General features: G+C 68.8%; 93 protein-coding genes and 3 pseudogenes (2 of these 96 cut by a window edge). 51 read left to right on the top strand and 45 right to left on the bottom strand.

The features are described 5' to 3' along the window. Nucleotides 1-1,365: the 3' portion of a molecular chaperone HtpG gene (gene htpG, locus FOH10_RS31105; RefSeq protein ID WP_143983338.1), read on the top strand. Its footprint begins 600 nt before the window's first position; only the last 1,365 of its 1,965 coding nucleotides appear in the window; the start codon falls outside the window, past its left edge; the stop codon is at nt 1,363-1,365. Between the two features lie 305 nt (nt 1,366-1,670). Further along, nucleotides 1,671-1,871: a cold-shock protein gene (locus tag FOH10_RS31100; protein ID WP_029930487.1), complete on the top strand. Its 201-nt coding sequence runs from the start codon at nt 1,671-1,673 to the stop codon at nt 1,869-1,871. A gap of 97 nt (nt 1,872-1,968) precedes the next feature. Here FOH10_RS31100 and FOH10_RS31095 read toward each other — a convergent pair whose 3' ends face one another. Next, nucleotides 1,969-2,736 carry an SDR family NAD(P)-dependent oxidoreductase gene (locus FOH10_RS31095; protein ID WP_029930486.1) on the bottom strand — a complete coding sequence of 256 codons (768 nt, stop codon included), beginning with the start codon at nt 2,734-2,736 and terminating at the stop codon, nt 1,969-1,971. Nucleotides 2,737-2,890: 154 nt separating this feature from the next. Between FOH10_RS31095 and FOH10_RS31090 the strand changes: the two genes are divergently transcribed. Together FOH10_RS31090 and FOH10_RS36170 are read left to right on the top strand one after the other, a co-directional pair. Then, on the top strand, nt 2,891-3,796 hold the full coding sequence (locus tag FOH10_RS31090) for an SDR family NAD(P)-dependent oxidoreductase (protein WP_143983337.1): 906 nt from the start codon (nt 2,891-2,893) through the stop codon (nt 3,794-3,796). Nucleotides 3,797-3,816: 20 nt separating this feature from the next. Further along, nucleotides 3,817-3,984 (top strand): annotated as a pseudogene (locus tag FOH10_RS36170) (TetR/AcrR family transcriptional regulator); the annotation flags it as partial. Between the two features lie 321 nt (nt 3,985-4,305). On the opposite strand, the gene FOH10_RS31080 reads toward FOH10_RS36170, so the two are convergent. From FOH10_RS31080 to FOH10_RS31060, 5 genes are all read right to left on the bottom strand, one after another. Further along, nucleotides 4,306-5,109, bottom strand: a complete 804-nt coding sequence (locus FOH10_RS31080) for a TMEM165/GDT1 family protein (protein WP_143983336.1) — start codon at nt 5,107-5,109, stop codon at nt 4,306-4,308. Between the two features lie 293 nt (nt 5,110-5,402). Then, nucleotides 5,403-5,930 carry a hypothetical protein gene (locus FOH10_RS31075; protein ID WP_029930482.1) on the bottom strand — a complete coding sequence of 176 codons (528 nt, stop codon included), beginning with the start codon at nt 5,928-5,930 and terminating at the stop codon, nt 5,403-5,405. A gap of 162 nt (nt 5,931-6,092) precedes the next feature. Beyond that, complete coding sequence (locus FOH10_RS31070) at nt 6,093-6,857, bottom strand: glycerophosphodiester phosphodiesterase (protein ID WP_143983335.1); 765 nt, start codon at nt 6,855-6,857, stop codon at nt 6,093-6,095. Next, the gene (locus FOH10_RS31065) at nt 6,854-7,924 is read right to left on the bottom strand and encodes a DUF4328 domain-containing protein (RefSeq protein WP_244961450.1); all 1,071 of its coding nucleotides are present in this window, start codon (nt 7,922-7,924) and stop codon (nt 6,854-6,856) included. Before FOH10_RS31065 ends, FOH10_RS31070 begins: the two co-directional genes overlap by 4 nt. A gap of 56 nt (nt 7,925-7,980) precedes the next feature. Next, on the bottom strand, nt 7,981-8,355 hold the full coding sequence (locus FOH10_RS31060; protein ID WP_143983334.1) for a rhodanese-like domain-containing protein: 375 nt from the start codon (nt 8,353-8,355) through the stop codon (nt 7,981-7,983). A 282-nt stretch (nt 8,356-8,637) separates the two neighbouring features. Between FOH10_RS31060 and FOH10_RS31055 the strand changes: the two genes are divergently transcribed. Next, entirely contained in the window at nt 8,638-9,249 is a 612-nt protein-coding gene (locus tag FOH10_RS31055) for a hypothetical protein (protein ID WP_143983333.1), read from the top strand. A gap of 24 nt (nt 9,250-9,273) precedes the next feature. Here the strand turns inward: FOH10_RS31055 and msrA are convergent, their stop codons facing one another. Continuing rightward, complete coding sequence (gene msrA, locus FOH10_RS31050; protein ID WP_143983332.1) at nt 9,274-9,954, bottom strand: peptide-methionine (S)-S-oxide reductase MsrA; 681 nt, start codon at nt 9,952-9,954, stop codon at nt 9,274-9,276. A 208-nt stretch (nt 9,955-10,162) separates the two neighbouring features. On the opposite strand from msrA, the gene FOH10_RS31045 reads away from it, so the two are divergent. Then, nucleotides 10,163-10,786, top strand: a complete 624-nt coding sequence (locus tag FOH10_RS31045; RefSeq protein WP_029930476.1) for a superoxide dismutase — start codon at nt 10,163-10,165, stop codon at nt 10,784-10,786. 182 nt (nt 10,787-10,968) lie between these two features. Next, the gene (locus FOH10_RS31040) at nt 10,969-11,886 is read left to right on the top strand and encodes a DUF5926 family protein (RefSeq protein ID WP_039808254.1); all 918 of its coding nucleotides are present in this window, start codon (nt 10,969-10,971) and stop codon (nt 11,884-11,886) included. A gap of 263 nt (nt 11,887-12,149) precedes the next feature. Here the strand turns inward: FOH10_RS31040 and FOH10_RS31035 are convergent, their stop codons facing one another. The 4 genes from FOH10_RS31035 to FOH10_RS31020 form a co-directional block, all read right to left on the bottom strand. Then, nucleotides 12,150-12,698 (bottom strand): ferritin, encoded by a 549-nt coding sequence (locus FOH10_RS31035; RefSeq protein WP_029930474.1) that lies wholly within the window; start codon nt 12,696-12,698, stop codon nt 12,150-12,152. Between the two features lie 97 nt (nt 12,699-12,795). After that, entirely contained in the window at nt 12,796-14,007 is a 1,212-nt protein-coding gene (locus FOH10_RS31030; protein ID WP_244961449.1) for an LCP family protein, read from the bottom strand. 331 nt (nt 14,008-14,338) lie between these two features. After that, entirely contained in the window at nt 14,339-15,127 is a 789-nt protein-coding gene (locus tag FOH10_RS31025) for a CPBP family intramembrane glutamic endopeptidase (protein WP_143983330.1), read from the bottom strand. A gap of 76 nt (nt 15,128-15,203) precedes the next feature. Beyond that, nucleotides 15,204-15,989, bottom strand: coding sequence for a DUF2470 domain-containing protein (locus FOH10_RS31020; protein WP_029930471.1), 786 nt, complete (start codon nt 15,987-15,989; stop codon nt 15,204-15,206). A gap of 105 nt (nt 15,990-16,094) precedes the next feature. Between FOH10_RS31020 and FOH10_RS31015 the strand changes: the two genes are divergently transcribed. From FOH10_RS31015 to FOH10_RS31005, 3 genes are all read left to right on the top strand, one after another. Next, complete coding sequence (locus FOH10_RS31015) at nt 16,095-16,529, top strand: hypothetical protein (protein WP_143983329.1); 435 nt, start codon at nt 16,095-16,097, stop codon at nt 16,527-16,529. Between the two features lie 187 nt (nt 16,530-16,716). After that, entirely contained in the window at nt 16,717-17,634 is a 918-nt protein-coding gene (pheA, locus tag FOH10_RS31010) for a prephenate dehydratase (RefSeq protein WP_143983328.1), read from the top strand. After that, complete coding sequence (locus FOH10_RS31005; RefSeq protein WP_143983327.1) at nt 17,631-18,293, top strand: histidine phosphatase family protein; 663 nt, start codon at nt 17,631-17,633, stop codon at nt 18,291-18,293. Before pheA ends, FOH10_RS31005 begins: the two co-directional genes overlap by 4 nt. 319 nt (nt 18,294-18,612) lie before the next feature. Here FOH10_RS31005 and FOH10_RS31000 read toward each other — a convergent pair whose 3' ends face one another. The 6 genes from FOH10_RS31000 to FOH10_RS30975 form a co-directional block, all read right to left on the bottom strand. Then, a complete protein-coding gene (locus FOH10_RS31000; RefSeq protein WP_186000635.1) occupies nt 18,613-19,440 on the bottom strand; it encodes an ESX secretion-associated protein EspG in 828 nt (275 codons plus the stop codon). Continuing rightward, entirely contained in the window at nt 19,437-20,624 is a 1,188-nt protein-coding gene (locus FOH10_RS30995; RefSeq protein ID WP_143983326.1) for a PPE domain-containing protein, read from the bottom strand. Before FOH10_RS30995 ends, FOH10_RS31000 begins: the two co-directional genes overlap by 4 nt. 8 nt (nt 20,625-20,632) lie before the next feature. Further along, nucleotides 20,633-20,944, bottom strand: coding sequence for a PE family protein (locus tag FOH10_RS30990; protein WP_029930465.1), 312 nt, complete (start codon nt 20,942-20,944; stop codon nt 20,633-20,635). A 112-nt stretch (nt 20,945-21,056) separates the two neighbouring features. Next, nucleotides 21,057-21,410 carry a metallopeptidase family protein gene (locus tag FOH10_RS30985; protein WP_029930464.1) on the bottom strand — a complete coding sequence of 118 codons (354 nt, stop codon included), beginning with the start codon at nt 21,408-21,410 and terminating at the stop codon, nt 21,057-21,059. A gap of 11 nt (nt 21,411-21,421) precedes the next feature. Continuing rightward, a complete protein-coding gene (locus tag FOH10_RS30980; RefSeq protein WP_143984423.1) occupies nt 21,422-22,459 on the bottom strand; it encodes a septum formation family protein in 1,038 nt (345 codons plus the stop codon). A gap of 467 nt (nt 22,460-22,926) precedes the next feature. Then, nucleotides 22,927-24,519, bottom strand: coding sequence for a GMC family oxidoreductase (locus FOH10_RS30975; protein ID WP_143983325.1), 1,593 nt, complete (start codon nt 24,517-24,519; stop codon nt 22,927-22,929). A 315-nt stretch (nt 24,520-24,834) separates the two neighbouring features. Between FOH10_RS30975 and serS the strand changes: the two genes are divergently transcribed. From serS to FOH10_RS30955, 4 genes are all read left to right on the top strand, one after another. Beyond that, nucleotides 24,835-26,097, top strand: a complete 1,263-nt coding sequence (serS, locus tag FOH10_RS30970; protein WP_143983324.1) for a serine--tRNA ligase — start codon at nt 24,835-24,837, stop codon at nt 26,095-26,097. Between the two features lie 174 nt (nt 26,098-26,271). Further along, on the top strand, nt 26,272-28,053 hold the full coding sequence (locus FOH10_RS30965) for a putative bifunctional diguanylate cyclase/phosphodiesterase (RefSeq protein WP_228807443.1): 1,782 nt from the start codon (nt 26,272-26,274) through the stop codon (nt 28,051-28,053). 76 nt (nt 28,054-28,129) lie between these two features. Continuing rightward, nucleotides 28,130-29,803 (top strand): MFS transporter, encoded by a 1,674-nt coding sequence (locus FOH10_RS30960; RefSeq protein WP_244961448.1) that lies wholly within the window; start codon nt 28,130-28,132, stop codon nt 29,801-29,803. 204 nt (nt 29,804-30,007) lie between these two features. Further along, nucleotides 30,008-30,964, top strand: a complete 957-nt coding sequence (locus tag FOH10_RS30955; protein ID WP_143983323.1) for a DMT family transporter — start codon at nt 30,008-30,010, stop codon at nt 30,962-30,964. A gap of 74 nt (nt 30,965-31,038) precedes the next feature. Here FOH10_RS30955 and FOH10_RS30950 read toward each other — a convergent pair whose 3' ends face one another. Beyond that, nucleotides 31,039-32,580, bottom strand: coding sequence for a Rieske 2Fe-2S domain-containing protein (locus tag FOH10_RS30950; protein WP_143983322.1), 1,542 nt, complete (start codon nt 32,578-32,580; stop codon nt 31,039-31,041). Between the two features lie 44 nt (nt 32,581-32,624). Further along, entirely contained in the window at nt 32,625-33,521 is an 897-nt protein-coding gene (locus tag FOH10_RS30945) for a hypothetical protein (RefSeq protein WP_143983321.1), read from the bottom strand. 109 nt (nt 33,522-33,630) lie between these two features. Here FOH10_RS30945 and FOH10_RS30940 point away from each other — a divergent pair, with 109 nt between their 5' ends. Next, nucleotides 33,631-34,374: a lysophospholipid acyltransferase family protein gene (locus FOH10_RS30940; protein WP_029930455.1), complete on the top strand. Its 744-nt coding sequence runs from the start codon at nt 33,631-33,633 to the stop codon at nt 34,372-34,374. A 97-nt stretch (nt 34,375-34,471) separates the two neighbouring features. After that, a complete protein-coding gene (locus tag FOH10_RS30935; RefSeq protein ID WP_051036597.1) occupies nt 34,472-35,158 on the top strand; it encodes a GltB/FmdC/FwdC-like GXGXG domain-containing protein in 687 nt (228 codons plus the stop codon). A 4-nt stretch (nt 35,159-35,162) separates the two neighbouring features. Here FOH10_RS30935 and FOH10_RS30930 read toward each other — a convergent pair whose 3' ends face one another. From FOH10_RS30930 to FOH10_RS30905, 6 genes are read right to left on the bottom strand one after another with little or no spacing between them, the layout of a single operon-like run. After that, entirely contained in the window at nt 35,163-35,810 is a 648-nt protein-coding gene (locus FOH10_RS30930) for a hypothetical protein (RefSeq protein ID WP_244961447.1), read from the bottom strand. After that, a complete protein-coding gene (locus FOH10_RS30925) occupies nt 35,807-37,486 on the bottom strand; it encodes an ABC transporter family substrate-binding protein (RefSeq protein WP_143983320.1) in 1,680 nt (559 codons plus the stop codon). Before FOH10_RS30925 ends, FOH10_RS30930 begins: the two co-directional genes overlap by 4 nt. Before the next feature lie 32 nt (nt 37,487-37,518). After that, a complete protein-coding gene (locus FOH10_RS30920) occupies nt 37,519-39,195 on the bottom strand; it encodes an ABC transporter family substrate-binding protein (protein ID WP_143983319.1) in 1,677 nt (558 codons plus the stop codon). A gap of 9 nt (nt 39,196-39,204) precedes the next feature. After that, nucleotides 39,205-41,067: an ABC transporter ATP-binding protein gene (locus FOH10_RS30915; RefSeq protein WP_143983318.1), complete on the bottom strand. Its 1,863-nt coding sequence runs from the start codon at nt 41,065-41,067 to the stop codon at nt 39,205-39,207. Further along, nucleotides 41,064-41,993 carry an ABC transporter permease gene (locus FOH10_RS30910; RefSeq protein ID WP_029930449.1) on the bottom strand — a complete coding sequence of 310 codons (930 nt, stop codon included), beginning with the start codon at nt 41,991-41,993 and terminating at the stop codon, nt 41,064-41,066. The genes FOH10_RS30915 and FOH10_RS30910 overlap by 4 nt, the downstream gene beginning before the upstream one ends. Continuing rightward, nucleotides 41,990-42,967: an ABC transporter permease gene (locus FOH10_RS30905; RefSeq protein ID WP_143983317.1), complete on the bottom strand. Its 978-nt coding sequence runs from the start codon at nt 42,965-42,967 to the stop codon at nt 41,990-41,992. The genes FOH10_RS30910 and FOH10_RS30905 overlap by 4 nt, the downstream gene beginning before the upstream one ends. 221 nt (nt 42,968-43,188) lie before the next feature. Here FOH10_RS30905 and FOH10_RS30900 point away from each other — a divergent pair, with 221 nt between their 5' ends. Beyond that, on the top strand, nt 43,189-44,028 hold the full coding sequence (locus FOH10_RS30900) for a Cof-type HAD-IIB family hydrolase (protein WP_039808295.1): 840 nt from the start codon (nt 43,189-43,191) through the stop codon (nt 44,026-44,028). Between the two features lie 26 nt (nt 44,029-44,054). On the opposite strand, the gene FOH10_RS30895 is transcribed toward FOH10_RS30900, so the two are convergent. Continuing rightward, a complete protein-coding gene (locus FOH10_RS30895; RefSeq protein ID WP_143983316.1) occupies nt 44,055-46,436 on the bottom strand; it encodes an N-acetylmuramoyl-L-alanine amidase in 2,382 nt (793 codons plus the stop codon). A 227-nt stretch (nt 46,437-46,663) separates the two neighbouring features. On the opposite strand from FOH10_RS30895, the gene FOH10_RS30890 reads away from it, so the two are divergent. After that, a complete protein-coding gene (locus FOH10_RS30890; protein ID WP_425326113.1) occupies nt 46,664-47,986 on the top strand; it encodes a SpoIID/LytB domain-containing protein in 1,323 nt (440 codons plus the stop codon). Here FOH10_RS30890 and FOH10_RS30885 read toward each other — a convergent pair. Next, nucleotides 47,975-48,475, bottom strand: coding sequence for a MarR family winged helix-turn-helix transcriptional regulator (locus FOH10_RS30885; RefSeq protein ID WP_143983314.1), 501 nt, complete (start codon nt 48,473-48,475; stop codon nt 47,975-47,977). The two genes, FOH10_RS30890 and FOH10_RS30885, sit on opposite strands and share 12 nt — an antisense overlap. Nucleotides 48,476-48,579: 104 nt before the next feature. Here FOH10_RS30885 and FOH10_RS30880 point away from each other — a divergent pair, with 104 nt between their 5' ends. Next, on the top strand, nt 48,580-49,518 hold the full coding sequence (locus tag FOH10_RS30880) for an EamA family transporter (RefSeq protein ID WP_143983313.1): 939 nt from the start codon (nt 48,580-48,582) through the stop codon (nt 49,516-49,518). 252 nt (nt 49,519-49,770) lie between these two features. Then, nucleotides 49,771-50,409 (top strand): NAD(P)-dependent oxidoreductase, encoded by a 639-nt coding sequence (locus tag FOH10_RS30875; RefSeq protein ID WP_143983312.1) that lies wholly within the window; start codon nt 49,771-49,773, stop codon nt 50,407-50,409. Nucleotides 50,410-50,536: 127 nt separating this feature from the next. Here FOH10_RS30875 and FOH10_RS30870 read toward each other — a convergent pair whose 3' ends face one another. Continuing rightward, nucleotides 50,537-51,271, bottom strand: a complete 735-nt coding sequence (locus FOH10_RS30870) for a S1 family peptidase (protein ID WP_039808308.1) — start codon at nt 51,269-51,271, stop codon at nt 50,537-50,539. 144 nt (nt 51,272-51,415) lie between these two features. On the opposite strand from FOH10_RS30870, the gene FOH10_RS30865 reads away from it, so the two are divergent. The 21 genes and pseudogenes from FOH10_RS30865 (at nt 51,416) to FOH10_RS30765 (ending at nt 81,374) form a co-directional block, all read left to right on the top strand. Further along, nucleotides 51,416-52,177 (top strand): MerR family transcriptional regulator, encoded by a 762-nt coding sequence (locus FOH10_RS30865; protein WP_143983311.1) that lies wholly within the window; start codon nt 51,416-51,418, stop codon nt 52,175-52,177. A gap of 78 nt (nt 52,178-52,255) precedes the next feature. Beyond that, nucleotides 52,256-52,726: a hypothetical protein gene (locus FOH10_RS30860; RefSeq protein WP_143983310.1), complete on the top strand. Its 471-nt coding sequence runs from the start codon at nt 52,256-52,258 to the stop codon at nt 52,724-52,726. Nucleotides 52,727-53,012: 286 nt separating this feature from the next. After that, nucleotides 53,013-53,219 carry a hypothetical protein gene (locus FOH10_RS30855; RefSeq protein WP_143983309.1) on the top strand — a complete coding sequence of 69 codons (207 nt, stop codon included), beginning with the start codon at nt 53,013-53,015 and terminating at the stop codon, nt 53,217-53,219. A 162-nt stretch (nt 53,220-53,381) separates the two neighbouring features. Further along, a complete protein-coding gene (gene glf, locus FOH10_RS30850; RefSeq protein WP_143983308.1) occupies nt 53,382-54,578 on the top strand; it encodes a UDP-galactopyranose mutase in 1,197 nt (398 codons plus the stop codon). After that, nucleotides 54,575-56,482: pseudogene (locus FOH10_RS30845) on the top strand (glycosyltransferase); the annotation flags it as partial. The gene glf and the pseudogene FOH10_RS30845, both read left to right, overlap by 4 nt. Nucleotides 56,483-56,664: 182 nt before the next feature. Beyond that, nucleotides 56,665-57,219, top strand: a complete 555-nt coding sequence (locus FOH10_RS30840; RefSeq protein ID WP_063821421.1) for a phosphatase PAP2 family protein — start codon at nt 56,665-56,667, stop codon at nt 57,217-57,219. A 26-nt stretch (nt 57,220-57,245) separates the two neighbouring features. Beyond that, on the top strand, nt 57,246-58,193 hold the full coding sequence (locus FOH10_RS30835; RefSeq protein ID WP_143983306.1) for a decaprenyl-phosphate phosphoribosyltransferase: 948 nt from the start codon (nt 57,246-57,248) through the stop codon (nt 58,191-58,193). A 1-nt stretch (nt 58,194) separates the two neighbouring features. After that, nucleotides 58,195-60,177, top strand: a complete 1,983-nt coding sequence (locus FOH10_RS30830) for an arabinofuranosyltransferase AftB family protein (protein WP_425326112.1) — start codon at nt 58,195-58,197, stop codon at nt 60,175-60,177. Between the two features lie 444 nt (nt 60,178-60,621). Then, nucleotides 60,622-61,686 (top strand): alpha/beta hydrolase, encoded by a 1,065-nt coding sequence (locus tag FOH10_RS30825; protein ID WP_143983305.1) that lies wholly within the window; start codon nt 60,622-60,624, stop codon nt 61,684-61,686. 256 nt (nt 61,687-61,942) lie between these two features. Next, the gene (locus tag FOH10_RS30820; protein WP_143983304.1) at nt 61,943-62,983 is read left to right on the top strand and encodes an alpha/beta hydrolase; all 1,041 of its coding nucleotides are present in this window, start codon (nt 61,943-61,945) and stop codon (nt 62,981-62,983) included. A 153-nt stretch (nt 62,984-63,136) separates the two neighbouring features. Next, a complete protein-coding gene (locus FOH10_RS30815) occupies nt 63,137-64,114 on the top strand; it encodes an alpha/beta hydrolase (RefSeq protein WP_143983303.1) in 978 nt (325 codons plus the stop codon). A 252-nt stretch (nt 64,115-64,366) separates the two neighbouring features. Further along, entirely contained in the window at nt 64,367-65,401 is a 1,035-nt protein-coding gene (locus FOH10_RS30810; protein WP_172544785.1) for an alpha/beta hydrolase, read from the top strand. A 221-nt stretch (nt 65,402-65,622) separates the two neighbouring features. Further along, nucleotides 65,623-67,425 (top strand): annotated as a pseudogene (locus FOH10_RS30805) (alpha/beta hydrolase-fold protein); the annotation flags it as partial. Nucleotides 67,426-68,249: 824 nt separating this feature from the next. Continuing rightward, the gene (locus FOH10_RS30800) at nt 68,250-68,774 is read left to right on the top strand and encodes a DUF732 domain-containing protein (protein WP_143983302.1); all 525 of its coding nucleotides are present in this window, start codon (nt 68,250-68,252) and stop codon (nt 68,772-68,774) included. Continuing rightward, a complete protein-coding gene (locus FOH10_RS30795; RefSeq protein WP_039808477.1) occupies nt 68,765-69,745 on the top strand; it encodes a cutinase family protein in 981 nt (326 codons plus the stop codon). The genes FOH10_RS30800 and FOH10_RS30795 overlap by 10 nt, the downstream gene beginning before the upstream one ends. Nucleotides 69,746-69,919: 174 nt before the next feature. Next, complete coding sequence (locus tag FOH10_RS30790) at nt 69,920-70,939, top strand: LLM class F420-dependent oxidoreductase (RefSeq protein WP_143983301.1); 1,020 nt, start codon at nt 69,920-69,922, stop codon at nt 70,937-70,939. Between the two features lie 224 nt (nt 70,940-71,163). Next, on the top strand, nt 71,164-73,086 hold the full coding sequence (fadD32, locus tag FOH10_RS30785; protein WP_143983300.1) for a long-chain-fatty-acid--AMP ligase FadD32: 1,923 nt from the start codon (nt 71,164-71,166) through the stop codon (nt 73,084-73,086). 103 nt (nt 73,087-73,189) lie between these two features. Then, nucleotides 73,190-78,427 (top strand): polyketide synthase Pks13, encoded by a 5,238-nt coding sequence (gene pks13, locus FOH10_RS30780; protein WP_143983299.1) that lies wholly within the window; start codon nt 73,190-73,192, stop codon nt 78,425-78,427. Between the two features lie 19 nt (nt 78,428-78,446). Then, nucleotides 78,447-79,991, top strand: a complete 1,545-nt coding sequence (locus tag FOH10_RS30775; RefSeq protein ID WP_029930422.1) for an acyl-CoA carboxylase subunit beta — start codon at nt 78,447-78,449, stop codon at nt 79,989-79,991. Between the two features lie 238 nt (nt 79,992-80,229). Beyond that, nucleotides 80,230-80,430, top strand: a complete 201-nt coding sequence (locus FOH10_RS30770) for a DUF5988 family protein (RefSeq protein ID WP_029930421.1) — start codon at nt 80,230-80,232, stop codon at nt 80,428-80,430. Between the two features lie 125 nt (nt 80,431-80,555). Beyond that, nucleotides 80,556-81,374, top strand: a complete 819-nt coding sequence (locus FOH10_RS30765) for an alpha/beta fold hydrolase (RefSeq protein WP_143983298.1) — start codon at nt 80,556-80,558, stop codon at nt 81,372-81,374. Nucleotides 81,375-81,533: 159 nt separating this feature from the next. Here FOH10_RS30765 and FOH10_RS30760 read toward each other — a convergent pair whose 3' ends face one another. From FOH10_RS30760 to FOH10_RS30745, 4 genes are all read right to left on the bottom strand, one after another. After that, the gene (locus FOH10_RS30760; RefSeq protein ID WP_143983297.1) at nt 81,534-84,863 is read right to left on the bottom strand and encodes an arabinosyltransferase domain-containing protein; all 3,330 of its coding nucleotides are present in this window, start codon (nt 84,861-84,863) and stop codon (nt 81,534-81,536) included. Between the two features lie 78 nt (nt 84,864-84,941). After that, nucleotides 84,942-88,220, bottom strand: a complete 3,279-nt coding sequence (locus FOH10_RS30755) for an arabinosyltransferase domain-containing protein (protein WP_143983296.1) — start codon at nt 88,218-88,220, stop codon at nt 84,942-84,944. An 11-nt stretch (nt 88,221-88,231) separates the two neighbouring features. Continuing rightward, on the bottom strand, nt 88,232-88,798 hold the full coding sequence (locus tag FOH10_RS30750; RefSeq protein ID WP_143983295.1) for a dihydrofolate reductase family protein: 567 nt from the start codon (nt 88,796-88,798) through the stop codon (nt 88,232-88,234). Between the two features lie 157 nt (nt 88,799-88,955). Further along, nucleotides 88,956-90,773 (bottom strand): glycosyltransferase family protein, encoded by a 1,818-nt coding sequence (locus FOH10_RS30745; RefSeq protein WP_143984419.1) that lies wholly within the window; start codon nt 90,771-90,773, stop codon nt 88,956-88,958. Between the two features lie 226 nt (nt 90,774-90,999). Between FOH10_RS30745 and FOH10_RS30740 the strand changes: the two genes are divergently transcribed. Next, nucleotides 91,000-93,333 (top strand): hypothetical protein, encoded by a 2,334-nt coding sequence (locus FOH10_RS30740; RefSeq protein WP_143983294.1) that lies wholly within the window; start codon nt 91,000-91,002, stop codon nt 93,331-93,333. An 83-nt stretch (nt 93,334-93,416) separates the two neighbouring features. Then, nucleotides 93,417-95,045: an HNH endonuclease signature motif containing protein gene (locus FOH10_RS30735; protein ID WP_143983293.1), complete on the top strand. Its 1,629-nt coding sequence runs from the start codon at nt 93,417-93,419 to the stop codon at nt 95,043-95,045. Between the two features lie 49 nt (nt 95,046-95,094). On the opposite strand, the gene FOH10_RS30730 is transcribed toward FOH10_RS30735, so the two are convergent. The 3 genes from FOH10_RS30730 to FOH10_RS35090 are packed head-to-tail and all read right to left on the bottom strand — an operon-like array spanning nt 95,095 to nt 96,387. Next, the gene (locus FOH10_RS30730; RefSeq protein ID WP_143983292.1) at nt 95,095-95,283 is read right to left on the bottom strand and encodes a DUF397 domain-containing protein; all 189 of its coding nucleotides are present in this window, start codon (nt 95,281-95,283) and stop codon (nt 95,095-95,097) included. A 25-nt stretch (nt 95,284-95,308) separates the two neighbouring features. Then, nucleotides 95,309-95,428 (bottom strand): DUF397 domain-containing protein, encoded by a 120-nt coding sequence (locus FOH10_RS30725; protein ID WP_342355935.1) that lies wholly within the window; start codon nt 95,426-95,428, stop codon nt 95,309-95,311. A gap of 59 nt (nt 95,429-95,487) precedes the next feature. Beyond that, the gene (locus FOH10_RS35090; protein ID WP_186000634.1) at nt 95,488-96,387 is read right to left on the bottom strand and encodes a helix-turn-helix domain-containing protein; all 900 of its coding nucleotides are present in this window, start codon (nt 96,385-96,387) and stop codon (nt 95,488-95,490) included. Nucleotides 96,388-96,577: 190 nt separating this feature from the next. On the opposite strand from FOH10_RS35090, the gene FOH10_RS35085 reads away from it, so the two are divergent. Together FOH10_RS35085 and FOH10_RS35080 are read left to right on the top strand one after the other, a co-directional pair. Continuing rightward, nucleotides 96,578-96,844 (top strand): hypothetical protein, encoded by a 267-nt coding sequence (locus FOH10_RS35085; RefSeq protein ID WP_186000633.1) that lies wholly within the window; start codon nt 96,578-96,580, stop codon nt 96,842-96,844. Continuing rightward, nucleotides 96,844-97,164, top strand: coding sequence for a hypothetical protein (locus FOH10_RS35080; protein WP_157533565.1), 321 nt, complete (start codon nt 96,844-96,846; stop codon nt 97,162-97,164). Before FOH10_RS35085 ends, FOH10_RS35080 begins: the two co-directional genes overlap by 1 nt. Nucleotides 97,165-97,275: 111 nt before the next feature. Here FOH10_RS35080 and FOH10_RS30715 read toward each other — a convergent pair whose 3' ends face one another. The 3 genes from FOH10_RS30715 to dprE1 all read right to left on the bottom strand — a co-directional run bounded on the left by FOH10_RS30715 (nt 97,276) and on the right by dprE1 (nt 102,073). Continuing rightward, a complete protein-coding gene (locus FOH10_RS30715; RefSeq protein WP_186000632.1) occupies nt 97,276-99,483 on the bottom strand; it encodes an arabinofuranosyltransferase in 2,208 nt (735 codons plus the stop codon). A gap of 374 nt (nt 99,484-99,857) precedes the next feature. Further along, the gene (gene dprE2 / locus FOH10_RS30710; protein ID WP_143983289.1) at nt 99,858-100,619 is read right to left on the bottom strand and encodes a decaprenylphospho-beta-D-erythro-pentofuranosid-2-ulose 2-reductase; all 762 of its coding nucleotides are present in this window, start codon (nt 100,617-100,619) and stop codon (nt 99,858-99,860) included. Continuing rightward, the gene (gene dprE1, locus FOH10_RS30705; protein ID WP_143983288.1) at nt 100,616-102,073 is read right to left on the bottom strand and encodes a decaprenylphosphoryl-beta-D-ribose oxidase; all 1,458 of its coding nucleotides are present in this window, start codon (nt 102,071-102,073) and stop codon (nt 100,616-100,618) included. The genes dprE2 and dprE1 overlap by 4 nt, the downstream gene beginning before the upstream one ends. 74 nt (nt 102,074-102,147) lie before the next feature. On the opposite strand from dprE1, the gene FOH10_RS30700 reads away from it, so the two are divergent. Further along, nucleotides 102,148-102,630: a GtrA family protein gene (locus FOH10_RS30700; RefSeq protein ID WP_143983287.1), complete on the top strand. Its 483-nt coding sequence runs from the start codon at nt 102,148-102,150 to the stop codon at nt 102,628-102,630. Between the two features lie 54 nt (nt 102,631-102,684). Here the strand turns inward: FOH10_RS30700 and FOH10_RS30695 are convergent, their stop codons facing one another. The 4 genes from FOH10_RS30695 to FOH10_RS30680 form a co-directional block, all read right to left on the bottom strand. Continuing rightward, on the bottom strand, nt 102,685-103,302 hold the full coding sequence (locus FOH10_RS30695) for a pyridoxamine 5'-phosphate oxidase family protein (protein WP_143983286.1): 618 nt from the start codon (nt 103,300-103,302) through the stop codon (nt 102,685-102,687). Between the two features lie 358 nt (nt 103,303-103,660). After that, nucleotides 103,661-104,314 carry a Crp/Fnr family transcriptional regulator gene (locus FOH10_RS30690; RefSeq protein ID WP_039808503.1) on the bottom strand — a complete coding sequence of 218 codons (654 nt, stop codon included), beginning with the start codon at nt 104,312-104,314 and terminating at the stop codon, nt 103,661-103,663. Between the two features lie 7 nt (nt 104,315-104,321). After that, on the bottom strand, nt 104,322-106,607 hold the full coding sequence (locus FOH10_RS30685) for an adenylate/guanylate cyclase domain-containing protein (RefSeq protein WP_143983285.1): 2,286 nt from the start codon (nt 106,605-106,607) through the stop codon (nt 104,322-104,324). A 13-nt stretch (nt 106,608-106,620) separates the two neighbouring features. Then, a complete protein-coding gene (locus FOH10_RS30680) occupies nt 106,621-109,056 on the bottom strand; it encodes a molybdopterin-dependent oxidoreductase (protein WP_244961444.1) in 2,436 nt (811 codons plus the stop codon). 124 nt (nt 109,057-109,180) lie between these two features. Here FOH10_RS30680 and FOH10_RS30675 point away from each other — a divergent pair, with 124 nt between their 5' ends. Beyond that, nucleotides 109,181-109,630, top strand: coding sequence for a helix-turn-helix domain-containing protein (locus FOH10_RS30675; RefSeq protein ID WP_143983284.1), 450 nt, complete (start codon nt 109,181-109,183; stop codon nt 109,628-109,630). 322 nt (nt 109,631-109,952) lie between these two features. Here the strand turns inward: FOH10_RS30675 and FOH10_RS30670 are convergent, their stop codons facing one another. Beyond that, complete coding sequence (locus tag FOH10_RS30670) at nt 109,953-110,438, bottom strand: hypothetical protein (RefSeq protein WP_143983283.1); 486 nt, start codon at nt 110,436-110,438, stop codon at nt 109,953-109,955. 349 nt (nt 110,439-110,787) lie between these two features. Here FOH10_RS30670 and FOH10_RS30665 point away from each other — a divergent pair, with 349 nt between their 5' ends. From FOH10_RS30665 to FOH10_RS30655, 3 genes are all read left to right on the top strand, one after another. Then, nucleotides 110,788-111,360: a DUF4282 domain-containing protein gene (locus FOH10_RS30665; RefSeq protein ID WP_143983282.1), complete on the top strand. Its 573-nt coding sequence runs from the start codon at nt 110,788-110,790 to the stop codon at nt 111,358-111,360. A 105-nt stretch (nt 111,361-111,465) separates the two neighbouring features. After that, nucleotides 111,466-112,338 (top strand): helix-turn-helix domain-containing protein, encoded by an 873-nt coding sequence (locus FOH10_RS30660; protein WP_143983281.1) that lies wholly within the window; start codon nt 111,466-111,468, stop codon nt 112,336-112,338. 143 nt (nt 112,339-112,481) lie between these two features. Further along, nucleotides 112,482-113,726: a serine hydrolase domain-containing protein gene (locus FOH10_RS30655; RefSeq protein ID WP_228813186.1), complete on the top strand. Its 1,245-nt coding sequence runs from the start codon at nt 112,482-112,484 to the stop codon at nt 113,724-113,726. Between the two features lie 37 nt (nt 113,727-113,763). Here the strand turns inward: FOH10_RS30655 and FOH10_RS30650 are convergent, their stop codons facing one another. Both FOH10_RS30650 and FOH10_RS30645 read right to left on the bottom strand, forming a co-directional pair. Next, nucleotides 113,764-114,162 carry a DUF1801 domain-containing protein gene (locus FOH10_RS30650; protein ID WP_143983280.1) on the bottom strand — a complete coding sequence of 133 codons (399 nt, stop codon included), beginning with the start codon at nt 114,160-114,162 and terminating at the stop codon, nt 113,764-113,766. 16 nt (nt 114,163-114,178) lie between these two features. After that, nucleotides 114,179-114,577 carry a MarR family transcriptional regulator gene (locus FOH10_RS30645; RefSeq protein WP_039808513.1) on the bottom strand — a complete coding sequence of 133 codons (399 nt, stop codon included), beginning with the start codon at nt 114,575-114,577 and terminating at the stop codon, nt 114,179-114,181. An 86-nt stretch (nt 114,578-114,663) separates the two neighbouring features. Between FOH10_RS30645 and FOH10_RS30640 the strand changes: the two genes are divergently transcribed. After that, a protein-coding gene (locus tag FOH10_RS30640; RefSeq protein ID WP_143983279.1) for an MFS transporter crosses the window boundary here: on the top strand, nt 114,664-115,343 show its 5' portion. It continues 787 nt past the right edge of the window; only the first 680 of its 1,467 coding nucleotides appear in the window; it begins with the start codon at nt 114,664-114,666; its stop codon lies beyond the right edge, outside the window.

Genomic DNA, 115,343 nt, shown 5'->3' with positions numbered 1-115,343 from the left:
CTCCGCGAGATCGTCCGCAAGTACTCGGACTTCATCGCCTGGCCCATCCGGATGGATGTGAAGCGCACCGTCACCGAGGGTGAGGGCGAGGAGAAGACCGAGAAGGAGATCACCGAAACCCAGACGCTGAACTCCCAGAAGGCCCTGTGGACCCGCCCGAAGAGCGAGGTGTCCGAGGAGGAGTACAAGGAGTTCTACAAGCACGTCTCGCACGCCTGGGACGATCCGCTCGAGATCATCCCGATGAAGGCCGAGGGCACCTTCGAATACCAGGCGCTGCTGTTCATTCCGTCGCACGCGCCGTTCGACCTGTTCGCGCGGGAGCACAAGCGCGGTGTGCAGCTGTACGTGCGCCGGGTGTTCATCATGGACAACTGCGAAGAGCTGATGCCGGAGTATCTGCGCTTCGTCAAGGGCGTGGTGGACGCGCAGGATCTGTCGCTGAACGTCTCGCGCGAGATCCTGCAGCAGGACCGGCAGATCCGGGCCATCCGCAAGCGGCTGGTCAAGAAGGTGCTGTCCACGGTCAAGGATATGAAGGCCGCCGGGCAGGCCGAGGACGGGGACACCTCGAAGTACGAGACCTTCTGGAAGGAATTCGGCCGGGTCGTCAAGGAGGGTCTGCTCTCCGACACCGACAACCGCGAGACCATCCTGAGCATCGCCTCGTTCGCCTCCACCCACTCCGAGACCGAGCCCACCTCGCTCGCGGAGTACGTGGAGCGCATGAAGGAGGGCCAGTCCGCGATCTACTACCTGACCGGCGAGTCCCGCCAGCAGATCGAGAACTCCCCGCATATGGAGGCGTTCCGGGCCAAGGGCATCGAGGTGCTGGTGCTCACCGATCCGGTGGACGAGATGTGGGTCGGCGCGGTGCCGGAGTTCGACGGCAAGCCGTTCCAGTCCATCGCCAAGGGTGAGGTGGATCTGGAGACCGAGGAGGAGAAGAAGGAATCCGAGGCCCTGCGCGAACAGCAGGAGAAGGATTTCGCCGATGTGCTGAAGTGGTTGGGGGAGACCCTGGCGGAGGAGGTCAAGGAGGTGCGCCTGACCAACCGGCTCACCACCTCGCCCGCCTGCGTCGTGGGTGATGTGTTCGACTTCACCCCGATGCTGGAGCGCATGTACCGCGCCTCCGGGCAGGACCTGCCGCACACCAAGCGCATTCTGGAGCTGAACCCGACGCATCCGTTGGTGACCGGTCTGCGCGATGCCTTCGCGCAGCGTTCGGCGGAGGAGAGTTCGGATCTGGCCGAGACCGCCGAACTGCTGTACGGCACCGCGGTGCTCGCCGAGGGCGGCGAGTTGAAGGATCCGGCGCAGTTCGCCCGCATCCTGGCCGAACGGCTCACCCGCACCGTCTGACCTGGCGGGGAGTGCTCGCTCCGGCGGGCACTCCCACCAGAAACAAGATCAGTGGTCGGTTATGCGTGCGGGGCCACTTTTGTGACCATCGACATGTTTAGACGATTTCGGGAACTCGCCTTCGTAGCGTACGTTGTACTTCTTGGTCGTTGGTTTTTCGTGTTCATGCTTGACACATGCTCGCGCGGAACATTGTGCGGGCGTCGCTTCTCTTGGCATCCAAGTAGCAAGTCGCCGTCTGGATCGACCCGGTCGCCGTGACCGCGGCGACCGTTATATAAGAAACACCCTGTCAGGAGAAGGTAATGGTTCAGGGCACCGTCAAGTGGTTCAACGCGGAGAAGGGCTACGGCTTCATCTCGCGCGAGGGTGGCCCCGACGTTTTCGTCCACTACTCGGAGATCGAAGGCACCGGCTACCGCGGCCTCGAAGAGGGCGAGCAGGTCTCGTTCGAGATCACCGAGGGCAAGAAGGGCCCGCAGGCCTCCGCTGTGCGCAAGCACTGAGACATATAGCGCTTAGATAGGCTTAGAATATTCGAGCTCAGCTCTCGAAGACCAAGGCCCGCACCGAATCTCGGTGCGGGCCTTGTGGTTTCCAGCGTCAGCGCGGCGCCATGCGCAGCGCGCCGTCCATGCGGAAGGTCTCGCCGTTCAGGTAGTCGTGCTCGGCGATGTACTGCGCCAGCTGCGCGTACTCGTCGGGACGGCCCAGCCGCGACGGGAAGGGGACGCCCGCCTCCAGACCCTTGCGGTACTCCTCGGTGACACCGGCGAGCATCGGGGTGTCGATGATGCCGGGCGCGATGGTGTTGACGCGAATGCCGAACTGCGCCAGGTCGCGGGCGGCCGGAATGGTCATACCGGCCACGCCGCCCTTGGAGGCGGAGTAGGCGATCTGCCCGATCTGGCCCTCGAACGCCGCCACCGAGGCGGTGTTGATGACGACGCCGCGCTGGCCGTACTCGTCGACCGGCTCGGTCTTGGCCATGGCCTCGGCGGCCAGGCGCATGACATTGAAGGAGCCGAGCAGGTTCACGGTGATGACGGTGCGGAACAGCTCCAGATCGTGCGGTCCGTTCTTGGACAGGATGCGGCCCGCCCAGCCCACACCGGCGCAGTTGACGACGATGCGCAGCGGCACACCGGACTCGACGACCTTGGCGACCGCGGCGGCCACCTCGTCACCGCTGGTGACGTCGGTCGGGATCAGGGTGACACCGGCGGGCACGCTGTCCCCGGCGCGCTCGATCGACTGCGGCAGGTCGAGCCCGAAAACGGTGGCGCCCAGGTCGGCGAAGCGCTTGGCGGTCGCGGCGCCCAGACCGGACGCGCCTCCGGTGACAATTGCGGCGGAGCCCGAAATCTCCACGGTGATTGGTCCTCTCCAACGGTGGACGGCCTCTCGCTGGCCTTCCGTCAATAGCACGATAACGGTGGGCCGCAGCGCCGCTGCGACGGGTCCGGAAGTGGACCGGACGTCTAGTTTGCGAACACTGCTGTTCGTTGAGTGCTACCGTCATCCCATGAAAGCCCGCTCGGCCCATTGGCTACGCCGCTTCGGTTCGCCTCCTGATATCGAAGGACGACGGATTCTGGTTACCGGCGCGGCGCGTGGGATCGGAGCCGCCCTCGCCCGGCAGCTGCACGCGCACGGCGCCCGGGTGGCCCTGCTCGGCATCGAGCAGGATCTGCTGGCGCAGGTGGCCGCCGACTGCGGCGACGCGCCGTGGCGCTACTGCGATGTCGGCGATCCGAGCCAGGTCGATCGGGTGATCACCGCACTGGTGAGCGAACTCGGTGGACTGGACGCCGTGGTCGCCAATGCCGGTATCGCCCGGCAGCTGCCGCTCATCGGCGGCGATCCGGCGGTATTGGAGGAGACGCTCACCGTCAATGTGCTCGGCGTCTACTACACGCTGCGCGCGGCCGGACCGCATATCGCCCACGCGGGCGGCTACGCGCTGCTGGTGTCCTCGCTGGCGGCGGCCATCCACCTACCCCTGGCGGGGGCGTACAGCGCCTCCAAGGCCGCCGTGGACGCGCTCGGCAACACGCTGCGAATCGAATTGCGGCACACCGGAGCTCGGGTCGGCATCGCCTACTTCGCCGAACTCGACACCGAGATGACCGGGCGCGGCTTCGGCACCGAGGCCGCACACGCCATCCTGGGCCGCGACACCGTCTCGAACGTGGCCCCGCTCGGCCCGGCCATCGACGGTCTGGAACGCGCGCTGGCACGCCGATCGCGGCGGGTCGTGTCACCCTATTGGGTGGGCCCGCTGCTGTGGTTCCGCGGCATCGGGCAGTGGGCCGTGGATACGACGCTGCGGTCGGGTGTCGCCTCCGGCGTGGAGATCGCCCGCACCGAGGTGGCGCCCTACACGACCGACCAGCCCGCCCGCCCGCGCCGACTGCGGCGGCCCGCCTGAACACGCACGACGGAGAGCGTATGACCGACTCGGCAGTCACCGCCCGCCTGCCCCGCGGCCGCCACGGCCTGCCCCGGGAGACCGTGGTGCGCGCCCAGCGCGACCGCATCCTGCTCGCCATGGCCGAGGCGATGGCCGAGAACGGCTATGTCGGCACACCGGTCGCGGCCATCATCAAACGCGCCGGGGTCTCCCGGGAAACCTTCTACGAGCAGTTCCGCTCCAAGGAGGACTGCTTCGAGGCCGCCTTCGAACGCGCGGTGGAACTGCTGCTCGCCGGCATCCTCGACGCCACCGGCCGCAGCCCCGAGGGGGAGACCCAGCGGCAGCGGCTGGAGCGGCTGCTCACCTCCTACCTGGACGGACTGTCCGCGCACCCCGCCTACGCCCGGCTGTTCCTGGTCGAGGTCTACGCGGTCGGCAGCGAGGCCATCCACCGCCGCACCAGCCTGCAGGAGACCTTCGTCGCCATCGTCGGCGACGTGCTGGGCGCGGAAACCGAACAGCAGCTATTCGCCTGCCAGACCCTGGTGGCGGCCCTGAGCTCCATGGTCACCGCGTGTATCGCCACCGACGACATCGAGGGACTGCACGACCTGCGGGAGCCCATGCTCGACCTGGTCGCCCGCAGCGGGGACTTGTTCGGCACGCCGCTGGCGCAGGATCAGCAGCACGAGCCCGGCCAGGGCGGGTAGTACGGCGGCGGCGAGCGCGGTGGCCGCGGGACCCAGCCGCGTCACGGTGCCCAGTAGCGTCAGCCCGCCGAAGTAGAGGAACAGCAGGCCGGAGCAGGTGGCGATGGCACGTTCGGGAATATGCCTGCCCACGGTGACGCCGATGGCGATGGCCAGCGCGCCCGCCGCCACCATGCCGACCACCGAGCCGATCCACACCGCCAGCCAGCCCCGGTCGGTGGCCAGCGCCATGGTCGCGAACATGGTGCGGTCGCCGAGTTCGGCCAACATGAACGCGGACAGCACCACGAAGAACGCCGAGCGCGAGGTGGGCCGGGTGGTCGCCGTGCCGGGGTCGTCGGCGGCCGGTGCGGGCAGCACGTCGCGCAGCGTCCACAGGCCCACGGCCAGGAAGATGACGGCGGCGAGCAGCGAGATCAGCTCGGTCGGCAGCGCCGTGCCGAGGAAGTGGCCCACCCCGACGGCCATGAGATTCACGGCCACGCTCGCGGTGGCGATCGCGCTCAGCACCACCCACCAGCGGTAGCGCAGCGCGAAGGTCAGCGCCATGAGTTGCGATTTGTCGCCCAGTTCGGCGAGGAACAGTGCGCCGAAACTCAGCAACACGGTGGTGATCATCGTTCAGGCTCCCAGGGCTCCGGCCTGTCGGCTGAACGACACAGAGCTCTTCAGCCGACACCGCACCGGTAATTCGGATCGGTTGTCATCGGCCGAAGGTCTCGCCCACCGGAATTCCGGTTCCCGCAGCCGGATCCGCGACGGGACCAGTATGTCGACTGCGCGATTGGGGGCTACTCCCCTTCGCTGTCGGCCACTCTACCCCGGCAAACCGCCCGCCGCCAACCCGACGTAATCGAAATCGCAATGCGCGCAATAAGTTTGGGAGTCCTGCCCGGTGGTTTCGGGAACCCTCACGCGGCCAGCAGCATGGCCAGAACCGCGGTGTCGGGGTCGCTGATCGGATCGACGCCCACCCGCGAAACCATGGAGGTCACCACGCCGTCGCAATCGGTCTCCACCCAGGCCGCGCGATGTTCCAGCCCCAGATGCGGCACCCCCGGCAGCAGCACGCAGCCCGAAGCCGCGCCCGCCAGTTCGGGCAGCGACGGCCGCGTCTCGCGCGGCGGATGCAGCATGAGCAAGGCCGATGGCACATGCTCGGCAAACCGTCCCGGCTGCAATGCCTCGTCGCCGAGCACCGGCCCCTCGGCCAGCACCAGCCCCACCGTGCCGGGTTCCGGATCGTCGGGCAGGTCGTCCCGGGTCCCGAACACCGTCGTGGTCGGCAGTAGCCCCGGCAGGCTGGCCACCCGCACGGCCAACACCAGCAGTTGCGCCCACTCCTTGGTGGAATCCGGCCACCGCCCGGAAATCAGGAAACCCCGCAGCGCTCCGCGCGCCTGGAACGGCGTCACGCCGATGTGGTCGTTCGTATTCATCTCTGCCTCCCGAGACCCGAAATCGGGGCGGCCCTGCCCGTCCTACCTGTAGGGATACCCAGGTTGCCCGGGAACTCAACTGGCACACAAGTACCAGAGATTGCTAGCAGACGGGCACGCCGGCGGGTAACCGGCGGCACGGACCGTCGCGGGGCGGCCGAGCTAGACCGTCAGCAGGCCCTTGGTGCGGCCCGGATGGTTGGTCGCGACCCAGCTGACGCCCAGGTCGGCGCAGAGCTGGACGTCGTCGGCGTCGTCGACGGTCCAGCAGTAGGTGGCGCGGCCCGCCGCGGCGGCCTTGTCCACCAGGTCGGGGTGTTCGCGCAGGGTGCGCACCGAGGGTCCGACGGCCGTCGCGCCCACCGTGGTGGCCGCACCGCCGGAGAGATAGAGCGACGACTCACCGAGAAGCACCGTCGGGAGCAGCGGCGCGGCGCGGCGGATGCGCCAGACGGCGGTCGCGGCGAAGGACATGACCACAGCGCGGGAATGGTCGGCGGAGGCGGGGGTGGCGATGCCGTAGCGCTGCAATTCGTTCAACAGCGTGGTCTCCACCAGCGCGCCGTACCGGACCGGATGCTTGGTCTCGATGAAGAGTTTGGTGGGGCGGCTCTTCCAGTCCAGCACCAGCTCGATGAGCTGGGCGAGGGTGAGCACGGCGGCGGGCTCGCCGTCCGCCCCGAAGTCGAGGGCCTCGAGTTCGGCGAGGGTCATCTCGCTGACCGCGCCGGTGCCGGAGGAGGTGCGGTCGACGGTGCGGTCGTGCACGCACACCAGCTGGCCGTCCTTGGTCAGTCGCACATCGCATTCGACGCCGTCGGCGCCCTCCTGGAGTGCGAGTTCGTATGCGGCGAGGGTGTGTTCGGGTTTCGCCGCCGATGCGCCCCGATGCGCGACCACGAACGGCGCACGACTGTCCCGGCTCACTTCGCCAATACCTCCTCATGCTCGAATTCCGGCGAACCGTCCGGGTTTTGGGGCTCACCGGCCGGTGCACTCACGGTGGCCTCATCATTCCCGACGGCGGCGTGCGGCGCGCGTTCGGCGGAACCGCCCGGCCGCACCGGCTCGATGACGGGTTCGGCCGGGGCCGTCGCCACGGTCCAGCGGTGCCCGGCGCGCGGGCGTCCGAGCACATCCAGCCCCTCGCAGCCGCGCAACACCCAGAGCGTCAGCACGGCCACGCCCGCGGCGACCAGGTCGGTGACGGCGGTCCACAGCACGCCGTCGGCCTCGGCCTGCAGCGAATCCGGCAGCCGCCACAGCAGCGCGCCGAACACCATGACGGCGTTGCCGATCCAGACACCCCACCAGATCCGGACGGCCCGCAGCAGCCGCGGATCCGCGCGCCGCCGCGCCACCTCGGTGAGGAAGACGCCGGGCCACAGCAGATTCGCGACCGGGACCAGACAGCCCAGGGCCAGCATGAGCGACGACCGCGGATCCCGTTGCCCGGCCTCGGCGTACGCGGCGCGCCGGAGATCGGCGAGCCGTCCGACCACCGCGACCGCGCTCACCAGCGCCAGCAGCAGGGCGGCCAGGGCGGTGGTGTAGACGAGCGCGTCGGAGAGCGCCAGCAGCCACGGTTCGATGAGTCGGGTGCGATTGCGCAGCAGGATGCCGTAGCGGCCCAGTTCGGCGAGTCCGGCGGCGAGGAACACACCGGCGGTCACGGTCAACAGCAGCGGCACCCGGGCGGCGAGCCGGTCCCAGCGCCCGGCCGGGGCGACGGCGGGCTGCGGCGGCACGTCGCGCAGCCCCCAGCGCGGGATCCGGGTGTAGTGCGGGGTCTCCCACGAGCCGGAGCGGCGCGGGCCGGGCGCGGGGGACTTGCGGCGGCCGGGCGGCCGGGCCACCCACCGGTAGTTGCGGCGGGCGGGCGGGGCGTCGACGGGCGCGGGCGAGAGCAACACGCCGTGACAGCGCGGACACCAGTGCAGCGGCGTGCCCTGCACGGCCCAGCGCGCGCCGCAGCGGGCGCAGGGTTGCACCACCGGCGATCGCGCCGGCGATCGCGGAACGGAACTCACCGGACGTGTCCCCCCTTCATCTAGTAGATCTTCGCCTGTTGCTCGTCGTCGCCGGTGAGCGGACGGCCCGCCTGCTGCCAGGCGACCATGCCGCCGGAGACGTGCAGGACCTCGTAGCCGATGTGCTCGAGGTACTGGGCCACCTGGATCGAGCGACCGCCCTGGCGGCAGATCACGTACACCTGGGCGTCGATATCGATGTCGTCGGTGCGCGCCGGGACGTCGACCATGGGGATGTGGATGGCGCCCGGCGCGTGGCCGAGCCGCCACTCGTCGGGCTCACGGACGTCGAGCAGGACGGCGGGCACGCTGTCGGTCGTGCCCCACGGCTCGGCGGCGTCGAACTCCGCGGGCACGGCGTCGATCGGTACCGAGGGGATGTCGGGGCTCGTCACCCTGTCGATCCTGCCACGGGGGCGCGGCGGCGGGGGAGTTCCATTCCGGTCGAGCGGCAGGTTATCCACATAATCCACAACCTGATCCACAGGTCGAGACCTGTCCGGAATGTCCGGCCGAGCGCCCCGGTAGGTCCCCTCCACGTGCCGGAGCGTTCGGCCGGATATCTCTTTCGACGCAGCACCGGAACGATCGGTTCCCGGTGGAACCGTAAAAAACGACAACACCGCACAAAAACGAAAATCCCCGGTTCACGCAGGCACTTTCGGTAGCCTCGGACCATGGATACGAGCAGGGGGCTACTCGACACTCTGGACACCAACGGACTCAACACCGCCCTGTCCGAGGCGACCTGCCTCGGTATACAGGTCGAACCGGCAAATGCTCGGCTACGGCTCGAACTCGATGTGCTGACCTTGCCGCTGGACGGGCCACCGCCCGCCGACTGCGCGGTTTTCCTCACCCTCTCCGGCGTCAGCCGGGTCGCCGCCTCCTTCCGCCGCCAGCAGTGGGACGACCTGGAGCCGGAAATCCTGCCCGCCACCCTCGAGACGCTCGGTGACGCGGTGCGCAGCTTCGGCGGCGGCGCACTGCACGGCTGGGAGTTCTTCGACCTCGACGACAGCAGCTGGGCGCTGTGGCGGGAACTGCTCAGCTTCGACACCGTGCTCGGTGCGGGCGAGGGCGCGCACATCCTCGAGTTCTCCCAGGAGGAGGGCATCGACCCGCGCGAACTCGATATCCGCGTGTGGTTCGACCGGGTGAGCATCCAGGACTGCCACGGCCACGAGATCCCGGTCGCGGATTTCATCGCGGGCGGCATGCGGTGGTGGGAAGCGCACGACAGGTGCGATCCCCGCACCATGCGGCCGGATATCGTGCCGGCGCTGTAGCCGGGCGCAGTTCCGCGCGACGACCTATGTGCCCGGGCCGATCGGGCACCGCACGCCGGTGCCGTGGTCGGGGCAGTAGCCGCCGGGGTTCTTCGCCAGATACTGCTGGTGATAGCCCTCGGCGTAGTAGAACGCGGACAGATCCGGTAGCGCGGCGATCTCGGTGGTGATGCTGCCGTACCCGGCCGCGGTCAGACATTCCTGATACGCCGCCGCGGTCTCGTGCGCGATGTCGGCCTGCCGGTCGTCCAGAGTCAGGACGGCCGAGCGGTACTGCGTGCCGCGGTCGTTGCCCTGCCGCATGCCCTGGGTCGGATCGTGGTTCTCCCAGAACCACCGCAGAATTCCCGTGTAGTCGACGACCTCGGGGTCGAACGCGACCAACACCGCCTCGGTATGCCCCGTGCGCCCCGAACACACCTCCTCGTAGGTGGCGTTGGGCGTATAGCCCCCGGCGTATCCGACGGCGGTGCTGTGCACGCCGTCGTGCAGCCAGTAGCCCTGCTCCGCACCCCAGAAACAGCCCATGGCGACCACCGCGACCTCCGTACCCGCGGGGAAGGGTGGTTTCAGCGGATGTCCGTTGACGAAATGTCGCTCCGGGACGACCAGCGGTTCGGCACGGCCGGGCAACGCCTGCTCCGGCGTCACCGGCACGGCCTGCGGCAGTCGTATGCGGGCTACGAGTTCGTCGTACCACGACATGGGTTCGATGCTACGGCAGCAGTCTCGGCCCGAAGCGGGGCCTGTTTGCGCCGGTGCTGCGCGGGCACCGTCCACTTGCTGGGATTATCGACCGGCGCCGGAATCAGGGGGGAGCGCCCCCGGTTGCAACCGAGCGGGTGTACGAATGATGGTTGGGTGCGCTCTACACACCGAGGGCACACGGCCCCGACACTGAGGAAGGGACATCGTGGCTGAGTACACGCTGCCAGATCTGGATTACGACTACAGCGCCCTGGAGCCCCACATCTCCGGGCAGATCAACGAACTGCATCACTCGAAGCACCACGCCGCCTACGTCGCGGGCGCGAACACCGCGCTCGAGAAGTTGGAGGAGGCCCGCGAGAAGGGCGACCACGGCGCGATCTTCCTGTACGAGAAGAACCTGGCCTTCCACCTGGGTGGCCACGTGAACCACTCCATCTGGTGGAAGAACCTCTCCCCCAACGGTGGCGACAAGCCGGTCGGCGAGCTGGCCGCCGCCATTGACGACCAGTTCGGTTCGTTCGACAAGTTCCGCGCGCAGTTCACCGCCGCGGCCAACGGTCTGCAGGGCTCCGGCTGGGCCGTCCTGGGTTACGACACCCTGGGCCAGAAGCTGCTGACCTTCCAGCTGTACGACCAGCAGGCCAACGTCCCGCTGGGCATCATCCCGCTGCTGCAGGTCGACATGTGGGAGCACGCCTTCTACCTGCAGTACAAGAACGTCAAGGCCGATTACGTGACCGCGTTCTGGAACGTCGTCAACTGGGAGGACGTGCAGGAGCGCTTCGCTCGCGCCGTCTCCCAGGGCAAGGGCCTCATCTTCGGCTGAGCCGACTCGCTGTGACCTGCGAGGGCCCGCGAACCGCCGAGGTTCGCGGGCCCTCGTCGTCCCCGCACCACCACGATCCCGGCGGCCGCGGTCTCGCGGCCGTATCGACGCCGCCCTCGATTTCAGGCATCTACGCAGGTCAAAACGGGGAAACCCGCCCCTTCCTGCTACGCTGCCGCCTCATGGGTAAGAGCAAGCGCAACAGTCCCAAGCCGGGGAGCAATCGGCAGGCGAAGCTGGCCGAGCGCCGGGCGGCGCAGGAGCGGGCGGCGTCGGTGGTGACGCGGCCGTTCGAAGGCTTGGCCGCGGAATGCGATCTGGTGGCGCTACGGGAGTTCGTGCCGTCGGCGACCGCCACGCTGAAGCTGTCGGCGAATGTCGCCGCCGAACGCCCCGTCACCCTCGCGACCGTACTGCCGGGCGCGGTGTCGGCGCTGGTGCGCGCCGGGGACGAGCCGACCGGGTTCGTGGGTGTGCAGGTGCAGTTCCAGTCCGGTGATCCGGCCGCGGATCTGGCCGCCGCGATTCTGTGGACCCAGTCGGCGGAGCCGGGGGAGTCGTTGGCCGCCACCAGTGCCGAGGGCGCGCCGAGCCTGGCCGAGGTGCTGGATCCGGGTGCGGCGCTGGATCTGACGGTGCATCAGGACTTCAACTGGTGGGTGCCGGCGGGCGTCACCCCGGACCCGCAGGTGGCCGCCACCATCGAGCAGGCGAATCAGGCCATCATGCCGTCGGCGCGGCTGGAGTTGGGCGGGGACGCCATCGGCGCGGCCTGGTGGGTGGACGCCGGTGAGAAGGCGCATCTGCGCTGGGTGCGTCCGGAGGACGAGGACGCCCTGATGCTGGCCCTGGCCCGGCTGCACGCGGCCGGGAACCTGCACCTGGGTGAGGGGTCGCGGTTCGCGGGGTCGTTCCGGACCCACGGCCTGCTGGTGCCGGTCTTCGATCTGGACCGCGAGCGGCACGCCAGCGAATGGGTGCCGGGGGCAACGGAATTCGGTGCGCGACTGGTCGAGGCGCTGGCGGTGGACGAACCGCTGACGAGTGCGGAACGCCGCTCGCGCGATGGTCTGCGTTCGCGTCAGGTCACCTTGCGCTGACGCGCGAAATTTCCTGGGGAATTTTTTGAAAAACCCTCATTTCTAACCTGGCTCTCGGTTAGGTTCTCATCACCCCGGAAGGTCGGGGGAGGTGAGGATCTTCTCGCCGAAGCAAGAGATGAGGAAAACCATGGACGCGATTCTCGAAATCATCACCGGTCTGCTCGGCTCCCTGAGCGCCGAGTGACCGATCTCCCTCGGGAGACGAACGGCAGGCCCGGTCCAGCGCAAGGGACCGGGCCTGCCGTACTCGGGGCACCGCTTTACAGATGACCGCCCGCGGTGGACGGGGCGCCGGAGGCATCCGACGGCGAACTCATCTCGCGTGCGACGAAATTCTCCAGATCGAACAGATTCGCGGCCGCCCGCTCGGCGACATTGACGAGGGTCTTCATATGGGCGACCTCCTCGACCTGCTCCTTCAGGAACCACTGCATGAACTGTTCGCCCAGGTAGTCGCCCTCTTCCCGGGCGGTGCTGGCGAGCTGGACGATCTGCTCGGTCACCGCCTGCTCCTGGGAGAGCGCGAGCTGCAACGCTTCCTTCGCATTGGCGAACTGCGCCTTCGGGGCGTCGACGTCGGACAATTCGACGTTGATATCCCGATCGAGGAAGTACTGCACGATCATCATCGCGTGATTGCGCTCTTCGACGGCCTGCTTGTAGAAATGCTTGGCCAGCACGGGCAGATCGGCATTGTCGAACCACACCGCCATTGCGATGTACTGGTGTTCGGCGTTGAATTCATTCCGGATCTGATCGTGCAGCAGGGCGTGGAACTTGCTGCGCTGGGACTTGGCGTGGCTGGACATAGACATGACATTAACCCTGGTCACAGCGCGTGTCATCCAAGTGCAGCCTTATTGAGGACGGCCTTATTGAGGCAAGTATTGCCTCACCAAGGATGCCCTAAATGCCCGGTGTCAGCAGCTCGTCGGGAATCGGCTCGTCGGCCGCCAAAGCCTCGAAGAACTGCGACGCTTTCGTTTTGTCCCAGAGCAGCACGTTGCCGCTCGCGGTATCGGTGAAGCCGCCGATCGGCACCGTGGTGGCTACCGGATCGTCGCGCAGCGCCCAGCCCAGACGTGCTACATCCCACACATGCGCACCCTGATCGACCCGCAGGGACTTCGTCGTATCCCGCAGTAGCGGCCACGCTCGGAACGGATTGACGAGAGTGCTTGTCGCGGTGGCCTTCTTCAGCAGTGCCGCCATGAACATCCGCTGATTGTTCATGCGGTCGAGATCGGCCAGCGCGGTGGCGCGGCTGCGCACGAAACCCAGTGCCTGCGCACCGTTCAGCCGCTGGCATCCGGCGGGCAGGTCGATTCCGGCCAGCGGATCGTCGATGGGATTCGGCAGGCACATGTCGATACCGCCGACCGCGTCTACCACGTCGGCGAAGCCGCCGAATCCGATCTGCGCGTAATGGTCGATGTGCAGGCCGGTCGCGATTTCCACGGTCTGCGTGAGCAATTGCGCGCCGCCGAAGGAGAACGCGGCATTGAGCTTGTCCCGGCCGTAGCCCGGAATGCTCACGTACGAATCGCGCGGCAGGCTCACCAGGGTCGGCCGACCGGACCGTGGCATGTGCACCAGGATGATGGTGTCGGTGCGCTCCGAACCGACCTCGCCGCCGGTCGCCAACTCCTGTTCGCGCTCGGGGGTCAGCCCGGCGCGGCTGTCGGAACCGACCAGCAGCCAATTCGTCCCGGGCGTGTCGCCCACCCGATCGTCGTAATCGGTGATGGCGTCGATGCGGACCAGATTGTTCTCCACATAGAACGCCGCCGCGATGGGGAGGCTCACCAGGAGCACGAGCAGCGCCAGCAGCCAGCGACCCCAATGCCGCTTGCGTTTCGGCCGCGGCCCGCGCGGTGGTCGGGCACCGCGACCGCGGGTGGCGCGCGGTGGCGACGCGGGCGGTGGCGGGGACGCCGCACGATGGGGGACCGGGCGCTGGGTCGGCGCATGGGTGGGCGCACCCGCGTCGGGGGCGCGCCGCGACTGCCGCGGCGGGGGCTGTTTCGGCGGCGGTACCTCGGACTTCGGCGGCGGTACCTGGGACCACGCCAGCGCGGGTTCGGGCTCGTTGCGCGGCATGCGGCGGGTGCGGTTCACGGCGGGGCCGCCGGGTGGTTCGCGCCGGTCCTCAGGCCGCGGTCCACGCGGTGCCTGCCGTCGTGCCGGTTGTTGCGGCGGTGGCTGTTGCCGTGCCGGTTGTTGTCGCGCCGGCTGTTGCCGTGGCGGTTGTCGCCGCGGTGCCGGACTGCCCCAGCGGGCCTCGCCGGGGTGGGGTTGCCGCGGATATGCCGGAGATTCGCCTGCCCTGCGCGGCGGCGACTCGCGGCGCATCCGTGCATCGTGCCGAGGGTCGTCGCCGTTCATCACTTGAGACTGTACTTATTCACGCTCGAAAGCGGTTCATCTCGATGTGGTCACGTCGATGTGGTCACGGCAGCCAGGAGACGTGTCCGCGCAGGAAGGTGTAGCCGATGTAGGCCACCGTGTCGATCAGCGCGTGCGCCAGCAGCAGCGGCCACAGCCGTCCGGTCCGCTGCCAGTAGCGGCCGAAGATCACACCCATCACCAGATTCCCGACGCCGCCGCCCAGACCCTGATACAGGTGATAGCTGCCCCGAAGCAGCGCCGAGGCCAGCAGCGACCGGTTCTCCGACCAGCCCAGCGCACGCAATCGCGTGATCAGATAGGCGACCACGAGAATCTCCTCGGCCGCCGAATTCGCCCACGCCGACAGCACCAGCACCGGCAGCCGCCACCAATGCTCCAGCGAACTCGGCACGATGGTCACGCTCACCCCGAGCGCGTGCGCCACCAGATACAGCGCCAGCCCGGGGATTCCGATCACCGCCGCCAGTACCAGTCCCGGCACGATGTCGGCGCGCCAGCGCACGCGCAGCAGGCCGAGGGCGCGCGGCCCGATTCCGCTGCGCCACAGCAGATACAGGCCCAGTGCCGCCCAGCCCAGCAGCCGTGCCACGCTCAACAGCTGGAACAGCAGGTCGATCAGCGACTGCGCGGCGCGCGGCGCGTTCAAGGCCACCGTCTGGCCCCCGACCCCACCCGGGGACAGCGCGCTCTCCAGCAGTGACAGCGCCGCGCTCGCTCCGCTCAGCCCGAAGGTGATGACCAGGACGACGGCGATCTCGAGCCGTATCGCCCGCTGCTCCCGATCGGAGGCGGGCGCCGGCCACAGGGGTGCGGATGCGGCGGGAACCATGGGGCAAATCTATGCGCGCGACGGCGCGCGGCGTCGGCCGACAGCCGCCGCGTATGCGGTGACCAGGTGCGGAGCGCTAGTCGATGGTCCGCCGCAGCCGTGCGGCCGAGGAGCGCATGGCGCAGCCCGCGAGCGCGCGCACGGCTCGGCTGAGCGCGTCGACGTCGTCGGCGGGATGGTCGAAGGGCAGGCGGACATCGTGGTCGCGGTCGACGGCCTCGATGCGCAGCGTGATGCCGTAGCGGTCGATGGCGAGCGGGTGGATGTGCCCGCGGCGCAGGTGGGCGGGGATGCGGCGGGCCAGCTGCGCGATGACGTCGGCGTGGTCGGCCTGCATGTGCTGCAGCCAGGCCGCCTCCATACCGCAGAAGGGATCGGGCCGGGCGGCGCGCAGTCCGTCGCGGCACACCGATTCGGCCCCGGTGGTGTCGGCGACCACGGCGGAGTCGACCACCAGGCGCAGCAGGGTGGTGGTGTGGCCGACGTCGAGCAGGTTGGGGTGCGGATGGTCCTCGGCGACATGGGTGGCCAGGGCGCGCTGGGCGTGGGCGGGCACGGCGCGCACCCAGCCGCGCAGCCAGACCAGTGCGCGCACCGGTTCGCGCAGCACCAGGGGTGCGTGGTCGGTGAGTTCGAGGACGGCGGGGGAGCCGGTGGTCCCGGAGTTGGCGGTGAGCATGGCGGCCGTGGAGGTCATGGGTACGGCGATGACGGCATCCCCGCACTGCCGGAGCAGATGCACCGCGGTGGGGATGGGGTCCAGGCCGGGCAGGGCCAGCATGGCCTGTTCGGCATGGGCGCAGGCGCTGTGCACACGTTCGGCGGTATTGGGGGCGACAGCGGCCGGTGCCGGGTGGGGCATACACACCTCCAGGATGAATTAGGTAAACCTAAGCTAAGTGACGTAGGTCGCCAACGCAAGCGGGAACGTGCTTCCGACGGCGTGGCGGCCGCTACCGTGAGTCGGGTGTCGCACGATTCGCCCGCACCCGAGCCGATCCCGCTCACCCTGTCGGTGCCACCCCGCCCCGAACGCGGTCTGACCGACGATCTGGTGCGGCCTGTCGGCCCCGTGCATCCCGAGATCGAGGTGGTGGATCTGACGGCCTCCGATGCGGCCGTCGCCGAATTCCTGGTGCGCGTCGCCCACTCCGACTCCGGATTCGTGGCCCGCACCGACTCCGGCGAGCGCGCGGTCGGCATCATCGCGGCAACCGTCGCCGCGCTCATGGGCGAGGACATCCACAGCGCGCTGGCGAACCCCGACATCGACTTCCTGACCGGCCTGAAACCGCCCGCCGTGGCGGCGCTGCGCGAGGTGCTGCTCGCCATCGAAACCGGAAACCAGGACGCCGTGACCGCGGCGCTCACCGTACTGACCGGCGACGCTCCGACCGCTTGACCACGGACGGCCGCCGCCGGTGCCGCGAATCCAGTCCGCAGTACCCGCGCGGAACGGCCGCGCCGGGACGCCGCCTTCCCATTCCCGGGGACGGTGGCCCGCCGGTCCGCTGATGCGGGCGGGTGATCCGTCGGCCTCGACCGGCAATCGGTGAAGTGCGGACGCGCACGCAAGTAATCTCGTTATCGTGCCGCGTATCGCCTACTTCGGGCCGTCGGGAACCTTCACCGAGATGGCCCTCGCGAAACTCGAGTCCGCCGGAGCCTTCGACGGACCGGTCGAGCGTGTCGCCGCGTCCAGTCAGGGGGCGGCCATCGAACTCGTCCGGGCCGGGGACGTGGTGGCCGCGGTGGTGCCCATCGAGAGTTCCGTGGAGGGTTCGATCGCGCCCACGCTGGACGCCCTCGCGGTCGGACCGCGCCTGCAGATCATCGCCGAGACCGAACTCGACGTGGCCTTCACCATTCTGGGCCGCCCGGGCATCGAGTTGGCGCAGGTGCGCACCGTCGCGGCCTATCCGGTGGCGGCGGCACAGGTGCGGATGTGGCTGGCGCACCGGATGCCGGACGCACGGCCCTACACCTCCGCCTCCAATGCGGCGGCCGCCGAGGATGTGGCGAACGGGCACGCCGACGCGGCCGTGTCCACCGCCTTGGCGGGGGAGCGGCTCGGCCTGGCGGTGCTCGCCGACGGCGTGGCCGACCACGATCAGGCCGTCACCCGCTTCGTGCTGGTGAGCCGCCCACAGGCCGCGCCGCGCCGGACCGGCGCGGACCGCACCTCCATCGTGCTGGAACTGGCCAACAAGCCGGGTTCGCTCATGCGCGCGTTCGCCGAATTCGCCACGCGGGGCATCGACCTCACGCGCATCGAATCCCGGCCCACCCGTACCGGTATGGGCACCTACCGTTTCTACCTGGACTGCGTCGGACATATCGACGACACCGCGGTCGCCGAGGCGCTCAAGGCGCTGCACCGTACCGCCGCTCGGATCCGCTACCTCGGTTCCTGGCCCGCGACCTCGGCGACCGGCGCACCGCCGCCGCCGGACGAACCCGCGGCGGCCTGGCTTGCCGATCTGAAGAAGGGGGTGGCGGACCTGTGACGGGCAAACTCATCCTGGTGCGGCACGGGGAGACCGAGGGCAATGTCGCCAAGATCCTCGACACCAAGGTGCCGGGCCTACCGCTCACCGAACGCGGTGTGGCGCAGGCGAAAACATTCGGTTCCACACTGACGGTGCCGCCGCGGCGGCTGTTCTCCTCGGAAGCGTTGCGCGCCCGCCAGACCGGCGGCTACATCGAGGAGGCGACCGGCGTCGGCCTCGAGGTGCTGGCCGATCTGCAGGAGGTGCAGCTCGGTGAGCTGGAGGGCTCGAATTCGACTGCCGCGCACCTGATCTTCCAGGGCATCTACCACAAATGGCATGCCGGGGACCTGTCCGCCCGCGTCCCCGGCGGCGAATCCGGCCACGACGTGCTCTCCCGCTACGTCCCCACCCTGGAACAGCTGCGCGCGGAATACCTCACGAGTGCCGATTCCACCGATATCGTGGTGGTCAGCCACGGCGCCGCCATGCGCCTGGTCTCCCGCGAACTCACGGGAATCCCAAGGCTTTTCGCGGCCAACAATCACCTCGACAACACCGAGACCATCGAACTGCTGCCCACCCCCGACGGCGGCTGGACCTGCACCCGCTGGGGCCGCTACACCCCGCCCTTCGGCGAGAATACTTCCCCGACCGGCGACGACCCGATGGGCTGACCGGCGCACCGAATCGGAGTATTAGCCGCGCCGATCGACGCACCGACCTCCAGACGGCCCGGGGCACCGCCCCATGCCCAACCGGCGGTCGGCTGCGGCGTCGCAACGGCGCGGAACACGATCGCGGGCACGCGACACGCCAGGATCTGGAAAGCGTGGCAGCTCGTCCACGATCCATCCACTGCGGTGCCGACGGCGGGAGTGGTATGTCGTGTTCTCGGCACGGCCTCCGGCGCGGATGCGGGTCGGTACCGTCGCACCACGCCGGTCCCGTTGACTGCTGCGCGGGTGTACTTCGGCAGGGTCGTCGCCCTGCCGTTCACGGGGCAGCGGTGGGCCGGAACTCCTGGCGCAGTGGCAGATCCGCCATGAGGTGCTGTAGCGCGGCGCGGAAGCGGGCCGGGGTGCCGGTGCTGAGGGCGGTCCACCGGACGCCGTCGTCGGCCGGGCTGGTGGTGGCGAGGAAGCGGCCGTGCCGGGTGTTGAAGACGGCCATGTGGTCGGGGGCGATATCGCGGGTGCCGTCGCCGTGGACGACCGCGACGATCTCGGCGTACGAGTGCACCTGCACCAGCGCCGCGGCCAGGGTGGCGGCGTCGCGAGGTGGATCACCCACGCGGGCAAGGCGTTCGGCCGTGGCGGCGGCGTCGCCGGTGTCGTCGAAGATGGGGACCAGATCCGCGGTGGGCGCGTTCATCCCCGCCAGTTCCAGCGGCTCGGCGGGGCCGAGGGCGACCATGACGGTGCCGGGCAGATCGTGTCCCGCCTGGTCGAGGACGTAGGAGTCGGGGCCGCGCAGGGCGATCACCTCGATATCGTCGCCCTTGGCGAGGCACAGACGATGGATCGACGCACCCACGTACCAGCGGGCCGCCACCTCCCAGTGCGGCCGGTTCAGCACTCGAAGCCGTTCGGCCAGTTCGGGATGCACCTCGTCATCGACGAGCAGGTCGCGGTCGGCCAGACCGGCGGCGGCCGCCGCCATGGCGCGGTCGTGCGCGGCGGCGGTGTCGTAGCGGCCCACGGCGTCCAGCACCACCGGCATGTCGTCGAGCGCCAAGGTCTCCAGCAGGCACTGCATCTCGTCCAGCGACAGGGTGACCGCCCCCAGCAGGGACGGTCCGCGGCCCGCGCCGAGCACGGTCACTCGGCGGGCTCCGGCGTGGCTCCGATAACGGCGGGCGCGATGACCCGGCCGTCGGCGAAGTGGTCGGCCGAGCGGCCGTAACCGCTGCCCTCCCGGGCCTGCTCCTCGTCGTCGCGGGCCTGACCGCCCAGCAGCGGACTGCCGGCGGTATTCGAACGCACCGGCGCGGCGGCCTCCGCGCGGGCGGCGGCCGTCTCGCCGCCGGGCGCGGCAGCCGTCGGCGCGCCCGCGCCGAATCCGCCGCTCGCGCCCCAGCCCTCCGGTACGCGCAGGCTGCCCGCGCCATTGCCGATGCTCACGGTGCCGCCGCCCCCGCCGAAGGACACCGCGTGCGTCGCCGCGGCCATACCGCCGATGCCGACCGCCGCGGCGGCGCCGCCCCCGGCCGTCACCGGCATCGAACTCACACCGTTCCCGGACTGCAGCGCGGTGCCCACGGCGGACATCGCCGTGCCCGCCACATTGCCCGCCGTGCTCACGCCGGTGGTCGCCACACTTCCGGCGAACTGCGCGGCCTGCGAGACCGCGCTCATCACCCCGGGATTGTTGGCGAGCGCGGCCGCCGCGGCCAGCGCCGTCTGCACCGGATTGCCGCTGTCGCCGAACGACTGCGCGGCGGCGGCCGGATCGGCCGACCCCGCGCCCATGGCGATGGGCGGCGGCATCAGGAATTCACCGGGCGTGGTGACGATGGCGGTGGTGGCGGCCTCGTAGGTCTCCATGACCAGCGCGGCCCGGATGTCCAGGGCCAGTTTGGCGGCCTCGGCGGCCTGCGCGCTGCCGTTGAGCGCACCGCCGGTGGAGTGGGCGGCGATCCGCGCGGCCTCCACGGCCGCGATCTCCGGCAGGCTCGGCATGGCGATGGACGCCACGGTGTACGCGGTGGCGTTGGCGGCGGTCTTGGCGGCAAGGGTCGCGGCCATCACGCCCTGCTGTTCGGCCCACACCGTGAATCCGCCCAGCCGTCCCAGCACATTGAGTCCGTTGATGCCCTGCAATCCGACGCCGATCTCGGCCATCACGCGGGCCACGGTGGTGGTGGCGTCCACCCAGGCGGCGGTGATGGCGCTCCACGAGGTGGAGGCGGCGGCGATCGGAATGGCGTGCGCGCCCGCGTTGAGCGTGACCGAGTTGACCTCGGCCATGCGCGGCAGCCAGAACACTCCGGTGATACCCAGCGTCATCGGTCCCCCTACACCGGTATCGAGGCTATGCCGACCGCGCGGATGGCGTCCTGCGCGAGGTACTGGGCCAGTTGCGCGCGTAGCGTCGCGGCGGCGTGGTGCAGTTCCAGCACACCCTGCGCGATCGCCCGGTCATGGCTCAGCGCGGCGTGGTTGAAGTGTCCGGCCGCCAGCAGCGACACCTCTTCGGTGCCGGACGGCAGGACGTGGGTGGTCGGTCCGGCCGCCGTGGCGACCGCCGCCAGCCGCTCGGCCAGCAGATCGAGTTCGGCGGCTGCCGCGAGAACGACCTCCGGCTGCACCAGGACGTGGCCAACCATGCTCGAGCGCTCCTTCCGCCAGCTGCCCCCGGAGACCCGACGGCCCCCTACGAGAGATTGGACGCACCGCGGGCGCTATCGGTTCCAGCAAATCTGGAGCACACCTACGGCGTCAGCCCCATCCCAGCTGATGAAGGCGGTCGTCGTCAATCCCGAAATAGTGCGCTATCTCGTGAATCACTGTGATCGCCACCTCCTCCACCACCTCTTCTTCGGTGTGGCACATGTCCAGGATGGCCTCGCGGTAGATGGTGATGGTGTCCGGCAATGCGCCGCCGTAGTGGCTGAAGTCCCGATCGGTGAGGGCTATCCCGTGGTACAGCCCGAGCAGATGCGGATCCTCGGCGCTGCGGGGTTCGATGAGAATCACCACATTGTCGATGGCCTTGGCCAGTTCGGGCGGAATCAGGTCGAGGGCGTCGCCGACGAGCTCCTCGAAGCGGTCGTCGGACATGGTCACCGGCATGCGCTACCCGATCACCGCGGCGGCGGCAGGTTCGGCGGGGCCGCGCCGGGCAGCGGCGGCGGGGTGTAGCGGCCGTTGTTCGGCGGCGGCACGGGGGCCTGTCCGTCGATTAGGATGTCGCCGCGCGCCGAACCGGTGATGGCCGCGAAACCCTGATCCGAGCCCTTGCCGAGCATGCAGTTGAGGCTGCGGCTGCCGGCCAGCCAGCTGCGTGTGTCGAGGAAGTCCCAGAACAGCGTGAGGGTCTTGTTGCGCAGCGCTTCGGGGGAGCCGAGGTACGCGGTGGAGTCGGTGGCGCACCGCTCCTCCATGTACTTGTCCTGATCCTCCGCGGCCGGGGGACCGTCGGTGAAGTGGGCGCCGAGGTCGACGGTGGAGACGATCTCGAAGGCGTGCGGCTGCGTGCAGTCCACCTGATCGGTGGGCAGATTCCGGTTGATGCCGACGCAGGCGCCGACCTCGTAGACCTTGGACTGATCGCGTTCACGGATGCTGCCGGTGGTGGCGTACGCGGCCGAGCCTGTGCTCGACGCGACCTGCAGCCCACAGCGCAGGGTGCGTTCACCCGCCGTCCAGCCCGGTTCGCCGGGATTGATCAGGCCGACCACGAACTTGCCGCGCGGATCGAACTTGCCGCCGAGATAGCGCTGCGCGGCGCTGACACAGTGCTCGTCGCGCAGTTCGGTGAAGCGCAGCGAATCCGGGAAGCGGGATCCGGCCCCGAATTCGCGTCCCGGGTACTTGCTCAGGTCGATGTCCGCGGTCACCTCGAACAGGTGCTTGCTGCCGCAATCCACTTTCTGCAGGTCGCTGGCGTCGGCCTTGCTCCAGGTCAGGCAGTCGCCGGTCTTGGCGGTCCCGAAGGCCGCGCCCGCCACCGCCCCGGTCGGCTGCGGCCCGGACGGGCTGTGCGCCTCCACCTTCCCGTGGTCGAACCCGCTGACGAACAGCGTCACCAGCGCGGCCACCATCGCCCCGACCGCGACCGCCAGCAGCCCCCACCGCAGCGTCGGCGCGGACAGCGGTCCCCGGTCGACGACAGCGCGCATCGGGCCGAGCACCTTGTCGCGGGCGCTCGGCTTCCTGCGCACGGGCGGCGCGGGCCGCTTGGGTTCCGGGGGTACGTATGCGGGCATCGCGCTCCATCATGGCAGCGCCGACCCACCCTTCGCCACGTGCTGTGCTGTGCCGCCTCTCCGGGACTGTGCCGCCTCTCCGGGACTTCAGCGCGCGGCTGAGTGCCGTCGACCGTCGTGCACGCGTGCCAGCGGTCGGGCGCCGAGCCGATTCTGGGCGTACCCGGGGAGTTACCCGCGCCATGCGAGATCAGTTGTCACGGTTGGTGAGGTGTGAGCAGTGTCTTGTTCCGAGATGCGTTTTCCGAGATGCGCGATCCGCGAACCTCTGCTCGATTGCCGAGCCCGATTTCAGGCACCCCCGGGGTGCCCGCGCGGTGAGGTCGGTCGTCACGCCCGGATGAGCGCTGGGCAGCGCGCGCAACCGACCGGTGGGTGCGCTATCGCGTGATCAGGTCGGCCGCTTTCTCTCCGATGAGGACCGCTGGGGCGTGGGTGTGGCCGCGGATGATGATCGGCATGACGGAGGTGTCGGCGATGCGGAGGCCCTGGAGGCCGCGGACGCGGAGTTCGGGGTCGACGACGCCGGTGTCGTCGGTGCTCATGCGGCAGGTGCCGACCGGGTGGTAGAGGGTGTGGGAGTGGTCCTCGAGGCAGCGGCGCAGGATCTCGTCGGTGGGGGTGTCGGCGGGGACGTCGGGTTGCATGAGGTCCCCGATGTGCTGTTTCAGCGCGGGCATGTGCGCGAGGTCGACGCACGTGCGCAGTCCGGCGAGCAGGGCGGCGCGGTCGAGCCCCTCGGGATCGGTGCAGTAGCGGGGATCGATGCGGGGTGCGGTGAACGGGTCGGTGGAGCCGAGGGTGATGGTTCCGCTGCTGGCGGGCCGCAGCAGGATCGCGCCGAGGGTGATGGCGTGCCCGACGGGTTCGAGCAGGCCCTCCCCGACATAGGGGGCGGGACCGAAGATGAGTTCCAGGTCGGGCAGCTCGAGTTCGTCGCGGCTGCGCACGAAGCCGTACGCCTCGCCCACATTGGAGGTGAGCATTCCGCGCCGCCGCAGCAGATAGTTCACCAGCTCCGGAATGCGTTCGGCGGTGAACAGACTCCCCGCGCGGGTGCGGTAGACGATGGGCGCGACCAGATGGTCCCGCAGATTCCGTCCCACCTCGGGGCTGTGGTGCACCACCGGAATCCCCAAGCCGGACAGCTGTTCCCGATCGCCCACCCCCGACAGCATGAGCAGCTGCGGGGTGTTGATCGCGCCGCCGCTCAGGATCACCTCACGCCGCGCGTGCAGCCGATGCGTCCGCCCGTCGCGCCGGTATTCGACGCCGACGGCCCGCTCGCCCTCGAACAGGATGCGGGTGACGTGCGCGTCGGTGCGCACCTCGAGGCCGCGCCGCCGCCGCAGCGCGGGCCGCAGGTAGGCGTCGGCGGTGCTCCACCGCGCACCCCGCTTCTGTGTCACCATGGTTTCGGAGAACCCTTGTGGCACAGCGGCATTGGCGCGCTCGACGGCGTACCCCGCCTCGGTCGCGGCTATTAGGAAGTCGCGGGTGAGCGGGCGCGGGCTGCGCTGCCTGGAGATGTGCAGCGGCCCGTCGCCGCCTTCCTCGTCGCCGCTCGCGCCCTCCACGTGCTCCATGCGCCGGAAGTACGGCAGCACCTCCTGGAACGACCAGGCGGGCCCGGCCGCGCGCGCCCAGTCGTCGTAGTCGGCGGCGAACCCGCGCACCCACATCATGGCGTTCATGGCGGAGGAGCCGCCGAGCATCTTGCCGCGCGGCCAGTAGACCCGCCGCCCGCCGAGCGCGGTCTGCGGCTCGGTGCGGTAGTTCCAGTCGTTGACCCCTTGAAACAGTTTGGAGAATCCGGCCGGAATCCGAATGAACTTGTCCTTGTCGGCCGACCCCGCCTCCAACACCACCACCCCGACCCCGTCCCGCTCACTCAACCGCGCCGCCACCGCGGCCCCCGCCGACCCGGCTCCAACAACAATGAAATCCACAGTGTCCTGCACGGATTCGGGCATGGGGTGACTCCTCGGGAACGCAGTGCCGACAGTTCGCGCCACCCACTATGCGGGACACCGACAAACGCGACACTCGATTTCGCAAGGCTCGGGGTAACTCCCCGGGTACGCCCAGAATCGGTTCGGCACCCGACCGGCGGCACGCGTGCACGGGGACGACGGCACTCAGCCGCGCGCTGAAGTTCCGGGGAGGCGGCACAGCTCGGCATTTGATCGGCGGCACGCGTGCACGACGGTCGACGGCACCCAACCGCGCGCCGAAGTCCCGGGGAGGCGGCGCAGCATCAGGTGGACCCCGCCCTTTACGCTCTACCTATGATCGACCTTCGATTCCTGCGGGAGAATCCCGATGTCGTCCGCGCCTCGCAGCGGGCGCGCGGTGAGGACCCGGCCCTGGTGGATGCCCTGCTGGCGGCCGACGCGGCCCGGCGTGCCGCCGTCGCCGCCGCGGACGGTCTGCGCGCCGAGCAGAAGGCGCTGGGCAAGAAGGTCGGCAAGGCGTCCCCGGACGAGCGTCCCGCGCTGCTGGCGCACGGGCAGGAGCTCTCGGCGAAGGTGAAGGAGGCGGAGGCGGCCGAGCACGCCGCCGACGCCGAACTCGAGGCCGCGCAGCGGGCACTGTCGAATGTGGTGCAGGAGGGCGCGCCCGCGGGCGGCGAGGACGACTACATCGTGCTCGACACCATCGGCACCCCGCGCGAGTTCGATTTCGAGGTGAAAGACCACCTGGCACTCGGCGAGGCGCTGGGCCTGATCGACATGGAGCGCGGCGCGAAGGTGTCGGGTGCGCGCTTCTACTTCCTCACCGGCTACGGCGCCCTGTTGCAGCTCGGCCTGCTCCAGCTGGCCGCGCAGCGGGCCACCGCCAACGGTTTCAGCATGATGATCCCGCCGGTGCTGGTGCGCCCGGAGGTCATGCAGGGCACCGGTTTCCTGGGCCAGCACGCCGCCGAGGTCTACCACCTCGAGGAGGACGACCTGTACCTGGTCGGCACCTCGGAGGTGCCGCTCGCCGGGTACCACCAGGGCGAGATCCTGGATCTGAGCGCGGGCCCGAAGCGCTACGCGGGATGGTCGTCGTGCTTCCGCCGGGAGGCGGGCAGCTACGGCAAGGACACCCGCGGCATCATCCGCGTGCACCAGTTCGACAAGGTGGAGATGTTCGTCTACGCCAAGCCGGAGGACGCCGACGCCGAGCACAAGCGGCTGCTGGCCTGGGAACAGGAAATGCTGGCCGCCATCGAGGTGCCGTATCGCGTGATCGATGTGGCGGCCGGTGATCTGGGCAGCTCGGCCGCGCGCAAATACGACTGCGAGGCGTGGGTGCCGAGCCAGGGCACCTATCGCGAACTCACCTCGACCTCGAATTGCACCACATTCCAGGCGCGGCGGCTGAATGTGCGTTATCGCGACGAGAACAACAAGCCGCAGATCGCCGCCACGTTGAACGGCACCCTGGCGACCACGCGCTGGATCGTCGCGATTCTGGAGAATCATCAGCAGGCCGATGGTTCGGTCCGGGTGCCCGCCGCGCTGGTCCCGTTCGTCGGAACCGAGGTGCTGACGCCGTCGCGCTGATTCGCCGAACCCGCACGGTAACCACCGGTTCGCGCATCCGCGTGTCGATTCGGCCGGTTGTGTCTACTACAGGTCACGACTGTGTCTAGGCTATGCATCGTGCGAGGAATCGGGTCTCGCGGCGATACCCGAACGCGGGTGCGGACCGCATCGGCGCTGGCGACAGCGATGGTCATGGCTCGGACCACCGGGGCGTTCTACGTCATGGGCGGGGTCCTGGGTCTGATGATCACTGCCATCGCTCCCGGTGATGAGGGCAATCGGCCGCTGGTGGGCAGTGCGGCGTTCATGGCGCTGCTGCTCGGAATCAGTCTGCTCATCTGGGGTCCGCGGATGCCGCATTCCGCGCATCACGTGTATGTGGGTGTGGCGACGGTGCTGGTGACCATTGCGGTGCACTGGTTTCCGAATACCGTCGGCGCGATCACCTTGGCGGCGTTCTATGTTTTCGTCGCCTGCGATGCCGCCATATTCTTCAGCTGGCGCTGGCTGGCCGCACATCTGACTTTCGCGGTGGTGGCCTGCCTGTGGGTGGTGCCCTCGCGCGGGTTGCCCTGGTGGTCCGGATTCATTCCGGCGGGTATCACGGTGGGTGTCGGCATCGTGGTCGGCATTCTCACCCGGATGGCCGCGGACGCGGATATCGATGTGCTGACGGGTCTGCTGAATCGGCGCGGATTCGACCGCGCCCTGAATGTGGCCATCGCGCAGGCGGGTAGGACCGGTCAGGGGCTGGCGCTGGTGCTGGTGGATCTCGACCGCTTCCAGAAGATCAACGACCATCTCGGGCATCGCGCCGGCGACGCCGTACTGCAACGCGTGGGCGATACCTGGTCCAAGCTGCTGGCCCCCGATCAGCGGTTGGCCCGCTACGGCGGTGACGCGTTCGCGCTGCTGCTGCCGAACACCACCGAGCAGGCCGCGATCCTGCTCACCGAGCAGCTGCGCGCGGCGGTGACCACCGGCTGTTCGGCGGGCGTCACCTCCTGGCAGCCGGGCGAATCCGGGTCGCTGCTGGTGAGCCGCGCGGATGTGGGCCTGTACCGGGCCAAGCAGGCGGGCCGCAATCGCACGGTGCTGGAATCGTCGCGGCAGCTGCCGCTGGCGGTGGAGCTGCGCGAGGCCATCGACCGCGGCGCGCTGGACGTGCAGTACCAGCCGATCGTCACCCTGGGCGAGGGCGGCGCGAAAGCCGTTGGCGTGGAAGCGCTGCTGCGCTGGTCGTCGCATGCGCAGCCGGAGGTCACCACCGAGGGCCTGATCCGGGTGGCGGAGGAGTACGACCTCATCTCCGATCTGGACGAGCTGGTGCTGCGCCGGGCGTGCGCGGACGCGGCGCGGCTACAGGAGACGTTCGCGCAGCTGGACCTGACGCTGAACGTGAATGTGAGCGGCCTGGAACTGGCGCAGGGCGAGTACGCGGAGCGGGTGTCCGGGATTCTCGCCGACACCGGCTGGCCCGCCGATCAATTGGTGCTCGAGGTGACCGAGAGCGAATTGGCGGCGGAATCCGAGACGGCCATCGCGAATCTGCACGCGCTGCGTGAGCGCGGGGTGCGGATCGCCATCGATGATTTCGGCACCGGCTATTCGTCGCTGAGTCGCCTGGCCACACTGCCCAGCGACATTCTCAAGGTGGACCAGTCCTTCGTGGCCGCCATTCGCTCCGATTCCCCCGCGCCGCCGCTGCTGGGTGTGATCGCGGCGCTGAGCAAATCGCTGGATCTGCAGGTGATCGCCGAGGGTGTGGAGACCGAATATCAGGCGGCGGTGCTGACCGAACTCGGTTTCGCGCTGGCGCAGGGGTATCACTACAGCGATTCGCAGCCGGTGGCCGAGCTGATCAATGATCTGAACGAGCGCAGCGGGCTGGTGGGCGCGGGCGTGGAGCCCGGCAACGGCTGGGTTCCGGTGGATAATCCGCTTGACGAGGGCGTGGGTGGCGGGCAACGCTGAGCACATGCGTTTGCTCGTCTATGCCAGTTGAGTCGCCAGCTCAGCGCGCGCCGGTGTCCCGGGTTGTGGACTCGCGGTGCGTGCGGTGCTGTTCCGCGGCTCCGCCGATCTCATTCCGCTTTTCGCGCTCTATGCCCTGATCTTCGCTGATCACGGGCTGTCCACCGCGCAGATTTCCGGGCTGCTCGCCATCTGGTCGGCGACCGCCTTCCTGTTGGAGGTGCCTTCGGGCGCGTGGGCCGACACGGTCTCGCGCCGGGGTCTGCTCATTGTCAGCGGTCTGCTGCTGGTGGCCGGTTTCGGCATGTGGACGGTCTTTCCGTCCTATCTCGGTTTCGCCCTCGGCTTCGTGCTGTGGGGCACCTCGGGTGCACTGCTGTCGGGCACCTTCGAGGCCCTGCTCTACGACGAACTCGCCGCTCGCGGTGAGACCGCCGACTACGCCCGCATCATGGGCTACACCCGCGCCGCCTCGGAGACGGCCGCCCTGGTGGGCATCCTGGCCGCCGCGCCCCTCTACGCGTGGGGCGGCTACGCTCTGGTCGGCTGGTCCAGCGTCGCCATCGCGGCCCTGCACACCGCCCTGGCCCTCACCCTGCCCACCGCCCCGAAAACCGTCACCGCCGAGCAGGCCCAAGACCTGGCGGACGCGGAAGAACCCACCGCACCGCCGCAGCCGCACGCCGACGACTCCGGCAGCACGCCCCACCACCGCACGCCGTCACCCAACCCAGCTGCGTTGTCGGGTCCTGCTGCGCTGTCTGGTCCGCCTGGGTTGCCTGTCCCGGCTGCGTTGTCGGATCCCGCTGCGCTGTCGGTTCCGGCTGGGTCGCCTGTACCGGCTGTGTCTGGTTCGGCCGTCTTGCCGGGCCCGGTGCGGGCGCCAGGCTCGGCCCCGCAGTCTGGCTCGGTCGCGCAGTCCGGCTCAGCCCCGCAATCCGGCGTGGTCGGTGCCACCACTCCGGCCGTGCGAAACGAGGTTGCCGCAGCGACCGACGCTGTCGGGGCGCGAAGCGTCGCCGACGTACCGGTCTGTGGCGCACCGCCGCTCGCGGCCAGGATGTCCGCTGCCGGGAAGCCTCCGGCCGCACCCGCATCGGTCTTCGGCCGCTACATCTTCATGCTCCGCACCGGACTCGGTGAGGCGGTGCGGGTCAGGCCGGTGCGCCATGCCCTGTACCTGGGTGCGCTGCTCTACGGCATGACCGCTTTCGACGAGTACTTCGCCCTGCTCGCCGACGATGCTGGCGTACCCCCGTGGGCTACGGCGCTCTTGGTCGGCCTGACGGTGGTCGGCGCTCTGCTCGGTGCCACGCTCGCCGGTCGCACCGAGGCCGTCCGCGCCCGCACCATGGCCATCGCTCTGGCCGTCGGCGGCGTCCTGTTCATCGGCGGCGCACTGCTGCCGGGTCTGGCCGCGTATCGCCCCGAGGCCGTATACCCGCTGACCATCGCGGGTTTCACGGCCATCGGCATCGCCTACGGCATCGTCTACAACGCGGGCGTGGTGGCGGCCGCCCGTCTCCAGGACGCCATCGAGGGTCCGGCCCGAGCGACGGTGACCTCGGTATCGGGCCTGCTGGAGGAGGTCTTCTCGCTGGCCGTCTTCGCCTTCGTGGCCCTGGCCTCGCTCTGGCTCCCCATCCCGCCCATCGTCGCCCTGCTCGGCCTCCCGATCCTCGTCACCGCCCTCCTGGTCCCCGCCTGGCTCCCACCGCGCGCGGTCGGAGAACCGCACGATGCTCGGTGACGAAGCATGTCGCACCGGTCGGCGGCCGGAATTCCAGCGTGAGCTTGTCGTGCGTGGTCACCAGCGCGCCGTGGGCATCGCGGATCTCCTCATCGCCGCGACGGCGGAGTTCCATCGGCCCGGTCGTTCATTGCGATCGCGACTTCGATCGGATCGCCCAGGCCACGAATTGTTGTCCCGGGCGTTGCGGGCACAATCGGGCGAATGGGGATGCGGCGGCGGATCGGGTTGGTGTGCGGGGGGAGTATCGGCGCGGCGGTGGCGGGGCAGGCGCGGATCAATGGGGAGTTGGGGGAGCGGCTGGGGGATGGGGTCGCCGCCGCGGTGATCAGTTTCGGGACCGGGCTGGTGGTGCTCGGGGTGGCGTTCGCGCTGAGCGGTCGGCTGCGGGCGGGAGTCGGGGAGGTGCGGCGGGCGCTGGTGAGCGGCGGGCTGCGGTGGTGGCAGTTGCTGGGCGGGCTGTGCGGGGCGTTCTTCGTCGCCTGCCAGGGGCTCACGGTTGCCGCCATCGGGGTCACGGCGTTCACGGTGGCGGTGGTGGCCGGGCAGTTGGTGAGCAGTCTGGCGGTGGACCGCTTCGGTATCGGACCCGCCGGGCGGACCCCGGTGACCGCGCTGCGGGCCGGAGGTGCGGGACTGGCGCTGGCGGCGGTACTGCTGTCGGTGGCGGGGCGCGACGGCGGCAGTGACGGCGCGCTGTCGGTGCCGGAATCCCTGCGCGGCGGCCCGCACCTGCTGTTGATCGCGCTGCCGCTGCTGGCGGGTTTCGGGGTGGCGTGGCAGCAGGCGGTGAACGGTCGGGTCGGTGCCGTGGGCGGACCGCCGACGGCGACACTCGCGAACTTCCTGACCGGCACCGCCGGACTGGTCCTCGTCGAAGCGGTGCTGCTGGCCGGAACCGGTTGGCCCACCGGGTTTCCCACCGAGCCGTGGCTCTACGTCGGCGGCGTGATCGGTGTCGCCTTCATCGCGCTGGCCGTGGTCGTGGTGCGCTGGATCGGCGTGCTCCTGCTCGGCCTCACCTCGGTGGCCGGACAGCTGCTCATGTCCCTGGTCCTCGACGTCGCGGTCCCCACCGGCCCCGGCCTCTCCGCCACCGCCGTCCTGGGCTGCGCCCTCACCTTCGTCGCCGTCACCCTCGCGGCGCGCACCCCCACCTAGGAGACCGTTCGGTCAGGGGGAATCGGTGGCGGCATCGTGCGAGAAGCCGCCGCCACCAGTTCCCCCTCGGCGAATCAGAGCTTGCGAGAGCGGAGTTCGTGGCCCTTGGAGGTTTTGCAGCGGCCGGATTCGAGGTCCCACTGCCAGCCGTGGAGGTTGCAGGTGAGGGTGTTGCCCTCCACCACGCCGAATTTGGAGAGGTCGGCTTTCAGGTGGGGGCAGCGGCGCTGTACTTCCCAGCCGTCGAGTTCGGTGGAGGCGGAGTCGTCGTGCGCCTCGGCGAACCAGCCGTCGGCGTAGGCGATGCGCTCGTCGGTGAGGCACTTGAAGAAGGTGTACAGGAATTCGTTGTAGCCGCCGATGCGCCAGGTAGTGAAGCGCGTCGACAGGAAGATGGTGTTCACCCAGTCGGGTTCGTTGTCGCGCAGCACGGTGCGCACCAGTTGTGGGTCGATGCGGAAGCCGTAGCGGTGCTTGCCTTCTCCCTCGATGGGCTCGCGCACCACGCGCCGCGGGAAGTCCAGCACCACGGTCTCCTCGCCCAGCACCAGGCTGACCGGGTAGCCGATGCCGTCGCAGATGAGGTCGCTCTGCGCCATGATCGGCTCGAAGAGTTCCTTCAACCGCGGTAGCAGCGGCTCGTCTCCGGTTGCCCAGGAAGCCTTTTCGGCGGCCAGCACGGGCGCCATGCGCTGCGCCATATCCTCGATGTAGGCGGCCTTGTCACCGTAGATGGTCTCCGGCGCGACCGGGTGGCTCAGCTCGAGCAGATCCTTGCCGCGCAGCTCCACGGTGGAGCCCGGGATCATGAGGATGCCGCCGGTGTTGCCGTGGATCTCCATCTGCTCCAGGAACACCATCTGGTCCGGGAAGATATTGCCCTCGTCGCCGCGGTCGTCGTTGAGGTAGCGCAGCTCGTCGTCGAGGAAGACCGGCGGTCCAGCCGAGGGCACCACCCAGGTCGCGCCGACCTGTTCGATGTAGGAGCGGGCCCGGTCCATGCCGCGCTGCCGCTTCTGCTTGCCGAAGTTGGCCTTGGTGCGGGTCGGGATGTCGTACACCATCGGGTACCAGATGGCCCCGGAGTACTGCAGCAGGTGGATGTCCACATGCCCGAACTGCTCGTGCAGCACGTCCATATCGACGGGCCGGGCGTCGTTCATGTTGAAGCAGACGGTCTCACCGTCGGAGACGACCAGGCCGGAGTCGCCGATGGGCCCGTCGGCGGGCGCGCGCAGCGCGATGATCATGACGTCCAGCTCGCCGCCGTTCGGGCCGGTGACGGTGTGCTTGACCGAGTCCTCGGTCTCCACGAACGTGTGGAAGCCGAGCTTCTCGAGTTCGCGCTTGAGGTCCGGCACCGGGTAGTCGGGCAGCAGGACGGTGGCGTCCTTGTTCACCTTGTCGGTGAGCAGCTGAGCGTCGAAGTGGTCGCGGTGCAGGTGCGAGACGTAGAGGAAATCGCAGTTGCCCAGTTCGTCCCAGTCCAACCGGGTGTTGTCCGGAAACGGGAACCACGAACCGAAGTACGCCGGGTTCACCCATGGATCGCAGAGGATCGTCCCCGCCGCGGTTCGGATGTGGAATCCGGCGTGTCCGACGCTGGTGATCTGCACGAGCTTCTTCCTCCCTGACCGTTACCAGCCACCCAGCGTACTGGTTAGGGAGAAACGTCGCCGATGCAGTAACCCTCGTCGCCGGACTTCAGGGTGAATGTCCGTTTCTGCTGGACACCGGCCGCATTGGTGACCGGCACGGACACCGTGATGTAGCCGCCGTCGGGCCACGCGGACTCGATGGACTGATCTATGAAGGACGTCACGCCGGTGAGCTGTCCGGGGTTCAGCGCCAGCGGCGGCGTAGTCGCCTGACCGGTCTGTTCGGGATCCCAGCTGCCCGGCGTCGCGGCGCAGACCAGCGGGTACGCGCCCTCCTGATCCGCGGGATCGAGGGGTTCGCCGGTGAATCGCGCCAGATAGCGGCGCACGGTGTGCCGCGCGTCCGCGCCGTTGAATCCGAGCTCGGTGTCGAATCCGAGGTCGTTGCCGCTGCGGTAGACGCGCGGGCACGCGTAATCGCCGGCGAGGGTGCGATCCGAGGCCACCACGGTGACCGCCGCTCCGCTCCAGATCATCCCGGATTCGCCACGTACCGGCGGGTTCTCGAGCGCCGCGAGGATCGATTCCGGCTCGGCGTACATGGCCGCCGCGTTCGACGGCGCGATGGTCCAGCACTTCTCCGTGATCGCGTCGACATCCCCGGCCCGCAGGTCCGCCACCCAGGCCCCGACGGCCGCGGTGCCGTCGGGATTCTCCGCCGCCGCATTCCCGGGCGTGTCGCCGCTGGTCGTCGTGGTGGCCGCGGTCGTGGTGGTGACCTGGGCCGGGCTGGCGGGTGCGCCATCGTCCCCGGGTATGCCCGAGACGGAATCGCAGCCCGCGAGCACCGCCGCCGACGCCACCGCCAATCCGCCGACCAGGATTCCCCGCCGTCGCGCCCCGAGCTCCGGCAGCCCCCTGCGGCAGTAGTCACGCAGCGATGTTCGGGCGTTTCCCACTCCTGCGAACCTCTTTCGTGTCCCCGCGGCCGTCCTGGTGTCACAGCCGACGATCGATGTTGCCTGGGTCACTGGTACCAGCTCCGGCAGCGACTACGCTAGCTGAACTGTGGAACCCGTCTACTTCCCGATCATCGGGCTGGCCCGCACCGTGTTCGCACTGCAGGGCCTGAAGTTCACCGTCACCGGCGACGAGCACATTCCCGCCGAGGGCGGTGCGGTCATCGCCATCAACCACACCGGCTATATGGATTTCACCTACGCCGGACTGCCCGCGCGCACGCCCAAGCGCTACATCCGGTTCATGGCGAAGCAGGAAGTCTTCGACAATTCCATCTCCGGGCCGATCATGCGGGCGCTCAAGCACATTCCGGTGGACCGGTCGGCGGGCGCGGACTCCTACCACGAGGCGGTGCAGCGGCTGAAGGCCGGAGAACTGGTCGGGGTGTATCCGGAGGCCACCATTTCCCGCAGCTTCGAGATCAAGGATTTCAAGTCGGGTGCGGCGCGCATGGCCATCGAGGCCGGAGTGCCGATCATCCCGATCGTGATCTGGGGTGCGCAGCGGGTGTGGACCAAGGGGCACCCGAAGCGCCTGGGCCGCACCAACACTCCCATCTCCATCAAGGTGGGCGAGCCCATCGCACCGTTCGAGCCGGCCGCGGAGCTGACCGCCACCCTGCGATCGACCATGCAGGAGATGCTGCTGGACGTGCAGCGGGACTACGTGCACGAACCCGGTGCCTACTGGGTGCCCGCCCGATTGGGCGGCAGCGCACCGACTCTCGAAGAGGCGAACGCCATGGACGCGGCGGAAGCCGCCGAGAAGGCCGCCCGCCGCACCCAGCAGTAGCCCGCCGCCCCTCCCCTGCGCCGCCCGAGGGGACGGGCTCACCGTCGTTGCCGAAGCGGAAGGTGTATGTCGGGCGGCAACAGTGAACACCGTTGTCATGGATCCGGCCGACACCACCCTCGATCTCGCCACGCTCGGCACGCGGGCGGTCAACGCACTGCTCATGTCGCCGAGCGCACCTCAGGGCGTGCTGGTCGCCAACCCGGGCGGCGCGCACGCCCTGGCCTGCGGCCTGTATCGCGAGATGGCCGTCACCATCGACGGTTCCGTCGGCTACTACTGCGCGGGCATGAACCAGCATGCCGCCATCACCGTGAACGGCGACGCCGATGTCGGGGTGGCGGAGAACATGATGTCGGGCCTGGTCCGGGTGCGCGGCGACGCCGCCCAGTCCGCGGGTGCGACCGCGCACGGCGGCCTGCTGGTCATCGAGGGCAATGCCGGTGCGCGCTGCGGCATCTCGATGAAGGGCGTCGACATCGTGGTCGGCGGCGACAGCGGCCCCATGAGCGCCCTCATGGCACAGGCGGGCCGCCTGGTGGTGTGCGGTGACGCCGGTCCCGCCCTGGGCGAATCACTCTACGACGCCCGCGTCTACGTCCGCGGCGAAGTCGCCTCCCTGGGCGCCGCCTGCGTCCGCAAACCCATGCGCCCCGAACACCTCACCGAACTGCGCGAACTCCTCCACACCGCCGGATTCCCGCACGACCCCACCGAATTCACCCGCTACGGCTCCACCCGCCAACCCCCCTGGCCGCACGTCCCACCCCCCACCCCCCACTGACCCCTCAACTCGGATCCGACCCCCGCACCGCATTCAGCCAGGTCACCGTTGTCCCCGCCACCACCGTGACGGCCACGAACGCCAGCGTCCCGCCGCCCGCCACATACACCCAGAACAGCCCGACGAACGGAGCCACCACGGCCGACTGCGCGTCGAGCAGCAGGCGGCGACGCCAGCGGGTGGCGGTGGCGGCGAGTTCGCCGGCGTCCGGATCCGGCCGCGAGGGATTGTCGACGAGTCGCCCCACCGGCTCCGAATCTCGGCTCCGCCCAGCGGGATACACCCGGAACCCGTCGATATGGATTGCCCGCCCGGCAATGTCGACCCGAGCACGCGTCAGCATCAGCAGCGCCGGATCGAAATAGACCGGCACCCACAGCGTTCGCCCGTCTGTCGTGCACTCCAACCACGACCGGCTCACCAACCGGAACTGTTGGCGAATTCGCCGCGCGGTCATTCCGGCATAGACCCCGCCCGTGCCCCGCAGCGCGTAGCCGACCCGGAATCCGGTGTAGCCCAGAATGATCAGCACCAACGCGGCCAGCAGCCCGCGTAGCTCCATATCGCCGAACGGCGCCCAGGCGAAGCACATCGCCAGGGCGCCGATCGTCACCACTACCGGATAGGCCAGCGGGTGGCCCCGGAACCTCACTTCAAGAAGCCGATTTTCGTGTAGTCGTAGGAGGCCAGGCCGGGGGCGCCGTAATTGGCGAGATTGTCACGCACCGCGACATTGCCCGGCGACTGCCACAGCGGCAGCGAATGGCCCTCGTCGAAGACCATCCGGTCGACCCGGTTGGCCAGTTCGACGGCCTTCTCCGGATCGAGTTCCGACAGGGTCTGCTCGATCAGATCGTTGAGTTCGGGGGAGCCGATGCGCCCGTAGTTGCCCTGCAGATTGTCCGGGTAATACCCGTAGATCTGCGGCAGGCTGCTGAACGGGAACGGATCGCCCACCCAAGCCCACTGGCCGACGTCGAAATTGCCCGGCTGGATCACATCGGTGAAGAAGCCCTGGCCGGGCTTGGTGTCGATGGTGAGCTTGACGCCGACGGCAGCGAGGTTCTGCTGAATGATCTGTGCCACCTGCACCCAGGTGTCGGCGTTGTACATGACATCGCGGATTTCCAGGACGCGGCCGTCCTTCTCCCGGAATTCGCCGTTGAGCTTCCAGCCGAGCGCGTCGAGTTCCTGAGCCGCCGCGGCCGGGTCGAAGGGCAGGGCGTTGTCCTGGTAGCCCTTCTGCCCGACCAGATAGACGTGATTGTCGAGCGGCTTGGGGTTCTCGACGAGTCCGTTGAGGATGGCCGTCGCGATGCCCTGCCGGTCGATGGCCTTGGCGATCGCCACGCGCAGTTTCGGATCCTCGAGAATCGAGCCGGGCGCGCCGTTGAAGGTCAGGTGGGTCCACGAATTGCCGGGAGCACGGCGGATCGCCACGCCCGGCGTGTTCTGCGCCGTCTTGAGTTCGTCGCGGTCGGCGATGCCCGTCGCGTCGATCTCGTTGTTCTGCAACGCCGGAAGCCGTGCCGCGCTGTCGAGCACACTGAAGGTGATGGTGTCGAGCTTGGGCTTGTCACCCCACCAGGTGGGGCTGTGGTCCAGGACGATGCGTTTGACGGCACGGTCGACGGACTGCACCCGGAACGGTCCGGCGGTCAGGGTGATGCCGTCCATGAGGCTCTTGTTGAACGCCTCCGGGGTTTCGGTGACCGACTTCGGATACAGGAAGCTGTTCCCCGCGAACTGGCCCTGCCACTCGCCGTAATGCTTGGCGAAGGTGATGACGGCCTGGCGGTCGTCGACGCCGCGCTCGACCTTCTCGACCCGATCGAAGCCACCCGGCGCGGCGATCAGGAACTCCTTGTTCTTCCCGCTCATGGCTTCGGCCTGGGAGCGGATGTCCTCCCAGGTGATGGGGCTGCCATCGGACCAGACGGCCTCGGGGTTGATGGTGTAGGTCACCTGCTGCGGTTCGGTGCTGGTCAACTCGACGCTGGTGAAGTAGTCGGTGTTGACCGAAAGTTCACCCGCCGCATCGGTGCTGAAGGCGCGCGGCATCATCGGACGTAGAACGGCCGCGATCTCGGCGTCGTTACCGTCGTTGGACAGCGCGTTCCAGTTCTCCGGAATGGCGCTCACCGCGAGCCGCAGATTCCCCCCGTCGCGCAGATCGCTCACCGGGTGCGGATTGATGTCGTTGGTGGTGCCGAGTTCGGCGACCGCCCCTTCGGGCGCGCCGTCATCGCCGCCCGCGCAGCCGGTGGCCGCCACGGCGACGGCCACCAGGGGTACCGCGAGTCGCAAGCCTATCGAGCGCAACCGCATCGATCGCTCCTTCCGTTGGGGGAACTGCCGGATCACTTCAGGAAACCGATCTTGGTGTAGTCGTAGGAGGCCAGTCCCGTCGCCCCGTAGTTGGCGAGATCCGCCCGCACCGCCACATTGCCGGCCGACTGCGTGAGCGGCAGTGAGAAGCCGATCTCCCACAGTTTGCGGTCGATCTCGTTCGCCAGGTCGATTGCCTGCTGCGGATCCAGTTCGGCCAGCGCCCGATCGATGAGGTCGTTGATCTCCTGGGAACCGATGCGGCCGTAATTGCCCTGCAGATCATCGGGGTCGTACCGGTAGACCTGCGGCAGGTTCTTCAACGCGAACACGTCACTGGACCACACCCAGTGCGCCATATCGAAATTGCCGGGCCGGATCACGTCGGTGAACAGCCCCTGGCCGGGCTTGGTCTCGATCAGCAGCTGCACGCCGATGCGGGCCAGGTTCTGCTGCATGATCTGGGCCATCTGGACCCAGGTGTCGGAGTTGTACATGACATCGCGGATCACCAGTTTGCGGCCGTCCTTCTCGCGGACGTCACCGTTGAGCGTCCAGCCGAGCTCGTCCAGTTCCCGTGCCGCGGCATCGGGATCGAACGGGAGGCTGTTGTCCTGATAGCCCACCTGGCCCTGCACGTACACGTGATTGCCCAGCGGTGTCGGGTTCTCGACCAGACCGTTCTGCAGGGCGGTCGCGATGCCCTGCCGGTCGATCGCCTTGGAGATGGCGACGCGCACGCGGGCGTCCTCGAGGATCGAACCAGGTGCGCCGTTGAAGGTCACGTGCGACCAACTCGCACCCGGGGCCCGGCGGATGGCGACACCCGGAGTGTTCTGGGCGATCTTCATATCGTCGCGGGTCGCGAGGCCGATCGCGTCGATCTCGTTGTTCTGGAGCGCGGGCAGCATCGCGTCGTCGGCGAGCACGCTGAAGGTCATGGTGTCGAGCTTGGGTGTGTCCCCCCACCACTTCGGATTACGGGCCAGCACGATGCGTTGCAGGGCGCGGTCCACCGACTGCAGGGTGAACGGTCCGGCGGTCAGCGTGATCCCGTCACGCAGGCTCTCGTTGAATGCCTCCGGCGTCTCGGTGACGGTCTTCGGGAACAGGAACCCCTCCCCGGCGAACTGTCCCTTCCAGTCGGCCCAGTGCTCCTTGAACGTGATGACCGCCTGCCGGTCGTCGACGCCGCGTTCCACCTTCTCCACGCGGTCGAATCCGAAGTTCATGCGGATGAGGTACGCCGGGTTCGACCCGTTCAGGGCCTGCGCCTGGGAGCGGAGGTCCTCCCAGGTGATGGGGGTGCCGTCGGACCAGACCGCGTCGGGGTTGATGGTGTAGGTGACCCGCTGCGGCTCGGTGTCGGTGAGCTCGATACTGGTGAAGTAGTTGGTGTCCACCGAAAGGTTGCCCGCCGCATCGGTTCTGAACGCGCGCGGCATCTGCGGCCGCAACAGGCTGCCCACCTCGCCGTCCGCGTCGGTGTGCAGCACGTTCCAGGTCTCGGGCAGGGAACTCAACGCGAGCCGTAGATTGCCACCGTCGCGCAGCTCGCTCACATCACGGGGGTTGATGTCGTTGGTGGTGCCGAGTTGGGCGGCGGCGCCCGTCGACGTGTCGGTGTCGTCACCGGCGCACCCGGCGAGTACGACCGCCGCTGCGATCAGGGGCACGGCCAAACGCGTTCCCAGCGAACGGATTCCCACGGCTTTCTCCTATCGTGCTACCACCGGGACCGGTACCGCGTCGATGAGGGCGCGGGTGTAGTCGTGGCGGGGAGCGGTGAAAATCTGTTCGGCCGGACCGTATTCGACGATCTCGCCGCGATACATGACGGCCACCTCATGCGCGAGGTTACGCACCACCGACAGGTCGTGGGAGACGAACAGGTACGACAGGCCACGCTCGATCTGCAGGTCTCGCAGCAGGTTCAGCACACCGGCCTGAATCGACACGTCCAGCGAGGACACCGGCTCGTCGAGCACCAGGATCTCCGGGTCCAGGGCGAGCGCGCGGGCGATATTGATGCGCTGCTTCTGGCCGCCGGAGAAATCCGCCGGATAACGGTCGGCGTGTTCGGGCCGCAATCCGACCTGCCGCAGTAGTTCCGGGACTCGTCGGTGGATCTCCGCACGCGGGCGACCGTCGATGCGCAGTGGCTGCGCCAGTGCGTCGAAGATCGGCAGGCGGGGGTCCAGGGAGGCCGAAGGATCCTGGAACACGATCTGCATGCGCCGCCGGATATCCCGGCGCTGTTCCTTGGTCAGCGACTCCACGTCCCGGCCCAGGATTTCGATGCCGCCGCTCTCCGGCCGCACCAGGTCCATGATCTGGGTGAGAGTGGTGGACTTGCCCGACCCGGACTCTCCGACCAGTGCCAGCGTGCGGCCAGCACGCACCTCGAAGCTGATGTCGTCCACCGCCTTCACCTCGCCGACGCGGCGGCGGAAGACGACGCCCTTGGTGATGGGGAAGGTCTTCTTCAGGTTCGACACCCGCAACACCACACGGGAATCGGTGTCGGAGCGGTGATCCGGTTCGGGAATGTCGCGCCGGTAGGCGGCGAACAGCTCCGTCGAACCGACCTCCGCGGTGCGGATACAGGCGGCCCGGTGGCCGGGCTCGGTGTCCTGCAGCGGCGGTTCGGCGGCGCGGCAGTCGTCCACCGAGACGGGGCAGCGGGGCGCGAAGGTGCACCCCGGCGGCAGTGCGTGCATGGCGGGCGGCGCGCCGACAATCGGAATGAGGGGAGTCCGTGCCGGTCCGTCCATCCGCGGGATGGAACCGAGCAGACCAACCGTGTACGGCATCCGCGGCGCGTTGAAGAGTTCGGCGACGGGCGCGGTTTCGACGATCCGCCCGGCATACATGACCGCCACGCGATCGGCCAGCGTCGCCGCGATCCCCATATCGTGGGTGATCATCACAACGCCCGCGCCGGTGATATCGCGGGCCTGGCGCAGCAGATCGAGAATCTGCTTCTGCACCGTCACGTCGAGGGCGGTGGTGGGCTCGTCGCAGATGATGAGTTCCGGATCGTTGGCGATGGCCATGGCGATCACCACCCGCTGGCGCATACCGCCGGAGAACTCGTGCGGGAACATCTTGGCCCGGACGACGGGCTCCGGAATGCCCACCAGTTCCAACAGTTCCACCGCCCGCGCGGCGGCCTGCTCCTTGCTCATCTTCTTGTGCGCCAGCAGCGCCTCGGCGATCTGATCCCCCACCCGGTACACGGGGGTGAGAGCCGAGAGCGGGTCCTGGAACACCATGCTGATCCGGGTGCCGCGCAGCGCCGACAGATGTTTGTCGTTGAGCCCCAACAGCTCCCGCCCGCGCAAGCGGATCGAACCGCGCACCCGCGCCTGATCCGGCAGCAGGCCCATCACCGCCAGGGAGGACACCGACTTGCCGGAACCGGATTCGCCGACGATGGCCAGCACCTCGCCATCCTGCACGGTGTAGCTCACGCCGCGGACCGCGTCGATGCGTCCTTCCTCACCGGGGAAGGAAACATGCAGGTCCGAGACCTCCAGCAGGGGTGCCGTGGTGGTACGCGTGTTCTTGTCGTCCGTCATGCCGCCGCCTTCTCCGCCTTCGACTTCTTGCGCGACCGCGCCCGAGCCGAACTCGGGTCGAAGGCGTCGCGCAAACCGTCGCCGACCAGGTTCGCGCACAGCACCGTGGCGACCAGCAGGCCACCGGCGAACATGAACAGCCACGGATAGGTCAGCGCCGACTTGGTGCCGGCGGCGATGAGCGAACCGAGCGATACGTCGGGCGGCTGCACGCCGAAGCCGAGGAAGCTGAGGCCGGTTTCGGCCATGATGGCCGCGCCTACCGACAGCGTGGTGTCGATGATCAGGATCGATGCGATGTTCGGCACGATATGGGTGGTGATCACCGTCCAGGTGGAGGCACCCATATACCGTGCGGCCCGGACGAATTCGCGCTCCCGCAGGCTCATGGCCAGACCGCGCACGATACGCGCGCTGATCATCCAGCTGAAGACGCTCAGCAGGCCGATCAGCAGCAGGATGGAACCGCTGCCCTTGGTACGCGGTGCGAAGATCGCCACGATGATGAAACTGGGCACCACGAGCAGCAGATCGACCAGCCACATGACGGCCCGATCCGTCCAGCCGCCCAGCAACCCCGCCAGCGATCCCGCGAGAGCGGCGATGGTGGTGGAGATGAGTGCCACGCACAGACCGATGATCAGCGACTTCTGCAGTCCGCGCAGCGTCTGCGCCAGCACGTCCTGACCGATCTGGTTGGTGCCGAACGGATGGTCCGCACTCGGCGGCTGGAGCAGCGCCGTGTAGTCGAGTTCCTGATAGTCGTAGGGCAGCAGCGGCGGCAGCGCGAACGCCGACACGAACATCAGCACCAGCACGACCAACCCGACCACGGCGGGCTTGTTGCGAAGGAAGCGGCGCAGCACCAGCTTTCGGCGTCCGGCCGCGGCCGGTGCACCCTGGACGATGAGTTCGGCCTCGGTCATCCCACACGCACCCGGGGGTCGAGGATCGCGTACACCACATCGGACAGCAGGCCCGATACGAGGACCACCAATCCGGCGAAGGCCGTGATGGTCACGACCGGATACAGGTCCTGTGCATTGATGGAGTCCACCAGCCATTCACCGACACCGTGCCAGCCGAAGATCTTCTCGGTGAAGGTCGCGCCCGTGATCAGGCCGCCGAAACTGTAGGCGAACAGCGTGGCCATGGGGATCAGCGCGGTGCGCAGGCCGTGCTTGTACAGCGCCCGGCTGCGGGTGAGGCCCTTGGCACGGGCCGTGCGGATGAAATCGGACTGGAGCACATCCAGCATGGCGTTGCGCTGGTAGCGGCTGTATCCGGCCATGGCGCCCAGCGCCAGGCCCAGCGTCGGGACGACCATGTGCTGGAGGCGGTCCACGAACTGGTTCCACAGGCCGTGCACGGCGGTCGCGGAGGTCTCACCGGTATAGAGGAAGATCTGTTTGCCCGTGGCCATATTGATTTCCAGCGCACCGAATTTCAGCAGGGTGGCGAGCAGGAACACCGGTGTGGACAGCACCAGCAGCGAGATCACCGTCGTGAAATAGTCGCTGAACCGGTACTGCCGTATCGCGCCCGCCGCACCGATCAGCACGCCCAGTACCGTGCCGACCACGGAGCCGATCAGGAGGAGCCGCAGGCTGACGGCGATCCGGCGCGGCAGCTCCTCCGAGACCGGCTGCCCGGCCAGGGTCTGGCCGAAATCGCCGTGGAATACGCCGCCGACCCACTGCACGTACCGGGGAACGACCGGCTCGTCCAGTTTCAACTCCGCGCGCTTGGCATCGATCACCGACTGGGGTGGTCGGGGATTGCGCTGCTCCAGGCTTTCCAAGGGGTTGAAAGACCAGGATGCCGCCACGAACGTGAGAAACGACGCCAGTAGCAGCAATACGACATAGTTGAGCGCACGTCGCAGCAGAAATCCGGCCATCAGTCCCTCTCGGGTCGAGTCTGTAGCCCCAGATCATAGGGACCGACCTGAAGATATGCGCAGTACCGCGCAGCCAATGCCGGGCAAGTCGTGGCGGGCGGGGGTTGGGTGGGGGTGCTCACGCCGTGATCGAACCGATTGTGAACGGTGTGTGGGGGATAGTCGACGGTAGGGCTGCGAATGGGCATCTTTCGGGCAAGCGGGGCCCCTCTCGAGGCAGGATGGAACAGGTGACTCTCTTTCACCTGCCCAAACCCAAGATGGTCGCCACCGATGTCGACGGCACGCTCATCGACCACCGGGAGCAGGTGAGTGCCCGTACCAGAGCGGCCGTGGCGGCGCTGATCGCCGACGGTGTGCCGTTCGTGCTCGCCACCGGGCGTCCACCCCGCTGGATCGACCCGGTGGTGGACGGGCTGGGGTATGCGCCGCTGTGCGTGTGCGGCAATGGGGCGGTCATCTACGACAGTGCGCAGGATCGGATCCTGTCCACGCGAGTGCTGGATGTGGACACCCTCGAATGGCTGGCGGAGCTGGCCGAGCGGCTGCTGCCGGGGTGCGGGCTGGCGGCCGAGCGGGTGGGGGTCAGCGCGCACGATGCCGCCACGCCGCAGTTCGTGAGCTCGCCGGAGTACGAGCACGCCTGGCTGAATCCGGATGACACGCGGGTGGCGCGGTCGGAGGTGATCGCCGCGCCCGCCATCAAGATGCTGATCCGGCTGGCGGGCGCGACCAGCGCGTTCATGCGGGAGGTGCTGGAGCCGCACCTGGTCGGGCGTGCGGATCTGACCTATTCGACCGATGACGGGCTGGTCGAGCTGTCGGCGCCGGGCGTCACCAAGGCCACCGGGCTGGCCACCGTCGCCCAGCGGCTCGGGGTGCAGCACGCCACCCTGATCGCCTTCGGCGATATGCCCAACGATGTGCCGATGCTGCGGCTGGCGGGGCACGGCGTGGCCATGGCCAACGCGCATCAGGAGGCCAAGGAGGCCGCCAACGAGGTGGCCGCCACCAACAACGAGGACGGGGTGGCCCGCGTCCTCGAACGCTGGTGGGCGTGAACGACTCTCGCCGCTGAGCGACCGGGTTACGGTGCGGGCAGCGGCGCCGGGATCGGGTCGGCGGCGGGTGCCTGCGCCAACGGCTGCGGGATCGGCGCACCGGCGGGGGACTGGCTGGTCCCGAAGGTGTCGAGAATCGTCGTGATGATGCCGGTGACCCGGTTGAAGATCAGCGAGCCGTACTGGAAGTCGGCGCGCACGCCGTCGGGCACCTCGTACTCGCTGCTGGTCGGCATGCCCAGCAGGCCGGTGAACGCGCCCAGCTGGATGAAGCGTTCCAGGATCTTGCCGACCACCTGGTAGACCCGGCCGTCCGGGGTGGAGTAGGCGATGCCGTTGGCGAATTGCACGTATTGGCCGCCGTCCACGGTCGGCCGCGGTTCGGAGATCGGCGCGCCCAGCGGTCCGGCCGCCCCGCCCTGCTCGTTCCAGGTGCGGGCCACCGCGCTGCGGTCCAGCATGTCGAGCAGCAGGGTGGTCAGATCGGCCAGCGCCGCCAGGTCCGCGTCGGCCTCCGGGTCGATGGACTGCTGCTGATCCGCGCGCTGATCGGTGCGCGACCGCGGCGGTGACGGCAGCTCCTGCTGTGGGGAGACCCCGCCGGAGGCGTCCTCGGCGATCGAGCGGATCCGGTCCATCAGCCCGTAGGCCGCGTCGCCGGGGCAGCTGGTGTTGCCCACGTCGCGGTGCGCGAACACGATCGGCAGCCGGACCTCCTCGCCGAGTGCGTAGGGGGTGTAGCTGCTGCCCTCCGAGATCATGGTGGTGGTGCCCTCGGGGTCGAGTCCGGCCACCCTGGCCCGCCAGCCGATGAATTCGCCCATGGACCGCACGGCGGCCTCGCTGGGGGCCTGCTCCTCGTGGTTGCCCATGAAGGACACGCCCGCGGTGTTCTCGTTGAACCCGCCCGCGTGTGCGCCCTGCACCGGCTTGTCGAGTCCGCCCGCGCGGCCCTCGAAGATCTGGCCGTACTTGTCGACCAGGGCGTTGTAGCCGATATCGCACCAGCCCAGGGTTTTCGCGTGATACGCGTAGATGGCGCGCACGATGCCGGCCGACTCGGCCTTGGAGTAGTCGTTGCGGCCCGCGGTGTGGTGCAGCGTGATGCCCGCGACGCCGTCCTTGTCGTAGGTCGGGTCCTGGCAGCGCATGTTCTCGTCCGCGCCCCACTGTGCGCGTGAGATCACCTTCGGCCCGCCGCCGGGCAGCGGCGCGGCCACCTCGGACAGCGTCGCGTCGATGGCCCCGCGGCCCGGATCGATGAGGACCGCCGACAGCGCCTCCAGCCCGATCTGCGCGGGATCGCCCGCCGCCGCGTCGGTGCGCGGCACGACGGCCGGATCGGCGGGTGACTGTGCCGGATCGCCGGGCGGCTGCGCCGGGGCGACGGGCTGCGCCGGGTCGGTACCGACGGCCCCGGCGGAGGTCGTGGACGTGGGCTTGCGGGTCACCAGGATCTGCACGGACTTGGTATCGCCGACGTAGATCGGCTCGGTGCCGGTGCGGGCGTCGGTGACGCCGTCGGCGGAGGTGGTGTCCACCGGTTCGGCCTCGTACCAGGGCCCCCAGGTGCCGTCCGGGGCCTTGGCGCGGATCATGGTCGTGGTGCCCACCAGCTCCTTGGCGGTGAGCGCCACCATGCTGAACGGGGTGTCGCGGGTGATCTCCTTGACCTGCGCGCCGACCTGGTCGACGAGGTCGCTGGGCACCACGCCGGGGGCCAGCGCGGGACGGTCGGGGTCGCCGCCGATGACGGGGGCGGCGGGCTGGGCGGGAGCGTGGGTTTCCTCGCCGGTCTCGGGGTCGAGGTGCGGCTGCTGTACCGCGGGAACGTCGGCGGCGGGCGCTTCGGGCGCATTCGCGCCGGGTACCGCGGGACCTTCGGGAGCCGCGGGAGCGGGGGCCTGAACCGTTCCGGATTCGCCTGGCGCGGTGTGGAATTCGCTGTCCGGCGCGGAAGGGGCTTGGGGATCGGGGGTGATCTGGGAGTCGGCCGCGCCGGGGTCGGCGATGAATCCGGGTGCGGCGGTGAAGGGGCCGACGGGGGTGCGGGCGGGCTGATCCAGTCGGGGTAGCGGGATCTCGCTGGGTAGTTCGACCCCGGGTGGTAGCGGGAGGTTCTCGGGAATCCGGATGGACGCCGGTAGCGGCAGCATCCTCAGGTCGGATAGTCGTAGGTCCGGTAGGGGTAGGCCGGTGATGTCGCGGAGCGGCAGCACCACGTCGGGTGCGGCGGCCAGGGCGAGTTCGGCCACGTTCGCCGGTATTGCCGCCAGGTTGCGCTCCTCGGTATCGCGGTATGCCGGGGCATCGCTGAGTGCGAGAGCCCCGATCGGCGCGGTGACCGCCAAGATGGTGACGACCGGGAGGACATATGAGCGTTTCGGCTTGCGGTACGGCACGAGCATCTCCCATTCCAGGTAGAACCGTTGATCGTCACCCGGTGTCGGGGGTTGATTCCTGACGAATCAACGATCACACTAGTCCCATCTGTAACAGACCCTAAACCTTCAGTGGAGGATTACCAAGCGGTAGCTCGAATGTAGCCCCGGAATCACGGAAGAACGGGTATGACATGCCGAACGGGTACTTGCTACAGCGACGTAGACGACGGAAGACGGTCAGTCTGTGCGTGGTGGCCGCGGCGCTGGCCGGGGGCACCGCCGCGGTGCTCTGGGCCTGGCCCGACGGCGAGGTGCGCAACCAGGTCGCCGCCGGACCGTACGGCCACGGCCGCGGCCTCAGTCAGCACGGCGCCTACAACCAGGCCCGGGACGGCTGGACCGCGGAACGCATTCTGGCGCACTACTATCCGGGCGCCGAACTGGGCGCCATCGGCCCGACCAATGTCCGCGTCCGCCTCATGGCCCAGGACGACAGCACCCTCGACGTCTGGTCCGACTCCGGCTTCTTCGTGGCGGGCCGCCGCGTCATCCCCGGCCAGGCCGCCCATCTCACCGCCACACCGACCGGCGCCGATGTGGTCATCACCAGCGGCTGCGACGGCGACGTGCTGTGGACGGGCAGCACCGACGACCCGTGGGTCTACCCGATCGAGGCCGGACCCGACCGGCCCGCCGCCGAACACCTCACCCTCTGCGGCGGCAGCGCCTACCGCGGCGCGCTCGGCGTCGCCCTCGACGGCGCGGCCGCCCGCACCGTCAACGACGTCGACGTGGACGACTATCTGATGGGCGTGGTGCCCGCCGAGATGGTGCCCGCCTGGGCCGATCACGGCGGCGCGGAGGCCCTGCGCGCCCAGGCCGTCGCGGCCCGGTCCTACGCGCTGGCCGAACAGCGCTACCCGTACGCGCAGACCTGCGACACCACCGACTGCCAGATGTATCCGGGCACCGAGAAGGAGGACGCGCGCACCTCCGCGGCCGTGCGCACGTCCACCGGCCAGGTGCTGCTGCGCGACGGCCGCATTCTGCGCAGCGAATACTCCGCCGCGCCCGACGGCGGCTCCGCCATCGACATCCGCACCCTCGAGGTGGGCCCGACCCCGGCCGAACTGGCCCCGGCCCCGCTGCCCGCCGAGGTGCCGCCGACGGATGGACCCGACGGCGAGGGGCTCGGTCCCGAACTCACCGAGGCGGTGGAGGTCGTCCTCGACCTCATCGACCTCATGGCCGCGCCGCCCGCACCGGTGGATCGCGCTGGGCTGCCGACCAATCCCGTGCGACAGCCGACCCCCGGCGGCACCATGGCCCCGAGCACCGCGTCTACCCCGACCCCGCCACCGGCCACCACGTCGGCCACGCAGACTGCTGATTCGTCTGCGCCGGGCGGCCTTCTGCCCACGCCGGGCGACGTCACGCCCGCTGCGGGCGCGTCGTCGGTGGCACCCGGCAGTGCGGCGTCCACACCGGGCTCATCACCCGCGACCGTCGTGGATGTGCCGGCCCCGACCGTGGTCGACGAATCCGTGCCGCTGGGCTACGGCTCAGGTGAGTGAGGTGTCGCCGAGTGACTCGGCGAGGGTGCGCAGCAGTGTCGCCAGCTCGTCGCGGTCCTGACCGGACAGGCCGGCGAGCAGTCGCCGCTCGTTGGCGACGTGCAGCGGCAGTACCTCGTCGACCAGGGCGCGGCCGCGGTCGGTGAGCTGAACCCGGACCGAGCGCCGGTCGATCGGATCGGGCACGCGCACCACCAGTTCCTTGGCGGCGAGCCGGTCGATGCGGTTGGTGATCGCGCCCGAGGTGATCATGGCCGCCCGGTTGAGCGCGCCCGCGGTGAGTCCCTCCGCGCCGCCGGAGCGGTGCAGGGTGGCGAGCACGTCGAACTCCCAGCGCTCGAGCCCGTGACCTTTGAAGAATTCGGTGAGTTCGCGGTCGAACACGCGGGCCAACCGGGTGATCCGGCCGACCACGGCCATGGGGGAGGCGTCCACGTCGGGGCGCGTCGCCCGCCATGCGGCCAAGATCTGGTCGACTGCGTCGGCCATCACCACTCCTCTCGAGGGAAATAATCTCAACATCAAGATACTTGACGCTGAAGTACATCGATGCTTTTATTTCAACGTTGAGATTATCAATGGGGAGTGAAGAGATGACCGCCACCCGCGCCGGAGCCGCCTACGCCGGCACCCTCGCCCTGACCGCGCTCGCCCCGCTGGTGTGGGGATCCACCTATATCGTCACCACCGAATTCCTGCCGCCCGACCGCCCGCTGTTCACCGCGCTCATGCGCGCCATGCCCGCCGGACTGCTGCTGCTGGCCGTCACCCGACTCCTGCCGCGTGGTGAATGGGTATGGCGCGCAGGGATTCTGGGCCTGCTGAACATCGGCGCGTTCTTCCCGCTGCTGTTCCTGGCGGCCTACCGGCTGCCCGGTGGCGTGGCGGCCGTGCTCGGTTCGGCCCAGCCGCTGTTCGCGCTCGGGCTCGCCGCCCTGCTGCTCGGTGAGAAGCCGACCGTCCGAAAGATCTCCGCCGGAGTGATCGGCCTGGTCGGGGTGGCGCTGGTGGTGCTGAAGGCCACCGCGGTCCTCGATACCGTCGGCGTGCTCGCCGGACTGCTGGGCGCGGCGTCCATGGGCGCGGGCACCGTGCTCACCAAGCGCTGGGGCCGCCCCGCGGGCGTCGGACCGCTCGCCCTCACCGGCTGGCAGCTCACCGCGGGCGGACTGGTGCTGCTGCCGCTGGCGCTGCTGGTGGAGGGTGCGCCGCCCGCCCTGGACGGGCGCGCCGTCACCGGTTACCTCTACCTGGGTCTGCTCGGCACCGCCGCCGCCTACGCCCTCTGGTTCCGCGGCCTGAGCCGCATGCCCGCCAGCTCGGCCGCCCTGCTCGGACTGCTCAGCCCGGTCTCGGCCGCCCTCATCGGCTGGATCGCGCTCGGCGAGGCGCTCAGCCCCATTCAGGTGCTCGGCATCGTCATCGCACTCACCGGCACCCTGCTCGGCCAGCTCGGCGCCGCGCCGAAGCCCGCGGTGCGGGCGGAGATCCCCGCACCGGCGGTCACTTCGCGGACGCCCACCCGCACGTAACGGCCGTCTCCCGGCCCGGCGACCGCGTTCGGTCGCCAACGGGATACCGCCGCATCCGGCGGATCTCACCCGGTGGTCGCTCACCGGCCACCGGCGCGGACTGCTCGAGGTGGTGAACGTGACCAGGCGGCCGCGCGTCCCACCGCCCCGCCGTGATTCCGCCGGTTACTGCCGGAGTGACCGGTAACAAGTCCCCCCGAACGCCGGGCGGGAAACCCGCAATCCCAACCAATTCCGAAAGGTTCGACAGCTATGCACATCACGGTATTCGGAGCAGCGGGCGGCGTCGGCAGCCGCGTCGTCGCCGAGGCGCTCCGGCGCGGCCACGACGTACGCGCGGTGTCTCGCAATCCCGAACGGCTGCACGGTCTTCCGGCGGCAGCCGAGCGCCGGGCCGGGGATGCCTCCGACCCGGAACAGATCGCGGCCGCCAGTGTCGGCAGCGATCTGGTGATCAGCGCGACGCGGCCGGTGCCCGGTCGCGAGCACGAACTCGCCGAGGTCGCGGCGGCCCTGCTGAAAGGCTTGACCGGCACCGGGATTCGGTTGCTGGTGGTGGGCGGCGCGGGCAGCCTCACCGTCGCGGGCACGGGCAAGACGCTGCGCGAACAGCCGGACTTCCCGGCCGCACTGCAACCGATCGCCACCGCCTGCGATCGGCAGCTGGAGGTCTTCCGGGTCGCGGACGGCTCCGTGGACTGGACCTATCTGAGCCCGTCGGCCCTGCTGGAACCCGGTGCGCGCACCGGCCGATTCCGCCTGGGCCGGGACGAACTCCTGGTCGACGCCGCGGGCGACTCCAGCATCTCCATGGAGGATCTGGCGGTGGCATTGCTGGACGAGGCCGAGCGCCCGCGGCACTCCAGGACCCGATTCACCGCTGGCTACTGAGCGAAAACGCCTGGGGCGGAACCGCACACGGTACCGACGTGCATCAGCGCCACGTCGGGTACACACCGCGGAAAACACAGCTCCCCTCCGGCCGGGCCGGAGGGGAGCTCGCAGGTGTGGGGTCCGATCAGAACACGCGGAACCCGGCTCCGACGCCGCCGCGGTGGTCGATATCGCCCAGTACCAGGGTGATATTGGTGGACACCTCGGGCCGGTGGATGAAGTCACCGCCGCCCGCGCAGGCGCCGGGATCGATGGACAGCGGTCCGATCCGCACTTCGGAACCGGCCACGATCATGCCGACCAGCTGGTCGCCCAGCAGTACGGGACCGCCGGAATCACCCTGGTCGGCGCACACCTGGCTGCGGAAGTAGCCCGGTTTGGTCTCCCACACCACACCGCAGGTGAAGCCGGTGGTGCGCCCGTTCTTGCAGACGTTGTCCCCGATGTTCGGCGGCGCGCCGACCCCGTTGATCACCGTCTGCGCCACCTGCCGGGTGGGCGCCACCCGCTCGGGATCGAAGGCGATGACCGCCCAGTCGTTGCCCGCGCTCTTCTCCGCGATCACGCCGATGGTGCCGCTGTCGATGGAGTACTCGGCGGCGATGCGCGCCCCGACCTCGCCGCAGTGCCCGGCGGTCAGGCCGACCAGGCGGTCGTCCCGGTCGAAACCGATGGCGGTGAGCGTACATTCGCCGATCGTGGTGGGGTCGTCGAGCTGTTCGACATAGATCCCGGAACCGCCGCCCAGGACCGCCGCGGGCGCCGCCTGTGCGGCACCGGCGGTGAGCACGGAGCCCCCCAGCGCCATCGCGGCCACGACCGCCCAGCGAAGTATCCGGGCACGGCCGATCGCAATCATGAAGTTTTTCCCTTCCCCCCAAGAACCTGGTGGAGCAGATAGTGCGAGAAGTTCGTGGTCAGGAGCATACTGTAAAGGCTTGACCTTGACGTAGCGTCAACTTGCATCCTGGATTCCGTCGATGCGAAACGAAGGAGAAAGGACGTGACGGCGACAACCGAATGGTCCATCCAGGACCTGGCCAAGGCGGCCGGGACCACCAGCCGGACCCTGCGGCACTACGGCCAACTCGGCCTGCTGCCGCCGAGCCGGGTGGGCGCCAACGGTTACCGCTATTACGACCAGGGCTCCCTGGTGCGACTGCAACGCATCCTGCTGCTGCGCGAACTCGGCCTCGGCCTGCCGGTCATCGCCGAAGTTCTCGCGGGAGAACAGGATACGAGCACCGCACTGCGCACGCATCTGGATTTGCTCCGGCAGGAGCAGGACCGGATCGCGCGCCAAATCGCTTCGGTGCGAACAACATTGCGCAAAACGGAAGCAGGTGAGCAACTCATGGCAGACGAAGTATTCGACGGCTTCGACCACACGCGGTACAAGGACGAGGTCATCGAGAAGTGGGGCCGGGAGGCCTACGAGAGCGGCGACCGCTGGTGGCGGGGGCTGAGCGAGGCCGACAAACAGGCATTCCAGCAGACCCAGCTCGATATCGCCGCCGACTACGGCCAGGCCCACGCGGCCGGGCTGCCGGTCGACAGCGCGGAGGTCCAGGCCATCACCCAGCGGCACTACGAATGGGTGACCGTGGGCTGGCAGGGCCGCTGCCCCGAGGCGGAGGCGTTCGTCGGTCTCGGCGAAATGTACGTGGCCGATCCGCGTTTCGCCGTGAACTACGACAAGCACGGCGCGGGCACCGCGGCCTATGTGCGCGACGCCATGAAGGCGTACGCCGACGCCCGGCTGTAACAGCGGAAACATGATCGCCTCCCGTGGGCGGCCGCAGGTAGAGTGCGCGCCGTAAATCCACGGGAGGGGACCAGGTAGATGCATCCGTCCAGTCCGCGCGCGTACGTGCCGCCGCGAGCGAACCCCTTCACCGGCATCGCCGGGGGCGTGCTCGCGGCGCTGGGCGGCCTGGCGCACGGCCTGCTGGCACTCACCGCCGGATTCGTCCTGCTGGCGGGCTCGGACCTGGTGCCCCCGGACCAGGACCCGGACCTCGCCGCCCAGGCCGAGCTGGGCAAGCCCGACGACGCCGTGCTGACCGCCGCCCTACTGATCCTTCCGGTATCGCTCGTGGTGGCAATCGGTTTGATCACGGGAGCGGTGCTGCTGTTCAGTCGTCTCGCGGCGGGCCGCTACACCATCATCACCATCGCGACCATCGCCCTGCTGCCCTGGCTGGCGGTCATGCTCGCGGGCCAGGCCCTCGGCGCCATCGGCGTCCTGTTCCCCCTGACCACCGTGGTCCTCACCGCCTGGGCCAGCACCGGCCACTGGCTCCGCGAACGGTAATTGCCAAGGAATAGCGGAGATTTCATTTCGCATCCCGCAACGCGGTATTGCCGGCCGGTCGTTCCGCCTGGCTGTCGAAGCAAGCCCCCGAAGACTTGGGCAGTTGACCGAAAAGGTGCAATGCGGTGGCTACCATTTCTGTGTGTCGGTCGAATCCGCAGGTGGTGTCAATTCTCCGATCTGTGATAGATGTTCTGCCATCGGAATCGATCATGACGCCGATCACCTCGCGGGGGACGGGAGTTCCCTCCGCGCAGTGGGAGAACGCATTCCAAGGGGAATCTGTATGAAGAAGTTTGCTGCCGCCGGTTTCGCCGCTTTCGCGGCCGCGGGAATCATGATCGCGGGCGCGGGTCTGGCCGCCGCGGACGAGGGTGACGGGGGCACCGGCGGCGGCGCTGGCGGCACCGGTTCCGCGTCGCAGCTCACCGATGTGATCACCGCGCTGATCACCGGCAGTGCCGGGAGCACCCCGGGTGGCGGCGACGAGTAATTCGGCCGGTCCCGGGCAGGACGACAGGCGGGTGGCGCTCCACACGGAGCGCCACCCGCCGGCGTCTTTCCGGGCCGTTCACCGGGTCCGTTCGGCATCCCGGGGGACGGAGTGCTCGGCTCCACCCGGCTACCGCGCGCACTTCCGATACGCTGGGCTCCCGTGACCGTCGCATCCCCCTTCGATCTCATCGTCGTCGGCTCCGGCTTCTTCGGGTTGACCATCGCAGAACGCACCGCCAACCTGCTCGGAAAGCGGGTGCTGGTGGTGGAACGCCGCTACCACCTCGGCGGCAACGCGTACTCGGAGGCGGACCCGGAAACCGGCATCGAAATCCACAAGTACGGCGCCCACCTCTTCCACACCTCCAACAAGCGGGTGTGGGATTACGTGAACCAGTTCACCGAGTTCACCGGATACCAGCATCGCGTCTTCGCCATGCACAAGGGCCAGGCGTACCAATTCCCCATGGGCCTCGGACTGCTGTCGCAGTTCTTCGGCCGCTATTTCACCCCGGACGAGGCGCGCAAGCTCATCGCCGAGCAGTCCGCCGAAATCGATACCAAAGACGCGGCGAACCTCGAGGAAAAGGCCATCTCCCTGATCGGCCGACCGCTCTACGAGGCATTCATCCGCGATTACACCGCCAAGCAGTGGCAGACCGACCCCAAGGAATTGCCCGCGGGCAATATCACCCGCCTGCCGGTGCGCTACACCTTCGACAACCGCTACTTCAACGACACCTACGAGGGCCTGCCCAAGCACGGCTACACGGCGTGGCTGGCCAAGATGGCCGAATCCGATCTCATCGAGGTGCGCCTGGACACCGACTGGTTCGAGGTGCGCGACGAGATCCGCGCCCAGAACCCGGACGCCCCGGTCGTCTACACCGGCCCACTGGACCGCTACTTCGACTACGCCGAAGGCGAACTGGGCTGGCGCACCATCGATTTCGAGACCGAGCACCTGGAAACCGGTGACTTCCAGGGCACCTCGGTGATGAACTACAACGACGCGGACGTGCCCTACACCCGCATCATCGAGCCGCGCCACTTCCACCCCGAGCGCGACTACCCGACCGACAAGACGGTCATCATGCGCGAATACTCGCGCTTCGCCCAGACCGGCGACGAGCCGTACTACCCCATCAACACCCCGGACGACCGGGCCAAGCTGCTTGCCTACCGCGAGCGCGCCAAGACCGAGACCGCCGCCGCCAAGGTGCTCTTCGGTGGCCGCCTGGGCACCTACCAGTACCTGGACATGCACATGGCCATCGGCAGCGCGCTCAACATGTTCGACAATGTGCTGCGCCCGCACCTGGAGTCCGGCGCGCCGCTGGTGGACACCGCCGAATGACCGCCCACGTGATGTTGGAAGAGATGACCACCGACACCCGCGCGATATCGCTGCTCCAGCGCATCATCCTGCCTCGGCCGGGTGAGCCCCTCGACGTGCGCAAGCTCTACCTCGAGGAGTCCGACACCAACGCCCGGCGCGCGCACGCGCCGACGCGCACCTCGCTGTCCATCGGCGCGGAATCCGAGGTGTCGTTCTGCACCTACTTCAATGCCGTGCCCGCCAGCTACTGGCGGCGCTGGTCGGTGCTGACGTCGATGGTGCTGCGCCTGGACCTCTCCGGCCACGGCCGCGTGGACGTCTACCGCTCCAAGGCGGACGGCTCCCGCATCCACGTGCGCGGTGACGAATTCAGTTCCAGCGGTACCGAATCCACCACCGTGGAGTTCGAGGTGGAGCTGGCCCCGTTCGAGGACGGCGGCTGGATCTGGTTCGACATCACCACCGACACCGCCGTGGACCTGCGCGGCGGCGGCTGGTACGCACCGGTCGAGGCCCCGGGGCAGGGCAGCATCGCCATCGGCATGCCCACCTTCAACCGGCCCGGCGACGCGGTGAAGACCATCGCGGCCCTCGGCTCCGATCCGCTGGTGCTGGAGAAGATCCGGGCCGTCATCATTCCCGACCAGGGCACCCGCAAGGTGGTGGACGAGCCCGGATTCGCCGAGGCCGCAACCGCTCTCGGCGACCGGCTGACCTTCCACGACCAGCCCAACCTGGGCGGCTCCGGCGGCTACAGCCGGGTCATGTACGAGGCGCTGAAGACCACCGACGCCGAGTACATCGTCTACATGGACGACGACATCGAGATCGAGCCCGACTGCATCCTGCGCGCACTGGCCTTCTCGCGTTTCGCCAAGTCGCCCATCCTCACCGGCGGGCAGATGCTCAACCTGCAGGAGCGCTCACACCTGCATGTCATGGGTGAGGTGGTGGACCGCTCCATCTTCATGTGGACCGCGGCCCCCCATGTCGAATACGACCACGATTTCGCCAAGAACCCGCTGCGCGACCGCGACAACTCCAAGCTGCTGCACCGCCGTATCGACGTGGACTTCAACGGCTGGTGGACCTGCGTCATCCCGCGCCAGGTGGCCGAGGAGATCGGGCAGCCGCTGCCGCTGTTCCTCAAGTGGGACGACGTCGAATACGGCCTGCGGGCCCGCCAGTCCGGATATCCGACCGTCACCCTGCCGGGTGCGGCCGTGTGGCATATGGCGTGGAGCGACAAGGACGACGCCATCGACTGGCAGGCGTACTTCCACCTGCGCAACCGCCTCGTGGTGGCCTCGCTGCACCTGCCGAACGACGGCCGTCCCATGGTGGTCAACACCGTCAAGGCCACCCTGAAACACCTGCTGTGCCTGGAATATTCGACGGTCGCCATCCAGAACGAGGCGATCCGCGACTACCTGGCCGGTCCGGAGCGGCTGTTCGATCTGCTGCCGACGGCGCTGGGCAAGGTGCACGCCATGCGCAAGCAGTACTCGGACGCGGTGATCCTGCCGTCCTCCACCGAACTGCCGCTGGCCAGCCACGCCGATGTCGGCGCGGTCGGCGAACCGGCCAACCCGATCGCCAAGGTGGCCCGGCTCGGCAAGGGCGTGCTGCACAACTTCCGCAAGGCCAAGCCGCAGCACCACGAGACCCCGCAGTTGAACGTGCCCACCCTGGACGCCCGCTGGTTCCTGCTCTCGCAGGTCGACGGCGTCACCGTCACCACCGCCGACGGTCGCGGCGTGGTGTACCGCAAGCGCGATCCGCGCCTGGCCCTGGAGCTCCTCAAAGATGCCATGCGGTTGCGCAAGGAGCTGGCCGAACGCTTCCCCGAGGTGCGCGAGCAGTATCGTCGCGCGCATCCGTGGTTGACCAGCAAGGCCGCATGGGAGAACGTCTTCGGCATCGACACCACGAAGAACGCTGGCACCACGAAGAACGCTGGCACCACGAAGAACGCTGGCACCACGAAGAACGCAGGGACCACGAAGAACTCAGGAGAGCGCCCGTGACCGCCGCCCCCCAGCCGCCCGGCCCCGACCGTGAGCTGCCCATCTCCGCCGTGGAGTCCGAGCGCGCCGCACTCGCGGTGGCCGAGCCGGACGGCTGCTGCGGCGGTGGCTGCTGCGATCAGCCGCAGCCGCCCGCCGAGGTCGCGATCATCAACGCGGTGCAGAGCCGGATCGGCACCCCGCAGGTGATCAGGGCGGCGCGCGGCATGTCGCATTTCGGTGAGCACGCGCTGGGCTGGATGGCCATCGGTGCGGCCGGCGCGCTGGTCGACCGGAAGCGCCGCCGCCAGTGGGCCGGGGTCGCCGTCGGTGCGTTCGGTTCACACGCGGCCTCGGTGGTGATCAAGCGGATCGTGCGCCGCCCGCGGCCCAACGATCCGTCGGTGCAGGTCAACGTGTCGACGCCCAGCAAACTGAGCTTCCCGTCCTCGCACGCGACATCCACGACGGCGGCGGCTGTGTTGCTCGGCAGGCTCACCGGGCTACCCTTGCCTGCGGTGCTCGTCCCGCCGATGCTGCTCTCCCGGGTCGTTCTCGGAGTGCACTACCCATCCGACGTGCTCGCCGGTTCCGCGCTGGGCGCCGCATCAGCCGCCGCAGTGCTTGCCGCCGAAAAGAGACTCGCCAAGTGACGACACAGGAAAGAGCCGACGTTGATATGAGCGAAGAGCCGACCAGCACCGACCTGGCCGAGGCGGTCGTCAAGGGTCCGCCGAAGACTGTGGTCGGCGGTCTGATCAAGGCCGCGCGCCCGCGCCAGTGGGTGAAGAACGTGCTGGTCCTGGCCGCGCCGCTGGCCGCGGGCAAGACCGCCGCCGGTGATCTGGTGATCGGCGACTGGACGGTCATCTGGCACGTCGGCATCGCCTTCGCGGCGTTCTGCCTCGCGGCGTCGGGCATCTACCTGGTCAACGACGCCCTCGACGTGGAGGCCGACCGGGCGCATCCGACCAAGCGCTACCGCCCGATCGCCGCCGGTGTGGTGCCGGTCAATCTGGCCTACGCACTCTCGGCGGTGCTGCTCGTCGGCTCGATCCTGCTGTCGTTCGTGGCCTCCTGGAACCTGGCCGTGGTGATGGCCGTCTACATCGGCATCCAGCTGGCCTACTGCTTCGGCCTCAAGCATCAGGCCGTGCTCGACATCTGCATCGTCTCCTCCGGCTTCCTGCTGCGCGCGGTGGCCGGTGGCGCGGCGGCGAATATCGCGCTGTCGCAGTGGTTCCTGCTGATCATGGCGTTCGGTTCGCTGTTCATGGCGGCGGGCAAGCGCTATGCCGAACTGAAGATCGCGCTCGACACCGGAGCCAAGATCCGCAAGTCGCTGCAGTACTACACGCCGACCTACCTGCGTTTCGTGTGGACCCTCGCCGCCACCGCCGTGGTCGTGTTCTACGGTCTGTGGGCGTTCGAACAGGGTCGTGCCAAGGACACCGAGTGGTTCGCCATCTCGATGATCCCGTTCACCGTCGCGATCATGCGGTACGCGGTAGACGTCGACGGCGGTGAAGCCGGTGAGCCCGAAGAGATCGCCCTGGGGGACAGAGTCCTCCAGTTCCTCGCAATCGCCTGGATCGGAGCGGTAGGTGTCGCTGTCTATCTCACCTGATGTGGTAGCGGGACAAGTGCGGGAAGAAGACGGGGACAACCCGACGCGGGCATTGCCGGTCGGGCGGTCTCGGCATGCCGATCCGTCGGCACGCCGCTTCACGCGACTATCCCGCGCCACATTCGCCGGTGGGATCGTGCTGGCCGCGACGCTGTTCGCGGTCGGCGGCTGGCAGCGGCGCTGGATCGCCGACGACGGCCTGATCGTGCTGCGTACGGTGCGCAACCTGCTCGCGGGCAACGGGCCCGTGTTCAATGCGGGCGAGCGCGTCGAGACCAATACGAGTACGGCCTGGACCTACATCGTCTGGTTCTTCAGCTGGCTCACCCAGATCCGGCTGGAGTACGTGGTGCTCGCGATCGCGCTGACGCTGTCGGTGGGCGCGATCGTGTTCGCCATGCTGGGCGCGGCCCGGCTGTGGGGCGGCCCCGGTTCCGTTCTGCTGCTGCCCGCGGGCGCGTTCGTCTACATCGCGGTGCCGCCCGCCCGCGACTACGCCACCTCCGGTCTGGAGTCCAGCCTGGTCATCTTCTGGCTGGCGCTGTTGTGGTGGTGGATGATCCGCTGGTCGCAGGCCGAACGGGTGCGCCTGGCGAACTTCTTCGGACTGGTGTTCACCGCCGGTCTGGCCCCGCTCATCCGACCGGAGATGACGCTGGTCGGCGCGCTGGCCCTGCTCATGATCTTCTGCGCGCCGCTGCCGCAGACCCGGTTGCGGCCCATCGTGTTCCGCGGTCTGATCGTCGCGGTCGCGGGCCTGCTGCCGGTGGGCTACCAGATCTGGCGCATGGGCTACTACGGCCTGCCCTATCCGAATACCGCGGTCGCCAAGGACGCGGGCGGGGCCAAGTGGGGGCAGGGCTTCGTGTACCTGTGGAATCTGCTGGGGCCGTACTGGCTGTTGCTGCCGTTGGCGCTGCTGCTGATCGCGGGCGTGGTGGCGTGGCGGACGGTATCGCCGTCGCGGTACGCGGTCTCGGACTCGGACTCGGCGACCGGCGTGCGCGCCCGCCTGCACCGTCTCAGCGTCCGGCTGCGCACGCCCGGCGCGGTGGTGGCGCTGGTGCTGGTGAGCGGAATCCTGCTCGCGCTGTACCAGATTCGGGTCGGCGGCGACTTCATGCACGGCCGGGTGCTGCTGCCTCAGCTGTTCCTGCTGCTGCTGCCGGTCATGGTGATCCCGGTGCGCGCGCCGCGGTGGAATCCGGCGGGGGAGACCGCGCTGCGCCGGGTCGACTGGGCGTTCGTGGTCATCGTGGCCGCCTGGATCGGCACGGTGGGCTGGGCGCTGTTCGCCTGCAACACCACCGCCATCAAGAGCGGCACCACCATCGACTCGTCGGGCATCGTGGACGAACGGGTGTACTACGTGCTCAACACCGGGCACGACCACCCGATCCGGGCCGAGGACTACCTCGACTACCCGCGCATGCGGGCGATGGTCAACGACATCGCCAACAGCCCGAACGGCGGCCTGCTGCTGAACTCGCCGTCGTTCATGTTCTGGTACATCGCACCGCCGCCGCAGCCGATCCCCGAGGGCGGCGCCGGACATACCGTCTTCTTCCTGAATCTCGGCATGACCAGCATGAACGTTCCGCTGGACGTGCGGGTCATCGACCAGATGGGGCTGGCCTACCCGCTGGCCGCGCACACCGAGCGGCTGGTCGACGGCCGCATCGGCCACGACAAGAACCTGTACCCGGACTGGGTGATCGTGGACGCCGGCATGGTGGACAAGAAGCCGTGGATGCCCTGGTACCTGGACGAGAAGTGGGTGACCCAGGCCCGCACGGCGATGTCCTGCCCGGATACCGTCGCGCTGCTCATCTCGTCCCGGGAACCGCTCACCTTCGAGCGGTTCCGGCACAACATCAAGCACGCTCTCGACTTCGCGTCCTACCGCATCGAGCGGGTGCCGAAGTACGAGATCCAGCGCTGCGGACTGGTGGATCCGACGCAGGAGCCACCCGCACCGCGCTAGCAGCGACGTGCCGCGCCCCCTTCGAGCGACGAAGGGGGCGCGTCGCGTTTACCGGCCGGACGATCGGCGATAGCCGAACCGAATGAGGAGGTTCGACCTCCGCATCGCTCCTCGGTGCGACGGGCTCGATAAACGACAATTGTGTGATTCACCGCATCCCCACGGTCAGGGGCATGACCTCGGTAGGGTTCGAGATACGGTCCGCCGTCCGATCGCTTCCGTGTCGCCGCCCGCGACACGCGAACTTTCGGGCAAACCGTGCGTTGTCTCACCTTTATCTCGTTTTGGTAACGCTCCGTGATGCAGGGCGCGATACGCTCATCGAGATGAACGCCCGCCGCGGTCGCATGCCCGCATGCGCCGTGGCCGTTAGCGCAAGATGCCGCCGAGTTCTTTTCGGCAGGGGAAGGTCCGGCGGCACAGACCGAAAGGCCGGACACACATATGCGAGGCGTGGATAGACGTCAGAGATCCCGCGGCTGGTTCAAGAAGTCGGTAGTGGGCGTGGCTCTGGCGATGTTGCTGCCGTTCGGGGTGTCGGTGGCAGGCGCGGGTACCGCCTCCGCCGCGTTCAACCCGGACGGATTCGACTTCTGGGTCGACTCCAGCATGGGGCCCATCAAGTCGCGCGTCTTCCGCGCGGCCGACGGCAACACCAACCGTGTCGTGTACGCCCTGGACGGCATGCGCGCCCGTGAGGACCTGAACGGCTGGGAGATCGACACCGAGGTCGCGCGGTCCCTCACCGCCGCCAATATCAACGTGGTCATGCCGGTCGGCGGCCAGTCCAGCTTCTATGCCGACTGGAACGCGCCCAGCACCATCTTCGGTTTGCCCGCCGGTTCCTCCTCGGGTTCCTCGGGCTCGGCGTCGGGCTCCTCCTCGGGTTCGGGCGCGCTGCAGCTCGCCGCGGGCGGTCCGGGCAAGAGCTACACGTACAAGTGGGAAACGTTCATCACCCAGAACCTGCGCAACGCCCTGCGTGACCGCCTCGGCTTCAGCCCGTACCGCAATGGCGTGTTCGGTCTGTCCATGGGCGGTTCCGGCGCGCTGACCCTGGCGGCCTACCACCCGGACCAGTTCAGCTTCGCGGGCTCGTACTCCGGCTACCTGAACATCTCCGCGCCGGGCATGCGCGAGGCCATCCGCATCGCCATGGTGGACGCGGGCGGCTACAACGTGGACGCCATGGCTCCGCCGTGGGGGCCGCAGTGGCTGCGCATGGACCCGTTCGTCTTCGCGCCGCGCCTGGTCGGCAACAACACCCGACTGTGGATCTCGGCCGCCAGCGGCCTGCCCAACGGCGACCCGGTCGCCTTCTCCACCCTGAACGGCATGGGCCTGGAGGCCCTGGCCCTGGCCAATACCCGCGCCTTCCAGGTGCGCATGGCCACCCTGGGCGCGAACAACGTGCACTACGACTTCCCCGCGTTCGGTATCCACAACTGGCGCAACTGGGAAGACCAGGTCAACCGCATGATCCCGGACCTGTCCGCCAATATCGGCTGAGGCAAACCAGGTATTTCGAACGGCCCCGCATCGCATTCCGGCGATGACGGGGCCGTTTCGCATTCGGTCTCGTTCCAGACTCGCCGGGGGCGACACGCGGAACAACATCGGTCAGGCGTCCGATACTCGATTCGTATCGAAGATCAAGTGAGCGCGTCATGAGCGCTCGAATGATCTGCACTGCTCGAAGAACTGCTCGAAAACGACGCCCGGGGTGGCTACCGCCGGGTGACTGCTCGGACGGAGGACGAGGTCGATGCGTGGTACGAGGTTGCGGAAATCGGTATTGGGGATCGCGGCGGCGCTATTGCTGCCGCTGGGGATCTCCGTGCCGCTGGCACCGCAGGCGGTCGCCGCCTTCGACCCGTCGGGCTTCGACTTCTGGGTGGACTCCCCGGCCATGGGTCCGATCAAATCCCGCATCTTCCGTGCGGCCGACGGCAACACCAACCGCGTCGTCTACGCCCTCGACGGCATGCGTGCCCCGGAAACGCTCAATGGCTGGGAGATCGAGACCAATGTCGCCCAGGTGTTGACCAGCTGGAATATCAATGTGGTCATGCCGGTGGGCGGCCAGTCCAGCTTCTACGCCGACTGGAACGCGCCCAGCAACTTCTTCGGGGTGCCGCCCGGTGCGGCGGGCTCGGTCACCGGTTCGGGCGCGACCGAGGCGTTCATGGCCGGGCCGGGCAAGAGCTACCGGTACGAGTGGGAGACCTTCCTGACCAACCAGCTGCGCTGGGCGCTGCGCGACCGCCTGGGCTTCAACCCGTACCGCAATGGCGCGTTCGGCCTGTCCATGGGCGGCTCGGCGGCGCTGACGCTGGCCGCCTACCACCCCGACCAGTTCAGCTTCGCGGGCTCGTTCTCCGGCTACCTGAACATCTCCGCGCCGGGCATGCGCGAGGCCATTCGCGCCGCCATGTTGGACGCGGGCGGCTACAACGTCGACTCCATGGCCCCGCCGTGGGGCCCGCAGTGGCTGCGCATGGACCCGTTCGTCTTCGCGCCCACCCTGATCGCCAACAACACCCGACTGTGGATCGCGGCGGGCAGCGGCGTGCCCATGCAGCAGGACCTCCAGCAACCTTTCGGGGTGGCCGCCGATCGCGTGGTCCGCGGCGCGCCGCTGGAGGCGCTCGCGCTGGCGAACACCCGGGCGTTCCAGGTGCGCATGATGTCGCTGGGAGCGCAGAACGTGGTCTATTCGTTCCCCAATGTGGGTCTGCACGCCTGGACGAATTGGCAGGACGAGGCGTATCGCATGATTCCGGACCTGTCGGCGAATATCGGCTGAAATCTTTCTCGTTCAGCCCCCTTGCGCACTATCACGATTCGGCAACCGGAGGCGTTTCGTCGCCGGTCGCGACGGTCGCTGCGCCTTAGCTGAGCGGCAAGACGTGTGCGTTTCGGGTTGCGGTCAACGATGATCGGCGGAGGGCGAAGTGTGATGCGGTTCGGTCTTGGTTCCATACGTGCCACGGTGGCGGCGGCGGTCGCCGCGCTGGCGGTCCCGCTGGCGGCGGCGGTGGGCGGGGTGGGTGCGCCCGCCGCGGCCGCCTTCAATCCGGCCGGCTTCGATTTCTGGGTCGATTCCAGCATGGGGCCGATCAAGTCGCGCATCTTCCGCGCGGCCGACGGCAACACCCAGCGGGTGGTGTACGCCCTCGACGGCCTGCGGGCCCGCAACGATCTGTCCGGCTGGGAGATCGACACCGAGGTCTCGCGGGTGCTGACCGCGTGGAACATCAATGTGGTGATGCCGGTGGGCGGTCAGTCCAGCTTCTATTCCGACTGGGTGGCGCCCAGCAACACCAACGGCCAGCAGACCACCTACGCCTGGGAGACCTTCCTGACCCGGGATCTGCGCAATGCCCTCGCCGCGCGGCTGGGCTTCAACCCGCGCGGCAACGGGGTGTTCGGCCTGTCCATGGGCGGCAGCGCGGCGCTGGTGCTGGCGGCCTACCACCCGGACCAGTTCCGTTATGCCGCATCATATTCCGGTTATCTCAATATTTCCGCGCCGGGTATGAAGGAGGGGTTGCGGGCGGCCATGCTGGACGCGGGCGGCTACAACATCGACGCCATGTGGGGTCCGCCGTGGAGTGAATTGTGGCTGCGCAACGATCCGTTCGTTTTCGCGGAACGCCTGCGCGCCAATGGAACCCGCCTGTGGATATCGTGTGGAAACGGACTGCCCGGTGCTCGGGATCAGGTGCGTCAGCCCATCGACGCCTACCACATCGGCAATGCCATGGGCCTGGAGACCGTCGCGCTGGCGAATACCCGAGCGTTCCAGGCTCGCCTCGACAGCCTCGGTCCGCACAACGCCCACTTCGACTACACCTCGGACGGCATCCACAACTGGTTCTACTGGCAGGATCAGGTCCTGAAGATGCTGCCGGACCTGAGTGCGAACATCGGTTAGCCGTAACGTTTTTCCGTTTGCCGCGACAGTTGGTGCGAACCACGATAAGGTCACCGCACGATAACGGTCATCGAGTGGGCGGATTTCGGCCACGTGATTGGCTCGGTCTTGCTAAGGCAATCACGGTCGAATATCGTCCAGCGAGCGCAAGTGTGACCACATCGTGGTAGCGCCGTCGTTGGCATGGAGAGTCGGGATCCGTGCGAGCGGCTCGAGCGCACCGGCCACAACAGCAGAAAGAGAGCAGTATTCATGCGTTTCGGCAGGACCGCCGCGCGGGTGGAGTCGGGACGGCGGGGCGCGACCCGCGGTTGGAGCAAGCGGATGCTGGCCGCCGGTGCGGCCGCGCTGGCACTGCCGCTCGCCGCCGGAGTGGCGGCCCCGACGCTCGCAACCGCCGCACCCGTCCACGGACCGGTATTGCGCGCCCCGGCGGGCGGTTTCGAAGAACTGATGGTCCCGTCCAGCATGGGCCCGATCAAGGTCCAGGTGCAGTGGGCCAGCCAGGGCGGCAGCGCCGCGCTGTACCTCCTGGACGGTATGCGCGCCCGTGACGACCGCAATGCCTGGGCCAATGCCGACGAGGGCGGTGCGCCGCAGCTGTTCGCCAATGACAACGTCACCATCGTGATGCCGGTCGGCGGGCAGTCCAGCTTCTACACCGACTGGTACTCGCCGTCGAACACCAACGGCCAGAAGTACACCTACAAGTGGGAGACCTTCCTGACCAAGGAACTGCCGCAGTTCCTGGAGGGCTACGGCGTCTCCCGCACCAACAACGCCATCGCCGGTCTGTCCATGGGCGGTTCGGCCGCCCTCATGATGGCCGCCTACCACCGCGAGCAGTTCAAGCACGCCTCCTCGTTCTCGGGCTACCTGAACATCTCCGCGCCGGGCATGCGCGAGGCCATCCGCATCGCCATGCTGGACGCGGGCCGCTTCAACGTGGACTCGATGGCCGCGCCGTGGAGCCCGCAGTGGCTGCGCATGGACCCCTTCGTCTTCGCGCCGCAGCTGAAGAACCTGCCCATGTACATCTCGGCCGGTTCCGCGCTGCCGGGTCAGTACGACCGCCCGGCCTCCGCGGTCGGCGTGTTCAACACCGGTAACGCCATGGTGCTCGAGGCGCTGTCGCTGGTGAACACCCGCGCCTTCCAGGCTCGCCTGGGCCAGTTGGGCATCGGCGCCCGCTACGACTTCCCGGCGACCGGTACCCACACCTGGCTGTACTGGCACGATCAGCTGGCGAACGCCCGCCCGGATATCCTGCGCGCGCTCGGAGTCTGACAGCCAGACCGTACGACACAGCGGCGGCCGACCTCGGAATCGAGGTCGGCCGCCGTTTTTCGTAGCCGACCGGCGGGGCCGCGGCGTCACAATTGCGCCGAAAGCGCATTCCGTGCCGGACATCTTCCGCCAACCGGGACCGATTACCGCGCGTCTTCCCGGTCTTTCCTCTTTTTAGAGGTACAAACACTCCTGTGACTGGTGTTGTTCGTGAGGCGAGAATGGCGCGACGCTGGGTCGCCTGCGCCGTCGCTCTGCTGCCGTTGGCGGCGGGGATCGCCGTCGCGGGTCCGGTCGTGGCCGCCCCCGAGACCGCCGTATCGGCTCCGGCGACCGTGCAGCGGGCGGTGTGGCTGACCGACCGGCGCGTGGCGCTGTGGGTGCACTCGCCCGCCATGAACGAGGCGGTCCAGATACAGCTGCTGCTGGCGCGGGACTGGAACACCCGCCCGGACGCCAAGTTCCCGGTGCTCTACATGCTCGACGGGTTGCGCGCCCAGGACGACGAGAACGGCTGGACCAAGGACGCGAGCGCCGACGAGTTCTTCGCCGACAAGAACGTGACCGTGGTGCTGCCGGTCGGCGGTCAGTCCAGCTTCTACGCCGACTGGCTGCAACCGAACAACGGCCACAACTACAAGTGGGAGACCTTCCTGACCAAGGAACTCCCGCCGCTGCTGGAGGGGCAGTGGCGCGCTACGAATGTGCGTGGCGTGGAGGGCCTTTCGATGGGCGGAACGGCGGCCATGTTCCTGGCCGCGCGCAATCCCGGCTGGGTGCGCCACGCCGCCTCCTACTCCGGATTCCTGACCCTCACCACGCTCGGTATGCCGCAGGCGGTCAATTTCGCCATGCATGACGCGGGCGGATTCGATTCCGAGGCCATGTTCGGGCCGCCCACGAGTCCGCTGTGGGCCGAGCACGATCCGTATCAGCTGGCGGACCAGCTGAAGAACATCAGCCTGTACGTTTCCAGCGGCAGCGGTACCGCGGGCGCGACCGACCCGCTCTCCGATATTCCGGGCATCACCACCAATTACGCCGGGATGGGCCTGGAGGTGCTGTCGCGGCTGACGACCCAGAATTTCGTCGCCAAACTCAACAAGATCAGCATTCCGGTGCAGGTGAATTACCGGGCCTCCGGCACCCACACCTGGCCGTACTGGGATTTCGAGATGCGGCAGTCCTGGCCGCAGGCCGCGGCGGCGCTCGGCGTGGACGCGACACCCGCCAACTGTTCGGTGGGCGGCGCGATCGCCGGGGCGGTGCAGGCCAACAATTGGCTGGGCGGCTGCCTGACCGGCGAATATCAGGTGCCCGGCGGTATCGCCCAGGACTTCACCGGCGGACAGGTGTTCTACTCGCAGGCCACCGGCGCGATCCCGACCGGCGGCATGATCGGCGGCAGCTACCAGGGCGTGGCCGGACCGGGTTCCGGGCTGGGCATGCCGACCGGCGGTGAGGCGGCGCTACCCGACGGCCGCGGCCGCTTCCAGCCCTTCCAGCACGGCTTCATCTACTGGACCCCGGCGACGGGGGCGCATCCGGTGCGCGGCGCGATCCTCGACGAGTGGGCGCGCCTGGGCTACGAGGGCGGCGCGGCCGGTTATCCGACCGGGGCCGAACAGGCGACCCCGCACAAGGATGGCGTGGTGCAGGGCTTCGAGCACGGGCCGATGTACTTCAGTCCCGCGACCGGCGCGCATCTGGTGCAGGGGCTGATCCTCGGCAAGTACGCCCAGCTCGGTTTCGAGAACAGCGTCTTCGGCTTCCCGACCGCCGGGGAGGTCGGCCTGAAGGACTTCGGTCGGATGAGCCGGTTCGAAGGCGGCAATATCTACTGGAGCCCGCTGTCGGGTGCGTGGGGCGTGCGCAACGGCGCGGTCATGGACGCTTGGGGCGCACTGGGTTTCGAGAACGGCCAGCTCGGCTTCCCGACCGGCGACGAGACCCAGATCCCCGGCGGCAGCCAGCAGACGTTCCAGTTCGGCACGATCGTCGTCAAGGACGACAAGGCCCAGGTGGTCGCCCTCGACGGCCGCCCCATCGCCCTCCCCGGCCCCCCGCCCGCGCCGAACGACCAGCCACAGCCGAATCCGGCCGCTCCGGCTACCCCGCCATCCGGCCAAGAAAGCCCGGCCGCTCCGGCTGCTACCCAGCTCGGCGTGGAGACCGCTCCGGCCGCCGCACCCGCTGTTCCACCCGCTGCGTCCGAAGTAGCCGCGCCTGAAGTGGCCAGGTCTGAAGTAGCCGCACCCGAACTCGCCGCATCCGGTACGGCCGCGTCCGAAGCTGTTGTGCCGCAGCCTTCGACGGCTGTGCCCGTCCCCCATCCCCGGTCGGCCGTGCCCTCGACTGCCGCGCCCGCCCCGCCCGAGGTGATCGTGCCGCAGCCGCCCGCCGCGGTGCCGCGGTCACCCTCGCCGGAGGTGCCGTCCGCCGCCCCGCAACCCCTCACCCCCGCCCCGGCCGCCGCGCCCCCGAACGCCATGCCCGCGCCCGAACCCGTGCCCGCGCCCGAGCCGGGACCCGCGCCCGCCGTCGTACTCGACATTCCGCCCGCGACACCGGGCGGTCCGGCCGTGGTGCTCGACATCCCCCCGGCGACTCCGCCGCAGCGCCCCTGATCCGCCCTGCGCCCGGACAGCCGGTGCGCGGCGCGAAGACACGCGTCCCCCGTCATATCCGGCCGGTCGATGGAATGACGCAGGTCACCACGTGTGGCGGCGCTAAGAACTGCATGAGGTTCGTTTTGCTGGGCACCACTTCTCGCTACCTTGCCGCTAGCCTGGTGGCGACCTTGTGCCCCTGGACACCTGTGCCCTGATAGATCCGAGGAAGCGAATTCATGCAACGGACCCGTGGAAAAGTGATCGGCGTGGTGGCGGCGTGCGCCGCCGCCGGATTGCTGGCCGCCTGCGGCGATAACGATTCGACCGCGACCAGCACGCCCACGCTGTCCTCGACCACGCAGGCGAGTTCGGCGGCGCCCTCGACCACCGAGTCGGCCCCCGAATCGCCGCAGTCGACCGAATCGGCCGCACCCCCGGCGGAGGAGAACACCGAGCGTCCGCAGCCGGTGCCGACCGAATTCGTCACGCCGCAGAGCGACGCGCCCGCGCTGAGCGACAAGGACAGGACCTACATCGAGGAACTGAAGAAGCGCGGCGTGACTCCGTCCTCCCCGGATATCGCGCTCAGCGCGGGCAACCTGGTCTGCCAGGGCAAGTCCGAAGGCGCGCCGGAGGACCAGATCATCACCTACGTGACCGCCATCGCGGGCTCCGATCCCACCTTCGATCCGAGCAAGATGCCGGTCGAGGAGGCCGGGAAGATCTACTACGAAGTCGCCTCCGCGAGTTACTGCCGGTGACCCCGCGCCGCCGCTCCGCACGCCGGTCCGCACCGGCGGGATGCCTGCTGTTCCTGGCGGTGGTCGCGCTGATCATCGTCGTGGTGATCCTGCTGTGGTACCTGTTGGCGGGGCGGCTGCGCCTGCCCGGCCCGACCCCGCCCGGGCCGAAGGAGCCGACCTCCCAGCCCGCGTCCTGCCCGGATGTGCTGATGCTGTCGGTGCCGGGCACCTGGGAGTCGTCGAGCAACGACGACCCCTACAACCCGTCGGCCAATCCGATCTCGCTCATGCTGAACATCTCCAACCCGATCCGGGAGCGGTTCCCGAACGAGCGGGTGGAGGTCTACACCGTCCCGTACGTGGCGCAGTTCTCCAATCCCATCGCCATTCCGCCGGACGGCCAGCAGTCCTACAACAAGAGCCGCTCCGAGGGCATCGCCCGCGCCACCGACAAGCTGGCGCAGACCCATCGGGACTGTCCGCTCACCACCTACGTGATCGCGGGCTTCTCGCAGGGTGCCGTGATCGCCGGTGACGTGGCCGCGGATATCGGCGCGGGCAAGGGCCCGGTGCCCGCCGACAAGGTGCTCGGCGTGACCGTGCTCGCCGACGGCCGCCGGGTCGACGGGCCGGGACAGGCCATCGAGATCGGCAATGCCCCGCCCGGGGTGGGCGCGGAGGTCGCGCTCAAGGGCTTGAACGTCCCGGGCATCACCATGACCGGACCGCGGCCCGGCTTCGGCAAGCTGGCCGACCGCACCTACACCATCTGCGCCCCGGGCGATCTCATCTGCGATTCCCCGGATCAGGCGCTGAACCCGGTCAACTTCCTCAGCAGCGTCGGCACCCTGGTGCGCGCGGCCGGGAATCCGGTGCACAGCCTCTACAACGGGTACGTGGTGGACGACAGCGGCACCACCGCCACCCAGTGGACGGTGAACTGGGCGGCCGGGCTCATCGAGGGCGCTCCACACCCACCGCATTCGTGACCGGAACCACCTGGTCGGGGCGTTGTGGCGAACAACCCCCCGCATTGGGGGCTTGTGCCCGTCGACCGACCCCGTGGTTTGGCGCACAACCTGTAAAGTGCTCCGAGATTGTGACGCCGGTCGATGAGGCCCGGCGGCGCAGAGCAATCGATCTCAGCCAGGAGCATCAGTTCAATGACAGGAGTCGCCGTACCGGCCGGTCGCGAGACCGTGCCGAGTACACCGCCGCGGGCATTCCGCTTCGCGGCGGCCGGCGAGGGTAACCCGTCCGAAGGCGGGGCGCGCAAGTTCATCAAGCTCGCGCAGCGGGCCGAGGATTTCGGGTACGACGCGTTCGCCGTGCCCGATGCCCTGGGTCCGCAGGTGGGTCCGATCGCGGCCCTCGGTGCCCTGGCGGTGGCCACGGACCGCATCCGGCTCGGAACCTCGATGCTGGCGAACGGTTTTCGGCATCCGGTGGTGCTGGCCAAGGAGGCCGCCACCCTGGACGTGCTGTCCCGGGGCCGGTTGGAGCTGGGTGTGGGCGCGGGCTGGCTGGCCGACGACTTCGACGCGGCGGGCATCGACTTCGACGCACCCGCGGTGCGGCTGGAGCGCCTGGACGAGACCCTGACGATCCTGGACGTGCTGCTGCGCGGCCAGGAGTGTCACTTCGAGGGCAAGCACTACCGGGTGCGGGGGATCAAGGGTGCGCCGCGGCCGCGGCAGGGCCCGCGTCCGCCGCTGGCCACCGGTGGCGGCGGACCGCGTCTGCTGCGACTGGCGGCCCGGCACGCCGACATCATCTCGGTGGTGCCGCCCACCACACCCGAAGGACGGATGCTGCTGTCCGGTATCACGCTCGACCGAACCGTCGAGCGGGTGCGGATCATTCGGGAGGCGGCCGGGCCGCGCTTCCCGGAGATCGAATTGAACTGGGCGATCACCGCGGTGATCGTCACCGACGATCGGGAGCGCGCCGCCGCCATGGCGCTCGACGCGATCGACAAGGGCCTGCATCCGAACCTGGATGTGGACGTACGGCTGTCGGTGGAGCAGATCCTCGAGTCACCGTATGTGGCGATCGGCACCCACGAGCAGATCGCCGACCACATCCGCCGGGTGCGGCAACTCACATCCATGTCCTACGTGGGTGTATTTCCCACTCAGATGGAGGCATTCGCACCGGTGATCCCCTTGTTGCGACATGAGTGAGCAGGCAGATCGGATCGCTCCGGACACTGGTCCGGCGCCTGCTCTGTAACATGTCCCTGGTTTGAGTACATCTAGCCAATAGGCGGTCACCGCGCAGACCGCAACAGAATTCTGCAGGTTGGCTCTTGCACGTTAGAGCACCGGCGGGCGAAAGAGAGTCGGGGCCTCACAGGTAACAGCGGCCGTATCGCCGCCCCTGCTTCGTGTGCCTCGGAGGAGAAGGAATGGACGAGACTTTCGACGACTACCTGGACGAAACCGGGAAGATCACGATTCCCGAGGGCCGGACCCTGGTCGATTACGTCGAGAAGCACACGATCGGTAACGACGCCAATGATCTGGCGTACCGCTACATCGACTACTCGCGGGAGCGCGACGGCGAGTACCAGGACCTGACCTGGAGCCAGTTCGGCACGCGGCTGCGCGCGGTGGCCGCCCGACTGCAGCAGGTGACCAAGGAGGGCGATCGGGTCGCGATCCTCGCCCCCCAGGGGCTGGATTACGTCATCTCCTTCTTCGCCGCCATCTACGCGGGCTGCATCTCGGTGCCGCTGTTCGATCCGGACGAGCCGGGCCACACCGACCGCCTGCACGCCGTGCTCGGCGACTGCACGCCCTCCGCGATCCTGACGGCCAGCTCCTCCGCCGCCGGTGTTCGCCAGTTCTTCCGCGCCCTGCCCGCCGCCCAGCGTCCGCGCATCATCGCCGTCGACGCCATCCCCGACAGCGTCGGTGAGACCTGGGTGCGTCCGGACATCACCGTGGACGACATCGCGTACCTGCAGTACACCTCGGGTTCCACCCGCGTCCCGGCCGGTGTGGAGATCACCCACCGCGCCGTCGGCACCAACCTGCTGCAGATGGTGCACGCCCTGGACCTGAACTGGAATTCCCGCGGCGTCACCTGGCTGCCGCTGTTCCACGACATGGGTCTGCTGACGGTGATCCTGCCCGCCGTGGGCGGCAAGTACATCACCATCATGTCGCCGTCGGCGTTCGTGCGCCGCCCCTCGCGCTGGATCAACGAGCTCGCGGCCGTCGCCGACGGGGCCGGAACGTTCGCCGCGGCACCGAATTTCGCCTTCGAGCACGCCGCCGCGCGCGGTCGCCCGAAGAACGGCGAGACCCTGGACCTGTCGAATGTCATCGGCCTGATCAACGGTTCCGAGCCGGTGACGGTCTCCTCGATGAAGAAGTTCAACGAGGCGTTCGCCCCGTACGGCCTGCCCAAGACGGCCATCAAGCCCTGCTACGGCATGGCCGAGGCCACCCTGTTCGTGTCGGCCACCCGGCACGAGGACGAGGCCAAGGTCATCTACGTCGACCGCGACGAGCTCAACGCGGGCCGTGTCAAGAAGGTGGAGCAGGGCACGCCCAACTCCATCGCCCAGGTGAGCTGCGGTTACGTCGCGCATTCGCAGTGGGCCACCATTGTCGACGCCGAGACCATCGACGACCCCGAGGGCGCGCTGGAGCTGCCCGAGGGCCGCGTCGGCGAGATCTGGCTGCACGGCAACAACATCGGCATCGGTTACTGGGGTCGCGAGGACGAGACCCAGAAGACCTTCCGCAACCGCTTGGTGCGCCGCCTGTCCGAGGGCAGTCACGCCGAGGGCACCCCGGACGACGCGCACTGGATGCGCACCGGCGACTACGGCGTGTACATCGACGGCGAGCTCTACATCACCGGCCGCGTCAAGGACCTGGTGATCGTGGACGGCCGCAACCACTACCCGCAGGACCTGGAGTTCTCCGCGCAGGAGGCGTCCACCGCACTGCGTCCGGGCTTCGTGGCCGCCTTCGCCGTCCCGGCGAATCAGCTGCCCGCCGAAGTCTTTGCCGCCGACAGCCATTCGGGCCTGTCCTTCGACGCCGACGACGCGTCCGAGCAGCTGGTCATCGTGGCCGAGCGCGGTCCGGGTGCGGGCAAGGCCGATCCGCAGCCGATCGCCGACGCGGTGCGCGCGGCGGTCTCGCAGCGGCACGGCGTCACCGCCCGTGACATCCTGCTCGTTCCGGCGGGCTCGATTCCGCGCACCTCCAGCGGCAAGATCGCGCGCCGCGCGTGCAAGGCGGCATATCTGGAGGGCACACTGCGTGGTGGTTACACGCAGCAAGCTTTCCCCGATGCACCAGACGAGGAGTGAGGCGTAAGCCTCGAAACGCAATGGCGCGGGCCCGTGCGCGGCCCGCGCCATTCACTGCATTCAGTGCCGTGCACCCGACGCAGACAGGTAGCTTGAAGAACTGATGGCTGAGAGCGAGGGCAGCGTGCCCACCGAGACGACCGAAACCGCGGCAACCGAGTCGGCCGCGGGTGTCGAGCGTGCCGCCGGCACCGACATGTCGGTGGCTGAGCTGCGAGAATGGTTGCGGCGCTGGGTGGCCGACGCCACCGGTCAGCCCATCGAGAACATCACGGTGGACCGGCCGATGGAGGAATTCGGCCTCGCCTCCCGCGACGCGCTCGCCCTCGGCGGCGATATCGAGGACCTCACCGGGGTGGTGCTGAACGCGACCATCGTCTACCAGCATCCGACCATCGCCTCACTGGCCGAGCGGATCATCAACGGTGAGCCGGACGCGCCGGAGGACACGCCGGACGATTCCTTCTATACCGCCGGATATCAGCCGGGCGAGGCGCACGACATCGCCATCGTCGGCCTGTCGACCCGACTGCCGGGTGCCGGGGATACACCCGAGTCGACCTGGGAATTCATTCTCAATGGCGGCGACGCCATTCGCGACCTACCCGAGGGCCGCTGGGACGAGTTCAAATCCGACCCGCAGGCCCTGGCCGCCATCGAGAACGGCAATACCAAGGGCGGCTACCTCGATCAGCACGTGGTGAAGGGCTTCGACGCGGAGTTCTTCGCCATGTCGCCCATCGAGGTGGAGCGCGTCGATCCGCAGCAGCGGCTCATGATGGAGCTGACCTGGGAAGCCCTGGAGCACGCGCGGATTCCCGCGAGCGATCTCAAGGGCGGCCCGGTCGGCGTTTTCATCGGCTCCTCGACCAGCGACTTCATGCTGGTCACGGCGCTGGGTCTGGGTAAGGAACCCGATCCGAACGTGCCCCTGTCGGCCGAGGCGTACGCCCTGCTGGGCGCGTCCACGGGCATCATCGCCAACCGCGTCTCCTACTTCTTCGACTTCCGCGGCCCGTCGGTGACCATCGACACCGCGTGCTCGTCCACGCTGGTGGCGGTGCACGACGCGGTGCGGTCGCTGCGCAACGGCGATTCCGATGTGGCGCTGGCCGGTGGCGTGAACATGATTCTCGCCCCGATGGCCAGCCTCGGTTTCGATATCAACGGCGCGGTCGCCAAGGACGGCCACATCAAGGCGTTCTCCTCCGATGCCGACGGTATGGTGCGCTCCGAGGGCGCGGGCCTGGTGTTGCTCAAGCGCCTGGCCGACGCCGAACGCGACGGCGACAAGATCTACGCGGTCATCAAGGGCTCGGCCGTCAACAATGACGGCCGCTCCAACGGCATCTTCGCGCCGAACCCGGACGCGCAGGCCGACGTGCTGCGCCGCGCCTACCGCGATGCCGGTATCGCGCCCTCCACCGTCGATTACATCGAGGCGCACGGCACCGGCACCCTGATCGGCGATCCCATCGAGGCCGACGCCCTGGGCCGGGTGGTGGGTCGCGGTCGCGAGGCCGACAAGCCCGCCCTGCTCGGTTCGGCCAAGACCAACTTCGGCCACCTGGAATCGGGAGCGGGTGCGGCCAGCCTCGCCAAGATCATTATGGCGTTGCAGCACAATGTCATTCCGCCGAATATCAACTTCGCCGGCCCGAACCCGTACATCCCGTTCGACCAGGCGCACCTGAAGGTCGTCGAGCAGCCGACCGAATTCCCGCGCTACAGCGGCAAGGCCACCATCGGCGTCTCCGGCTTCGGCTTCGGCGGCACCAACGCCCACGTGGTCATCCAGGAGTACGTGCCCACCCCGGCCGTTCCGGACAGTGCCGACACCGCCGATCTCGACACTGAGGCCACCGACGTGCTGGCCGAGGCCGAGAAGCTGGTGGAAGCCGCCGCGCCCGAGCCGGAATGGGCTCCGCGCGAGGAGCCGCTGCCGGTGATCCTGCCGGTGTCGGCCTACCTGCCGTCCCGCCGCAAGCGCGCCGCCGCCGACCTCGCCGACTGGCTGGAGAGCGACGCGGGCCGCGACACTCCGCTCGAGGATGTGGCGCGGGCGCTGGCCAAGCGCAGCCATCAGCGCTCGCGTGGCGTGGTCATCGCCAAGAACCACGACGAGGCCGTCGCGGGCCTGCGCGCCATCGCCGCCGGTAAGCCCGGTCCGGGCGTCTTCACCGCCGATTCCCCCGCGGCCGAGGGCCCGCTGTGGGTGATGGCCGGTTTCGGTGCGCAGCACCGGAAGATGGGCAAGCAGCTCTACCAGGAGAACCGCATCTTCCGCGAGACCGTCGACCAGGTCGACGAACTCGTGGTGGACGAGGCCGGGTATTCGGTCAAGGAGATGATCCTCGACGACGCCCAGGACTGGGATATCGGCACCGGTCAGGTCGGCACCTTCACCATTCAGGTGGGTCTGGCGGCCGTGCTGCGCGCCCACGGCGCGGAACCCGCGGGCGTGGTCGGCCATTCGCAGGGTGAGGTCGCCGGTGCCTACATCTCCGGCGGCATGAACCTGGAGGACGCCGTCCGGGTGATCTGCTCGCGCGGTCGCCTCATGGGCGAGGGCGAGGCCATGATCACCGACGACCAGGTGCGCAATATGGCGCTGGTCGAGCTGAGCGCCACCGATATCGAGGCCATGCTGCCGGAGTATCCGGATGTGGAGGTCGCGGTGTACGCCGCGCCGACCAATACCGTGATCGGCGGCCCGCCGGATCAGGTGCACGCCATCGTCGCCAAGGTGGAGGAGCAGGGCAAGTTCGCCCGCGTGCTCCAGACCCGCGGCGCGGGCCACACCTCCCAGATGGATGTGCTGCTGGGCGAACTGGCCGCCGAGCTGGCCGGTATCGAGCCGACCAAGCTGAAGGTGGACCTGTACTCGACCGCCCACAAGGACGCCGTGTACCGCGCGGGCCACGCCCCCGTGCACGATGTGGACTACTGGGTCACCAATATGCGCGGCTCGGTGTACTTCACCAATGCCGTGCGCCAGGCGGTGGACACCGGTATCACCACCTTCCTGGAGCTGGCGCCGAATTCGGTCGCGCTCATGCAGGTGCTGGGCACCACGTACGCGGCGGGCGTGCACAATGCCGCGCTCATCCCGACCCTGAAGCGCAAGGAGGACGAGTCGGCGGCCGTCATCGCCGCGCTCGCCCAGCTCTACGTCAACGGCCACCGGGTGAACCTGCCGTCGCTGCTGCCCGCGGGCGACTACGCGGATATTCCGCGAACGGCGTTCGTGCGCAAGGAGTACTGGCCCAAGGTGGGTCTGGCGTCGGGCTCCGGCAATACCCGGGTGCCGGGCGCGCACGTGTCGCTGCCCGACGGCCGGCACGTGTGGGAGGTGCAGGCCGGTGTGGTCACCGACCTGGGCGCTCTCGTGCAAGCCGCTGCCGCGCAGGTGCTCTCGCAGGTGCAGACCGGCGCGTCCTACGCCTACGGCCCCATCCCGGCGTCGGGCACCCTCACCACCACGCTCACCCCCTACCCGGGTGGTGCGGCGGCGCAGGTGCACGCCAAACAGGGCAACGCCTTCACGCTGCTCTTCGACGGCGTGGTGACCTCCGGCGCCCCGTTGCCGGAACCCGTTGCCGCGCAGCCGGTCCAGCAGGCCGAGGAATCCGCTCCCGCCGAGGTCGCGGTGGTCGAGGCCGCGGGTGAGCGCTGGGATCCGAACGGTTCGCAGACCATCGAGGACCGCCTGGCCATCATCGTCGCCGAATCCATGGGTTACGCCGTGGAGGACCTCCCCATGGAGATCCCCCTCATGGAACTCGGCCTCGACTCCCTGATGGCGATGCGCATCAAGAACCGCGTCGAGTACGAATTCGACATCCCGCAACTCCAGGTCCAAGCGGTCCGCGACGCCAACCTCCTCGAGGTCGGCAAGGTGCTGCGCTACGCCATCGAACACCGCGACGAGGTAGCGGCCCTCGCTGCCCGCCAAGCCTCCGGCGAAGGCGAACTCGCCGTGGACGCCGACTTCGTCTCCGCCGCCCGCGCCGCCATGGCCACCGGCGCTGATCCTTTGGCCGCCGCCCTCGGCACCTCGGAAGCCGACACCACCGGCCAGCCCGCCGCGCCGGGCCAGCCCGCGCCCGGTTCCGCTGCGCCGGGCCAGCCGTCGGCCGACACCGCTGCGCTTGGGCAGTCTGCGCCAGGGGCGCAGGGTGGGCAAGCGCAGCACACTCCAAGCGAGAGCGATTCCCAACCGGAATCCTTCGAGGCCGCCCCACCCCCGGCGGAAACCGACAAGGACAACGTCCCCCCGCGCGACGCAGCCGAACGCCTCACCTACGCCACCTGGGCCGTGGTGACCGGCAAGTCGGCAGGCGGCATCTTCAACGCCCTGCCGATCCTGGACGACCAGACGATGGAGAAGCTGGCAGCCCGCCTGTCGGAACGCGTCAAGGCCCAGATCGACATCGACGAACTGCGCGACGCCGAAACCATCGAGAAGATGGCCGATATCGTGCGCGGCTTCCAGGACAAGGCCGACGTGGACGGCTTCGTGCGCACCCTGCGCGCGAAGGAGCCCGGCTCGGATGCGTTGCCGATCTTCGTCTTCCACCCGTCCGGCGGCAACACCCTGGTCTACGAGCCGCTGCTGAAGCGCCTCCCGGCCGGTACCCCCATGTACGGCTTCGAGCGGGCCGAAGGTTCGATTGAAGAGCGTGCCCGCCAGTACATTCCGGAGATCCGCAAGATCCAGCCGGAGGGGCCCTACGTCTTCTACGGCTGGTCACTGGGCGCGGTCTTCGCGCTGACGGTCGCCCAGATCATGCGTGCCGAGGGCGCGGACGTGCGCCTGGTGGGTCTGATCGATCTCGCGATTCCGACCGAGCCCGAGGACAATTCGCCCGAGGCCCGGGTGGCGCGGATTCGGCGCTTCCAGGCGTTCGCTCAGAAGACCTACGGTTTCCAGGGCGAACTGGACGACGAGCAGATCGAGGAACTGGCCGCGGCCAGTGACGCGGAGCAGTACCAGATCATTATCGAGCTGGTGAAGTTCGCGGGCGTCGATATCCCGGGCGGTGTGCTCGAGCACCAGAAGCATTCGTGGATCGAGGGTCGCGAACTCCAGAAGGTAGAGCCGTCGCGTTACGAAGGTCACGTGGTTCTTTACCTGGCCGACCGCTACCACGACGGGATCATCGAACTGGAACCGCGATTCGGCGACCGTAAGCCGAATGGCGGCTGGGATGAGCACATCCCGAATCTGGAGATCATCCACATCCCGGGTGACCACCTCCAGATCATCGACGAGCCCCGCATCGCCACCATCGGTGCCGACCTGACGAAGAAGCTGACCGAGATCGATTCCGCGAACTAGGTTTCGCGAAAGGAGACCAGTGAGCACTACCGCCGAGAAACTCGCCGACCTGCGACAGAAGCTGGACGTCGCGAGGGAACCGGCGGGGGAAGCGGGAGTCGCGAAGCGGGCGCGCAAGGGCATCCCTTCCGCCCGCGACCGGATCAATATGCTGCTCGATCCGGGCTCCTTCGTGGAAATCGGCGCGCTGGTTCGCAACCCCGGTGACAAGAAGGCGCTGTACGGCGACGGCGTCGTCACCGGACACGGTCTGGTGGACGGCCGCCCGGTGGCGGTGTTCTCCCACGACCAGACCGTCTACGGCGGTTCGGTCGGTGAGATGTTCGGCCGCAAGGTCGCGGGCATCATGGAGTTCGCCGCCAAGGTCGGCTGCCCGGTGGTGGGCATCAACGATTCCGGCGGCGCGCGCGTGCAGGAGGCGGTGACATCGCTGGCCTGGTATGCCGAGCTGGGCCGCCGCCAGGAGCCGCTGTCGGGCCTGGTGCCGCAGATCTCCATGATTCTGGGCAGCTGTGCCGGCGGCGCGGTGTACGCGCCGATCAATACCGATGTGGTGGTGGCGACCGAGGCCGCCTACATGTTCGTCACCGGCCCCAAGGTGATTCGCGAGGTCACCGGTGAGGATGTGAGTCTCGAGGAGCTCGGCGGCGCGCACAGTCAGGCGCAGTACGGCAATATCCACCATGTCGCCAAGGATGAGGCGGCGGCGTTCCAGTGGGTGCGCGAGTATCTGTCGTATCTGCCGTCGAGCTGCCAGGAGTTGGCGCCGATCGTGAATCCCGGTCTGGAGCCGGAGATCACCGAAACCGATCTGGAACTGAACTCGATCGTGCCCGACGCCGACAATGCCGGGTACGACATGCACGAGATCCTGTTGCGCATCTTCGACGACGGCGATTTCCACGAGTTCGGTGAGTCGGCGGGCAAGAACATGATCTGCGGGTTCGCCCGGGTGGACGGCCGCAGTGTGGGCGTGGTCGCGAATCAGCCGATGGTGTACGCGGGTGCGCTGGATGCCCGCGCGTCCGACAAGGCCGCGCATTTCATCCGGCTCTGCGACGCCTTCGAGATCCCGCTGGTGTTCGTGGTGGACACGCCGGGCTTCCTACCCGGGGTCGAACAGGAGAAGATCGGCGTCATCAAGCGCGGCGGCCGATTCCTGTTCGCCTTCGTCGAAGCCACCGTCCCCAAGGTGACCGTGGTGATCCGCAAGTCGTACGGCGGCGGTTACGCCGTCATGGGATCAAAGCAGCTCGGCGCGGATGTCAATCTGGCCTGGCCGACGGCCCGCATCGCGGTCATGGGCGCGGAGAGCGCGGTCAGTCTGATCGGCGCGAAGACCATCGACGCGGCCCCCGAGGAGCAGCGCGCCGCCATCCGCCAGCAGATGATCGACTTCTACAACGCCACCGTCGCCACCCCCTGGGTGGCCGCCGAACGCGGCTACATCGACGCCGTCATCGAACCCGCCACCACCCGCCTGGAAATCCGCCGGGCCCTGCACCTGCTCCGCGACAAAACCGTCGCCCGCAACCCCCGCAAACATCACCTGCTGCCGCTGTAACGACCTGCTGCCGCCGGTAACCACCTGCTGCCGCTGTAACCGGGCGGTGGCTGTAACCGGCGCGGCTGTAACCGGCGCGGCGGCTGTAGCCGGTGCCGCGGCGTCTGGCGGAGCCCTTCCGCCCCTTCTTCATCCCCGCGCCCGCGGCGCGTCAGCGCGGCGGGCGCGATCCCCGCACGACACCCCGGATTACCGGGAATCGGTCAGTCGATAGCCCCGCATATGAGAGCCTTCAGCTATGAGTAGCAAACCGAAGGCCGTACTCGAAGGCGGGCCCGACGGCCTGAAGACGCGGATCGTCCCCATCACCCCGCCGGGCGTGGAGCTGCGGGTGGCCTTCGAGGACGGCTACGAGCGGTTCAAGGTGACGCCGCGCTGGGCCGATACGCCGGAGGGCAGCCTGCCGGTGTACGAGTGGGTCGCCCATATCGCCCGGTGATGCGCGGCGTCGGCGATGCGGGCGGGTGCGCGACGCGGTAACGCGAGGGGCGCGCTCCGCCACGTCAGCACGCGTGTCAGGTCGGTGTCAGGTCGGCGTCAGCCCGGACGCCGACAGTGAACGGCATGACGAAGAACAACACCTCCGCGGCCACCTCGACCACCTCGATCTGGACCGGCATGGTGCCGGTCGAGGACACGGCCCTGGCCGTCACCGACACCGGCGGTGCCGGAATCCCCGTGCTCTACCTCAACGGCCAGTTCGCCACCCAGGGCTACTGGAAGCGGGTTCTGCCCGAACTCGGTTCCGAGTTCCGGCACATCACCTATGACGAGCGGGCGCGCGGCAAGTCGAAGCGGTCGGCGGACTACTCCTTCGAGGCCGCCGTCCGCGATGTGGATGCCGTGCTGGCGGCCCGGGGCGTGGACCGGGCGCTGGTGGTGGGCTGGTCCTACGGTGCGGTCGTCGGCGCGCACTGGGCGGCCCGGAATCCGAATCGTGCCGTGGGCGCGGTGCTGGTCGACGGGGCGTTCCCGTACGACTGGCTGGACGACGCCATGGAGCAGCGGATCCGCAAGCTGTTCAAGCGGTTGAACCTGGTCATGCCGCTGCTGCGGCCGACCGGGCTGACGCCGCGCATGTCCGCGGCACAGCAGGCCGAGAGCAATATCGAACTCGGCAAGCTCTCCCGCGAGCGCGAGCTGGGGCCGGTCCTGGACAGCATCAGCGTCCCGACCCGCTATGTGGTGGCCTCCGGCTCGTCCTTCGGTAGCCGCGGCGACGAGCAGGAACGCCTCCGCGCCGGCCTCGACGCGGTATGCGCCCGCAACCCGCACATCCGTATCAGTGTGAAGGTGCCGAGCAACCATTCCCACGTGCTGCGCAAGGACTTTCGCGCGGTCGCGGCGGCGATCCGGGAAGTGGCGGCCACGGGGCAGCGTTGACGGGCCGCGGTGCTCGCGAGCGCCATGGACGAGGGGGGATGCGCGATCCTCGCCGCCATGGTGTCGGCGCGCCCGGCGCACGGGTTCCGCACCGAACACGGCAGCGCCCCCCTTCCAGCGGGTGCCGGAAGGGGGGCGCGTGTGCGGGCGCGGCCTGCCTCAGACTCGCATCTTGCCGGGACTCCACCAGCCGGAACGGGTTTCGGCGCCGGTGGTGATCTCGGCCGGGGTGGCCGGGTAGAACTGGTCGTAGCGTTCCAGCGAACCCCAGTCGCGGGCCCAGTCGTCCTTCAGATAGGTCGGAATGGTGACCGATCCGGCGATCATCTGCGAGAAGCCCAGCGGCCCACCGAATTCCTCGGCCTGCCAGGTATTGGTGGAGCTGATGGCGAGCGGCCGGTCCGGCAGGATGCGGTAGTTCGGCACCTCCGCCACGCCGTAGCGGTGGTCGAACGGCTGCTGGCAGGGGAACTGCAGACCCACGGCCCAGTCCAGCAGCACCGGCTGGGTGCCGCCGATGAAGCTGTTGAGCGACTGCAGCTTCGGCACGCGCGGCGGGGTGAACGCCAGCCACTGGTCGCCGATGAGGATCGGGTCCTTGGCATGGATGCGCACCACGTCGACGTCGCCGGGCAGTTCGTCCAGCGGCACCCGCACGTTCCGCCAGGACGGGGCGGGGCCGATATCGCGCGGCCGGTACGAGCCGAGCTGTTCGACGCTGCCGTCGGGCAGTCGCCGCCCGTAGTCCAGGAACAGATCCTGGCCGTAGGTCATGCGCCCGGTGTCGTCGAAGGACATGACGCGTCCGGCCACCGACATGACCACCAGCGGCGCGTCCGCGGAGCGGGCGGGCAGTTCGTACCAGCTGGAATACAACTCGGCGGGCTGCTGCACCCCGTCCTGCCAGCTGCCCATCACCGGTGTGGTGGCGGGGTCGAGTCCGAAGGGCAGGGCGGCGATGGAGCCGTTGACGCCCTCCGCGCCCAGTCCGCCGCCGGTTCCGGCGTTCTCGCCCTCGGCGAAGGCGGGACCGATGGTCTGGGTGGAGGTGTTGCCGGTGCCGGGCTTCACCTCGACGGCGTCCGCGTCCAGCTGCTGGGGAATGCCGTTGGGCGAGAACCCGATCGGCTTCTCCCCGGCGAGCGGGTCACCGTTCAACGGGGGCCGCTCCGGGTCGATGACGGGTTGCAGGTTGCCGCTGTTCGGATCGGCTTCCACCAGTACGTCATTGGCGAGTCCGCACGAATTGCCGCCCAGCGCGTCGATATTCGACCGGGCCAGCGAGTACGCCGGGTACTGCGAGTACGCGCCCTTCACCAGCGACAGCACCTCGAACAGCACCATGAACGCGGCCACCACGGTGAGCGGGATGGCGGCGAATTTGCGAATCCGCCTGCCGCGCTTGGTGCGTGCGTCGGCGGGCGGTTTGGCGTAGCCCTCGCGCAGCGACTGCCAGGCCACCAGCGCCAGCGCCAGCCCGAACAGCATGAGCATGAAGGTGTTGGACTGGTAGCCCTGGAGGGAGACCCGCTTGTCGAACCACGGCACCCCGAAGCTGGACACGTACCAGTACCCGTTGATGCCGGAGAAGGCGACGGCGAGGGTGAACAGCAGCCCCGCCAGGAACACCGACCGATTCTTGCGCGATCGCAGCGCGGTGGCCGACACCGCGACCGCGGTCACCGCCGCCAGCGAGCCCGCGATACCCGCGTACGCGCCGAAGTGGTGCGTCCACTTGGTCGGGTTGAACATCATGAAGAAGATGGTTCCGAACACCACGCCCATGAGTCGCCAGGTCGGCGCGCTGGCGATACCTGGGATCTGCCGCCGCCGCAGTAGCACCAGCAGGGTGGTGATCAGGCACAGGATCATGATCAGGAACGCGAACCGCCGCGACAGCGAACCGTCCACGGTCTCCACGAACAGGTAGTAGTAGCGCAGGTAGTCCTCGTACCAGGCCAGGTTGGGGCCGGTGGCCTGGCGCACCCGGTTGGCCTCCATGATCCCGGCGAAGGTCTGGTCGCCGAAGACCACGACGAGCACCAGGAATCCGGCCGCGGCGATGGGCGCGAGCAGTGCGGTGGTGCCGAGTTCCCGGTGTTTGCGCACCACGATCCGCACCAGCGGCCGGATGGCGACCAGCAGCGCCGCCACGCACATGAGCCCGGTGGGCGCGGCGGCCAGTGTGAACGCCGCGATCAGTACCGCGACGGCCGCGGGCAGCAGCCGCGAGGTGGCGATGGCCCGCTCGATGGACACCCAGGTCAGCAGCGCGCCCAGGGCGACGATGGGTTCCGAGCGCAGGCCGTTGTCGTAGGGCAGCCAGAACGCCAGGAACACCAGTCCGCCGGTCCACAGCGCCACTTTGGAGTTGCGCACCCCGCGCCCCAGCCGCGGCACCACCTCGCGGCTGATCACCAGCCAGCAGAGGATGCCGCACAGCAGCGCCGGAATCCGCACCCACGCACTGGCGGTGGAGATTTCGGCGAACGCCTGGATGACGTAGTAGTACCAGCCGAACGGCGCTTCCGGTACGCCGTACCAGCGGAAGTAGTTGGCCATGTAGCCCGCGTGCGGCGCGACCCGGGTCATGGTGAGGATGTAGCCGTCGTCGGAGGTGTTCGCGCCGACGAAATGCCACAGCGTGAGGGTGCCGATCACCGCGCCGTCCGCCCAGGTGGGCTTCAGCCAGTGCCGCGGGAAGATGCGCCGGTGCCCGCGCCCGTCGGCGGTGTCGAGGACACCCAGCGCTCCCATGGCGATCAGGGTGAGCAGCACCGCGCCGATGAGCGCGACCAGTTTCACCACGGTCGGTGTGGAGGAGAACCGCGAATCGACGGTCATGTGGAACGACAGCCCCGCCGGAACCTCGCCGACCATATCGGTGAACACCCCGACCACCTGCGGCCGTAGATCCCCGAACAGCTGCCCTTCCAGCGGCACCACCACGGTCTCCGTGCCCCCGCCGGGCAGCGGCCGCTCGATGGTCCGGGTCAGCCCCTCGAACTTGGCGTAGGTGCGGGTGCTGTCGGAGGTGATGACGATCTGCGAGCAGTCGCTCATCTCGGACCGCTGCGCGGATGCCACCACCGCATTGCGGTCCACCACGTCCACCGTCTCGCCGGAGACCCGCACGAACAGCGCCTGCAGGTCGGCCTCCCGCCCCTGCGGCGGCGCGGTCGACAGCAGGATCCCGCCCCGTGGATCCGCCAGCTGCGTCACCGCCGCGCAGGGGATGCTCACCTCCAGGTCGATCGGCACCTGCGACATGAGCGGGGCTTGGATATTGCCCAGCGTGCCGTGCTGCGGCCAGTCGATCACCGCCGTCGTCTGCTTGACGGGCAGGAACGGCGTGGCCAGCGCGAGCAGCGCCCCCAGCACACCCGCGACGATCGCGATGATCTTCGCGGTGCGAAAATCACGCGGCGTCGCGGCGGGCGCTTCGGGCGGCGTCGGTTTGGTCAGAACAGCGGCGGTGGCGTCGGGCACGGTGAGTGATGGTATCTGGCAACGCCGTGAGTGACCGCGTTCACTCGGCGGTTGCGCCGCGTATGCCGATTCAACCGATCACCTGGCCCGGATCGGGGCATCGTCCGCCAGCCCGGAGCGGGTCTCCACGGTGACGTCCAGCTCGGCCGGTTCGGCGTCGCTCACGTACGGCGTGAACTTCTCCAGCGAACCCCAGTCGCGTCCCCAGTCGTCGTCGAGGTAGGTGGGCACGGCCTGGGCTTTCAGGAGCAGCTCGGTCCAGCCCAGGGGGCCGCCGCCGATATCGTCCTGCCACGCGTTGGAGGCGTCGGAGCCGACGCGGTCGGGGAGGATGCGCCACTGCGGGACCTCGGCGACGCCGTCGTGGTGGTCGAAGGGGCGCTGGCACGGGAAGGCGAGGCCGACGTGCCAGTCCTCCAGCACCGGGGCGGTGCGGCCGACGACCGCGTCGAGGGTGGCCAGCCGGGGCAGGCGCGGCGGGGTGACCGCCAGCCACTGCTTCTGGGTGATGTCGGCGTCGTGGGCGACCAGGCGGACGGCGTTGGCCGAGGCGGGGATGTCGCGCAGCGGCACCCGCAGATTGCGCCAGGAGGGGGCGGGGCCGATATCGATGGGGCGGATGCGTCCGACGTTCGTCACGGTGCCGTCGTCGGCGCGGGTGCCGTATTCCATCCACAGGTCCTGCCCGTAGGTTTCGACGCCGTCGGCGTCGATGTAGCGGATGCGACCGGCGGCGGTGACCACGAGCACCCGGTAGGCCGGGTCGGCGCGCATGCTGTCGGTCAGGTCGAGTCGATACCAGCCGGTGGTGAGGTCGGCGATCCGCTGTTCGCCCTGGGTGTAGCTGCCCAGGACCGGGGTGCGCGCCGGATCGAGTCCGAAGGGCAGCGCCACATTCGAGCCGTTGATCCCGGCCTGCTGGCGGCTGCCGCCGCCGGTGCCCGCGCCGGTGGTGTTGCTGGTCTTGTTGTCCTCGGTGCCGACGGAATTGGCGCTGCCGGTGACCGTCTCCTCCTCGTCGGCGGTGAGGTCGGCGGCCACCCCGTCGGGGGTGAAACCGGTGTTCTCGGCGTTCAATCCGTCGGCGGGCGACCCGTCGAAGGGTTGCAGCAGCGAATCGGCGGTATCGGTCTCCACCAGCACCTCATTGGCCAGCGCACACGAATCCCCGCCCAGCGCACGCACATTCGATTCGGCGATGGAGTAGGCCGGGTACTGGGTGACGGCGGCCTTGGCCAGCGACGCCACCTCGAACACCACCAGCGCGGCCGCCGCGATGGTCAGCGGCATGGTGGCGAACTTGTCGAAACGCCGTACGCCGCGTGGGGTTTTCGCGTACGGCTGCCGGTAGTGCTGGATCAGCGCGACGATCAGGAACACCACCGCGAGCCCGAGGAACAGCGTCGAGAAACCCTTGCCGGCGATGGACGGCGCCTTGTCCCACCACGGGACACCGTAGCTGGACACGTACCACCAGCCGTTGGACCCGGTGAAGGTGATGGCGAGCAGGAAGAACACCGCCGCCGTGAACAGCGAGCGATTGCGCGGTGAGCGAATCCCGTTGACGCCCACCGCGACCGCGGTGAGCGCGGCCAGCGAGCCCGCCAGCCCCGCGTACACGCCGAAGTGGTGGGTCCACTTGGTGGGGGTGAACATCATGAGGAACAGCGACATGAACACGATGCCGAGAATCCGCGCCGACGGCCCGCGCGAGGTGCCCGGAATCCGCCCGTTCTTGCGCAGCATCACCAGCACGCACACCCCGAGGCAGAGCAGCATGATCAGCACCCCGAAGCGCCGGGACAGCGATCCGTCGGGGGAGAGCATGAGCAGCGAATCCCACCGTGTGCGCTCGTCGAACCAGGCCACATTCGGCCCGACGAGCGTGCGCACGCGCGTCGCCTCCATGACGGTGGCCAGCGTCTGGTCGGCGAAAACCACCACCAGCACCAGGGTTCCGGCCGCCACCCCCGGAGCCAGCAGCGCGGCGTAGCGCAGCACCGCCGCGCCCCGGCCCGACCTGCCGCCCGCCGGGGCGTCCGGCCGTGCCCGCTTGATGATGTGCTGGAGCACCGGCCGCGAACCCGCGATGAGCGCGGCGATGCAGATCAGTCCGGTCGGCCCCGCGGCCAGCGAGAACGCGGCGATGAGCACGGCGACGGCGGCGGGCAGCAGCCGCCCGGTGGCGATGGCGCGTTCCATGGAGCACCAGGTGAGCAGCGCGCCCGCCGCGATGAGCGGTTCGGGCCGCAGCCCGTTGTCGTAGGGCAGCCAGGCGGCCAGAAACACCAGTCCGGCCGTCCACAGCGCCACCCGGTCGCGGCGCACGCGAGCGCCCAGACGCGGCAGCACTTCTCGGCTGATCACCAGCCAGCACACGATGCCTGCGAGTAGCGACGGCAGCCGCATCCACGGGCTGGCGTCGCTGACGCGCGTCACCCAGGCCAGCAGTTCGTACGGCCATCCGAACGGTGCCTCGGCCACCCCGAACCACCGGTAGTAGTTGGCCATGTACCCCGACTCGCGCGAGGCGCGAGCCATATTCAGGATGTAGCCGTCATCGGAGGTATTGGCCCCGATGACGTGCCACAGCACCAGCGTGCCCAGCACGGTGACGTCGGCGAGCGAGAACTTCCACCAGTGCGCGGGCAGGAAGCGCCGGTGCCGCCGTCCGTCGGTGGTGTCCATCAGATGCAGGGCGATGAGCGCGATGATGGTGAACACCACCGCGCCGATCATGGCCAGCCGCTTGAGCAGGCTGGGGCTGGAGGTGAAACGCGCGTCGATATCGACCGCTGCCGTGGCCGCGCCCAGCCGGTCCCGTGGCACATCGGTGAAGATGCCCACCACCTGCGGCCGCGCGTCGCCGCCGACCTGCCCGGCGAACGGCGTGCCGTCCTGCCGTGTCGCACCGGTGATCTCGGTGCGCGTCTCGGCGGCGGACGAGGTCACCGTCAGCGCCCCGCAGTCGGCGAGTTCGGCCAGCGGGGCGGACAGCAGCGGAATATTGCGCACCAGCACCTGCACGGTGCGGCCGGTCTCGGGTTCGTCCTCCACCCGGACCACCAGGCCCTTGTCCACCGCCTGCCCGGACGCCGCCGGGACGGTCGAGAACAGCGTGCCGGTCTGCACTCCGTCGCGCACCACCTCGCACGGCAGTGAGACCGTGAGCTGCAGCGGCGTGTACGACACCAGCGGCGCCTCGAGATTCGCGGTCTCGCCCTGCGGCCAGTGCAGCGTCGGCCGGTCCTGCTCGATCGGCAGGATGGGCATCAGCACTGCCAGCACGACGGCCAGCAGACCGGAGATCAGGGCGACCAGGCGGATTCGGGGTAACGCTCGGGTGTCTGCGCGCACGGACGTCGATGCTATCGACCCTTGCTCGTCCGATACCGCAACAGCACCACCCCGGAGCGAAATGCCGTGGTCTCGGCGAGTCGCAGCTCCGGAATGGCCGTGCCGTCCGGGAACAGTCGCGCACCCCGGCCGAGCACCACCGGGTGGGTGAAGAGCCGGAACTCGTCGACCAGTCCCGCCGCGACCAGCTGGTGCACCACACCGATGCTGCCGGTCACCACGATGTCGCCGCCCGGGGCTTTCTTCAGCGCCTGGATCTCGTCGGCGAGCGGTCCGCTCAGCACGGTCGAGTTGTCCCAGCCGGGTTCGGTCATGGTCCGCGACGGCACGTACTTGTGCACCTTGTTCAGGTATTCGGCCACCCCGGTGGTGTCGGTGTCGACGACCGTGGGCCAGTATCCGCGCATCTCCTCGAAGGTCTTGCGCCCGAACACCACGGCGTCACAGGCGGCGAACTGCGCGCGCACCGCCTCCACCTGGTCGGACTGATCCGGGCCGTCGGCGACGGTGAACCAGCCCCCGGCCGCGTCGATGACGCCGTCGACGGTGATGTTCTCGGTGACTATCAGATCTCGCATGATGAGCCTCGACTTTCCGCCGGGCGGTCGATCCGGTGGGCCAGCGGCTGGCGACCCGCGCGGAGCGACGGTTCCGGCCTTTCCGATGGCGCCCTGTCACAGGGCCGTACACCACTGGCGACTCCGCGGCGTCGCGGAATTCATCGGTGGCTCAGGCTCAGACGAGTCCGCGCACGTCCCACACCCAGACGCCGTTGACGCGCTGCCCGTGGAAGCCGAGCAGCTGGTCCACGGTGAGGCGCAGCACCTCGCCGTGTTCGGTGGGCGGCAGCACCAGCACATCGGCCTGCCAGTACCGCAGATCCGCCAGCGCCTGGGCGCGCGACGCGTCGTCGACGATCGGAACCCGGTTGGCGCGTTGGGCTTTCATGAGCAGGGTGGCGGTGGGCCGGTCGTCCGGGCCGTAGCGGCCTTTGGTGTCGGAACCCGTGGGGCCGACGAAATAGCCGCCCGCCAGCGGGAAGCTGAAATCGGCGGCGGTCTGCCAGCGCAGGGCGCGGGCATCCGGTGGGGTCGGCGGCGGCACGATCACCACGGAACCGTCGGTGACATACCGGTTCACGGTGCCGTCGGCGAAGAAGGCCGGGGTGGGCGTGCGCTGCACCACCGGAAGAACGGTCGGGGTGAGCGGCACCAGCGCCAGCGTCAGCGCCGCGAACCAGGCCAGCGGCCGCCAATCGGTGGCCGACTCCCGCCACTGCTGCACCGCACGCTGTGTCGCCAGCGCCAGGATGGCGGCGATGGCCGGTATGGCGGCGAAGGTGAAGCGCGATTCCAGCACCGAATTCACCAGCGGCAGTTGCTCGAACCAGTGCCAGGGCAGCGTGATGCCGGTGTCGTCGCGGCCGATCGTGAGGCTGGATCCCAGCGACAGCAGGGTGAACGCCACGATCACGACGCTCGCCGCCCGCACCACCCGGTTGCGCCACAGCAGGATCGCGCTGACGGTGACGAGCAGCAGCAGCGGCCAGCCGAAGTAGGAGTTCTCCTCGGTGGGGTTGATGGCCACGTTGGTGCCGGGGGAGAGCATGCCGCCCAGCGATTCGGAGGGGAACTGGAACAGCGCCTCGAGGTCGTTGCCCATCGGCCCGTGGTCTATGGACCGGTACGACTGCGGACCGAAGAACTGCCACCACAGCGGAATCTCGGTGAGCGCCACTGTGATCAGTGCGGCCAGGGCGACCGTGGGGGTGATGCCGCGCAGCACCCGCCAGCCCAGTCGCGGCCGGTGCAGGTAGTAGACGAGCGCGAACACCCCGAACGCCATGGCGTAGATGAGCAGCGGTTCCTCGCCGAGCGCGATCTGCAGGGCGACCAGCAGACCCAGCACCACCGCATCGCGGCTGCGCGCTCCGAGTGCCGTCGCCCCGGCGTCCGCTGCCGCGCGTTTCGCCAGGCGGATGAACTGCGCGGTGATGAGCGGCAGCAGCGCGAGCACCACGAAGTTCGGGTGGGCGTTGCCGTGCGAGATCATGCCGGGCGCGAACCCGCAGAACAGACCGCCCACGGCCGCCGCGCCCCGGGCGTCGACCAGGTACCGCGAGAACAGCCAGTACCAGGCGAAGGCGGTACCGGCCAGCCCGAGGGTGAGTACCAGCACGAAGGTGACGGTCGGCCCGAACAGCAGGGTGATGGGGGTGAACGGCACGCCGACGCCGAACATGGCGGTATTCGCCATCATGTTCACGCCGTCGGGATAGTTCTGCAGTACGGTCCCGAGCGGATTCTCAAGGTTGGCGACCTTGTGCGCGGTGACCGCGAAGAACCACTCCCACATGGTCTGGTCCTGACCGCTCTTGATCAGGTATCCGTCCTCGGGGTGCCGCCACTGCCCGGAGAGCACCAGCACGGCCAGCGCCAGATAGCCGCCCGCGATCAGGACGTCGGTGCGGGCGAGCCGGAGGCGGTGTGCGATGCGCCGGGATCGGGATAGGCGCGGGCTGGTCTCCGGGACGGTCCGCTCCAGCACTGCCACGGCCGATCCGGATTTGTCCGTCCAGTCGGTTTCCCGCCCCGAATTCACAAGCTGACTCCTCTTACCGGCACAACAGCTCGCCACGCTACCGGCTGCGGCTGAGATTCCGCTGGCAAGTCCAGGAGTTATCCACAGATAACATCACCAATCCACAGATTTCAGGCGGTTTATCCCCAGATGGGACGAGCGCTGCCCGGGGTGGACCGCAAGCGCCTACCGTTTCGGTATGCGATTGCATTTCGACCTCGAGGAGGACGAGGAGTTCACCGCCGCCGCCGAGTTGCTGGTGCGGCGCTGCGCGGAGTGGGCGCGGCGGCAGGGGACGCCGATCGTGGAGCCGATCGCGGGCATCGCGCTGGAGGCACGGCACCTGAGCAGTGACGGTCGGCTCGCGCACTGGACCCCGGATGCGGTCTGCGACGTGCTGCTGGACTGGATTCCCGACGCCGCGGCCGAGATCGACCGACCCGCCCACGCCCCCGACACGCTCCGCGCACTGCTCGCCTATCTGGCTGCCAGTGGGTTGCTCGATCCCCGAGGCAGCGGGCTGGACGAGCTGCTGACGGTGATCACCGAGACCGAGCCGGAATTCCGCGCGGAACTCCACGACGCCCTCACGCTGGCAGGCATCGCCGAGCCGCCCGATGCGGGCGGTGAGTTCGGCGCGGGCCGGGTGGGTGGCGCTCGGAATGCGGATCAGGTGGACCGGGTGGACTGGGCGGGCGGCGCTCGCGGGGCGGAGCGCGTGGACCGGGTGGACGGGATGAGCAGCGCTCAAGGTGCGGACCGGACGGGTCAGGCGGGCGGTGCGCCGGGTGCCGGTTCGGTCGACCGGGCGGGTGGCGCTGCGAATGCGGACTGGGCGGGTGGCGCGCACGGGGCGAGTCGGTCGTACGGCGCTTTCGGGTCGCACGGCGCATTCGGGCCTGGCGGCGTTCCCGGATCGAGCAGGTCTCTCGACGCGCACAGGTCTTTCGGTGCGCACAAAGCTCTCGACGCACACAGCGCCGACGCGGATATCCCCGAAGCACTGCTGCGCGTACTGACCGGCGATCTCGACGCGGCCGACCTGGACTCCGCCGATCTGGATCCGGCCGAGGTGGACGATCTGGTGGCGCTGTTGGAATCCGGGCTGATTTCCGACAGCCCGGACCTGCTCGTCGGCGACGAAACCCCCGTGCGGACCTTCGCCCAACCCCCGGTCGTGCTCCCGGACCACGCGGACCTGGTCGCGGCGGCCGAGGCGACGCCGGTGGTGCGGCAGCTGCGGCTGCTGCTGGACTGGGTCGGCACCGGCCGTGCGCTGACGACCCACCATCGGCTGCGCATTGCCGACGCCCGTGAACTGGTCGCCCTGCTCGATACCGGCGACGAGCTCGAGGGTGTCCGCGACGCGACGCGGCTGCGGGAGCTGACCCGGCTGCTCGCGTGGGCGAAACACCTGCGCCTGGTGCGCGTCGCACAGGGCGAAGTGCGGCCGGTGGCCAAGAATCGCTCCCTGCTGCGCGATCCGCTGGCCCTGTGGTCGCGCGCCTTCGATGCCGTGCTGGAATCGGCGGAGATCACCTACGGCGCGGCGCGCTCCGGTGAGCCGCCCCTGCTGTCAGAACTGCACGACCTGGTGCTGCCGGACATGCTCAACACCCTGTACGGCATGCCGCATCCGATGCCGCTGCGCCGACTGGAGGAGCCGGTGTGGGCGCAGTGGTCGGAAGCCTTCGCGGATTTCGCGGCCCCGGCGCTGCTGCGGGACGAGCGGCAGCGGATCGGCGCGGAGCTGCTGACCGCTTTCCAGGTGCTGCACCGTCTCGGTGTCGTCGAGCTGACTCGGGGCATTCCCGATCCGATGTACCTCTCGGATCTCAACGACCCCGAATTCGATCCGGTGCCCTGGCTCGATGCCAAGGCGCGCAAGGCATTACGGACCGACCTGCGCAAACCGGGCACCCTCCTGGCGCTGACCGGCCTGGGGACGGCCGCCATGCGAGACCGCATGCTCGCCGAGGGCCGCGAGGCCGGAGCCGTCGGCGACCTGCGCGACGCCGACGCCGCCGGACTGCTCGGCGTGATCGCCGACCACTACACCGCCGAGACCGGCCGGTTGGAGATCCAGGGCTGGCTCGACGCCCACCACGGCGACCGCGAGCCGCTGCTCCAGGCGATTCGCGACTGCCCCTTCCGTGGTCGCGCGGCCGCCATGCTGCGCATCCTGATGCTGGCGCTTCCCGACGGCCCCCGCCTGCTGCGCGGCCTGCGCGGCGATCCGGTGCTGACTCCGCTGGTGATCACCCAGCTCGTCTCCGACGGTGAATTGAGCATGGCCGACGTCACCGATGACGAGGGTCTGCTCGCCATGACGGAAAGCATGCTGCAACTGCTCGAACTCGGCGGCCCGGCAGCGGTATTGGAGCAACTGGCGGATATGCCGTCCGCTGAGCGCGGCGAGCTGGCCGAAACGCTGGGCGCGTCCGGACATCCGGCACGGACGGCGCTGGCCGAACTGCTGACTGTCATTCGGACGCCGACAATGTCGGGGCGGCGGAATAGCGGCGGCGGTTGATTCGGGCGAATCGGATGCGAAGTTCTCGCAGGTCAAATAGTTTTCCTGTTCTCCCGCAAGACAATTCGCGATAGAATGGAGATATGAACGGGGGAGGGGAAATTCAGGAGCGCGGCATCGCCCGCGATATGGTCGCCGTGGCGACCGCCGCGCTGAACTGCGATCTCACCCGCATGAACGACGATGATTTCGTCGCATGGATGCGCGAGGTGGAAACAGCACGTCGCCTACTGGATGCGTTGTCGCACAAGCTGGTAATCGAAACCTCCGACCGATCATTGGGCGAGCGGGCCGGTGTGGCGGGCACCCGGGAATTCATCATCGAGTCCTTGCGTATATCCCGGGCCGACGCCAATTCCCGCTACCGCATGGCCGAGAAACTGGGCCGATTCCACCTGCTCGCCGGACTCGACGGTGAAGTCGAACTGCCGAATACCGCACGCGCCCAATCCGATGGGGAGATCTCCGCCGACCACGCCCGGCAGATCATGAAGGTGATGAAGCGGATTCCGCACGCGGTGGAACGGACCGATCGCGAAGCGGCCGAACGAGTGCTGGCCGACACCGCCCGCAAGGTGACCCCCGACGATCTTCCCCGGGTGGGCGACGAGATCCTGGGCTACCTCGACCCCGACGGCGCGCTGTCCGACGACCGCGACCGCGCCCGACAGCGCGAGCTGCTGCCCGGCCGCCAACGCCCCGACGGCATGTCGCCGCTCCACGGCCTGGTCGACCCGACACTGCGGGCCTTCCTGGACATGGTCTTCGCGAAATGGGGACGACCGGGCATGAACAACCCCGACGACCCCGATAGCCCCCGCACCGCCGCCGGTGCCGTCGACCCGGCGCTGATCGAGGCCGCCGCCCGTCGTGACCGGCGATCGGCCGGGCAGCGCAACCACGACGCCCTCACCGCATTCCTCGCTTCCAGCGGCGGCCCGAAGCGGCTGGGCACTCATCGCGGCCTGCCGGTCTCGGTCATCCTGACCATGAATCTCGGCGACGTCGAACGTGCCCTGGGCATCGACTCGATCGTCGAGCCCGGTGACGCGGTCGCGCGCACGGCATCCGGCACCCGTATGTCGATCACCGAGGCCCTGCGCATGGCGCAGCGCTCGATCCCGACCCTGGTGGTGTTCGACCACACCGGAATGCCCCTGCATCTCGGCGGCAGCCGCCGACTCGCCTCCCCCTGGCAGCGCCTCGCCCTCATTGCCGCCGAACGCGGCTGCACCCGCCCCGGTTGTGACGCCCCGGCCGTCTACTGCGCCGTCCACCACAAACGCGAACACGCCGCCGACGGCCCCACCGACATCGACAACCTCACCCTCGCCTGCGACCCCTGCCACGCCCGCATCACCAACACCGACCAAGGCTGGACCACCCCCACCCCGCCACGCATAGACGGTGCCGCCACCACCGGGCTACCCACCACCGGCCCCGCCACCTGGATCGCACCCCACCACGTCGACCCCACCCGCACCCCACACATCAACCACCGCCACCACGGCGACGAACTACTCGCCCGCGCCCGCCGCGAGCTCCTGGCCGACTACACCCAAGCCGCCGAGCAGCATCGGCACTGGTTGACCGCTGCCGACACCGAGCCGAACCGCTCGCAGACCCCAGCGGCCGCCGACACACCAGGCCCGGACGCACCACCTCGCGACGGCCCCCGCATCTGCATCCGAAGACCGCGCCGCGGCAGTTGAATACCCCGAGCGTTGAACCCACCCCGTGGCCCATGCCTCCTGGGTGCGATCAGCCCTGCCAGATACCGCTGCCGATAAAGCTCTCCCACTGCCCCGGGGTGAACCACAGCTCCGGTCCGCCCGGCTGCTTGGAATCACGCACCCCGACAGCGTTTTCGGCGTGGCAAACTTCCACGCACTGCTTCCCTGCATCGGATCTGCTCGACTTGTACCACGCATCACGAGTTGGCTCGGTCATTCCGCGCACTCCTCAGCTATACGGCTTACCAGAGGCGGCTGGCGAGGAAGCTGCTCCACTGCTCCGGCGTGAACCACAGCTCCGGTCCGCCCGGCTGCTTGGAATCACGCACCCCGACAGCGTTTTCGGCGTGACAAACCTCCACGCACTGCTTACCGGTCTCGGATCGACTGGACTTGTACCATTCCCCCTTGATCGGCTTCCTCACCCCGCGTACTCCTTCGCCACCCGATTCACCAGATCTCTGGTGTCCTTCTCTGTCAACGCTACCGCCCGTAGTTGCGTAGTCGCCTGCCGATACTGATCGACAACATCCGCTCGTTCGGTGGTCATGGGGGCGTTCACTACGTCCAGGTACACCACCGGCGGCACCGTCAGCCCGCTTGCGCCACGCGGAAACTCCAACAGAGTGAAGCTCTGCACGATCAATCCTCGATGTGGTCCCACCCCGAAGGGCACCACGCGGACGCTGATATTGGTCTGCTCACCGACCTCCACCAGCCAGCGCAATTGATCCGCCATCACGGCCGGGCTGGCGGGCTGGTGACGCAAGACCGCCTCGGACAGCAGGACTTCCACCCGGAACTCGGCTTCGCTCAACCGACTCTGCCTGTGGGCCATCAATTCGAGCCGCCGTTCGGTATCGACCGGAGAGAGATTCGGCTCATCGATGAGAATCACAGCTCGCCGGTACTCAGGGATCTGGAGCAGGCCCGGCACGAGCACGAGTTGATGGCTGACCATTGCGTTCGCTGCCGATTCCAGCCGCAGGTAGTGCGGGAACTGCGAGACGAACTGGTCCGAGTACGGTTGCCAATAACTTTTCGAGTTGCCCTGGGCCTGGTCTGCCCTCTCGTGCGACCGCAGTACTTCCCACAGTCGAATGGCCTCCGCGCGCTGATCGCGATCTCCGCCGTAGAACTCGATCAATTGCTCGATCTGCGGGGTGCTCAGCCGCGTCGGCCAGCCTTCCTCGAGGCGCATGATCGTCTGGCGCGACGTGTCGATGTGCTTGGCGGCGGCAAGTGGCACCTTTCCGGCGGCTTTGCGCATCGCCTGGACGAATGCTCCGAAATCCATGCGGGCGACCGTCGTTCCGGCCATTTCGTCAGCCTCACTATCGTCCGAGTGTCCAGCGCGGACAGTGTCCACCATGGACACTCCAGCGTATTCCGTGGACTGTCCACACGGCGCGAATTCCGAGATGTCTACTGGTTCCACACCCGGCGACGACAGCGCGAATCCGCCGCCCGGTGGTCGGAATCCGCCGGTACGCACGCGAGGAGATCTGCGAATGTATTGGGAAGTCTGGATTGTGGGCTTGGCTGTGCTGGGTGCGCTCGTCTTCGTCTGGGCGATGCGCGGTATCGGCGAGGACTGGCGGGGGGAGCGTGATCTTCCCCCTTTCGTCCTGCCGTACGTCGAAGGCACTGGCAGCGTGGAGGTTCCGCGCCCACGTCGTCGTGGCGGCGTGCACCGTTGCGGGCGCGGCAGACATCGCTGCGGCAGCGGGCTCGGGCTTCGTGCGCCGGTGGTGGACGCTGCGATGGGGAACGGGTGATGTCCGAGTTCCAGCCGACCATGGGTGCTGATCGGGCGTATCCCAGCTGGGGCTCCTACCAGCTCGCCCGCCACGTCCTCGGAGCCCATCTCGGTTGCCGAGCGGCCGACTGCCCGCACAAAGGCCCGGCCGTCGAGGCTCTGATCGCGGCAGTCGACGCGGAATTGGGGGAGGTTCGCGCACTGGTCGAAGACGCGGTGTCCGCCGAACCTGCCGACGGTCCGCTCGCCCGCCGGTCGGCCGAGTTCGTTTCGCGCTTGGCCGCCGTCATCCGGCCGGTCGATCGCATGTCGACCGCGACGCCCGATTCGGCTCGATGACGCGGTGTGTTCGGTCGAACCGCCCCCACCCGGCCGACGAGGCGACACCGATATGAACTCCGGCCAGGGTTGACCCCCGTCTGTGGTCAACCCTGGCCGTGGTGCGAGTCGTCAGTGCTCCACGACCACCAGCGTGAAGGGGCCGATATCGGTCACGGTGAAGCGGGGGTCGTCGAACAGGGTCGCCGGGAAGGTCACCTGGTAGCGCTTCACGTTCGGCTGGTTCGGGTAGACGTCCTCGGCCAGGCGCAGGGTGTAGTTGTCGCCGGACTGGCGGAAGAGGAAAGCGTCGGGGGCGCGCCAGGGGGCGGTACGGAGGGCTTCGAGCAGTTCCTCGGGGGTTTCCAGCGTGGACCAGCGCTTGATCTCGTCGGCGCGGGCCGGGAAGTCCGCCAGGGGGTTGGCGTAGTGGGAGGTCAGGGCCTGGAAGCCGAAGTAGGGGTAGATGGACAGGAAGCTCAGGTCGGCGGTGAGCACCACCGATTCGTCGCGGGGGCGGCCGATCTGCTCGCGCAGGGCGGCGTCGATCTCGTCGTAGTACGAGACGGCCGACGGTGGCCGCTTGTCCGCGCGCACGCCGTCGCCGTCGGTATCGGTGTAGGCCGTGGTGATCTCCGGTGCGAGGATCTCCGGAATCTGCTGGCCGAAGCCGATCGCGCCCAGCACGGCCACGGCCGCCCCCACGGCCCGGAACCGCTCCGGCTCGTTCAACACCTGGTAGATCGCCCGCGCGCCCTCCACGAAACCGAACGCTCCCGCCGCTGCCAGCAGCACCATCAGCACCGGCTCCAACCGGAACGACAGCAGCGTGGTCCCGGCCGCCGTCACCAGCATGGACAGCAGGCACCACAGGTACACGGCCACCACGCCGACCGCCAGCGCCTGCGCCCGCCGCGAACTGCCCACCCGCAGCACCAGCCAGATCACGCCGATCAGGCAGAGCCCGCCCAGCAGCGAGAATTCGAACATGGGCAGCGGCAGCCGCGCCCCGCCCTCGGGCAGATAGTGGAAGGCGGTGCCCGAACTGGGGAAGCCCTCGTCGAGCACCCGCAGCAGGAACGGCAGCCACACCACCAGCGCCAGCAACCCCGCGACCACCCCGATCGCGGTCAGCCGCAACAGAATCGGACACAGCAGCCGCCAGACCCCGGGCACCTCCCGCTTGGTGCGCCGATGCACCCGCAGCGCGAAATGCCGCTGCCACAGCGCGATTCCGGCAGCGGCCACCGCCATCAGGCAGACCGCGAACACGGCGGCGGCGAAGTACAGCGTGTAGAAGGTGGCCGCTAGCCCGAGGAACAGCCCGGTCCCGACCACCGCCCCCCAACCGCCCGCGGTCAGCGCCGAACCCGCGGTCTTGGTCCCGGTGGTTCCGGCTTCCGTGGTCTTGGTCCCGGTGGTTCCGGCTTCTGCGGTCTTGGTCCCGGTGGTTCCGGCTTCTGCGGTCTTGGTCCCGGCGGCTCCGGCTTCCGTGGTCTCGGACCCGGCGGCTCCGGTTTCCTCGGTCTCGGTGCCAGTGGTCCCGGTTTCCGCAGGCCCGGAACCCGTCGCTCCGGAACCGATAGTCCCGTATTCAGCACCCCCGTATTCGGCGGGCCGGTGCAGCGCCCCCCAAGCCAGCACCAGCACCGGCGGCAGCAGCACGACGAGCACCGCGCTGTACGCCTCCGGCGCGGCATACGCCACCGTCACCGCCGTCGTGGCAGCGGCGACGGCAATGGCCCAGTCCGCCCGAATCAGCTCGGACCACAGCACGAGCGCCAGCGCCGCCGCCACGGCCAACGCGATGATGGCCCACGGCTTGAACGCCTCCCACCCGTCCAGTCCGAACAGATTCGCGAATCGCCCACCGGCCCAGAACCATCCGGCCGGATAGAACGGCGGCAGATCCACGTAGTTCATATCCCGCAGCGCCGCACTGTCGGTCAGCCGCGTCAGATACTGCGTCCGGAACTCCTGATCCACCGACAGCCCGAACAGATACAGCTTGGTAGCCCCCAGCGGCATCCCCAGCGTCACCGTCACGAACGCCGAAATACCGCCCCACGACAGCACTTTCGCCACCCACGGCCACTTCCGCGCCCGCACCAGCCAGATCGCCGCCACCAGCATGGCGACCGCGACCACCTGCCCCACCGTCGTCAGCGCCCGAGTCACATTGGACGAATTGAATGCGGGCCACTCCACACTCGCGAACGCCACCAGCCCGACCCCGGCGACCACCGCGGCGACCACGGCCGCGAGCACCGCCGCACCGAGCGCACCCCCGGCCTGCCGCGCCAGCAACGCCCCCCGCGTCCGCCCTTCGACCGTGCTCACCGATTCACCCCGCTCACGCCGCGCTCAGCCACGCCGTATGCCGTCAGCCGCTCGATATCGCGCACTCCGCCTCCGGATCCTCGGGTCACCACTGGTTGCCGCGCGTCAGCCTAACCGTCCGCCGCACGCGTACCACGTTTCCACGGCCCGGAACGAGAACTGCCGCATCTCCACACGAAGATGCGGCAGTCCGACCATGGCCGACGGGCACGGTTCCGCCGCGCGCCGAATACGTTCGCGCGCGGGTTCGCGACCCGATTCGCCGAACTCGACACGACACCCGGTAGGAACGACGCACGCTGCACCCGCCCGTGACCGGGCCTTGTCCCCGGAATCGACATCGAGGCGCGGCCCGCCGACGCGAAGACCGGCTCCTACACCGGCAGCTTGCGGAACACCGCGCGCGGGATGTGCCGCAGGATCATCATCACGTAGCGGAAAGTGCCCGGGGCCCAGACGATTTCCTTGCCCTTGGCGGAACCGTTGACCGCGAGCGCGGCCACCTGCTCCTTGTCCACGGTGAGCGGGGCTTCCTTGACGTGCGCCGACATCCGGGTCCGTACCTGGCCGGGGCGGATGACGGTGACGCGCGGCCCGTGCGGGCGCAGCGCCTCACCGAGGCCCAGGTAGAAGCCGTCGAGTCCGGCCTTGGTGGAGCCGTAGACGAAGTTGGAGCGGCGCACCCGCTCACCGGCCACCGACGACATGGCGATGATGCGGCCGTAGCCCTGCGCCTTCATCTTCTCGCCGACCAGCACGCCGACCGAGACGGCGGCGGTGTAGTTGAGTTCGGCGGCGATGACGGCCTTGCGCTGGTCCTGCCACAGCTCCTCGGCATCGCCGAGCATGCCGAAGGCCACGATGGCGACGTCCACGTCGCCGTGCGCCCACGCCTGCTCGATCACCTTGGGGTGGCCGTCCATATCGAGTGCGTCGAAGTCGACGAGTTCGACGTCGGACGCGCCCGCGTCCTTCATCTGCGCCACCGCCTGCTCGCGCAGCGGGTCGTTGGGCAGCGCCGCGAGGACGATGCGTGCGGGGGCCTTCTTCAGGTACTCCGAGCAGATCGCCAGACCGATCTCGGAGGTGCCGCCCAGCAGCAGAATGGTCTGCGGATTCCCGACCGCATTGATCACTGAAGCTCCAGCCTTCTCGCCATATCGGACATGAAAACGCCTGTGGGGTCGACGGTTCGGCGGACCTTGATCCACTCGTCGATCCGGGGGTACATCTTGTGGAAGGTCTCCGCGGTGGTGCGGGAGTCCTTGCCGGTGTAGAGCCGTCCGCCGAATTCCAGCACCCGCCGGTCGAGGTCGTTGACGAACTCGTTGAGTCCCGCCTTGATCGGGAAGTCCACGCAGATGTTCCAGCCCGGCATGGGGAAGCTCAGCGGGGCCTGGTTACCCGGACCGAACAGTTTGAAAACGTTCAGGAACGAGTAGAACCCGGACTGCTGGATGTCGACGATGATGCGCTTGAACTCGTCCACCGACTCCGGCGGCACCACGAACTGGTACTGCAGGAATCCGTTCGAGCCGTAGCCGCGGTTCCACTCACCCAGCATGTCCAGCGGGTGGTAGAACTGCGTCAGATTCTGCACCTTGCCCCGGTAGGTACCCGACTTGCGGTACCAGAGCTCGCCGATCGGCGTGAAGGTGTACTTGTTGGCCAGCCCGTTCGGGAACACGTCCGGCAGCGTGAAGAAGGTCTTGCCGTTGAACTTCAGCGGATCCTTCTGCAGCTTCTTCGGCAGCTGATCCAGCTTGGCCAGATTGCCGCGCGAGATCGCGGCGCGACCCAGCTTCGGCATCGGGCTGATGGCGTCGAACCAGGCCGAGCTGTACTCGTAGCGATCCTCGGACCCGTCGCTGTGGAAGGCGATGGTGTCGTCCAGCGTCGGCGTGACATCACCGTCGGCAATGAAATAAGCCGTCTCGGTGGGCGTCATCTCGATGGTGGCCCGCAGGATGATGCCGGTCAGACCGCACCCGCCGACCGTGGCCCAGAACAGCTTCGCGTTCTTCTTGGGCGTGATGTGGTGCACGGTGCCGTCGGCGGTGAGCAGCTCCATGGACCGCACGTGGTTGCCGAAGCTGCCCGCGCTGTGATGGTTCTTGCCGTGGATATCCGAGCCGATGGCCCCGCCCACGGTGACCTGCCGGGTGCCCGGCAGCACCGGCACCCACAGGCCGAACGGTAGCGCGGCCTTCATGAGCTGATCCAGGTTCACGCCGCCGTCGACATCGACCAGGCGGGTGGCGGCATCGATCTTGTGGATCTTGTTCAGCGCGGTCATGTCGACCACGAGTCCGCCCGCGTTCTGCGCGTTGTCGCCGTACGAACGTCCGAGCCCGCGCGCGATGACGCCGCGGCGCAGATGTGCGGGCTTGGCCTCGTTGTCCTCCGCGACCATGGCGACCGCCTTGGCGATCACCTCGGGATCGGACGTGGAGAGGACTTCGGATGTTGTCGGTGCGGTGCGACCCCATCCGGTGAGCTTCCGGGTCTGCGTCGGCAGTGCGTACGCTCCCTCGGAGGCCGAGCTCGTCTCGGCGGCACCGGCGGTGGTGGTCTGAGCTTTCGTGGACATCGGGATAGAGGCTACAGGCATAACCGCCCATCGGCTGGTGCCGTTACCTGTGCGCGGCATTACCCTTCTGCTCTGTGACCGCGGAACCCCACCTGCCCCTGCCGCCCGAGCTGCCCCTGGTCGACGAGCCGGGCGGTACCGATGTCGATCTGAAGACCCAGATCGTCCGCTTCACGCTGACCGGCGGCTTCTCCGCGGTGGTGGACTTCGGGCTGTACGTGCTGCTCATGAGCGTGGCCGGGGTACCGCGCGATATCGCCAAGGCGGTCAGCTTCATCGCGGGCACCACCACCGCCTACCTGATCAATCGCCGCTGGACCTTCCAGGCGCCGCCGAGCCGCAAACGTTTCATCGCGGTGGTGGCGCTGTACGCGGTGACCTTCGCGGCGCAGGTCGGCATCAACGCGCTGCTGAACATCGTGCTGCCGGAGATGAAGGTCGATGTGGCCGGTCACACATTCACCGGTGCCGTGCTGGTGGCGTTCGTGATCGCGCAGGGCACGGCCACGGTGATCAACTTCATCGTGCAGCGCGCGGTGATCTTCAAGATCCACTGAGCCGGGTAGCCTCGCGGTGACGTCCGGGACGGCGCCCGGACCCGCGCTACGGCATCAGTACTCGACGAGCGCGCGCGCCTCCTCCTTGGTCCGGAAGTAGTCGCCGCCCTTGGCTCGGACGTTGTCGGTGCCCCACTGGCGGGGTTCGCGGGAGGCGGGCACGAGATGCGGTATGTGCTTGCGGCAGTGGATGTACGCCTCCTCGACGTCCACCACCACCCAGCGTTCGATGACGCGCCCGCGCTCGCCCTCGGGTAGTCCGTCGATGTAGCGCCGCATGAGCGCGTCGTCGACGATGCGGGCGGAGCCGTTGATGTGCAGGCCGATGAGGTCGTGCACGAAGTCGATGAGCAGGATGCCCACGTGCGGGTTCTCGAGGATGTTGCCGAGGCTGGCCATCACCCCGTTGCCGCGGTATTCGGGGTAGGCGACGGTGTGCTCGTCGATAACGTGGAGGAAGCCGGGCTTGCCCGCCCGGAAGCTGGTGTCGCACTCGCCGTGCTTGTCGGCGGTGGCGATGAAGGCCATATCCATCCGGCGGATGAAATCGATCATGTGGGTATTGAGCCGGTCCCGCACTTGATCTTCGTAGAAACGCTCGGCGCGATCCTGTGTCCCGTAGCGTTCCTGTAGTTCGCGTTCGCCATCGCTGCCGCTTCTGATACCGGGCATTGTGCGCCCCCTCTGGTAGCTGGAGTCCGGATGGGAGAGGCTCGGCCGCGAACTTCGGCCATCCGAAATGCTATACGGTTTAACTATTTTGGTGTGGCGAATGGCTGAAACGACGCATTTTCCCTGGTAGGGCTCGCTCGACTGCCGCCGGTCAGACCTTCCCGTGCGAGGGTCCCCCGGGATGCGGGTTCTCACAAGGGTTCGGAACGGCTTAGCTGCGGGTGTGCTGATCACTCAGCTGGACGTACGTCTGCGAGTTCGGCTGTGCGCGCGAGTATTTCGCAATCCTGAATTGTCCATTTTGCATAGTTTTGTCCGGGTTGGCCGAGCGTTAGCCCCCTGGAAAAGGACCGAGAGGTCAGTTTGCTTTGCGTTCCAACGCCATTCGATCCAGCACCGTCACCGACCCCCGGCTCAACCGCACCACCCCCGCGTCCTCGAGTTCGCGGAGCACCTTGTTGGCGGTTGCCCGCGTCGTGCCCGCCATGGACGCCAGATCCTCCTGGGTGAGCCGAATCTGCGGCGCCCGGCCCGGATCGCCGTACACCCGCGCCAGATGCGACAGCCGCCGCAGCACCCGCGTCTCCACCGGCAGGTACAGCGCCTCCAGCACCGCCGCGGACAGCCTGCGCACCTGCGCGGCCAGCGAGACGGTGAGAAACCGCTCCACCTGCGGATGATCGGTGCGCAGCCGCTCCAGCCGATCCCGGCTGAGGGTGAGGGTCTCGGCGTCGGTGACCGCCACGATGGTGGCGGTGCGGCGCGCGTCCGGACTCAGAATCGCCTGCTCGCCGAACATCTCACCCTGACCGAGGATGGTCAGCGTGGCGGTGTGGCCCAGCGGCGTCGTCACCCGGACGATGAGTTTCCCACTGGTGATCAGGTGCAGGCAGTCCCCGGGATCACCCTCGTGACAGACGATGTCGCGCCGCCGGAACTTGCGCGGCGTGCACGCGGCGACCAGCTCCCGTCGTTCCGCGGGGGACAGCCCGTCGAACAGTTCGAATTCCATCTCACCCTCACCGCAGTGCCTCGAGTTCGTACACCGTCACCGGGTCGCGTTTGCCCTTGATGTCGAAGGCCCCCCGATCCCGGACCACGGCCCGGTCACCGAGCCGCGTTCTGGTCAGCGGGCCGACCACCACCGTTCCCGGTTCGGCCAGCGACTCCAGTCGCGCCGCCAGATTGGTGGTGTCGCCGATGGCCGTGAAGTTCCGCATCTGCGGCGCTCCCACATTGCCGACCACGGCCGGACCCGTATTGACTCCCACTCGAAACATCGGCCAGTCGTCCCGATGCGCAACATCCACCCGCTCCCGCACCCCCGCCACGGCCCGCTGCAACGCCAGCCCGGCCCGCGCCGCCCGCAGCGCGTGATCGGGTTGCCGCACCGGCGCGTTGAAGATCGCCATCACCGCGTCGCCCACGAACTGCACCACCGTTCCGCCCTCGGCCAGGATCTCCGGAACGATCGCGGTGTAGTAGGTGTTCAGCATCCGCATCACCTGCTCCGGCCCCACCCGCTCCGCGAACGGCGTGAACCCCCGCAGATCCGCCATCAACACGCTCACCTCGTGGATCTCACCGCCCAACCCCGCCTGCGACGGATCCGCGATCAACGCCGTGGCCACCGCGGGCGACATGTACGACCGGAACAGCCCGTCCAATTGCTGATACAGCCGCGCGTTCTCCAACACCACCGACGCCTGCGCCGCGAACGACCGCGCCACCGCTTGCTCCGCCGCACCCAGCGGCACCGGCTGTCCGGGAGCCTGCGCACCGGCAGTCCCGGGTGCGGTGGAACCCGCTGTGTCACGACGGAGTCCGGTGGCGTTCAGCGCCCGTGTCACCGCGCCCGGCGAGTCATCAGGCCCGGCCGAGCCCGGAGACAGCCGCTGCCCGCTCGGCGCGGGCCGCCAACCGAACCCTCGCCGTGCGTCTGAGCGGCCGTGTCCCGTATCGGTTGCGGCAGGATGGTCATGCCGAATATCAGGCACGCCCGTGCCGTGCACCGGCCCGGCGACCTCGGTCGCGGCCTTCGCGGGGGCGGCGGTGCGTGCCAGTTCCAGCACTCCGGCATGAAACCCCTTGACCATCAGGGGAAACGCATGCGCGCCGGGGTTGGGTGGCCCGCCGTCCTCGAAGTGCAGGCGGCCCCGGCGCAGCACACCGATGCGCACGGTGTCGCCCTCGAAGGCATAGGTCGCCAGACGCTGGATCTCGGCGAGCAACTGCTGCTCGCCGCGGATCACCGAGGAGCGTTCACCGACGGCGACCAGTGCGCCCAGGCGGCGCACCTGTTCGCGTTCGCTGCCGACCGCGCGAGCGCTCTGCTGGAGCACCGCCACCTGGCGTTCGGTGAGGCCGAAACGGCGGGCGAGCTCCTGGCCGACCGCACCGAGTGGTTCGGCCGCGGCGACGCCGCCGCTGGCGCGCTGGTCCAGGGCGGCGACCATCTCCTCGAGCGCGCGGGCGTAGTCGCGGTGGATGGCGTCCAGGGTGCTGCGCAGCGTCACGCTGTCGAACAGGCCCCGCGCCGACCCCTCCCGCACGAAGGTCAGGTGGGTGCTGAGCGCGATGAGCGCGAACGCCACCCCCAGCAGCACATGCCACTCCCACCACGACACCCGCCAGCTGCGCCCGAACCCCACCGCGAACAGCGCCTCCGCCAACAGCACGAACGCGGTGAGCACGCTCAGCACCACCGTGCCGCGATTGCGGTAGTACAGGTAGGCGTAGCGCACCGCCGCCACCAGATAGCAGGCCGCGCCCACGAACACCGCCGCCACCAGCGGCCCCTGCGCCTCCGACGGATCGGGGACGGCGTCGAAGGGCGGCACCCGGGTCAGCGACAGCAGCGCCCACACCACCATGAGCGTGATGGGCAGCGCGGCGAGCAGATCCGTGTACCGGTGCACCCGCGCGTCCGGCGGATACTCCACCGCCGAGGCCAGGGCCGCGAAGCCGCCCAGCACCATGCCGACCGGCACCGCGGTGGTGAACCCGACATTCGGCGCGGACAGAATGATCCCGGGCGTCGCCAGTGCGTGCAACCCCAGGAATCCGGCGTTCAGCTGGAATACCAGCGACACCAGGATCAGCCGCATATCCCGATGCGCCCGCGCGGCCCGCAGCAGCAGCACGCCGAGGACCAGCGCCACCACGGCCGCGCCCAGGATCAGCCAGAAATGCACACCGTGGTGCTGGAATTCGTGATCCAGGTGCGGACGCGCCACCAGCACCCACAGGCCGAGGGCGGGCAGGCTGACATGCACCAGCCACAGCAGTATCCGGACGGGTGACATGCGGGCACCGACCTCAGGCCGGGGTGAGCGTTACCGGCACGCCGTTGAACACGGCATTGCCGGAGGGGGCGTCGACGAGCGAATCATCGGTCAGCACATTGGCATTCACGCCGGCGTGCGCGCGCGCCACGGCCTGCGAGCTGTCCGCGTGCCCCCACCCGTGCGGCAGGCTCACCACGCCGGGCATGATCTCCTCGGTCGGTTCGACGGTGACGATCACGGTGCCCGCCGCGGACTTCACCACGGCCTGCCCGTTCAAGCCCAGCCGCGCCACGTCGTCGGGGTGGATGTGCAGGGTGCACCGGTTGGATCCGCCCACCAGCGACGAGACATTGTGCAGCCAGCTGTTGTTGGACCGCAGCTGCCGCCGCCCGATGAGCACCATCTCCGGCGCGTCGTCGCGCAGCCGCGCCCGCAGCCGCCGCACATCGGCGAGCAACTGCGGCGGCGCGAGCTCCACCTTCCGTGATGCCGTGCGCAGCACCCCGGGCAGTCGCGGCCGCAACGGGCCGAGGTCGATGCCGTGCGGATGCTCCAGCAGCACACCCAGATTCAGCGCGCCGTGCCACCGGGACGGGGCTGCGCCGTCGTCACGCCGCACGCCGCCGTCCGTCGCGTCCGGTACCGATGCGGTGCCGGTGTCGTCACGCGCCGGTTCCTTTTCGGCCGCCGATGCCGGTGCGCCGCCGACATCACCCGTGGGTGGCGTCCCACCCTGCCCTACGGTCTCGTTTCGCACCGCTGGCCCAGCGGGGGACTCCGTGGCGGCGGCGGTATGAGATTCCGTTCCGGTCGCACGTCGGACGCCCGCCGCCGGATTCCACTCGCCGTACGGCCCGAGCCGCAGCATCATGTCGATGCGCTGCTCGGTCGTGTTCTCGCCCAGCAGCTCCGGGCGGCGTTCGAGCAGTCCGGCCTTCTGCAGGGTGCCCGTGATGACCATCTCGTCCACCGCCTCGAGCGGGGTGACGCCCTCCGGCGGCCGCTGTCCGCTCACCGCCATGGCCAAGCGGGCGAGGATCTCGGCCTCCGAGGGGTGGTCACCGAGCGGTACCAGGGGGCGCGAATAGCGGGCATAGTTGCGCACCGCGAAGTTCAGCAGCGCGAAATCGTAGTGCGGGGCCTGCACGATGCGCGGCGGCGGCAGGATCACATCGGCGTGGCGGGTGGTCTCGTTGAGGTACCGGTCCACGCACACCATGAATTCCAGTCCGGCGAAGGCGGCGTCCAGGCGCGGTCCGCTGGGCGCGGAGAGCACCGGATTGCCCGCCACCGTCACCATGGCCCGGATCTGTCCATCGCCCGGCGTGCCGATCTCGTCGGCGAGGGTGGCGACGGGCAGCTCACCCATGGCCTCCGGCAGCTCGCGCACCCGGCTGGTCCACCGCCCGGTGCGGAAGGGGCGGGACCGTACGATGCCCAGCGCCGCCCCGGTGGCGAACATGGCACCGCCGGAGGTGTCGAGATTTCCGGTGAGCACATTCACCACATCCACCAGCCACTGCGTGACGGTGCCGAATTCGGCTGTGCAGGTGCCGATCCGGGCGTAGACGGCGGCTGTCGGCGCGGCGGCCAGCTCGCGAGCGATCCGGGCCACCGTCGCGGCGGGCACGCCGGTGCGCGCCGACACCACGTCGGGGGTGAAATCAGCGGCGGCCGCGCGGATCTCGTCCAGCCCCTCGACCTCGACGCGGACGTCGGTGAGCTGCTCGGCGAACAGCGTGTGCACGATCCCGAACAGCAGATACGCATCACTGCCCGGCCGGATGAACAGATGCTCGTCCGCGAGCTTGGCCGTGCGGGTGCGCCGCGGATCCACCACCGTGAAGCGTCCGCCGCGTTTGCGCAGCGCCTTCAGCCGTCCCGGGAAATCCGGTGCGGTGCACAGCGATCCGTTCGACTCCAGCGGGTTCGCGCCGAGCATGAGCAGATAGTCGGTGCGATCCAGATCCGGCACCGCGACCGTGAGCGGATCGCCGAACATGAGCCCGCTCGCGACCTGCTTCGGCATCTGATCGGCGGTGCTGGCGGAGTAGATGTTCCTGGTGCCCAGTGCGCGCAGCACCAGCGGCAGGTACAGGGCCCCGGCCACGGTGTGCGCGTTGGGGTTTCCCACGTACACGCCCACGGCCTGATTGCCGTGCGCGTGCGCGATGGCGGGCAGCCGCTCACCGATGAGCGCGAAGGCCTCCGCCCAGGTCGCGGTCCGCCATTCGTCGGTGTCGCGGTCGCGGATCATGGGCTCGGTCAGCCGATCCGGATCCTCGTCGAGAGCTCCGAGGCTGGCCCCTTTGGGGCAGATGAAGCCGTGACTGAACGGGTCGGCATGGTCGCCGCGTACGGCTGTTACGTGGTCGTGGGCGTCGAGGGTGAGTTCGAGACCGCACACCGCCTCGCAGAGCGGGCAGGTGCGCAGCAGCGTCCGGGGGCTGTCCGTGACGGGGGTCATACCTCATCATCGCCCGCCACCCCGACAGGCGAAACCGGAAGCGGACGATTTGTGTCGGGACGCCGACACAACGAACGTCCGCGCGCGGACAGACCCGCCGCCCGTTCGCGGCCAGGCTGGGTACATGCGGTTTCTCGAACGAACACAAGCCCTCGAAGCACTGCACGCCGCCTGCGCGGACATCGCCGCGGGCACCGCCACGGTGGTCGAGGTGACCATCGCGGGTGAAACCGGCCTGTTCGTGCGCACCTCACCCCAGCCCGGCCCGCTCTGCCGCTCCACCCTGCGCAACCATCCCGCCCGCCTCACCCCGAGGCAGCAGGACGTCCTGGAACTGGTCTGCGCGGGCCTCACCAACCCGGAGATCGCCGACCGCCTCTACCTGTCGGTCCGCACGGTCGACCACCACGTCTCGTCCATCCTCGCCAAACTCGGCGTCCCCAACCGCCGCGCCGCCCGCGCCGCCGCCCTCCACCACCAGGCCACCGCCCCGCACGCCCGCCGCCACGCGGCGCACACGCGCCGCCACCGCAGCACCCCGGCGGCGGTGCCCCACCTGTCCCACACCGCCTGAACCAGCCACCCCGAGCGCTACTGCCTGCCGGTCGGGCGCGCCTGGTCGTCGTCGGCCGGGGCTCGCCGCGCCCGGCATGGCCGGACGGACGGCCGCCCGGCCTGACCGTCCGGCCCGTGCACTTCTGCCCGCCCGCCTCACCTTCTGGGCGGGGGCCAGGCGAGATCCCTGCCACTACCGAGTACAGCCCCCTCCCATGCGGGAGGGGGCTGACGCACGTCCACTCGCGGCGATCGACTACACCGCCATCCTGCTCCGCGCACGCGAAAACCGCGGGTGCCGGGGAGCACCCGCGGTCAGCGGAGTCCTAGAACGACGTACTTCAGGAAGCGATACGCGCCACCTGCGGCTTGCGCCCGCTCACGGCCGCCCGCACGGCGGCGGAGATCGCCACCACCGGCGGCACCCAGCGTGCCTCCTGCGGAGCGACTCCCCAGCACGCCGACCCGGCGGCGGACAGCTGCGTCGGCGGCAGCGGGATGCCCGCGCCGTCGGAGTGCACGATGGCACCGGCGGCCCGCAGCGCCTCGAGCGCCATGGCGGCCTTCTGTACGCCGGTGACCAGGTGGATTTCGCGGCGCTCGGTGCCCGGGATCTCGATGACCGGCCCCGAGAGGTTGTTGGCACGCAGGAAGCGACGGACATAAGCGGCGGTCTCCCCGGATACCTCGATACCCGCCAGGTTGTCGTCGGTGATCAGGCAGATGCCGTTGGCCGTTTCGGCGACCGTCCAGCCACGCTGGGTGTATTCCTGCGTAGATGCGGCCAACACTGCGGCCGTGACGGAAGACGAAAACGTCGTACGCACTGGATTCTCCATTCCCCGGTAGATCTAGGTCCTGCTCTGTGCGTGGTATCGCCGCCCGGTGTCCGAGGCGTTACAGGCTCTTTTTCACGCGTCTTCGTTCGCGGCTACAAAAGAGACAGCTTCGCGTTGTAGGTGGCGCTACTGCGCCTGTGTCACAGCGGTGACATTTCCGGGTCGGTACCCACTACCTGCGATAACGCCGAAGCTGCTCGCGCCCACGCGTTTCCGAGCGTGATGTGCCCGGAAATGGGAAGTGTCGGAGAACACACTGCGTCGGACTGTAGCGCGGATGTGATTGCGATCAGACTTGGCGTGCCGGAAGGCCGGTGGGAGAGGAGCGTTTTCGTCCATGACCGATCGATCGGGTGGGGATCAGTCCGAACTGGACGAGTTCGAGGCGGAATCGCGCTGGCTGGCGTTCAAGGAGTCGGCGGTCAAGCGCATGTCCCGGCACGCCGCCGAGGCCGATGCGGACGAGCAGCGGCCGGTCGAACCGTTCGCCAGCCCAAGCGCATTCGGCTCCTGGAGCGTCGAGGCCGCGCGCGCTCTGGTGGACCTGCAATTCCGCCGGACCGCCACCCGCACCCTGCTGCCGCTGGCGTATCTGCTGGGTCTGGCGGGCGCGGTGGCCATTCCCATCGCCACGACGGTGTTACTGCTGAGGTCCTCGATGTGGGTGGGAGTGGTGTTCGCGGTGGTGTTCGCGATACCGTTGGGGCTCACCATCGCCGCCACCGTGCGCCTACTGCTGGAATTCCTGGTGAACGCCTCGCGGCTGGCGGGCAAGGTGGAACATATCGCCGAGCTGGCCGACGATCTGTTCCAGGCCCTGTCGGATGTGGCCGAACCGGTCAATCAGCTGTCGGAGGATATGCGTGCCGTGCAGTTCTGGCGCTTCCGAAAGCGTAACTCCCGCAAGTAGTCTCGTCTCCGAACGGTCGTTCGTGGCGGCCCCGGCGTTCCCCGCGTCCATGGATCGGCGAGATTTCCTGTGTCACAATGCGATCGCAACTTGTTAGGGGGACGGATGGCTCTACCGCAGGGGATCACCGGATCGACCATGCCGCGTCGACAACTCGGTCGTCAGCTTCGCGACCTGCGCAATCGCGCGCGGATGACGACCCGGGTGGCCGCGCAGCGGCTGGAATGGTCCGAGGCCAAGATCTGGCGTATCGAGACCGGTCAGACATCGCTGCGCAGCCTCGACGTCGAGGCCATGTGCCGCATCTACGGTGCGCCCGAGGACGCCATCCAGCCGCTGGCCGCGCTGGCCCGGGAGACCAAGGCGCGCGGCTGGTGGACCGAGTACAGCGACGTCATCGACGAGGGTTACGAGGTGTACATCGGCCTCGAGGAGGCCGCTGCCCGCCTCACCACCTATGAGAACGAGCTGGTGCCCGGGCTGTTGCAGACCGAGGACTACATGCGCGCGGTGCTCGCGGGCGCGTATCCGGGCATCACCGCCGAGCAGATGGACCGCCGGGTGCGGGTCCGCACCACCCGCCAGCAGTTGCTGACGCGCTCGGATTCCCCGCTGCAACTGGATGTGGTGATCTCGGAGGCGGTGCTCTGGCATCGGATCGGGGGCGAGGGGGTCACCGCCGGTCAGCTGGACCGCCTGCGCGATCTGAGCGAACTGCCGAATGTGCGGCTGCGGCTGGTGCCCGCGGACTGCGGATACCACCACGGAATGGATGCGGGCCGATTCGTCCTGCTCGAATTCCCCGCACCCGCGGGCGAGGTGCCCGAACCCCCGGTGGTGTACGTGGAATCCCTCACCGGCTCCTCCTATCTGGACAAAGACCACGATGTGGAGCGCTATCGCGAGGCATTCCGGGCCGTCGCGACGGTGGCGGCGGACGCCGCGCCCGTCATCGAGTCCGCGCGTGCCTCGGTCTGAGCTGTCCGCCCATTGTGCTGTTTCACAGAACTCGCGCGCACCCATTGTCCCCGCGCGTGACGGCGGTTACAGTCGGTGCTAGCAGGGTGCTTGCAACTGCGAGCGCGAACCCTGTGGAGTGAGCCAGACAAAGGAGTCTGACCATGCCAGGTGAGAGCACCGACAGATCCTCCGGGGAACTATCCGCGGCCGGCCCCACGCGCGGCCGACAGATGCTCGTCGACGACCGCTTCACGGCGGTCGCCGCCAAGTTCTTCCAGATCTTCCGCCGCTCGCGTGCGGGTGGCGGCGCCTTCGCGGTTTTCCTCGACGGCGAGCCGGTGCTCGACATCTGGGCGGGTTGGGCCGAACCCGGACGCCGCTGGGGCGCCGACACCATGGCGCTGTCGTATTCCACCGGCAAGGGTGTGGCGGCCACCGTCATCAACCGTCTCGCCGATCGCGGGGTCATCGACTACGACGCTCCCGTCGCCGAGTACTGGCCCGAATTCGCGGCCGCGGGCAAGGGTGACATCACCGTGCGGCAGGCGCTCGCCCATCGCGCCGGAGTGCAGCGCATGCGCGGACTGCTCGACGATCCCGAGGAGCTACTCGACCACGACAAGGTGGCCGCGGCCATGGCGGCGAGCGCGCCGGATCCGCTGCGGCACCGGGCTTCCGGATATCACGGGCTGAACTTCGGCACGCTGGTCGCGGAGATCGCGCAGCGGGCGAGCGGACGGCCCTTCGCCGACCTGGTGCGCAGCGAACTCGTGGAGCCGCTGGGCGACAACGACTTCTGGTTCGGGGTGCCCCGGCAGCAGCGGCATCGCATCGCCCGCCTGTCGCCCCGGCTCAGCGTCGGCAAGGTGCCGTTCGACCGGCTGGTCGGGCTGCCCGCGCGGGTGCGGGCGCTGCATTCGGCGCGCGGGGCGGTGTACGACGGCTGGGCCGACATGTCGGTGGGGGAGCGCCCCTACGACGCCATGATGCCCGGCTGGAACGGGACTTTCACCGCGCGGTCGCTGGCGCGCATGTACGGCGCCATCGCCAATGACGGCGTGGTCGGTCACCGCCGACTGCTCAGCGCGCAGGGTGCGCGGACACTCGCCGAGATGCCGGTGAACAGCCGTTTCGACTACGTCCTCGGCGCACCACCGCAATTCGCGCTCGGCTATCACCGCGCCATCGTCGGAGCGACGCTGACCCGCAAGGCGTTCGGGCACTTCGGCATCGGCGGCTCCGGCGGCATGGCGATCCCCGGCCGCGGCCTGGGCATCGGCTTCGTCACCAACCAGCTCGGTTATTCGGCCATGACCCTGGGCGATGCCCGGCTGCCGATGCTGGCGGCCATGACGCAGCGGGCCGCACGGGTGGCGCGCGGCGAGGGCGCGGCGATCGCCGCCTGAGTCCGGCTCCCGGCGCGGTGTTGCCGCGCCTCCGGGTTCAGTTCCCGCCCTTCAGCTTTCGCCAGCCCCCGGCGCGGTTGTTGGCGATGATCTGCCGGAACATGGCGAGCAGCGCCGGGGCGTTCAGGGCCTCGCCCTCGCGAACGGCGACGGTGCGGGCCGTCTTGTTGTCGTGCCCGCCGGTGATGATCCCCTCCGGATCGGGCACGATGGCCCCGTCGTAGAGGAAGACGTTCACATGGTCCTTGGCGGCGAGCAGCGCGCAGATATTGCCGTCCAGCACGAAGTAGGGCCGCACCGTGCGTTTGATGGTCTCGACGACCTCGGGATCGGCCTCGTGCACCAGCTCCCGCACCTCGCGGCATACGGCCTGCTGCCATTCTGGTAGCGCGTCGATGTAGGCATCGACCCGCGGATCGACCGCGTAGGAGGGCATGCCCGCAGCATACGGCTCAGCGCAGCGACTGTTCCAGGACTTCGCGATGTGTGGGCGCGGCCGCACGGTGCAGTTCGCGGCCCTTGTCGGTGAGGCAGACGAAGATGGCGCGGCGGTCTTCGGTGCACAGCGTGCGGTTGACCAGGCCGTCGCGTTCCAGGCGGGCCACCGCGCGGGAGAGGGCGCTCTGGCTGAGGTGGATGTCTCCGGCGAGGTCGCTCATCTTGTAGCTCTCACCGCCGGCCTCCATGAGCCGGTCGAGGGTTTCGAATTCGCTGAGCCCGATGTGGTGGCGGCCCTGCAACTCCTTCTCGAGGGCGCAGGAGGCGGTCGCGTGCCGGCTCAGCAGCTCGCGCCATTCGGCTACCAGCCCGGTGGCTTCGGGCCGGTCGACAGGCGCTGTCGGCTTCGGCATGGGGCCATCCTAGTGGTCGGCATCGAATCATGCAACCGCATTTAATGCTTGCACATTTAATGCGCGTGCATGTACTGTTTCGGCTCATGACCACAACGGCTCTGAAATCGGCTGCCGCATCCGCCGATACGAACAGCTGGCCCCTGCGCCTCTGGGGCATGCTGATCACCCTGTGCATCGTGCTGTTCCTCGACGGTCTGGACGTGTCGATGATCGGCGTCGCACTGCCGTCCATCGGAACCGAACTCGACCTCCCCACCTCCACCCTGCAATGGCTGGTCAGCGGCTACGTGCTCGGCTACGGCGGCCTGCTGCTGCTGGGCGGACGCACCGCCGACCTGCTCGGCCGCCGCAAGGTCTTCCTGATCGCGCTGGCCGTCTTCGCCCTCGCCTCGCTGGCGAGCGCGCTGGTCAGCTCTGGCCCGCTGCTGATCCTCACCCGCTTCATCAAGGGCCTGGCCGCCGCCTTCACCGCGCCGACCGGCCTGTCCATCATCACCACCAACTTCGCCGAGGGCCCGGCCCGCAACAAGGCGCTGTCGATCTACACCGTGTTCGGCGCGGGCGGCTACTCCATGGGTCTGCTGTTCGGCGGCCTCATGACCGGTATCGGCTGGCGCTGGACCTTCCTGCTGCCGGTGCCCATCGCGCTGGCGGCCCTGATCGCGGCCATCTTCCTGGTGCCCAAGGACAAGCCCGCCGACGAGGGCGGCCACGACATCCTGGGCGCTGTGCTGTCCACCGCCGCCATGCTGCTGCTGGTCTA

The organism is Nocardia otitidiscaviarum, assembly GCF_007362295.1.
GTDB lineage: Bacteria > Actinomycetota > Actinomycetes > Mycobacteriales > Mycobacteriaceae > Nocardia > Nocardia otitidiscaviarum.
The sequence above is the reverse complement of the archived record's forward strand: the minus strand, read 5'-3'. Positions and strand labels throughout refer to the sequence as shown.

Bases quoted from the DNA above. Each gene is read 5' to 3' on its own strand.
- FOH10_RS31100 (WP_029930487.1), top strand. From the start codon at position 1,671: ATGGTTCAGGGCACCGTCAAGTGGTTCAACGCGGAGAAGGGCTACGGC.
- FOH10_RS31090 (WP_143983337.1), top strand. From the start codon at position 2,891: ATGAAAGCCCGCTCGGCCCATTGGCTACGCCGCTTCGGTTCGCCTCCT.
- FOH10_RS31080 (WP_143983336.1), bottom strand. From the start codon at position 5,109: ATGATCACCACCGTGTTGCTGAGTTTCGGCGCACTGTTCCTCGCCGAA.
- FOH10_RS31075 (WP_029930482.1), bottom strand. From the start codon at position 5,930: ATGAATACGAACGACCACATCGGCGTGACGCCGTTCCAGGCGCGCGGA.
- FOH10_RS31055 (WP_143983333.1), top strand. From the start codon at position 8,638: ATGGATACGAGCAGGGGGCTACTCGACACTCTGGACACCAACGGACTC.
- msrA (WP_143983332.1), bottom strand. From the start codon at position 9,954: ATGTCGTGGTACGACGAACTCGTAGCCCGCATACGACTGCCGCAGGCC.
- FOH10_RS31040 (WP_039808254.1), top strand. From the start codon at position 10,969: ATGGGTAAGAGCAAGCGCAACAGTCCCAAGCCGGGGAGCAATCGGCAG.
- FOH10_RS31035 (WP_029930474.1), bottom strand. From the start codon at position 12,698: ATGTCCAGCCACGCCAAGTCCCAGCGCAGCAAGTTCCACGCCCTGCTG.
- FOH10_RS31025 (WP_143983330.1), bottom strand. From the start codon at position 15,127: ATGGTTCCCGCCGCATCCGCACCCCTGTGGCCGGCGCCCGCCTCCGAT.
- FOH10_RS31020 (WP_029930471.1), bottom strand. From the start codon at position 15,989: ATGCCCCACCCGGCACCGGCCGCTGTCGCCCCCAATACCGCCGAACGT.
- FOH10_RS30995 (WP_143983326.1), bottom strand. From the start codon at position 20,624: ATGACGCTGGGTATCACCGGAGTGTTCTGGCTGCCGCGCATGGCCGAG.
- FOH10_RS30990 (WP_029930465.1), bottom strand. From the start codon at position 20,944: ATGGTTGGCCACGTCCTGGTGCAGCCGGAGGTCGTTCTCGCGGCAGCC.
- FOH10_RS30985 (WP_029930464.1), bottom strand. From the start codon at position 21,410: ATGCCGGTGACCATGTCCGACGACCGCTTCGAGGAGCTCGTCGGCGAC.
- FOH10_RS30980 (WP_143984423.1), bottom strand. From the start codon at position 22,459: ATGCGCGCTGTCGTCGACCGGGGACCGCTGTCCGCGCCGACGCTGCGG.
- FOH10_RS30975 (WP_143983325.1), bottom strand. From the start codon at position 24,519: ATGCCCGAATCCGTGCAGGACACTGTGGATTTCATTGTTGTTGGAGCC.
- serS (WP_143983324.1), top strand. From the start codon at position 24,835: ATGATCGACCTTCGATTCCTGCGGGAGAATCCCGATGTCGTCCGCGCC.
- FOH10_RS30965 (WP_228807443.1), top strand. From the start codon at position 26,272: ATGGCTCGGACCACCGGGGCGTTCTACGTCATGGGCGGGGTCCTGGGT.
- FOH10_RS30955 (WP_143983323.1), top strand. From the start codon at position 30,008: ATGGGGATGCGGCGGCGGATCGGGTTGGTGTGCGGGGGGAGTATCGGC.
- FOH10_RS30935 (WP_051036597.1), top strand. From the start codon at position 34,472: ATGGATCCGGCCGACACCACCCTCGATCTCGCCACGCTCGGCACGCGG.
- FOH10_RS30925 (WP_143983320.1), bottom strand. From the start codon at position 37,486: ATGCGGTTGCGCTCGATAGGCTTGCGACTCGCGGTACCCCTGGTGGCC.
- FOH10_RS30915 (WP_143983318.1), bottom strand. From the start codon at position 41,067: ATGACGGACGACAAGAACACGCGTACCACCACGGCACCCCTGCTGGAG.
- FOH10_RS30910 (WP_029930449.1), bottom strand. From the start codon at position 41,993: ATGACCGAGGCCGAACTCATCGTCCAGGGTGCACCGGCCGCGGCCGGA.
- FOH10_RS30905 (WP_143983317.1), bottom strand. From the start codon at position 42,967: ATGGCCGGATTTCTGCTGCGACGTGCGCTCAACTATGTCGTATTGCTG.
- FOH10_RS30900 (WP_039808295.1), top strand. From the start codon at position 43,189: ATGGAACAGGTGACTCTCTTTCACCTGCCCAAACCCAAGATGGTCGCC.
- FOH10_RS30895 (WP_143983316.1), bottom strand. From the start codon at position 46,436: ATGCTCGTGCCGTACCGCAAGCCGAAACGCTCATATGTCCTCCCGGTC.
- FOH10_RS30885 (WP_143983314.1), bottom strand. From the start codon at position 48,475: ATGGCCGACGCAGTCGACCAGATCTTGGCCGCATGGCGGGCGACGCGC.
- FOH10_RS30880 (WP_143983313.1), top strand. From the start codon at position 48,580: ATGACCGCCACCCGCGCCGGAGCCGCCTACGCCGGCACCCTCGCCCTG.
- FOH10_RS30875 (WP_143983312.1), top strand. From the start codon at position 49,771: ATGCACATCACGGTATTCGGAGCAGCGGGCGGCGTCGGCAGCCGCGTC.
- FOH10_RS30870 (WP_039808308.1), bottom strand. From the start codon at position 51,271: ATGATTGCGATCGGCCGTGCCCGGATACTTCGCTGGGCGGTCGTGGCC.
- FOH10_RS30860 (WP_143983310.1), top strand. From the start codon at position 52,256: ATGCATCCGTCCAGTCCGCGCGCGTACGTGCCGCCGCGAGCGAACCCC.
- FOH10_RS30855 (WP_143983309.1), top strand. From the start codon at position 53,013: ATGAAGAAGTTTGCTGCCGCCGGTTTCGCCGCTTTCGCGGCCGCGGGA.
- FOH10_RS30835 (WP_143983306.1), top strand. From the start codon at position 57,246: ATGAGCGAAGAGCCGACCAGCACCGACCTGGCCGAGGCGGTCGTCAAG.
- FOH10_RS30825 (WP_143983305.1), top strand. From the start codon at position 60,622: ATGCGAGGCGTGGATAGACGTCAGAGATCCCGCGGCTGGTTCAAGAAG.
- FOH10_RS30820 (WP_143983304.1), top strand. From the start codon at position 61,943: ATGCGTGGTACGAGGTTGCGGAAATCGGTATTGGGGATCGCGGCGGCG.
- FOH10_RS30815 (WP_143983303.1), top strand. From the start codon at position 63,137: ATGCGGTTCGGTCTTGGTTCCATACGTGCCACGGTGGCGGCGGCGGTC.
- FOH10_RS30810 (WP_172544785.1), top strand. From the start codon at position 64,367: ATGCGTTTCGGCAGGACCGCCGCGCGGGTGGAGTCGGGACGGCGGGGC.
- FOH10_RS30800 (WP_143983302.1), top strand. From the start codon at position 68,250: ATGCAACGGACCCGTGGAAAAGTGATCGGCGTGGTGGCGGCGTGCGCC.
- FOH10_RS30790 (WP_143983301.1), top strand. From the start codon at position 69,920: ATGACAGGAGTCGCCGTACCGGCCGGTCGCGAGACCGTGCCGAGTACA.
- fadD32 (WP_143983300.1), top strand. From the start codon at position 71,164: ATGGACGAGACTTTCGACGACTACCTGGACGAAACCGGGAAGATCACG.
- pks13 (WP_143983299.1), top strand. From the start codon at position 73,190: ATGGCTGAGAGCGAGGGCAGCGTGCCCACCGAGACGACCGAAACCGCG.
- FOH10_RS30770 (WP_029930421.1), top strand. From the start codon at position 80,230: ATGAGTAGCAAACCGAAGGCCGTACTCGAAGGCGGGCCCGACGGCCTG.
- FOH10_RS30765 (WP_143983298.1), top strand. From the start codon at position 80,556: ATGACGAAGAACAACACCTCCGCGGCCACCTCGACCACCTCGATCTGG.
- FOH10_RS30750 (WP_143983295.1), bottom strand. From the start codon at position 88,798: ATGCGAGATCTGATAGTCACCGAGAACATCACCGTCGACGGCGTCATC.
- FOH10_RS30740 (WP_143983294.1), top strand. From the start codon at position 91,000: ATGCGATTGCATTTCGACCTCGAGGAGGACGAGGAGTTCACCGCCGCC.
- FOH10_RS30735 (WP_143983293.1), top strand. From the start codon at position 93,417: ATGAACGGGGGAGGGGAAATTCAGGAGCGCGGCATCGCCCGCGATATG.
- FOH10_RS30730 (WP_143983292.1), bottom strand. From the start codon at position 95,283: ATGACCGAGCCAACTCGTGATGCGTGGTACAAGTCGAGCAGATCCGAT.
- FOH10_RS35090 (WP_186000634.1), bottom strand. From the start codon at position 96,387: ATGGCCGGAACGACGGTCGCCCGCATGGATTTCGGAGCATTCGTCCAG.
- FOH10_RS35085 (WP_186000633.1), top strand. From the start codon at position 96,578: ATGTATTGGGAAGTCTGGATTGTGGGCTTGGCTGTGCTGGGTGCGCTC.
- FOH10_RS35080 (WP_157533565.1), top strand. From the start codon at position 96,844: ATGTCCGAGTTCCAGCCGACCATGGGTGCTGATCGGGCGTATCCCAGC.
- dprE1 (WP_143983288.1), bottom strand. From the start codon at position 102,073: ATGTCCACGAAAGCTCAGACCACCACCGCCGGTGCCGCCGAGACGAGC.
- FOH10_RS30695 (WP_143983286.1), bottom strand. From the start codon at position 103,302: ATGCCCGGTATCAGAAGCGGCAGCGATGGCGAACGCGAACTACAGGAA.
- FOH10_RS30690 (WP_039808503.1), bottom strand. From the start codon at position 104,314: ATGGAATTCGAACTGTTCGACGGGCTGTCCCCCGCGGAACGACGGGAG.
- FOH10_RS30685 (WP_143983285.1), bottom strand. From the start codon at position 106,607: ATGTCACCCGTCCGGATACTGCTGTGGCTGGTGCATGTCAGCCTGCCC.
- FOH10_RS30680 (WP_244961444.1), bottom strand. From the start codon at position 109,056: ATGACCCCCGTCACGGACAGCCCCCGGACGCTGCTGCGCACCTGCCCG.
- FOH10_RS30675 (WP_143983284.1), top strand. From the start codon at position 109,181: ATGCGGTTTCTCGAACGAACACAAGCCCTCGAAGCACTGCACGCCGCC.
- FOH10_RS30665 (WP_143983282.1), top strand. From the start codon at position 110,788: ATGACCGATCGATCGGGTGGGGATCAGTCCGAACTGGACGAGTTCGAG.
- FOH10_RS30660 (WP_143983281.1), top strand. From the start codon at position 111,466: ATGGCTCTACCGCAGGGGATCACCGGATCGACCATGCCGCGTCGACAA.
- FOH10_RS30655 (WP_228813186.1), top strand. From the start codon at position 112,482: ATGCCAGGTGAGAGCACCGACAGATCCTCCGGGGAACTATCCGCGGCC.
- FOH10_RS30650 (WP_143983280.1), bottom strand. From the start codon at position 114,162: ATGCCCTCCTACGCGGTCGATCCGCGGGTCGATGCCTACATCGACGCG.
- FOH10_RS30645 (WP_039808513.1), bottom strand. From the start codon at position 114,577: ATGCCGAAGCCGACAGCGCCTGTCGACCGGCCCGAAGCCACCGGGCTG.